Annotated in this window: 108 protein-coding genes (2 of these 108 only partly in view); 48 read left to right on the top strand and 60 right to left on the bottom strand. The window is 72.3% G+C overall.

Annotated elements, in window-relative coordinates:
• A protein-coding gene (locus tag ACFVYS_RS20395) for an ABC transporter permease (protein WP_389503827.1) crosses the window boundary here: on the top strand, window positions 1-45 show its final stretch. 816 nt of this gene lie to the left of the window's left edge; 45 of the gene's 861 nt are visible here — the last part of the coding sequence; its start codon lies beyond the left edge, outside the window; its stop codon occupies window positions 43-45.
• A 191-nt stretch (window positions 46-236) separates the two neighbouring features.
• The gene (locus ACFVYS_RS20390; RefSeq protein WP_389503825.1) at window positions 237-758 is read left to right on the top strand and encodes a hypothetical protein; all 522 of its coding nucleotides are present in this window, start codon (window positions 237-239) and stop codon (window positions 756-758) included.
• Window positions 759-792: 34 nt separating this feature from the next.
• Here the strand turns inward: ACFVYS_RS20390 and hemC are convergent, their stop codons facing one another.
• The 8 genes from hemC to ACFVYS_RS20350 form a co-directional block, all read right to left on the bottom strand.
• Complete coding sequence (hemC, locus tag ACFVYS_RS20385) at window positions 793-1,728, bottom strand: hydroxymethylbilane synthase (RefSeq protein WP_389503823.1); 936 nt, start codon at window positions 1,726-1,728, stop codon at window positions 793-795.
• Between the two features lie 127 nt (window positions 1,729-1,855).
• Window positions 1,856-2,323: a GNAT family N-acetyltransferase gene (locus ACFVYS_RS20380; RefSeq protein ID WP_385252576.1), complete on the bottom strand. Its 468-nt coding sequence runs from the start codon at window positions 2,321-2,323 to the stop codon at window positions 1,856-1,858.
• Window positions 2,320-2,496, bottom strand: coding sequence for a hypothetical protein (locus tag ACFVYS_RS20375; protein ID WP_389503821.1), 177 nt, complete (start codon window positions 2,494-2,496; stop codon window positions 2,320-2,322). Before ACFVYS_RS20375 ends, ACFVYS_RS20380 begins: the two co-directional genes overlap by 4 nt.
• Before the next feature lie 79 nt (window positions 2,497-2,575).
• Window positions 2,576-3,352, bottom strand: coding sequence for an NPP1 family protein (locus ACFVYS_RS20370; protein ID WP_389503819.1), 777 nt, complete (start codon window positions 3,350-3,352; stop codon window positions 2,576-2,578).
• A gap of 154 nt (window positions 3,353-3,506) precedes the next feature.
• On the bottom strand, window positions 3,507-4,463 hold the full coding sequence (locus tag ACFVYS_RS20365; protein WP_389503856.1) for an ATP-dependent DNA ligase: 957 nt from the start codon (window positions 4,461-4,463) through the stop codon (window positions 3,507-3,509).
• A 409-nt stretch (window positions 4,464-4,872) separates the two neighbouring features.
• Window positions 4,873-5,667, bottom strand: a complete 795-nt coding sequence (locus tag ACFVYS_RS20360) for a hypothetical protein (RefSeq protein ID WP_389503817.1) — start codon at window positions 5,665-5,667, stop codon at window positions 4,873-4,875.
• Window positions 5,668-5,909: 242 nt separating this feature from the next.
• Entirely contained in the window at window positions 5,910-7,061 is a 1,152-nt protein-coding gene (locus ACFVYS_RS20355) for a histidine kinase (RefSeq protein WP_389503815.1), read from the bottom strand.
• A 200-nt stretch (window positions 7,062-7,261) separates the two neighbouring features.
• Complete coding sequence (locus tag ACFVYS_RS20350) at window positions 7,262-8,302, bottom strand: zinc-binding dehydrogenase (protein WP_389503813.1); 1,041 nt, start codon at window positions 8,300-8,302, stop codon at window positions 7,262-7,264.
• A gap of 373 nt (window positions 8,303-8,675) precedes the next feature.
• Here ACFVYS_RS20350 and ACFVYS_RS20345 point away from each other — a divergent pair, with 373 nt between their 5' ends.
• Window positions 8,676-8,837: a hypothetical protein gene (locus ACFVYS_RS20345; RefSeq protein WP_389503811.1), complete on the top strand. Its 162-nt coding sequence runs from the start codon at window positions 8,676-8,678 to the stop codon at window positions 8,835-8,837.
• 145 nt (window positions 8,838-8,982) lie between these two features.
• Window positions 8,983-9,501 carry a MarR family winged helix-turn-helix transcriptional regulator gene (locus ACFVYS_RS20340; protein ID WP_389503809.1) on the top strand — a complete coding sequence of 173 codons (519 nt, stop codon included), beginning with the start codon at window positions 8,983-8,985 and terminating at the stop codon, window positions 9,499-9,501.
• Window positions 9,502-9,540: 39 nt separating this feature from the next.
• Here the strand turns inward: ACFVYS_RS20340 and ACFVYS_RS20335 are convergent, their stop codons facing one another.
• Entirely contained in the window at window positions 9,541-10,695 is a 1,155-nt protein-coding gene (locus ACFVYS_RS20335) for an MFS transporter (RefSeq protein WP_389503855.1), read from the bottom strand.
• Window positions 10,696-10,776: 81 nt separating this feature from the next.
• On the opposite strand from ACFVYS_RS20335, the gene ACFVYS_RS20330 reads away from it, so the two are divergent.
• Window positions 10,777-11,535 carry an AraC family transcriptional regulator gene (locus tag ACFVYS_RS20330; RefSeq protein ID WP_389503807.1) on the top strand — a complete coding sequence of 253 codons (759 nt, stop codon included), beginning with the start codon at window positions 10,777-10,779 and terminating at the stop codon, window positions 11,533-11,535.
• On the opposite strand, the gene ACFVYS_RS20325 is transcribed toward ACFVYS_RS20330, so the two are convergent.
• On the bottom strand, window positions 11,532-11,804 hold the full coding sequence (locus tag ACFVYS_RS20325) for a hypothetical protein (RefSeq protein WP_389503805.1): 273 nt from the start codon (window positions 11,802-11,804) through the stop codon (window positions 11,532-11,534). The two genes, ACFVYS_RS20330 and ACFVYS_RS20325, sit on opposite strands and share 4 nt — an antisense overlap.
• Window positions 11,805-11,953: 149 nt before the next feature.
• Here ACFVYS_RS20325 and ACFVYS_RS20320 point away from each other — a divergent pair, with 149 nt between their 5' ends.
• The 3 genes from ACFVYS_RS20320 to ACFVYS_RS20310 all read left to right on the top strand — a co-directional run bounded on the left by ACFVYS_RS20320 (window position 11,954) and on the right by ACFVYS_RS20310 (window position 15,274).
• A complete protein-coding gene (locus tag ACFVYS_RS20320; RefSeq protein WP_389503803.1) occupies window positions 11,954-12,352 on the top strand; it encodes a hypothetical protein in 399 nt (132 codons plus the stop codon).
• On the top strand, window positions 12,349-12,816 hold the full coding sequence (locus ACFVYS_RS20315) for a peroxiredoxin (protein ID WP_389503801.1): 468 nt from the start codon (window positions 12,349-12,351) through the stop codon (window positions 12,814-12,816). The genes ACFVYS_RS20320 and ACFVYS_RS20315 overlap by 4 nt, the downstream gene beginning before the upstream one ends.
• A gap of 115 nt (window positions 12,817-12,931) precedes the next feature.
• A complete protein-coding gene (locus ACFVYS_RS20310) occupies window positions 12,932-15,274 on the top strand; it encodes a SpoIIE family protein phosphatase (protein ID WP_389503799.1) in 2,343 nt (780 codons plus the stop codon).
• Here ACFVYS_RS20310 and ACFVYS_RS20305 read toward each other — a convergent pair whose 3' ends face one another.
• The gene (locus ACFVYS_RS20305) at window positions 15,275-16,105 is read right to left on the bottom strand and encodes an aldo/keto reductase (RefSeq protein WP_389503797.1); all 831 of its coding nucleotides are present in this window, start codon (window positions 16,103-16,105) and stop codon (window positions 15,275-15,277) included. It abuts the gene before it with no gap.
• A gap of 201 nt (window positions 16,106-16,306) precedes the next feature.
• Here ACFVYS_RS20305 and ACFVYS_RS20300 point away from each other — a divergent pair, with 201 nt between their 5' ends.
• Entirely contained in the window at window positions 16,307-17,302 is a 996-nt protein-coding gene (locus ACFVYS_RS20300) for a TauD/TfdA dioxygenase family protein (RefSeq protein ID WP_389503795.1), read from the top strand.
• Window positions 17,303-17,308: 6 nt separating this feature from the next.
• On the opposite strand, the gene ACFVYS_RS20295 is transcribed toward ACFVYS_RS20300, so the two are convergent.
• On the bottom strand, window positions 17,309-18,343 hold the full coding sequence (locus ACFVYS_RS20295; RefSeq protein WP_389503793.1) for an LLM class flavin-dependent oxidoreductase: 1,035 nt from the start codon (window positions 18,341-18,343) through the stop codon (window positions 17,309-17,311).
• A gap of 92 nt (window positions 18,344-18,435) precedes the next feature.
• Window positions 18,436-19,941, bottom strand: coding sequence for a metallophosphoesterase family protein (locus tag ACFVYS_RS20290; protein ID WP_389503791.1), 1,506 nt, complete (start codon window positions 19,939-19,941; stop codon window positions 18,436-18,438).
• Window positions 19,942-20,079: 138 nt separating this feature from the next.
• Between ACFVYS_RS20290 and ACFVYS_RS20285 the strand changes: the two genes are divergently transcribed.
• The 3 genes from ACFVYS_RS20285 to ACFVYS_RS20275 are packed head-to-tail and all read left to right on the top strand — an operon-like array spanning window position 20,080 to window position 22,758.
• On the top strand, window positions 20,080-20,196 hold the full coding sequence (locus ACFVYS_RS20285; protein WP_389503789.1) for a putative leader peptide: 117 nt from the start codon (window positions 20,080-20,082) through the stop codon (window positions 20,194-20,196).
• Between the two features lie 55 nt (window positions 20,197-20,251).
• Window positions 20,252-21,361: an LLM class flavin-dependent oxidoreductase gene (locus ACFVYS_RS20280; protein WP_389503787.1), complete on the top strand. Its 1,110-nt coding sequence runs from the start codon at window positions 20,252-20,254 to the stop codon at window positions 21,359-21,361.
• Complete coding sequence (locus ACFVYS_RS20275; RefSeq protein ID WP_389503785.1) at window positions 21,358-22,758, top strand: NtaA/DmoA family FMN-dependent monooxygenase; 1,401 nt, start codon at window positions 21,358-21,360, stop codon at window positions 22,756-22,758. The genes ACFVYS_RS20280 and ACFVYS_RS20275 overlap by 4 nt, the downstream gene beginning before the upstream one ends.
• Here ACFVYS_RS20275 and ACFVYS_RS20270 read toward each other — a convergent pair.
• Together ACFVYS_RS20270 and ACFVYS_RS20265 are read right to left on the bottom strand one after the other, a co-directional pair.
• Window positions 22,718-23,545: an MHYT domain-containing protein gene (locus ACFVYS_RS20270; RefSeq protein ID WP_389503853.1), complete on the bottom strand. Its 828-nt coding sequence runs from the start codon at window positions 23,543-23,545 to the stop codon at window positions 22,718-22,720. The two genes, ACFVYS_RS20275 and ACFVYS_RS20270, sit on opposite strands and share 41 nt — an antisense overlap.
• A gap of 378 nt (window positions 23,546-23,923) precedes the next feature.
• Window positions 23,924-24,772, bottom strand: coding sequence for a class I SAM-dependent methyltransferase (locus ACFVYS_RS20265; protein ID WP_389503783.1), 849 nt, complete (start codon window positions 24,770-24,772; stop codon window positions 23,924-23,926).
• Between the two features lie 370 nt (window positions 24,773-25,142).
• Between ACFVYS_RS20265 and ACFVYS_RS20260 the strand changes: the two genes are divergently transcribed.
• Window positions 25,143-27,545, top strand: coding sequence for a M4 family metallopeptidase (locus tag ACFVYS_RS20260; RefSeq protein ID WP_389503781.1), 2,403 nt, complete (start codon window positions 25,143-25,145; stop codon window positions 27,543-27,545).
• 127 nt (window positions 27,546-27,672) lie between these two features.
• Here the strand turns inward: ACFVYS_RS20260 and ACFVYS_RS20255 are convergent, their stop codons facing one another.
• The 4 genes from ACFVYS_RS20255 to ACFVYS_RS20240 all read right to left on the bottom strand — a co-directional run bounded on the left by ACFVYS_RS20255 (window position 27,673) and on the right by ACFVYS_RS20240 (window position 30,921).
• Complete coding sequence (locus ACFVYS_RS20255; RefSeq protein WP_389503779.1) at window positions 27,673-28,863, bottom strand: glycoside hydrolase family 64 protein; 1,191 nt, start codon at window positions 28,861-28,863, stop codon at window positions 27,673-27,675.
• Between the two features lie 228 nt (window positions 28,864-29,091).
• Window positions 29,092-29,847: a dienelactone hydrolase family protein gene (locus ACFVYS_RS20250; protein WP_389503778.1), complete on the bottom strand. Its 756-nt coding sequence runs from the start codon at window positions 29,845-29,847 to the stop codon at window positions 29,092-29,094.
• Window positions 29,848-29,991: 144 nt separating this feature from the next.
• On the bottom strand, window positions 29,992-30,612 hold the full coding sequence (locus tag ACFVYS_RS20245) for an L-threonylcarbamoyladenylate synthase (RefSeq protein WP_057604422.1): 621 nt from the start codon (window positions 30,610-30,612) through the stop codon (window positions 29,992-29,994).
• 9 nt (window positions 30,613-30,621) lie between these two features.
• Window positions 30,622-30,921, bottom strand: a complete 300-nt coding sequence (locus ACFVYS_RS20240) for a hypothetical protein (protein WP_389503776.1) — start codon at window positions 30,919-30,921, stop codon at window positions 30,622-30,624.
• A gap of 136 nt (window positions 30,922-31,057) precedes the next feature.
• Here ACFVYS_RS20240 and ACFVYS_RS20235 point away from each other — a divergent pair, with 136 nt between their 5' ends.
• Window positions 31,058-31,204 carry a hypothetical protein gene (locus ACFVYS_RS20235; protein WP_389503775.1) on the top strand — a complete coding sequence of 49 codons (147 nt, stop codon included), beginning with the start codon at window positions 31,058-31,060 and terminating at the stop codon, window positions 31,202-31,204.
• A gap of 127 nt (window positions 31,205-31,331) precedes the next feature.
• Window positions 31,332-32,867: a helix-turn-helix domain-containing protein gene (locus ACFVYS_RS20230; RefSeq protein WP_389503852.1), complete on the top strand. Its 1,536-nt coding sequence runs from the start codon at window positions 31,332-31,334 to the stop codon at window positions 32,865-32,867.
• A gap of 115 nt (window positions 32,868-32,982) precedes the next feature.
• Here ACFVYS_RS20230 and ACFVYS_RS20225 read toward each other — a convergent pair whose 3' ends face one another.
• Genes ACFVYS_RS20225 through ACFVYS_RS20200 form a run of 6 tightly spaced genes read right to left on the bottom strand, consistent with a single transcriptional unit; the run spans window position 32,983 to window position 38,244 of the window.
• Window positions 32,983-34,206, bottom strand: a complete 1,224-nt coding sequence (locus ACFVYS_RS20225) for a cytochrome P450 (RefSeq protein ID WP_389503773.1) — start codon at window positions 34,204-34,206, stop codon at window positions 32,983-32,985.
• On the bottom strand, window positions 34,203-35,447 hold the full coding sequence (locus ACFVYS_RS20220) for a cytochrome P450 (protein ID WP_389503771.1): 1,245 nt from the start codon (window positions 35,445-35,447) through the stop codon (window positions 34,203-34,205). The genes ACFVYS_RS20225 and ACFVYS_RS20220 overlap by 4 nt, the downstream gene beginning before the upstream one ends.
• Complete coding sequence (locus ACFVYS_RS20215; RefSeq protein ID WP_389503769.1) at window positions 35,444-36,070, bottom strand: ATP/GTP-binding protein; 627 nt, start codon at window positions 36,068-36,070, stop codon at window positions 35,444-35,446. Before ACFVYS_RS20215 ends, ACFVYS_RS20220 begins: the two co-directional genes overlap by 4 nt.
• A complete protein-coding gene (locus tag ACFVYS_RS20210; protein ID WP_389503767.1) occupies window positions 36,039-36,404 on the bottom strand; it encodes a DUF742 domain-containing protein in 366 nt (121 codons plus the stop codon). Before ACFVYS_RS20210 ends, ACFVYS_RS20215 begins: the two co-directional genes overlap by 32 nt.
• A complete protein-coding gene (locus tag ACFVYS_RS20205; RefSeq protein ID WP_054245159.1) occupies window positions 36,401-36,823 on the bottom strand; it encodes a roadblock/LC7 domain-containing protein in 423 nt (140 codons plus the stop codon). The genes ACFVYS_RS20210 and ACFVYS_RS20205 overlap by 4 nt, the downstream gene beginning before the upstream one ends.
• Window positions 36,820-38,244, bottom strand: a complete 1,425-nt coding sequence (locus tag ACFVYS_RS20200; RefSeq protein WP_389503765.1) for a sensor histidine kinase — start codon at window positions 38,242-38,244, stop codon at window positions 36,820-36,822. Before ACFVYS_RS20200 ends, ACFVYS_RS20205 begins: the two co-directional genes overlap by 4 nt.
• 402 nt (window positions 38,245-38,646) lie before the next feature.
• On the opposite strand from ACFVYS_RS20200, the gene ACFVYS_RS20195 reads away from it, so the two are divergent.
• Window positions 38,647-38,874 (top strand): hypothetical protein, encoded by a 228-nt coding sequence (locus tag ACFVYS_RS20195; RefSeq protein WP_389503763.1) that lies wholly within the window; start codon window positions 38,647-38,649, stop codon window positions 38,872-38,874.
• Window positions 38,875-38,878: 4 nt separating this feature from the next.
• Here ACFVYS_RS20195 and ACFVYS_RS20190 read toward each other — a convergent pair whose 3' ends face one another.
• The 4 genes from ACFVYS_RS20190 to ACFVYS_RS20175 form a co-directional block, all read right to left on the bottom strand.
• On the bottom strand, window positions 38,879-39,346 hold the full coding sequence (locus ACFVYS_RS20190) for a hypothetical protein (protein WP_389503761.1): 468 nt from the start codon (window positions 39,344-39,346) through the stop codon (window positions 38,879-38,881).
• A gap of 159 nt (window positions 39,347-39,505) precedes the next feature.
• Complete coding sequence (locus ACFVYS_RS20185; protein WP_389503760.1) at window positions 39,506-40,768, bottom strand: DUF3500 domain-containing protein; 1,263 nt, start codon at window positions 40,766-40,768, stop codon at window positions 39,506-39,508.
• A 234-nt stretch (window positions 40,769-41,002) separates the two neighbouring features.
• Window positions 41,003-41,371 carry an ArsR/SmtB family transcription factor gene (locus ACFVYS_RS20180; RefSeq protein WP_385672807.1) on the bottom strand — a complete coding sequence of 123 codons (369 nt, stop codon included), beginning with the start codon at window positions 41,369-41,371 and terminating at the stop codon, window positions 41,003-41,005.
• Between the two features lie 211 nt (window positions 41,372-41,582).
• On the bottom strand, window positions 41,583-41,957 hold the full coding sequence (locus tag ACFVYS_RS20175; RefSeq protein ID WP_028806388.1) for a hypothetical protein: 375 nt from the start codon (window positions 41,955-41,957) through the stop codon (window positions 41,583-41,585).
• 360 nt (window positions 41,958-42,317) lie between these two features.
• Between ACFVYS_RS20175 and ACFVYS_RS20170 the strand changes: the two genes are divergently transcribed.
• Window positions 42,318-43,217, top strand: coding sequence for an alpha/beta hydrolase (locus ACFVYS_RS20170; protein ID WP_389503758.1), 900 nt, complete (start codon window positions 42,318-42,320; stop codon window positions 43,215-43,217).
• Between the two features lie 14 nt (window positions 43,218-43,231).
• Here ACFVYS_RS20170 and ACFVYS_RS20165 read toward each other — a convergent pair whose 3' ends face one another.
• Entirely contained in the window at window positions 43,232-43,819 is a 588-nt protein-coding gene (locus ACFVYS_RS20165) for a hypothetical protein (RefSeq protein WP_389503757.1), read from the bottom strand.
• A 323-nt stretch (window positions 43,820-44,142) separates the two neighbouring features.
• Here ACFVYS_RS20165 and ACFVYS_RS20160 point away from each other — a divergent pair, with 323 nt between their 5' ends.
• The 6 genes from ACFVYS_RS20160 (at window position 44,143) to ACFVYS_RS20135 (ending at window position 51,199) form a co-directional block, all read left to right on the top strand.
• Complete coding sequence (locus ACFVYS_RS20160; protein ID WP_362535270.1) at window positions 44,143-44,997, top strand: ABC transporter permease subunit; 855 nt, start codon at window positions 44,143-44,145, stop codon at window positions 44,995-44,997.
• A complete protein-coding gene (locus ACFVYS_RS20155) occupies window positions 44,994-45,881 on the top strand; it encodes a carbohydrate ABC transporter permease (protein ID WP_389503756.1) in 888 nt (295 codons plus the stop codon). Before ACFVYS_RS20160 ends, ACFVYS_RS20155 begins: the two co-directional genes overlap by 4 nt.
• 54 nt (window positions 45,882-45,935) lie before the next feature.
• The gene (locus tag ACFVYS_RS20150) at window positions 45,936-47,588 is read left to right on the top strand and encodes an extracellular solute-binding protein (RefSeq protein ID WP_389503755.1); all 1,653 of its coding nucleotides are present in this window, start codon (window positions 45,936-45,938) and stop codon (window positions 47,586-47,588) included.
• Between the two features lie 49 nt (window positions 47,589-47,637).
• On the top strand, window positions 47,638-48,702 hold the full coding sequence (locus ACFVYS_RS20145; protein WP_389503754.1) for a LacI family DNA-binding transcriptional regulator: 1,065 nt from the start codon (window positions 47,638-47,640) through the stop codon (window positions 48,700-48,702).
• Window positions 48,703-48,717: 15 nt separating this feature from the next.
• The gene (locus tag ACFVYS_RS20140; RefSeq protein ID WP_389503753.1) at window positions 48,718-50,655 is read left to right on the top strand and encodes a DUF2264 domain-containing protein; all 1,938 of its coding nucleotides are present in this window, start codon (window positions 48,718-48,720) and stop codon (window positions 50,653-50,655) included.
• Between the two features lie 91 nt (window positions 50,656-50,746).
• On the top strand, window positions 50,747-51,199 hold the full coding sequence (locus ACFVYS_RS20135) for a flavodoxin family protein (protein ID WP_389503752.1): 453 nt from the start codon (window positions 50,747-50,749) through the stop codon (window positions 51,197-51,199).
• Between the two features lie 36 nt (window positions 51,200-51,235).
• Here the strand turns inward: ACFVYS_RS20135 and ACFVYS_RS20130 are convergent, their stop codons facing one another.
• From ACFVYS_RS20130 to ACFVYS_RS20120, 3 genes are all read right to left on the bottom strand, one after another.
• Window positions 51,236-51,793 (bottom strand): precorrin-3B C(17)-methyltransferase, encoded by a 558-nt coding sequence (locus ACFVYS_RS20130; RefSeq protein WP_389503750.1) that lies wholly within the window; start codon window positions 51,791-51,793, stop codon window positions 51,236-51,238.
• Window positions 51,794-51,868: 75 nt separating this feature from the next.
• On the bottom strand, window positions 51,869-52,336 hold the full coding sequence (locus ACFVYS_RS20125) for a hypothetical protein (RefSeq protein WP_389503748.1): 468 nt from the start codon (window positions 52,334-52,336) through the stop codon (window positions 51,869-51,871).
• Between the two features lie 185 nt (window positions 52,337-52,521).
• Window positions 52,522-54,456 (bottom strand): NAD-binding lipoprotein, encoded by a 1,935-nt coding sequence (locus tag ACFVYS_RS20120; protein WP_389503746.1) that lies wholly within the window; start codon window positions 54,454-54,456, stop codon window positions 52,522-52,524.
• A gap of 434 nt (window positions 54,457-54,890) precedes the next feature.
• On the opposite strand from ACFVYS_RS20120, the gene ACFVYS_RS20115 reads away from it, so the two are divergent.
• Window positions 54,891-57,161, top strand: a complete 2,271-nt coding sequence (locus tag ACFVYS_RS20115) for a M4 family metallopeptidase (protein ID WP_389503744.1) — start codon at window positions 54,891-54,893, stop codon at window positions 57,159-57,161.
• Between the two features lie 191 nt (window positions 57,162-57,352).
• Here the strand turns inward: ACFVYS_RS20115 and ACFVYS_RS20110 are convergent, their stop codons facing one another.
• Window positions 57,353-57,877 (bottom strand): hypothetical protein, encoded by a 525-nt coding sequence (locus tag ACFVYS_RS20110; RefSeq protein ID WP_389503742.1) that lies wholly within the window; start codon window positions 57,875-57,877, stop codon window positions 57,353-57,355.
• 493 nt (window positions 57,878-58,370) lie between these two features.
• Between ACFVYS_RS20110 and ACFVYS_RS20105 the strand changes: the two genes are divergently transcribed.
• Entirely contained in the window at window positions 58,371-59,411 is a 1,041-nt protein-coding gene (locus ACFVYS_RS20105) for a hypothetical protein (protein WP_389503741.1), read from the top strand.
• Window positions 59,412-59,595: 184 nt separating this feature from the next.
• Here ACFVYS_RS20105 and ACFVYS_RS20100 read toward each other — a convergent pair whose 3' ends face one another.
• Window positions 59,596-60,504 (bottom strand): GlxA family transcriptional regulator, encoded by a 909-nt coding sequence (locus ACFVYS_RS20100; protein ID WP_389503851.1) that lies wholly within the window; start codon window positions 60,502-60,504, stop codon window positions 59,596-59,598.
• A 130-nt stretch (window positions 60,505-60,634) separates the two neighbouring features.
• Here ACFVYS_RS20100 and ACFVYS_RS20095 point away from each other — a divergent pair, with 130 nt between their 5' ends.
• Window positions 60,635-61,228, top strand: coding sequence for an MBL fold metallo-hydrolase (locus ACFVYS_RS20095; RefSeq protein WP_389503739.1), 594 nt, complete (start codon window positions 60,635-60,637; stop codon window positions 61,226-61,228).
• Window positions 61,229-61,496: 268 nt separating this feature from the next.
• On the opposite strand, the gene ACFVYS_RS20090 is transcribed toward ACFVYS_RS20095, so the two are convergent.
• The 5 genes from ACFVYS_RS20090 to ACFVYS_RS20070 form a co-directional block, all read right to left on the bottom strand.
• Complete coding sequence (locus tag ACFVYS_RS20090) at window positions 61,497-61,946, bottom strand: spore-associated protein (RefSeq protein WP_389503737.1); 450 nt, start codon at window positions 61,944-61,946, stop codon at window positions 61,497-61,499.
• Window positions 61,947-62,227: 281 nt separating this feature from the next.
• A complete protein-coding gene (locus ACFVYS_RS20085) occupies window positions 62,228-62,908 on the bottom strand; it encodes a class I SAM-dependent methyltransferase (RefSeq protein ID WP_389503735.1) in 681 nt (226 codons plus the stop codon).
• A gap of 148 nt (window positions 62,909-63,056) precedes the next feature.
• Window positions 63,057-63,881, bottom strand: coding sequence for a hypothetical protein (locus ACFVYS_RS20080; protein WP_389503733.1), 825 nt, complete (start codon window positions 63,879-63,881; stop codon window positions 63,057-63,059).
• A 135-nt stretch (window positions 63,882-64,016) separates the two neighbouring features.
• A complete protein-coding gene (locus ACFVYS_RS20075; protein ID WP_389503731.1) occupies window positions 64,017-64,379 on the bottom strand; it encodes a DoxX family protein in 363 nt (120 codons plus the stop codon).
• Between the two features lie 74 nt (window positions 64,380-64,453).
• On the bottom strand, window positions 64,454-64,948 hold the full coding sequence (locus ACFVYS_RS20070; protein ID WP_389503727.1) for a cupin domain-containing protein: 495 nt from the start codon (window positions 64,946-64,948) through the stop codon (window positions 64,454-64,456).
• A gap of 80 nt (window positions 64,949-65,028) precedes the next feature.
• Here ACFVYS_RS20070 and ACFVYS_RS20065 point away from each other — a divergent pair, with 80 nt between their 5' ends.
• From ACFVYS_RS20065 to ACFVYS_RS20055, 3 genes are all read left to right on the top strand, one after another.
• Window positions 65,029-65,880 (top strand): LysR substrate-binding domain-containing protein, encoded by an 852-nt coding sequence (locus ACFVYS_RS20065; RefSeq protein WP_389503725.1) that lies wholly within the window; start codon window positions 65,029-65,031, stop codon window positions 65,878-65,880.
• 191 nt (window positions 65,881-66,071) lie between these two features.
• Window positions 66,072-66,911 carry an endonuclease/exonuclease/phosphatase family protein gene (locus ACFVYS_RS20060; protein ID WP_389503724.1) on the top strand — a complete coding sequence of 280 codons (840 nt, stop codon included), beginning with the start codon at window positions 66,072-66,074 and terminating at the stop codon, window positions 66,909-66,911.
• A 635-nt stretch (window positions 66,912-67,546) separates the two neighbouring features.
• Window positions 67,547-68,611 (top strand): hypothetical protein, encoded by a 1,065-nt coding sequence (locus ACFVYS_RS20055; protein WP_389503722.1) that lies wholly within the window; start codon window positions 67,547-67,549, stop codon window positions 68,609-68,611.
• Between the two features lie 198 nt (window positions 68,612-68,809).
• Here the strand turns inward: ACFVYS_RS20055 and ACFVYS_RS20050 are convergent, their stop codons facing one another.
• The 3 genes from ACFVYS_RS20050 to ACFVYS_RS20040 form a co-directional block, all read right to left on the bottom strand.
• Entirely contained in the window at window positions 68,810-70,420 is a 1,611-nt protein-coding gene (locus ACFVYS_RS20050) for a cation acetate symporter (RefSeq protein WP_389503720.1), read from the bottom strand.
• A 372-nt stretch (window positions 70,421-70,792) separates the two neighbouring features.
• Complete coding sequence (locus ACFVYS_RS20045; protein ID WP_389503718.1) at window positions 70,793-71,014, bottom strand: hypothetical protein; 222 nt, start codon at window positions 71,012-71,014, stop codon at window positions 70,793-70,795.
• A 279-nt stretch (window positions 71,015-71,293) separates the two neighbouring features.
• Complete coding sequence (locus ACFVYS_RS20040) at window positions 71,294-72,832, bottom strand: alpha/beta hydrolase domain-containing protein (RefSeq protein ID WP_389503716.1); 1,539 nt, start codon at window positions 72,830-72,832, stop codon at window positions 71,294-71,296.
• An 850-nt stretch (window positions 72,833-73,682) separates the two neighbouring features.
• Here ACFVYS_RS20040 and ACFVYS_RS20035 point away from each other — a divergent pair.
• Complete coding sequence (locus ACFVYS_RS20035) at window positions 73,683-74,054, top strand: hypothetical protein (RefSeq protein WP_389503714.1); 372 nt, start codon at window positions 73,683-73,685, stop codon at window positions 74,052-74,054.
• A gap of 198 nt (window positions 74,055-74,252) precedes the next feature.
• Window positions 74,253-74,423: a hypothetical protein gene (locus ACFVYS_RS20030; RefSeq protein ID WP_389503712.1), complete on the top strand. Its 171-nt coding sequence runs from the start codon at window positions 74,253-74,255 to the stop codon at window positions 74,421-74,423.
• 13 nt (window positions 74,424-74,436) lie between these two features.
• On the opposite strand, the gene ACFVYS_RS20025 is transcribed toward ACFVYS_RS20030, so the two are convergent.
• Window positions 74,437-75,141, bottom strand: coding sequence for a hypothetical protein (locus ACFVYS_RS20025; RefSeq protein ID WP_389503710.1), 705 nt, complete (start codon window positions 75,139-75,141; stop codon window positions 74,437-74,439).
• A gap of 153 nt (window positions 75,142-75,294) precedes the next feature.
• On the opposite strand from ACFVYS_RS20025, the gene ACFVYS_RS20020 reads away from it, so the two are divergent.
• The 3 genes from ACFVYS_RS20020 (at window position 75,295) to ACFVYS_RS20010 (ending at window position 77,265) form a co-directional block, all read left to right on the top strand.
• Window positions 75,295-75,567: a hypothetical protein gene (locus ACFVYS_RS20020; protein WP_389503709.1), complete on the top strand. Its 273-nt coding sequence runs from the start codon at window positions 75,295-75,297 to the stop codon at window positions 75,565-75,567.
• 365 nt (window positions 75,568-75,932) lie between these two features.
• The gene (locus ACFVYS_RS20015) at window positions 75,933-76,265 is read left to right on the top strand and encodes a hypothetical protein (RefSeq protein ID WP_389503707.1); all 333 of its coding nucleotides are present in this window, start codon (window positions 75,933-75,935) and stop codon (window positions 76,263-76,265) included.
• A gap of 163 nt (window positions 76,266-76,428) precedes the next feature.
• The gene (locus ACFVYS_RS20010; RefSeq protein ID WP_389503706.1) at window positions 76,429-77,265 is read left to right on the top strand and encodes a chitosanase; all 837 of its coding nucleotides are present in this window, start codon (window positions 76,429-76,431) and stop codon (window positions 77,263-77,265) included.
• Here the strand turns inward: ACFVYS_RS20010 and ACFVYS_RS20005 are convergent.
• The 3 genes from ACFVYS_RS20005 to ACFVYS_RS19995 all read right to left on the bottom strand — a co-directional run bounded on the left by ACFVYS_RS20005 (window position 77,253) and on the right by ACFVYS_RS19995 (window position 79,855).
• Window positions 77,253-78,455: an acyltransferase family protein gene (locus ACFVYS_RS20005; protein WP_389503849.1), complete on the bottom strand. Its 1,203-nt coding sequence runs from the start codon at window positions 78,453-78,455 to the stop codon at window positions 77,253-77,255. The genes ACFVYS_RS20010 and ACFVYS_RS20005 overlap by 13 nt on opposite strands.
• A 138-nt stretch (window positions 78,456-78,593) precedes the next feature.
• Window positions 78,594-79,211, bottom strand: coding sequence for a hypothetical protein (locus ACFVYS_RS20000; protein ID WP_389503704.1), 618 nt, complete (start codon window positions 79,209-79,211; stop codon window positions 78,594-78,596).
• The gene (locus ACFVYS_RS19995) at window positions 79,208-79,855 is read right to left on the bottom strand and encodes an RNA polymerase sigma factor (RefSeq protein ID WP_389503702.1); all 648 of its coding nucleotides are present in this window, start codon (window positions 79,853-79,855) and stop codon (window positions 79,208-79,210) included. The genes ACFVYS_RS20000 and ACFVYS_RS19995 overlap by 4 nt, the downstream gene beginning before the upstream one ends.
• A gap of 370 nt (window positions 79,856-80,225) precedes the next feature.
• On the opposite strand from ACFVYS_RS19995, the gene ACFVYS_RS19990 reads away from it, so the two are divergent.
• On the top strand, window positions 80,226-80,669 hold the full coding sequence (locus ACFVYS_RS19990; protein WP_389503700.1) for an ATP-binding protein: 444 nt from the start codon (window positions 80,226-80,228) through the stop codon (window positions 80,667-80,669).
• Between the two features lie 177 nt (window positions 80,670-80,846).
• Here the strand turns inward: ACFVYS_RS19990 and ACFVYS_RS19985 are convergent, their stop codons facing one another.
• On the bottom strand, window positions 80,847-82,172 hold the full coding sequence (locus ACFVYS_RS19985; protein WP_389503698.1) for an alpha/beta fold hydrolase: 1,326 nt from the start codon (window positions 82,170-82,172) through the stop codon (window positions 80,847-80,849).
• Between the two features lie 341 nt (window positions 82,173-82,513).
• Here ACFVYS_RS19985 and ACFVYS_RS19980 point away from each other — a divergent pair, with 341 nt between their 5' ends.
• From ACFVYS_RS19980 to ACFVYS_RS19955, 6 genes are all read left to right on the top strand, one after another.
• A complete protein-coding gene (locus ACFVYS_RS19980) occupies window positions 82,514-83,161 on the top strand; it encodes a hypothetical protein (protein ID WP_389503696.1) in 648 nt (215 codons plus the stop codon).
• Between the two features lie 37 nt (window positions 83,162-83,198).
• Complete coding sequence (locus ACFVYS_RS19975) at window positions 83,199-84,182, top strand: helix-turn-helix domain-containing protein (protein ID WP_389503694.1); 984 nt, start codon at window positions 83,199-83,201, stop codon at window positions 84,180-84,182.
• A 448-nt stretch (window positions 84,183-84,630) separates the two neighbouring features.
• Entirely contained in the window at window positions 84,631-86,112 is a 1,482-nt protein-coding gene (locus ACFVYS_RS19970) for an MFS transporter (RefSeq protein WP_020127129.1), read from the top strand.
• Between the two features lie 219 nt (window positions 86,113-86,331).
• Window positions 86,332-87,222 (top strand): DUF1932 domain-containing protein, encoded by an 891-nt coding sequence (locus tag ACFVYS_RS19965; RefSeq protein WP_389503692.1) that lies wholly within the window; start codon window positions 86,332-86,334, stop codon window positions 87,220-87,222.
• A gap of 11 nt (window positions 87,223-87,233) precedes the next feature.
• The gene (locus ACFVYS_RS19960; RefSeq protein WP_142268593.1) at window positions 87,234-87,680 is read left to right on the top strand and encodes a hypothetical protein; all 447 of its coding nucleotides are present in this window, start codon (window positions 87,234-87,236) and stop codon (window positions 87,678-87,680) included.
• A gap of 210 nt (window positions 87,681-87,890) precedes the next feature.
• Window positions 87,891-88,589, top strand: coding sequence for a 2-phosphosulfolactate phosphatase (locus ACFVYS_RS19955; RefSeq protein ID WP_389503691.1), 699 nt, complete (start codon window positions 87,891-87,893; stop codon window positions 88,587-88,589).
• Window positions 88,590-88,681: 92 nt separating this feature from the next.
• Here the strand turns inward: ACFVYS_RS19955 and ACFVYS_RS19950 are convergent, their stop codons facing one another.
• The 7 genes from ACFVYS_RS19950 to ACFVYS_RS19920 all read right to left on the bottom strand — a co-directional run bounded on the left by ACFVYS_RS19950 (window position 88,682) and on the right by ACFVYS_RS19920 (window position 93,933).
• The gene (locus tag ACFVYS_RS19950; protein WP_389503689.1) at window positions 88,682-89,101 is read right to left on the bottom strand and encodes a hypothetical protein; all 420 of its coding nucleotides are present in this window, start codon (window positions 89,099-89,101) and stop codon (window positions 88,682-88,684) included.
• 134 nt (window positions 89,102-89,235) lie between these two features.
• Window positions 89,236-89,517 carry a hypothetical protein gene (locus ACFVYS_RS19945; protein WP_389503687.1) on the bottom strand — a complete coding sequence of 94 codons (282 nt, stop codon included), beginning with the start codon at window positions 89,515-89,517 and terminating at the stop codon, window positions 89,236-89,238.
• 244 nt (window positions 89,518-89,761) lie between these two features.
• Complete coding sequence (locus ACFVYS_RS19940; RefSeq protein ID WP_389503685.1) at window positions 89,762-90,337, bottom strand: hypothetical protein; 576 nt, start codon at window positions 90,335-90,337, stop codon at window positions 89,762-89,764.
• Window positions 90,334-91,731 carry a hypothetical protein gene (locus ACFVYS_RS19935; RefSeq protein ID WP_389503683.1) on the bottom strand — a complete coding sequence of 466 codons (1,398 nt, stop codon included), beginning with the start codon at window positions 91,729-91,731 and terminating at the stop codon, window positions 90,334-90,336. The genes ACFVYS_RS19940 and ACFVYS_RS19935 overlap by 4 nt, the downstream gene beginning before the upstream one ends.
• Window positions 91,728-92,561 carry an ABC transporter ATP-binding protein gene (locus ACFVYS_RS19930; protein WP_389503681.1) on the bottom strand — a complete coding sequence of 278 codons (834 nt, stop codon included), beginning with the start codon at window positions 92,559-92,561 and terminating at the stop codon, window positions 91,728-91,730. Before ACFVYS_RS19930 ends, ACFVYS_RS19935 begins: the two co-directional genes overlap by 4 nt.
• The gene (locus ACFVYS_RS19925) at window positions 92,558-93,376 is read right to left on the bottom strand and encodes a zf-HC2 domain-containing protein (protein WP_389503679.1); all 819 of its coding nucleotides are present in this window, start codon (window positions 93,374-93,376) and stop codon (window positions 92,558-92,560) included. The genes ACFVYS_RS19930 and ACFVYS_RS19925 overlap by 4 nt, the downstream gene beginning before the upstream one ends.
• A complete protein-coding gene (locus tag ACFVYS_RS19920) occupies window positions 93,373-93,933 on the bottom strand; it encodes an RNA polymerase sigma factor (RefSeq protein ID WP_389503677.1) in 561 nt (186 codons plus the stop codon). Before ACFVYS_RS19920 ends, ACFVYS_RS19925 begins: the two co-directional genes overlap by 4 nt.
• 527 nt (window positions 93,934-94,460) lie before the next feature.
• On the opposite strand from ACFVYS_RS19920, the gene ACFVYS_RS19915 reads away from it, so the two are divergent.
• Together ACFVYS_RS19915 and ACFVYS_RS19910 are read left to right on the top strand one after the other, a co-directional pair.
• The gene (locus ACFVYS_RS19915; RefSeq protein WP_389503675.1) at window positions 94,461-97,502 is read left to right on the top strand and encodes a glycosyl hydrolase; all 3,042 of its coding nucleotides are present in this window, start codon (window positions 94,461-94,463) and stop codon (window positions 97,500-97,502) included.
• 160 nt (window positions 97,503-97,662) lie between these two features.
• Window positions 97,663-98,787: an abortive phage infection protein gene (locus ACFVYS_RS19910; protein ID WP_389503673.1), complete on the top strand. Its 1,125-nt coding sequence runs from the start codon at window positions 97,663-97,665 to the stop codon at window positions 98,785-98,787.
• Between the two features lie 29 nt (window positions 98,788-98,816).
• On the opposite strand, the gene ACFVYS_RS19905 is transcribed toward ACFVYS_RS19910, so the two are convergent.
• Complete coding sequence (locus ACFVYS_RS19905; RefSeq protein ID WP_389503671.1) at window positions 98,817-99,236, bottom strand: DUF6083 domain-containing protein; 420 nt, start codon at window positions 99,234-99,236, stop codon at window positions 98,817-98,819.
• 296 nt (window positions 99,237-99,532) lie between these two features.
• Between ACFVYS_RS19905 and ACFVYS_RS19900 the strand changes: the two genes are divergently transcribed.
• From ACFVYS_RS19900 to ACFVYS_RS19890, 3 genes are all read left to right on the top strand, one after another.
• Window positions 99,533-99,910, top strand: coding sequence for a hypothetical protein (locus ACFVYS_RS19900; RefSeq protein ID WP_389503669.1), 378 nt, complete (start codon window positions 99,533-99,535; stop codon window positions 99,908-99,910).
• A gap of 7 nt (window positions 99,911-99,917) precedes the next feature.
• Window positions 99,918-100,865: a hypothetical protein gene (locus ACFVYS_RS19895; protein ID WP_389503667.1), complete on the top strand. Its 948-nt coding sequence runs from the start codon at window positions 99,918-99,920 to the stop codon at window positions 100,863-100,865.
• 75 nt (window positions 100,866-100,940) lie between these two features.
• On the top strand, window positions 100,941-104,567 hold the full coding sequence (locus ACFVYS_RS19890; RefSeq protein WP_389503665.1) for a CHAT domain-containing protein: 3,627 nt from the start codon (window positions 100,941-100,943) through the stop codon (window positions 104,565-104,567).
• Window positions 104,568-104,595: 28 nt separating this feature from the next.
• Here ACFVYS_RS19890 and ACFVYS_RS19885 read toward each other — a convergent pair whose 3' ends face one another.
• A complete protein-coding gene (locus ACFVYS_RS19885) occupies window positions 104,596-105,768 on the bottom strand; it encodes a tetratricopeptide repeat protein (RefSeq protein WP_389503663.1) in 1,173 nt (390 codons plus the stop codon).
• A gap of 174 nt (window positions 105,769-105,942) precedes the next feature.
• Here ACFVYS_RS19885 and ACFVYS_RS19880 point away from each other — a divergent pair, with 174 nt between their 5' ends.
• Window positions 105,943-106,983 carry a YihY/virulence factor BrkB family protein gene (locus ACFVYS_RS19880; protein WP_389503661.1) on the top strand — a complete coding sequence of 347 codons (1,041 nt, stop codon included), beginning with the start codon at window positions 105,943-105,945 and terminating at the stop codon, window positions 106,981-106,983.
• Window positions 106,984-106,991: 8 nt separating this feature from the next.
• Here the strand turns inward: ACFVYS_RS19880 and ACFVYS_RS19875 are convergent, their stop codons facing one another.
• The 3 genes from ACFVYS_RS19875 to ACFVYS_RS19865 all read right to left on the bottom strand — a co-directional run bounded on the left by ACFVYS_RS19875 (window position 106,992) and on the right by ACFVYS_RS19865 (window position 110,637).
• Entirely contained in the window at window positions 106,992-107,768 is a 777-nt protein-coding gene (locus tag ACFVYS_RS19875; protein ID WP_389503659.1) for a polysaccharide deacetylase family protein, read from the bottom strand.
• Between the two features lie 188 nt (window positions 107,769-107,956).
• Window positions 107,957-109,891, bottom strand: a complete 1,935-nt coding sequence (locus ACFVYS_RS19870) for a glycoside hydrolase family 5 protein (RefSeq protein ID WP_389503657.1) — start codon at window positions 109,889-109,891, stop codon at window positions 107,957-107,959.
• Between the two features lie 173 nt (window positions 109,892-110,064).
• Window positions 110,065-110,637, bottom strand: a complete 573-nt coding sequence (locus ACFVYS_RS19865) for a hypothetical protein (RefSeq protein WP_389503655.1) — start codon at window positions 110,635-110,637, stop codon at window positions 110,065-110,067.
• 253 nt (window positions 110,638-110,890) lie between these two features.
• Between ACFVYS_RS19865 and ACFVYS_RS19860 the strand changes: the two genes are divergently transcribed.
• Window positions 110,891-111,463, top strand: the 5' portion of a protein-coding gene (locus tag ACFVYS_RS19860; protein WP_389503653.1) for an LLM class F420-dependent oxidoreductase. It continues 351 nt past the right edge of the window; only the first 573 of its 924 coding nucleotides appear in the window; the start codon lies at window positions 110,891-110,893; its stop codon lies off the right edge, out of view.

Raw genomic sequence — 111,463 nt, 5'->3', positions numbered from 1 at the left:
GGCATCGCCGCGGCCTCCTCTCTCCTGGGCCGGCTGGCCCGTTGATCCCGCCCGGGAACGTGATGTGCGGCACGCCCGCGCCAGGCCCTCTCGCGGCCTGTCGGCGGATTCTGCCTGCGCACGGCTTGATCAGCGATCAAAAGGGATGAATTCCCTGGCCACAGCGCATTCTGCTCATTTGACAGTGCGATCGGCGCACGGATAGGAAGCAGCCGGTAGAAGTCGAGAGGTGGACTGTGTACGAGCCGAACGTGGTCGGGGACTGGCAGGAGTACGACGAGCATGCCGGTCTGCGGGTCCGCGTCCACCGCCTGGAGCAGAGCGAGCCGCCCAGGGGACGCGACGACGCCGCAGAGGGGTTGACGTACTTCTGCCTGCGGGTGACCGTCGAGAACCGGGGCGGCAAGAACTCCACGATCCACCTCGAGGACGGGCAGATCGACGTACGGCTCGGGGCCGACGGGGAGAGCGCGTTCATCGACTGGCGCAACTCGCAGTTCATCGAGGGCTTCGACGTCTATCCGCTGCGCCGGGCCACAGCGGTGCTCTACGCGGCGGGACCCGAGGCGTCGCTCGCCCAGGTGGACGTCCAGGTCCAACTGCGGGTCGACGACGACTGGGCCGACCGCCGGCTGTGGACGGGCGGCATCGGTCTGGCCGAGGGATCCGGCGGAACCCCGGCCGGCGCGGGACGCGACAGCCTGGCCCGCCAGGTCAGCAACTTCCTGCGCGACCAGGCCGAAGAGGGCAGCGCCTGAGGGGTGCCGCGCCCTTCGCCGGGTCGGCGGACGGTCAGTGCGGGATGCCGTCGATGATCTCGCGCGCGCCCTGACGCAGCAGCGACACCGCCACCGATGTGCCGAGCGTCGCCGGGTCCAGCCGGCCGGCCCACTCGTGGGCGTTCAGCCGGGTCTTCCCGTCCGGGGTGAACACACAGGCCCGCAGGGACAGTTCGCCGCTGCGGTCCACACGAGCGAAGCCGGCGATCGGGCTGTTGCAGTGCCCCTGGAGCACATGCAGGAACATGCGTTCCGCCGTGGCCTCCCGATGGGTGGCCGGATCGCCCAGCCCGCTGACGACGTCGATGACGTCGGTGTCGCCCTCGCGGCACTGGAGGGCGAGGATGCCCGCGCCGATCGGCGGCATCATCGTCTCCGGCGACAACACCTCGCTGATCACGTCCTGCCGGCCGATGCGCTCCAGGCCGGACACGGCGAGCAGCAGCGCGTCCGCCTCGCCCGCCGCCAGCTTCTCCAGCCGCCGGTTGGCGTTGCCCCGGAACGGCACACACTCCAGGTGGGGATGGGTCGCGGCCAGCTGGGCGACCCGGCGCACCGACGAGGTGCCGATACGCGTCCCGTCCGGAAGCTCGTCCAGGGTGCGGCCACCCGGGTGCACCAGGGCGTCACGGATGTCGTCGCGCTCCAGGAACGCGGCGAACACCGTGCCCGCGGGCAGCGGCCGGTCCGCCGGAACGTCCTTGACGCAGTGCACCGCGAGATCCGCCGCACCGGCCAGCAGCGCCGCGTCGACCTCCTTGGTGAAGGCCCCCTTGCCGTCGACCTTCGACAGGTCGCCCATCCACTTGTCGCCGGTCGTCTTCACGGGGACGACCTCGGTGCGCACACCGGGATGAAGGGCGGCCAACTCCGAGCGCACGCGCTCCACTTGGGCCAGCGCCATGGGCGAGTCACGGGAGACGATACGGATCATTTCCGGAACGGACATGCGGGACACGATAGACCCTCGCGGACCGTGCCCCGTGCCGGTGGTCGGTTTCGGTCACGGGTGGACGGCCCGTCGGCGGCGCTTCCACGGGCACGCGGACGAGTGGCGGGCGACCGCTTCTCCGGCATCAGGAGGTCACGTCGAGAACGAAGCGCCGCTTGTCGGTGCCGAGGGCGCCGAGCCGGGCGTAGAAGCGGATCGCCCCGTCGTTCCAGGCCGGGGTCTGCCACTGCACCTCGCTCATGCCCAGACTCCGGGCCTGGGCCGCCACGGCCGCCACCAGCAGGGCGCCCAGACCGAGGCCGCGGTGGCCGGGGGTGAGGAACAGACAGTCCATGTGGAGGTACTCGCGGCCCTCCCAGGTGGAGAGCTCGGGCGCGCAGGTCGCGTAGCCGACGACCTCGCCGTCGGGCAGTTCGGCGACCAGGCAGTACAGCCGGGGCGTCGGGGCGTCGAAGAGGAGCCCGGCCAGCCGCTTCGCGAGGTCGGGCACGGGCGGGGCGGCGCGCTCGTACTCCGCGTGCTGGGCGGCGAGTTCGGCGACGCGCGGCAGATCGGACCGTTCGGCGTGCCGGACCCGTGCTGCGGCGCTCACCGGACGTCCCCCTCGACCGTGTCCGCGCCCCAGGCGGACAGCCGCTCCCCGACGAGGTGCCCCGCGACCTCTCGGGTGCCCAACGGCCGGGCGGTGCGGGCGTGATGCTCCTCGGCGAGGGCGAGCAGCTCCTTCGCCGGCACGGCCGGCGGCAGTTCGTCGTGAAGATCCATCCGGACATCATGGGGCGTGCGTGCGCCGCCGTCCACGGTAGGGGAGCGCGCACCCCGGCCCGCGGACGGCGGCCGGGGCTCACGCGGCGGGATCGAAGGCGATCCCGGACGGCTTCGCCGAGGAGAGGTGGTTGCTGAAGTTGGCGTCCTTCAGGCCGAAGTTGGCGCTGCCGAAGTTGTACGCGCTCAGCTTGTCCCGCAGGCCCGCCGGGTAGCCGTTCCAGCCGACCAGGGGCGGGTACTGCCAGGTGCCCTTGTGGTTCTCCGGCGGCTCGTCATTGGAGTTCGCGAGCCGGAAGCAGTGCGTGCTGATGCCGTCCTTGTGGTAGACGATCTTCGCGTGCGAGCCGTCGAAGCGGACCCCGGAGGCCGCGGTCACGGTGAACGAGCCGTGGTTGGAGGTCGAGACGTACTGGACCTGGCCGTTCTGCACCCAGATCACGACGTGCTCCCAGTCGTGCCGGTGCCCGCCGATGCTGCTGCCCGCTATGGCCTGGTCCTTCTCGAAGTAGAGGCCGTACAGGTACGCGCACCAGCCGTTGTTGCACTTGTAGCGCGAGTAGCTGTTGGTGTTGTCCAGGTCGGAGGCGTCCCGGCAGCTGCCGTTGAGGGCGCCGGTCGGGTTCAGCCCGCCGTTGACCGTGCCGTCGGGGCCGATGGCGGGGGTCGAGTAGCAGCCGTCCGTGTCGTAGTCGAACGCGGGCTGATAGGTCAGTTCGGCGGCTTCGGCGTTGGACGGCAGGGCCGTCGGCGGGGCGGCGAAGGCCACCGACGGGAGGGCGACGACGAGCGCGGCGGCACCGGCGAACCCGGTGAGCCACCTCCGGCCGTGGACCTTGAACTTCGATGACGACACTGCGTCCTCCTCGGGGTTCGGGCGCAGCCGAACGGCTGTGTGGGGAGAGGGAGTTGAAAAGCAGCTCAGCTTCCCCGGTTTTCCCTTCCACGCCAAGAGGTCGCAGGGGTATCAGTGGTGAAGCACAGCCCAATACTTGGCTGCCGAGGTGAGGTCAGGCGGAAATGTCCGGCAGGTCCGCCGCCGATTCCTCGGGGGTCAGGTCCGGCCTCAGCCGCAGCCAGGACGGCTGGCGCAGCAGCCCCGCCCGGGTCCGTGTGCTGTACCGGACCTCGCCGACCAACCGGGGCACGACCCAGCGCGCGCCCGGCGCCTGCGGTACGGCGTCGAAGGGACACTCGTCGGTCGCGGCGGCCCGCAGCAGGGCCGCGAGTTCGACCCGCTCGGCCTCGCTCCAGCCGGTGCCCACCCCGCCGACGTACCGCAGTCCCGTCGCGGCCCGCTGGCCCACCAGGACGGCGCCGGGCAGCCCGGTCAGCCGGCCCTTGCCCGGCAGCCAGCCGCCGACCAGGACGTCCGCGACGCGCATGTTCCGGATCTTGATCCAGGCGCGGGAGCGCACCCCCGGCTCGTACACCGAGTCCAGACGCTTGCAGACCAGTCCCTCCAGGCCGTGGGCGCGGGTCGCCTCCAGGGCTTCCCGCCCGTGTCCGACCAGGGCACGCGGCGTCGACCAGAACGGCCCGTCCAGCGCCAGCGCCTCCAGCCGGGCCCTGCGCCGCGTGTACGACAGCGGGAGGAGGGACCGCCCGCCGAGATGCAGCACGTCGAACAGCACGAGGTGCACCGGTGCCGTCGCCGCCAGCCGGGCGGCCTTGCCCGGCGCCTGGACCAGGCCCATCCGGGACTGGAGCAACTGGAAGTCGGCCCGGCCCTGTCCGTCCAGGGCGAGGACCTCGCCGTCCAGCACGGCCGGCGTGGCGCCGAGCGCTCCGGCCAGCGGCCGCAGCTCGGGATAGGCGCCGGTGATGTCCTCCCCCGAACGGGCGCGCAGGGTGAGGCTCCCGTCTCCGGCGAGATACACCACGGCCCGCTGCCCGTCCTGCTTGGTCTCGTAGGCCCAGCGCGCGTCCTGGGCGACGGGCGGCAGACGGCCCGGGGTGGCGAGCATGGGGGCGATGAGAGGGAGGGTCACGGGTGAGTTGTGGACGCGGCCGGGCCGAAGCACGCGGAACGGGCCGCGCTTTCGCCTGAACGGCGGCGCTGTGCCGGTGGAGTTCACCCGCCGGTGGCGGCGAGATCGAGCTCGGCCAGTGCGGTGCCGGCATCGGCCTGTCGCGGGCTCCTCAGCTCGGCCAGGGCGTCCCGGGCGGCGAGCAAGGTCTCCCGGGCTTCGGGATGTCCCAGGGCGCCCAGCACTTGCCCCAGGTCGAGCCGGGCCTGCTCGGCCCAGGCCGGCATCCGGGCCTCGTCGAAGAAGTCGAGGGCCTGCCGGAGCGACGCCTCGGCCTCGTGCCGGCGTTCCAGAGCCGCCAGGTCGTTGCCGATCTGCTGGCGGGCGACGGCGTGGTAGAAAGCGATCAGTTCCGCCGCCCGCCCGGGGACACCCGCCCGGCAGATCCGCTCGCTGCGGCGGTGGGGCTCCAGGGCTTCCGTCGCCCGGCCGGTCCGGCGCAGCAGGGCGCCGAGGGCGTTGAGCACGGACAGCTCGGCCAGCCTGGCCTGCGGGAAGTTCTGCGCGGCGAGGCGGTGGGCCGCCCCGCGCAGCCGCGTGTGTGCCTCCTCCATCCGGCCCAGCCGTTGCAGTGCTCCCGCGCCGTAGGCGAGCGCCTGTGCTGGAGCCCATCCTCGCTGTCGCGGGCCGCCGCGAGCGCGGCGTCGGCGCAGACCAGGGCGGCCCGGGGGTCGTGGACGCAGAGATTGTGGGCCCAGGCGAGGTAGTTGAGGTGTACCGCCTCCTCCCGCCTGCTGCCGAGTGCGCGGGCGGCGTCGGAGGAGCGCCGGAACACCTCGACCCACTGCTCCCAGTGCTGGTAGAGGTCGGAGAACCAGTGCATGGCCTCCGCCGCGTCGAGGACCTCGCGGTAGCCGCCGGTGTCATGGGCCCGACGCAGCGCGGCGAGCCACTGGGCCCGTTCGGCCGCCAGCCAGGCACGTGCCTCCTCCCGCCCGGTGGGCGCGCTGTCCGGGTCCGGGTCGCCGGAAGGCGCGGTCCGGTCGTGGTCGGCGTCGAAGTGCAGCGCGGCGGCGGTGGCCCGGGACAGCATCCAGCGCGCGGTCCGGTCGAGGGCGGCGTCACGGACCACGGGGCCGTCCTTGGCCGTGACCTGCGTGTCGGCGTTCTCCCTCGTGCTGGAGCGCCACCCCACGGTCATCGCCGCACCGCACCCGGCAGCGACGGCATCGCCGTCGACCCGTCGAAGGCCCTCACCGGCTACTGGACCCCGAACTCCGCAACGGCGCGGACGACTTCTGACGTCGACCGCCCGTCACCGCGGGCGGCCGCGGCGGCCCCGGTCCGGAACAGGGGCCGACGCGACCGTGATCCCCGTGGTCGGTGCCCCGGCTGGGGTGTCGGGGCCGGCGGTTCGGGGCGCAGGCCTCGTCGGACCGGCGCTCACCACACGCACGGCAGCTCCACCTCGATCACCGTCGGCCCGCCCGCCGGGCTGCTCACCCGCACGGTCCCGTCGAGCGCGGCGACCCGGCGCCGCATGCCCAGCAGACCCGAGCCGGCGCTCTCGTCGACGCCGCCGCACCCCTCGTCGCGTACCCGCACGCTGAGCCCGGTCCGGGAGCGGGCCAGCACGACCTCGGTCCGGTCCGACCCGCTGTGCTTCGCGGCGTTGGTCAGCGCCTCGGCGATCACGAAGTAGGCGGCCGACTCGACCGCGGCCGGCGCCCGGGGCCGGTCCGGGAGCCGGTCGGTCCGCACGGTCACCCCGAGTCCGCTGCTGCCCGCCAGCGCCCGCACGGCCCCCTCCAGTCCCCGGTCGGTGAGGATCGGCGGGTGGATGCCGCGTACCACGTGCCGCAGTTCGGTCAGGGCCTCCTCGGCCTGGTCCTGCGCGTCCGAGAGCAGTTTCCGCGCGGTGTCGGGATCGGCCCCGTACGCACGCTGGGCCAGTCCGATCCGCATCGACAGGGCGACCAGCCGCGCCTGGGCGCCGTCGTGCAGGTCCCGTTCGATCCGGCGCAGTTCGGCGCCGTGCGCGGTGACCGCGTCCGCCCGGGTCGCGGTGAGCTGCTCGACCCGACTGGCCAGCAGCGCCTTGGGGGAGGGGCTGAGCAGCGCGGCCGACCAGCCCGCCTCCAGGTCGGCGAGCCGGACGAGCAACGGCAGGACCAGCGCCTCGCGGCCGAGCAGTCCGCGCCGCACACCGTCGACGAGGAGGCCCGCCGGCCACAGCGGCAACATCAGCACCGTCAGCCAGCCGTAGGCGTAGTACGCCCCCATCCAGCGTAGATCGGTGAGGGTGCCGGGATCCCCGGCGGTCGTCCGCAGCCGCTCGCGCAGCGGACCGGTGACCGTCCGGTACGCCTCCGGTATCTCCCGGCCGGTCCAGGACGCCGTCAGCCGCCGCTTGGCCCCGGCGATCCGGCGGATCAGCAGCACGGTCTCGGGCAGCAGCCAGATCCCGACCCCGGTGACCGCGCCGGTGGCGGCGATGAGCAGGACGGTGATGAAGAGGTACGACCCGAAGGCCATGGCGGCGGCCAGGAGAAGGTGGACCGTGGCCCGCGCCGCCTGTCGCAGGGTCGCGCGCATGGAGTGCCGTTCCTCTCGTGAAGAGAAGAGAAGAGAAGAGGGGGAGGGGGAGGGAAAGGGGGGAGGGGGGACGGTGGAGGGGGAGGACGATGCGGGCCGCCGTCCGGGAGGGCCTGGCCCGCCGGGCGCGGGAGCCGTGCGACCGGCCATGACGGACCTGCTGCCGGTCGGCGGCCCGGCGCGGCACTCCGGCGGACCGCTCAGTCGTCCAGCGTGACCACGACCTTCTCGGCCGCGCCCGGCGTCAGGGCCAGTTCGAAGGCGCGGGCGGCCTCGGCGAACGGGACGCGGTGGCTGATCAGTTTGGCGAACCGCTCCTGGTGCTCGACCAGTTCCGGGGTCACCTCGAAGATCTCGGTCGGGTAGCCCTGGGAGGCGATGAGGGTGAGCTCGCTGCGGAGCATGCCGCCGAGGTCGATCTCGCCCTTCTTCTGTACGGCCACCATGACCAGCTTCGCGTGCCATTTCGCCGACCGCACCACGGTGTCGAAGACGACCGGGGCGCCGGCCGCGTCGAGGAAGATGTCGGTGCCCGGCCGGGGCTGGCCGAGGGCGTTGGCGCTCTGCCCGTGCAGTTCGGTCAGCCGCGCGGCCACGTCCTCCTGGGCCGAGTCGATGACGGCGTCCGCCCCGACGGCCAGCGCCTTCTCCAGCCGGGAGGGGATGACGTCGACGACCACCACGTGCTCCACACCGCGCAGCTTCAGCCAGATCGCCGCGCCCAGACCGATCGGCCCGGCGCCGAACACGACGACCTTGTCGTCCGGCCCCGCTCCGGAGCGGTTGACGGCGTGCCGGGACACGGCCATCGGCTCGTTGAGCGACGCCACGGCGAACGGCACGGTGTCGGGGAAGACGGCGACGCTCTTTCCGACTTCGGCGTTCTCGATCAGCAGGTACTCGCTCATCCCGCCGAACTTCCCGCCGCAGCCGATGATGCCGGTGGGCGCGGCCTGCGGGTTGACGACGACGCGGTCGCCGGCCTTCAGACCGTCCACCTCGGCGCCGACCTCCACGACCTCACCGGCCGGCTCATGGCCCAACGGCACGGGGATCAGCTCGCCGCCCAGATGGGCCCGGGCGGGCATGCCGCCCATGTGCAGGAAGGTGACGTCGGTGCCGCAGATGCCGCAGGCGCGGACCCGGACGAGCGCGTCCTTGGGACCGGGTACCGGGCGCTCGACGTCCACGACCTCGATCGCGCCGACCGCGCCGGTCCGGACGGACTTCATCGTGCTCATGAGGAGCCTTTCTCGCTGGAGGAACTGGTTGCCGGGGACAGGTGTCGCCGGCTCGGGGCCGTGCTGGGGGCCGTGCTCTGCCGGGGGAGGAGCGGCCGAGCGCTGCGTGGTGGGTCGGAGGCGTCCCGGGGCCCGGCGCCGGGCGGGTGGCGGCCGGCTGCCGGGCCCGGGGACCGCGCCGAGCCCCGTCCCCACGGGTTCGGCGGCCGGGGGCCGACTCCGCTCAGACGGCTCCCGGATTGCTTGAGTTAGGCAAGCACATTTGGATTACTTGAGTCAAGCAAGCGAGATGATTTGCTTGAGTTAGGCAACCAGAACGGTAGGCTGGGGTCATGCCCCCGCGCGGCCGGCGGTGCCGCCCGCCTCACCCGCGGTGGTCGAGCCGGAACGGGCCCTCGCCCAGGTCGCCCACCTGGGCGCCTGTGCCCGGCGGCCCGACCGGCTGATCGCCATGGCGGGCGTGCCGCTCGACCGGGCCGCCGTGCGACCCTGCGTCGGATCTGCTCAGGGGGAGCGTGGCGGCGGCCGGATGTGAGCCGGGACGTACCGCCGGGTACGGGTGACCGCTACCATCCGGATGCGGCAAGGGTGCCGTGCGAGGGCCGTCCCGCCGAGGGGGGTGCGGTAGGCGCACGCGGTAACTTACTTGAGTTACGCAATGAGATGGTAAAGTGGGTCACATGTCCACCGAACCCCTGCCGTTGCCCTCCACCGCGACTCCGGAAGTGATCGAGATCGAGCGCGCGCTCACTCGCATCACCTACCTGAGCACCCGCGCCCGCCAGCACGACCGGCTGATGACCCTGGCCGGCGTTCCCCTGGACCGCGCCGCCGTGGCGCTGCTGCGGCAGGTCGCCGACTCCGAGCCGCTGCGGCCGGGGGAGCTGGCGCAGCGGCTCGGCGTGGAGGCCTCCCATGTGACCCGCACGGTGCAGCAGCTCCAGAAGTCCGGTTACGTCACCCGGGTCCCCGACCCCGACGACGGGCGGGCCCAACGGATCCAGCTCACCGAGGCCGGCCGCGCGGCCGTCGGCCGGGTCCGGGACGCGGGCGCCCGGGGGATGCAGCTGGCGCTGGCCGACTGGTCCCCGGACGAGCTCGGGCAGCTCGCCGCGCTCTTCCACCGCATGGTCGACGACTTCCTCTCCTACTCCATCGAGGACGAGACCGAGCAGCCGGCCGCGGCCCCCCGCGCCTGACCCTCAGGATGCGCCCGACCCTGAGGACGCGCCCGATCCTCAGGCGCGGGAGCCGGCCACGGGCGACGGAGCGGTGGCGGGGACCGGCTCGCGCAGCCCGCGCAGCAGGAACCAGGCCACCACCGGCGGTATCAGCAGGGGGAGCAGACCGGTCCGCAGGGACGTGGCGTCCGCGAGCAAGCCCAGGGCCGGCGCGGCCGCACCTCCGATGCTGACCGTCAGCCCCAGAGTGACGCCGCTCGCGGTGCCCACGCGGCCGGGCAGACAGTCCTGGGCCAGCGTCACATGCAGCGAGAACGGCACGTACAGGCCGGCCGAGGCGAGCGCGACGAACAGGTACAGGGGCGGGCCCGGGACCAGGACCACGCCGGCCACCGCGAGCACCGTCACGGCGTACGAGTGGCGTACGACCCGGAGCCGTCCCCAGCGCCCGGCGAGCCGGCTCCCGGCCAGCGTCCCCACGGCGCCGCCCGCGTAGAGCACGCACAGCGCCGCCGTCCCCGCCGCCGCCCCGCCTCCGGTGCGCGCACGGACGTACAGCGGGACGAACGTGCTCAGGCCGACGAAGACGACCGAGCGGCACACCACGGCCCCCGACAGACGCAGGAACGCCGGCCAGTCGTCGCGGCCCACTCCCTCCGTCCCCTCGGCCGTCACCGCGACGGACCCGGCCCGGCCGGCCGCCGAGCGCACCGCGGCCGCGCACAGTGCCACGCCCGCCAGGGCCGGCAGCCCCAGCAGCGGCGAGGCGCGCAGACCCCAGGTCGCGACGACGGCCGCGACCAGCGGCGGGGCGAGCGCGAAGCCGACGTTGCCGCCGAGCGCGAACCAGCCCATCGCCGTGTGGCGGCCGTCCGAGGCGGCCCGCGCCGCCCGCGCGGCCTCGGGGTGGTAGGCGGCCACCCCGATCCCGGACACGGCCACCGCCGCGAGCGTGAGCGGGTACGAGCCGCCGATCCCGCTGACGGCGACCCCGGCACCGGAGGCCGCCGCCGCGAGCGGCAGCAGCCACGGCATCGCGAACCGGTCGGTCAGCACGCCGAACAGCGGCTGCGCCACCGACGACAGCAGGGAGGCCGCCAGGACGATTCCCGAGGCGGCGGCGTAGGAGTAGGCACGCTCGGCGACGAAGAAGGGGACCAGGGCGGCCACGGCTCCCTGGTACACGTCCACGCAGGCGTGCCCCAGGGACATCAGGGTGATGGATCGGTTTTTCGGCACGCTGCGATCGTCACGGCCCGGGTGTCTGTCGCGCTTCCGATAATCTGCCGCCTTGTGCCGCACATCCGCCACACACCGACCGCCCCCACCCGGGTCCAGCCGCTTGGCGCGGGCCGGAGCATCGACGCGCACCGGCACGACGACCACCAGATCGTCTACGCGGGCTCGGGTGTCCTGGCCGTCACGACCGACGCCGGCACCTGGTTCGCACCCGGCACCCGCGCGCTGTGGGTGCCCGCCGGAACCACGCACGCGCACCGGGCGTACGGCCGGCTCGACCTGCACCTGGTGGGCCTGCCGGCCGACGACAACCCGCTCGGTCTCGACGCGCCGACCGTCCTCGCCGTCAGCCCGCTGCTGCGGGAGCTGATCCTCGCCTACACCCGCTCCCCGGACGACCCGGGCCCCGAACGCGTCCGCCTGCTCGCCGTGCTGCGCGACCAGCTGCGCGCCTCCCCGCAGCAGCCGGCCCGACTGCCCGCCCCCGCCGACCCCCGGCTGGCCGAGGTCTGCGCCCTCGTCCACGCCGACCCCGCCGACCAGCGCACCCTCGCCGCCCTCGGCGCCGCCACCGGTACCGGTGAACGCACCCTGAGCCGCCTCTTCCGCCGCGAGTTCGGCATGACCTTCCCCCAGTGGCGCACCCAGTCCCGGCTCTACCACGCCCTGCGTCTGCTGGCCGACGGCACGCCCGTCACGACGGTCGCCCACCGCTGCGGCTGGTCCTCCGCCAGCGCCTTCATCGACGTGTTCCGCAGGGCGTACGGGTACACCCCCGGCCGGCACCCGGGGCGGGCCCGGGACCTCTCCTAGACGCGCACGAAACCGCCGGTCCACTCGTCCTTGTCGAGGCTGTACTCGTCGATGACGAAACAGTCCGGTTCGTCGGCGAAGCCCGGCAGCAGCCGGGCGCGGCGCCTGCGCTCCGCCGCCTTCTCGGCGGTGGAGTACACGCCGAGCAGCTTGGCGTCGTCGCCGTCCTCCTCGTCGACGTGCACCGTCTCCCCGTCGAGATGCAGGGTCGACCCGCCTTCACCGGCTTCGTTCCGATGCCCGATGTGCCACAGCAGATAGACGGTCATCCCGACAGGCTATCGCCGACCGCCGCCAACCACGATGCGCCCCGGCCGAGTTGGGGGAGCCCGGTCATGGGTACAGCCTCGCGACCCCGCCTCCGGAGTTCCGCTTACCCTCCAGTAAGGTCGGGCGCCAGGTCATCAGAGGAGGAACCGTGTCCCGGTCCGAACGCTCACCCCTGCTGCTGGCGGGCCTGCTGGCCGGCATGGGTGTGGCCCACTTCGCCGTTCCGCGCCCGTTCGACGCGATCGTCCCGCGCGCGCTCCCGGGCTCGCCCAGGGCCTGGACGTACGCCAGCGGTGTGGCCGAGCTGGCGCTGGCGGCGGGAGTCGCTCTGCCACGGACCCGCAGGACGGCCGCGCTGGCCGCGGCCGGGCTCTTCGTCGGCGTCTTTCCCGCCAACGTCAAGATGGCGTGGGACTGGCGGCACCGCCCCGCCCCGCTCAAGGCCGCAGCCGTGGCCCGGCTTCCCTTCCAGGTGCCGCTGGTGCTGTGGGCCCGCAACGTCGCCGACGGCGCCGGCGCCGCGAAGATCACGGAGGGACGGTCATGACCAAGGCCCTGGAGACCGGCGACCTCGTCGAGGACTTCGCGCTGCCGGACGAGACCGGCACGGTGCGCAGCCTGACCGACCTGCTCGCCGAGGGGCCGGTGGTCCTCTTCTTCTACCCCGCCGCCCTCACCGCGGGCTGCACCGCCGAGGCCTGCCACTTCCGTGACCTGGCGGCCGAGTTCGCCGCCGTGGGCGCCCGGCCCGTCGGGATCAGCGGGGATTCCGTCGACCGCCAGCAGGAGTTCGCGGGCCGTCACTCGCTCGGCATGCCGCTGCTCTCCGACGCCGACGGGGCGGTGCGGGAGCGGTTCGGAGTGAAGCGCGGCTTCTCCCTCGCCCCCACCAAGCGGGTCACCTTCGTCATCGCGCAGGACCGCACGGTCCTGGAGGTCGTGCGCAGCGAGCTGCGGATGAACACCCACGCCGACCGCGCCCTCGACGCACTGCGCGCCCACCGCGCCTGAGCCACCGAAGGACGAGGGCCCGAGGCCCGGAGACCCGGGCCGGCCGGGAGCGCCGTGCGCCCCGGCCGACCCGTCGCGGTTGATGCGCCGCGACAAAGGGACCATTCTGGACGACATGGAGCATGTCGTCGCTGCGGCGGTCATCGATGCTCACGGCATCGTGACGGGCTGGAGCGAGGGTGCCCGTCAGCTGACGGGCCACGCGCCCGAGGAGGCCGTGGGGCAGGCGGTGACCGGCCTGCTCGCCGAGCGGTTCCCGCGGCTCCCGGCGCGGGCGTGGACCCGGCCCGTCGTCGTACGCCACCGCGACGGCTCGGACGTCACCCTGACCGTCACCGCCTGCCCGGTGCTCGGCCCCGACGGTCGGCCCGCCGGCTGGACCCTCACCGCCGCCCGGCTCTCGGCCCCGGAACCGACCCTCGCGGGGTGGGCCTTCCAGCAGGCGTCCATGTCGATGTCCGTCTTCGACCCCGACCAGCACTATCTGCGTCTGAACGAGGTCGCCTGCAAGGTCATGGGCGTCTCCGAGGACGTCCTGCTCGGCCGCCACTTCCCGGACACCGTCCAGGAGGCCGAGCACAGCCGCGGCTTCAACTGGCACCTTCGCCAGGTCGCCGAGACCGGCCGCCCGATCCGCTACGAGAGCTGGACCGGCGCCCCCTCCCTCAACCGGGAGCACGCGTGGACCACCGAGATGTGGCCCGTGCGGGAGCCCTCGGGCGAGGTCGTCGGGGTCGCCCTGGCCGCCTTCGACAGCACCGAGCAGTACCTGGCCCGTCAGCGCCTGGCCCTGCTGAACGAGGCCGCGGCCTCGATCGGCACCACCCTCGACATGGTGCGCACCACCGAGGAGGTGGTCGATCTCCTCGTTCCCCGGTTCGCCGACTTCGTCAGCGTCGACCTGCTGGACTGGGTCCTCGGCGCCGACGAACCGCCACCCGTGCCGGAGGGCGAGGTCGTGCTGCGCCGGGTCGCCCACGGTTCCGCCCACGAGGGCACCCCCGAGGCGGCGGTCCACCTCGGCGAGACCGACGTCCACCCGCCCTTCAGCCCGCCCGCGCGCGCCCTGCGGGAGGGGCGCGCCGTCCGCCTCCAGGCGGGTGAGCCCGATTTCGTGCGGTGGCTCGCCGAACGCAACGCGCGCGCCCCCGAGGGAAGCCGCCACCGGACCGGCGTCCACTCGGTGATCTCGGTGCCGCTGCGGGCCCGCGGCACCATCCTCGGCGTCCTGGTCGGCGTCCGTATCGCCCATGTCGACGACTACGAGGCCGACGACGCCGTCTTCGCCGAGGAGCTCGCCAGCCGGGCCGCCGTCTGTATCGACAACGCCCGCCGTTTCGCCCGCGAACGCACCACCGCCCTCGCCCTCCAGCACAGCCTGCTGCCCCGGGGCCTGCCAGGACAGGCGGCCGTCGAGGTCGCCCACCGCTATCTGCCCAGCGGCTCCACGGCCGGCATCGGCGGCGACTGGTTCGACGTCATCCCGCTCTCCGGCAGCCGGGTCGCCCTCGTCGTCGGCGACGTCGTCGGACACGGCATCCCGTCGACGGCGACCATGGGCCGGCTCTGCATGGCCGTACGCACGCTCGCCGACGTGGATCTGCCGCCCGACGAACTCCTCACCCACCTCGACGACCTCGTCACCCACCTCGCGGCGTACGACGAGGCGGGCGAGGATGTCGCGGAGCTCGGCGCCACCTGCCTGTACGCCGTCTACGACCCGGTCAGCCGCCGCCTCGACCTCGCCGCCGCCGGACACCCGGCCCCCGCCCTCGTCCTGCCCGACGGCACCGCACAGCTGGTCCGGATGACCCCCGGGCCCCCGCTCGGGGTCGGCGGGCTGCCCTTCGAGGCGGTCGAACTGGAGCTGCCCGAGGGCGCGGTCGTCGCCCTCTACACCGACGGTCTGATCGAGGACCGCGACCGCGACGTCGACCGCGCCACCAGCGAGCTGTGCAGCGCCCTGACCGTGCCCGCCGCCTCGCTCGACGCCCTCTGCGACACCGTGCTCAAGGCGGTCCTGCCGGAAGAACCCAGCGACGACGTCGCCCTGCTGCTCGCCCGCACCCGGGCGCTCGGCGCGGACCAGGTCGCGGCCTGGGACGTGGAGCCGGACCCCGCCCAGGTCGCCGCCACCCGCCAGGCGGCGACCGAGCAACTGACCGCGTGGGGCCTGGAGGAGACCGCCTTCGTCACCGAACTCGTCGTCAGCGAACTCGTCACCAACGCCATCCGCTACGGCGCACCCCCCATCCGGCTCCGCCTGATCCGCGACCGCAGCCTCATCTGCGAGGTGTCCGACGGCAGTTCCACCTCCCCGCACCTGCGCCGCGCCCACGCCTTCGACGAGGGCGGGCGCGGCCTGCTGCTGGTCGCGCAGCTCACCCAGCGCTGGGGCAGCCGGCAGACGGACCGGGGCAAGACGATCTGGGCGGAGCAGTCGCTCGAGCCCGAGTGATCAGAACTCCTCGTGCACCTCGGGGTCGCCGCCCAGGCGCCGGTGCGGACGTTCCGCGATCGCCGCCAGCTGCGCCGGCCCGAGTTCGAAGCCGAAGACGTCGAGGTTGGCGCGCTGCCGCTCGGGACTGGACGACTTCGGGATGGGGACCGCGCCGAGCTGGAGGTGCCAGCGCAGGACGACCTGGCCGGGCGTCACGCCCAGCGCCTCGGCGACAGAGACGACGGCCGGCTCCTCCAGCAGCGTCGAACCGCGGCCCAGCGGGCTCCAGCTCTCCGTGCGGACGCCCTTGGCCTCGTGGAAGGCGCGCAGCTCGTCCTGCGGGAAGAGCGGGTGCAGCTCGATCTGGTTGACGGACGGCAGCACGCCGGTCTCCTTCTCCAGCCGCTCGATGTGCTCGGCGGTGAAGTTGGAGACACCGATGGACCGGACCAGGCCCTCCTCGCGGAGCTTGATCATGGCCCGCCAGGAGTCGACGAACTTGTCGACGCGGGGAAGCGGCCAGTGGATCAGGTACAGGTCCACGTAGTCGAGGCCGAGCCGCTGCCGGGACTCCTCGAAGGAGGCGAGGGTCTCCTCGTAGCCGTGGTGGCGGCCGGGCAGTTTCGTCGCCACCACGAGCTCCTCGCGCGGCACCCCGCCCCGGGCCACGCCCCGCCCGACCCCGCTCTCGTTGCGGTAGTTCGTCGCCGTGTCGACGAGCCGGTAGCCCAGGCCGAGCGCCTCGGCCACCGACCGCTCCGCCTCCGCGTCGTCCATCGGCCAGGTGCCCAGGCCCAGGGCCGGGAGCTTCGTACCGTCGTTGAGCGTGTGCTCCGGGATGTTGCTCACCAGGGGACCTTTCCTCGGCTGTGTCGTCCGTGTCGTCCCACCAGCCTCACCGATGACCCGGGGATCGATCAACCGGAGGTCACGGGGTGGACCCTCCGACTCCGCCGGGGGCGGCCGAGGCCCTGTCGCCAGGCCGTCCATTCGCTGTCACGATCTTCCCGGAGCCGTGACGGACGACGAGTGAAGACGAGCGGAGCACGCATGACGACGCACAGCCGGGCCACCCCCTTCGACGACCCGACGGCCGAGGAGGCCGCACGGGCGGCCGGAGTGGAGGTGAAGCCGGTCGCCGGACACATCGGCGCCGAGATCGAGGGCGTAGACCTGGCCGCGGGACTCGACGACGCCCAGGTCGCCGTGGTCAGGGCGGCGGTGCTGCGCTGGAAGGTGGTGTTCTTCCGCGGGCAGCACCTCGACCACGCGGGACATGTGGCGTTCGCGCGACGGTTCGGCGAACCCGTCGTCCTGCGCAGGCGCGGCGGCGCGTCACCGGCGGACTTCCCGGAGATCGAGACGACCGCCGACCGCCTCGAACTGGGCGGGAAGTTCGGCATGGAGCACGAGGAGTGGCTCCGGCGCCGCCGGCACACCCTCCTGCGCGGCTGGCACTGCGACCACGGCGCCCGCGTCGACCCGCCGGCCGCGACGATCCTGCGGGCCGAGACCGTACCGCCCTACGGCGGTGACACGACCTGGTCCAACCTGGCGGCCGCCTACGCCGGACTCTCCGCCCCCCTGCGGGAGTTCCTGGCCGGACTGCGCGCCGAGCACCGGCTCGGCGTCGGCTACCAGCCCCGCCCCGGCGACGACGCGTACGTCCGCCATCTGCTCGATCACCAGGTCGCCTCGGTGCACCCCCTGGTACGCGTCCACCCCGAGACGGGGGAACGCGTGCTGTACGTCAACGGCTACTACGTCGAGCAGATCACCGACCTCTCCCGCGCGGAGAGCCGGGCCATCCTGGACATGCTGCTGGAGGAGGCGACCCGCCCCGAGTACACGGTCCGCTTCCGCTGGGAGCCGGGCAGCGTGGCGTTCTGGGACAACCGCGCCACCATCCACCTCGCGCCGAGCGACAACGCGCACCTGCGCTTCCCCCGCACGATGCACCGGGTGATGCTCACCGGCGAGATCCCCGTCGGCGTGGACGGCAAGCCGTCCGAGCCGGTGACGGGAACCGAGCCGGGCCGCTGGTGAGGGCCCTCACGCTCCGGTGCCGGGCCGCCATCCCAGCGCCGGACCCAGCTTCGTCGCCATGTCGGTGAGGATCTGTACGTAGTCCTCGTGCCCGAAGGTGAACGGCAGGGCGAAGGCGACCTCGTCGATCTCACGGAACGCGGCGTGGGCGTGCAGCCGTTCGGCGATCTCGTCCGAGGTGCCGACCAGGTCCGGGGCGAACAGCAGCCGGGCCGGGCCCTGCGGCGAGGCCGTACGGGGGAGCCGCTTCGCCGCGAACTCCTCGTACCTCGCGCGCTGTTCGGGCGAGGCGGAGTCGGTGGGGATGACCACCAGACCCTGCGAGACCCGGGCCGCCTCGCCGTCGGGGTGGGCGGCGCGGAAGGCGTGGACGTGGGAGAGCTGGATCTCGGCGAAGTCCCTGGTGTCGTCCGGGCCTTCGGCCTTGACCACGCTGCTGGTGAGGAAGTTCATGCCGTGTTCCCCGGCCCACCGGGCCGAACCCAGGCTGCCCCCGCCGTACCACAGGCGGCGGCCGAGACCGGGGGAGTGCGGCTGCACCACATCGGAGAACACCTCGAAGCCCTCGACCCCGCTGAAGTCGGTGGCGGACTTGCCGCGTACCAGGTCCAGCAGCCGCCGCACCCGTTCGTAGCCGAAGTCCTCCGCGTCGGCGGTGTCCGGGTACAGGGCCTCCTTGACCTGCTCGTAGTGCATCGGCGGGCCGACGCTCACCCCCGGGTTGAGCCGGCCCCCGGCGAGGATGTCGACGGTGGCCAGGTCCTCCGCGAGGCGCAGCGGGTTCTCCCAGCCCAGCGGGATGACCGCGGTGCCGAGTTCGATGCGCCGGGTGCGCTGCGAGGCGGCCGCGAGGACGGCGACGGGGGAGGATATGCCGTACTGGAGGTGCCGGTGACGCACCCAGGCGCTGTCGAAGCCGAGCCGTTCACCCAGCTCGATGATCTCCAGCGTGGTCTCGTGCCCCCGGCCCGGATCGTCCGCGTCGAACAGCCCGATGGTGAGGAAGCCCAGCTTGCGCAAGGGGCGTGAGGTCGACGGCACGGGGGCTCCTCCATCGTTCGGCGGCGTGTACGGCCGTTCGGCGGTTGTCGGCGGTGGTCGGGGTTGTCGGTCGATGGCCGCGAGCGGCCCTCTCAGGCCAGCGGGATCGTGACCTCGTCCTCGACCGGCGGGTTCAGCTCCTGGGCGCGGTTCCCGGTGGCCGCGAAGCAGCGCAGCCGGACCGACTCCGGGGTGACGTCCAGCCGCAGGAAGCACTTGAAGAACGGCGGGCTGTACGTCACCGAACTCGGCGAGAAGAGCTGGGTATAGATCTTGCGCACCGGCAGCCGGAGCCGTTTTCGGTGCTCCGGGCGGCTCCCGGTGCCCAGCAGACCGGCCAGCAGCCGGATCCGCCGTGTCACCCTGACCTCCGGGCCCGGGGCGCGGGTCGGCGGGATGCCCAGCCGTTCGGCGACCACCGCCTGGGCCTCGCTCTCGGTGAGGGCGAAGAACCGGCGCAGCCGCAGCCGGCGCCCGTAGAGCCGGCTGTAGAAGGCGAGGGAGTCGCCGCGCAGCGGATAGCAGCGGAAGTCCCGCTCGGTGACGCCGGCGACGGACACCCGGGGGATGGTGTGCGTGGCGTGCATGAAGGCGCCCCCGCCGCCCGCGACCACGTACTGGAGCGTCCGCCCGTCCGCCAGCCGCACCGGGTAGCGCTGGTAGTTGTGGATGTCGCCGCCTATGGCCGCCACGTAGTGGTGCTCGGGCGCGCTGACGATGTCGTCCACGGTGCCGCCGCCCTCGATGGGGCACGGGTGGTGCTCACCGTCGACGTAGAGGGGCGAGCCGGTCACGAGGATCTTGGGGCGCGGGCCCTGCGACACCGCGCGCAGCCACGCACCCTGTTCGGCGTCCAGCGTGCCCAGCAGCCCGGTGTCGATGCCGATGATCCGCACCGGGCCGGCGTCGATCGCCCAGTACGGACCGGGCTGCACCGCCTGCTGGCCGGTCGCGGACCTCAACGCGCGTGCCTCGGCGAGGCGTTGACCGTCGTGCGCCCGCGGCCGGTGCCACAGCAGGGCACGCAGCCGGGCGCGGCTGAGCAGGCGTGGCGCGGGCTCGGCGGGCAGGGGCGGGGCATCGCCGCAGAAGACCCGCATGAACGCGCCCAGGTCCTCGTACCAGTCGTGGTTGCCCGGTATCGCGTAGATGGGCGCCGGGTAATCCCGGTAGGGGCGGAAGAACTTGGTGCCGTAGTCGTCGGCGCTGCCCACCGGATAGATCACGTCACTGGCGAGCACGGCGAAGGACGTGCCCTGACTCGCCCTCAGAAAGCCGGGTACGACGGCGTACTGGGGATCGTCACCCTCACCCGTGTCACCGATGACCATGAAGGAGAAGTTGTCCGGGTCCGTCCGCCGGATCACCCTGTCCTCGGGTGCGCCGGCCGCCGCACGCTGCGCCACCAGGCGGCCGCGGGTACGGCCCGTCGGGTCGCCGAACCACGAGGCCAGCACGCCGTTGCGGGCGGCCCACAGCATGCTGGGGTCCAGCCACGAGATCTTCTCGGTCCGGTCCGGCATGAGCTGCCGGTACGCGCCTCGGTCGGCGCCGACCCAGCCGGCGCCTTCGGCGGTATCGCGTGAGGAGTCAGACACCGGTGCACCGTAGCAATGATCCACAGTGCGGCAGGAGTCCACCCGGCCGACTTCATGCACCGGCATCTAATGCCCTTGACACTTTCCGGGGCCGACCACGTAGGTTGAAGCGATCTGTCACGAAGGGCGGAGGCCCCGATGCGCGCACCTGGCACGACACCGCACGGTGTCGGCACGGGCACGCGGCTGATCACCCGACGGCATGTCGACTACTGCCGTACCGCCTCCGCCTTCTGTCCTTCCGCACGCCGCTGACCCCCGCCGGCCCGTCGGGCCGGTCGACTCGTCGTGTCTCCGGAAGGAACTCCCGTTGTCCGGTCCCGCCCTGCGGCTCGCCGTCGAACTCGACGGTGACGGCGCCCACCCCGCGGCCTGGCGCCGCGCCGCCCACTCGCCCGACCACCTGCTCACCCCACGCCGGGTGGCCCGCGTCGCCGCCGCCGCGGAGAACTCCGGGTTCACCCTGATCACCCTGGCGGACGGCGCGCTGCCGCCCGGCGGCACCCCCGACGTCGTCGGCCGCATCGGGGCGGTCGAGCGGGCCGCGTTCCTCGCCGCGTCGACCAGTGTCATCGGTATCGCGCCCGTCGTGCCGGTCACGTACGCCGAACCCTTCCACGTCTCCAGCCAGTTGGCGTCCCTGGACCACATCTCGGTCGGGCGCGGCGGCTGGGTGGTGGGCGAGGAGGAACGTCCCGAGGCGGCCCGGGTCTGGGGCCGGCCGCACGTCGACGGCGAGGCCGCCCGGGCCCGGGAGTCCCGCGATGGGGTGGAGGTCGTCCGCGCCCTGTGGGACTCCTGGGAGGACGACGCGGTCGTCCGTTCCGTCGCCACCAGCAGATACCTCGACCGCGACCGGCTGCACTACGTCGACTTCACCGGCGACGCCTACGCGGTCAAGGGCCCGGCCATCGTGCCGCGGCCGCCCCAGGGCCAACTCGTCGTCCTCGGCCGGCCCGACCGCGTCCCCGCCGGGCAGCTCGACGTCGCCCTCGTCGAGGGCCGCGATCTCACCGCGGTCGCCGCGGCCGCCGCCGGCGCCGGAACGCCGCGCGTCTTCGCCGAGATCGAGGTCGCCCTCGACACGGCCCACGCCACCGCCGAGGAGCGCGTCGCCGACCTCGAACAGCACGCGCCCTGGACCGACCGGGGACGGCTGCGCCACATCGGCTCCGCCTCCGGACTCGCCGTCCTGCTCGGGCGGTTGCGGGGCGTCGTGGACGGCGTACGCCTGCACCCCCTCGTGCTCGACGAGGATCTGCCGGAACTGTCCCGGCTCGTCCTGCCGCACCTCTTCGAGCGGCGCCTCGCCCTGCGCCCGCTGCCCGGCGCGTCCCTGCGTATCCACCTGGGCCTGGAACGCCCCGCCAACCGCTACGCCGCCGGCCCGGACCTCGAGGCCCTTCAGGAGACCCGATGACCCGCACCGACCCCCTCGACGTCCCCCGGCCGGACGCCCGACTGCACTTCGGTGTCTTCTTCCAGGGCGTCAACCACTGGACCATCTGGTCCGACCCGGCCAGCGGCTCCCAGATCGACCCCGCGAACTTCCGGCAGGTCGCCCGGACCGCCGAACGGGGCCTGTTCGACGCGTTCTTCCTGGGGGAGGGGCTGCGGCTGCGCGAGGTCGACGGACTGATCCACGAACTCGACGTCGCCGGCCGGCCCGACGCCATCACCCAGCTCGCCGCGCTGGCCGCCGTCACCGACCGGATCGGCCTGGTGAGCACCTCCAACACCACCTTCAACGAACCCGCCGACCTGGCCCGCCGGCTCTCCGGACTCGACCTGCTCTCCGAGGGCCGCGCCGGCTGGAACGTGGTGACCACCGACAACGCCTGGACGGGCGCCAACTTCCGGCGCGGCGGCTACCTCGACCACGCCGACCGCTACCGGCGTGCCGAGGAGTTCCTCACCGTGGCCCGCGCCCTGTGGGACGGCTGGGCCGACGGGGCCGTCTCCGGCGCGGCGGGCGCCCCCGCCTGGGCGGCGCCGGGAGCCGTGGGCCGGGTCCGGCACCGGGGGGCGCAGTTCGACGTCGACCTCGCCCCCACCCTGCCTCGCAGCGGCCAGGGCCACCCGGTGATCTTCCAGGCCGGGGACTCCGGCGAGGGACGCGACTTCGCCGCCCGCAACGCCGACGTCGTCTTCTCCGCGCACGGCAACGACTTCGACGACGCGCTCGCGTTCGCCCAGGACCTGCGGCGGCGGCTGCTCGCCGTCGGCCGGCCCGAGGACGACCTGCGCATCCTGCCCGGCACGGAGATCATCATCGGGGCGACGGAGGCGGAGGCGCTGGAGAAGAAGCGTTGGATCCGTCTCCAACAGGTCACCCCGGCAACGGCGTTGGGTGTCGCCGGGCTGCTGTGGGGCCTCGACCTCTCGGACCGGGACGCCGACGGACCGCTGCCCAAGGAGGACCCGGTCGTCGCCGAGAACGACGGCTCCTTCGGCGCCCGGCGCCTCGCCGACCCGCGTACGGTGGTCGCCGAGTGGCGCGAGAAGGCGGAGGCACACGGCTGGTCGCTGCGCGAGACCGTCATCGCCCTCGGACCGCAGCGCGGGCACGTCGGCACCCCCTCCGGGCTCGCCGACCGGTTCGCCCACTGGGTGCGGCACGGAGCCGTCGACGGTTTCAACGTGACGCCGTACCTGATTCCGGACGGCCTCGACGACATCGTCGACCTGCTCGTCCCGGAACTCCAGGAACGCGGCGTCTACCCGACGCGGTACACGGGCAGGACGCTCCGTGACCACCTGGGCCTGCGTGAGCCCCTCACCCACCGCTCCACGACCGACGGACGGCAGGCGGGCTGACCGTCTCCTCCGCCGTACCGGCCCGCCCCGCCCGGGCGGGCCGGTTCCACTCGCCGTCGCCGAGCACGAGCAGCGGATCGAACATCACCACCACCCCGGCCAGCAGCAGGAAGATCACCGGACCGATCAGCATCGGCAGCAGCAGCGAGGTGGGGCTGTCGCCGGCCCACGACGAGGTCGCGCCGTGCACATGGACACTGACCGCGGCCATCGCCGTGTAGTGCATCCCGGACACGGCGACGCCCATCACCAGGCTGGCGCCCAGGCTCGTCAGGAACCCCCGGATCGTGACGGCCGCCCACAGGGCGGCGGTCGCGGCCACCACGGCGATCAGCACCGAGAGCACCACCGTGCTCGCTGTGTACTCGATGGCGCCGTTGAGCTGGAGGGCCGCCATGCCCAGATAGTGCATGGCGGCGACTCCGAGGCCCGTGACGACCCCCGCGAGCGACAGCGACGCCCGGCCGGCGCCCCGGTAGCCCACGATGAACACACCGACGCCCACCACCACGACCGCGACCGCGAGGCTGAGCACGGTCAGGCCGACGTGGTAGCCGATCCGGGTCTCCTCCACCTGGAAGCCGATCATGGCGATGAAGTGCATCGTCCAGATGCCACAGCCGATCGACGCGGCCCCCAGCGCCAGCCAACCCGGCTTCCACGAACTGCTGTTGAGCAGCGTCCGCACGATGCAGCGCAGCCCCAGCGCTCCTCCCATACAAGCCATCACAAAAGCCGCCACCGGGGTCACCACCCCGTACCGGAATCCGTCTATCGTGCCTTCCATCATCAACTCCCCCCAGAGTGACGACTGTTCGTGAGAAACGTGTCTACGGGTAAGGGAGTGGTAAAGCAAGCGTTTCCTGAGAGTCGAGGACCACGAGCACGCCGCGGCCGTCGACTCCCCGGCTGTCACCGGAGCGTGAGCGGGGCCTCGGACGCGCGGCGGGTCGGCTTCTCCGGATCGCGGACGCAAGTGGGGCCGCCGTGACCGCACATGGGCGCCCTCGTCCGCCCGGCCGTGGGGACGGCGGGGCCGGTGCGACCGTCGCGAAGCCGGTGAGGACGGCGGCCGACCGGGCAACCCGCCGGCGCCCGAAGCGTCAAGGCCGTCCGGACGCCCGTCCGGCCGGTGGCGGCACCCGTCCGTCGGGCCCGCGCCCGGTCACCGTGGCGAGGTGCCCTTCCCCCAGACGAAGACCTCGGTGCTCGGCCGGCGTTCGGAGAACCGGCCCGAAGCGGAGGCGTCCCGCAGCAGCCGACGCAGGTCCGCCTCGAAGTCGGCGCGGCGCGCGCCGAACAGATGCGGGGCCGAGAACGACATCGAGAACACCCCCGCGACCACGTCGTCGACCGTGCGCTCGAGCGCTTGGCCGCCGGGCACGACAAGGCGCCGCGGACCGGAGAATCCGGCCCCGGCGAGCACCGCGGCCTCACCGCCGGGCGTGCCCTGCGGCAGCACGCCCCGGCCGGCCCGCCGGACCGGCCCGAGGTGGCTCTTGACCAGGTCCTCGATCGCCGCACCGGGCACCGCCGGATGGGGAAGACCGTCGACGGTCGGCGTCTCGGTCTTGAGGTCCGAGATGTGCACCAGGGCACCGCCGGGCCGGAGCATGTCCCTGGTGGTCGCGGCCACCAGCTCGCGATCCATCCAGTGGAAGGACTGGCCGAAGGTGGCGACGGTGAACCGGCCCAGCCCCGCGGGCAGTTCCTCGGCCCGGGCCCGCACCCACCGGGCCTTCCCGGCCACTCCTCCTGCGGCGGCCTCGCGCCGCGCCTCGGCGATCATCTCCGCGTCCGGGTCCACGCCGACGACCTCGCCGAACAGGTGGGCCAGGGTCAGGGCGAGGATCCCCGGCCCGCATCCCACGTCGAGGAGCCGCCCTCGTCCGTCGAGACGCAGTGCCCCGGCGAGCGCGTCGGCCAGTCCGGGGGCGTAGGGGAGGCGTCCGCGCCGGTAGTGCGCGGCGGTGCCCGCGAACAACGTCTCGTCCCACTCCCACCCGGCCACCACGTCCGCCGACCCCCTTCGCGTAGATCCCCTTTGTCCGGTTGTCGATGATGTCACGGCCGGGGTGGCGCGCGGCTGCCCGAGCGGTCCGCCCCCCGGCCGCCGGGACAGCGAACGCACAGGGGGCTCACAGCGGGGCCGGGGGGTGGGGGCTCCGTCCCCGCCCGGCACCGAGGGATAACCCTCGAAGCGTCCGGCTTTGGCTGACATGCCACTGTCAAGCCTGTCATTCTCCCACCCAACTACCGCGCACCAGCGGCAAGTTGTCTTCCCGTGCTCACGGTCCCGCACCACTCAGCTCGTCCCGGACAGCACACCCGTCTGCCCGGTCTGTCACCGGCCGTTCCCCACGGCCGCCGCAGTAGGAGAACGAGTGAGACCCAACCCCCGCAAGCGGACCACGGTCGGAGCGGCCCTGCTCTCCACCGCCGCACTCGTGGCCCTCGGTGTCCAGACGGTTCCGGCGACCGCGCTGCCCGCAGCCCCCCACCCCAGCCCCGTGCGCGCCGGTGGCCTGGCCGCCGACCTCACTCCCGCCCAGCGCACGACGCTGATCAGGAGCGCCGAGGCGAGGACGACGGACACGGCCGAGTCCCTCGGCCTGGGCGCCCAGGAGAAGCTGGTCGTCAATGACGTCGTGAAGGACAACGACGGCACCCTGCACACGCGCTACGAGCGGACCTACGCCGGTCTGCCCGTCCTCGGCGGCGATCTCGTCGTGCACACGCCCCCGGCCTCGCTGGCCGCCGGCACGGTGAGCACGACCTTCAACAACAACCGCCGCACCGTCTCGGTCAAGTCCACGACCGCCACGTACAGCAAGGCGGCCGCCCGGACCAAGGCCCTGACGGCGGCCAAGGCGCTCGACGCGACGAACCCCGCCGCCCAGAGCGCGCGCAAGGTGATCTGGGCCGGCGAGGGCACGCCCAAGCTCGCCTGGGAGACCGTGGTGAGCGGCCTCCAGGACGACGGCACGCCGAGCAAGCTGCACGTCATCACCGACGCCGCCACCGGCGCGAAGCTCTCCCAGTTCGAGGGCGTCCAGACCGGCACCGGCAACAGCCAGTACAGCGGCACGGTCACCATCGGCACCACGCTGTCCGGCTCGACGTACCAGCTGAACGACACCACGCGCGGCACGCACAAGACGTACAGCCTCAACAACGGGACGTCCGGCACCGGCACCCTGATGACGGACGCCGACGACACGTGGGGCACGGGCTCCGGCTCCAACACGCAGACCGCCGGCGTCGACGCGCACTACGGCGCCCAGGTGACGTGGGACTTCTACAAGAACACCTTCGGCCGCAGCGGCATCAAGAACGACGGCGTCGCCGCCTACTCCCGCGTCCACTACAGCACGGCGTACGTCAACGCCTTCTGGGACGACGACTGCTTCTGCATGACCTACGGCGACGGCACCAGCAGCACCCACGCGCTGACCTCGCTGGACGTCGCGGGCCACGAGATGACGCACGGCGTCACCTCCAACACCGCGAACCTCAACTACACCGGTGAGTCCGGCGGGTTGAACGAGGCCACCTCCGACATCTTCGGCACGGGCGTGGAGTTCTACGCGGCCAACTCCTCCGACGTCGGTGACTACCTCATCGGCGAGAAGATCGACATCAACGGCGACGGCACCCCGCTGCGTTACATGGACAAGCCCTCCAAGGACGGCGGCTCCGCCGACAGCTGGTACTCCGGCGTCGGCAACCTGGACGTCCACTACTCCTCGGGCCCGGCGAACCACATGTTCTACCTGCTCTCCGAGGGCAGCGGCACCAAGGTCATCAACGGCACCAGCTACACCAGCACGACCTCGGACGGCGTCGCCGTCGCGGGCATCGGCCGGGCAGCGGCGCTTCAGATCTGGTACAAGGCGCTGACGACGTACATGACGTCCAGCACCACCTACGCCCAGGCCCGCACCGCCGCGCTGAACGCCGCCTCGGCGCTCTACGGCGCCAGCTCCGCCCAGTACGCCGGAGTGGGCAACGCCTTCGCCGGCATCAACGTCGGCAGCCACATCACGGTCCCGACGACGGGCGTCTCGGTGACCAACCCGGGCAGCCAGTCCGCCACGGTCGGCACTGCGGTGAGCCTGCAGATCTCCGCCAGCAGCACCAACAGCGGCTCGCTGACGTACGCGGCGACCGGCCTGCCCGCCGGCCTGTCGATCAGCAGCTCGACCGGCCTGATCTCCGGCACGCCGACCACGGCCGGCTCCTCCAGCACCACCGTCACGGTGACCGACAGTACCGGCGCGACCGCCACCGCGTCGTTCACCTGGACGGTCAGCTCCACCGGCGGCGGCTCCTGCACCGCCACACAGCTGCTGGGCAACGCGGGCTTCGAGTCGGGCAGCACCACCTGGACGACGACGAGCGGTGTGATCACCAACTCCAGCAGCCAGGCGGCCCGCACGGGCTCCTACAAGGCATGGCTCGACGGCTACGGGTCGACCCACACCGACACGCTGTCGCAGTCGGTGACGATCCCTAGCGGCTGCACCAACACCACGTTCACCTTCTACCTGCACGTCGACTCGGCCGAGACCAGCACCAGTACCGCGTACGACAAGCTGACGGTCACCGCCGGATCCACCACCCTGGCCACCTACTCCAACCTCAACAAGGCCACCGGGTACGTCCAGAAGTCCTTCAGCCTCGGGTCCTTCGCGGGCTCCACCGTGGCGCTGAAGTTCTCGGGCGTCGAGGACTCCTCGCTCCAGACCAGCTTCGTCGTGGACGACACCGCCGTCACGACCGGCTGATCATGACCGGCTGATCACGATCGGTTGCACACGACCGGTTGATCCGCTCGAACCGACGACGTCCCGCACACGGGCTCCCTCCGTGTGCGGGACGTCGTGGTGCGCGCTCCGTTCGGTTCAGTTCAGCTCAGTTCAGCGGGTCGAGCGTCAGGTACGCCTGGCTCGGCGAGCCGTCGTGGACGAGGGACTCCTGCTGCCCGACGTCGTCGAAGGCGAACGCGTACGCCTTGCCGTCCGCCATCTGCGCGTGGATCTTGCGGGCGTAGTGGTTGGTCACCGTGTCCTGGTAGAAGTTCGCCGTCGTGGTGTCCGGCTGGTTGGGGTTGACCAGGAGCGTGGAACGGTTGAAGCCCGCGCACAGGGTGCGGGAGATCGGTCCGCGCACGGCGTCGTTCGGCGCGTCCAGCAGCCGGTGGCAGCCGAAGATGCTGGACGCGTCCGGCTTCTGGAAGCTGGTCACGACCGCGCCTGAGGAGTTGGTGAAGTTCATGACGCCGCCCGAGACCCGCCCGAAGTACTTGGTGCCCGGCTGGTCGGCGAACGGGGTGACGGTCAGCGTGCTCGTCGCGTACTTTTGCCAGACGCGGTTGACGTAGTCGTCCATGACGTTCGCCGGGAGGGCGCCCGTCTCCACCCCGTACAGCGGGGCGAGCGCCCGCAGCACGGTGCCGTCGGACCGGGTCTGGACGAGGTTCGCCCAGCCGCCGGGCTGTCCGCGCAGGGCGTTGAAGAAGCCGGTGTAGCCGCCCGCCTTGAGGTGCCCGGTGCTGATGGTGGTCCCGTCGGCGCGCTGTACGCCGACCGCGTACGGCGCGGAGAACATGTCGACCTGCGTGCTGTTCAGCCACAGCCCGGAGTCGTTCAGCGTGTACTCCGACCAGTTGAACAGGATGTTCCGGTTCGGGTCGGTCGGGTTCTGCACGGCCGGCTGCACCAGGCCGCCGGTGGTGAGTCTGAAGTCGAGCTTCTGTCCGTAGGAGAAGTAGACCCGGCCGGAGAACTTGGGGAGCCGGATGGTGGCGGACTGCCCGGCGGCCGGGCCCGCGATCGAGGCGTCCGGCGCGGGTGTGGGCGGGTTGCCGCCGACGGGCCAGGCGTGGAAGGTGCCGTTCGCGTCCGCCCAGCCCTGCCGGCCCGTCGTCAGCTGGGTGCCGAGGTTGTAGACGTAGAGGCGGTCGCCGCGCCCCGAGTTGTTGGTGATCTTCAGCGGGATGGTGTCGGGGACGGCCGCCTGGGCCGGGGGACCGAGAGAGAGCAGTGCGCCGACGAGAGCGGCTGCTCCGGCGATTCTGAGTGCGTGCGTGATCCTCGAGAGCACTCTCCACCTCCGTGCGGGTAGGCCTGTGGGGTTGGTCCGTACCATGTTGAGAGCGCTCTCAAAGTCGCATCGGGGTTGTGCCCATGTCAACAATGTGAGCAGAAACAGGAACGGGAGCGGGAACAGAAACAGAAGAAGCAGGAACGGAAACGGAATCGGAAACGGCAAAGAAGGGACACCCCCGGCACGGCTCGTGCCGGGGGTGTCCCCGTGTGCGGTCCCGGTCGCTCAGAAGGTGCGCTTCAGCAACTCCAGCAGCGCGGCCCAGTGCCGCTCGGAGCCCTTCTCGTCGTACGCGGCGGTGTCGGCCTGCGTGTAGCCGTGCTCGGCGCCGGTGTAGACCTCGCACGTGTGACGGACGCCGGCCGCGGTGAGGGCCTCCTCGAAGCGCTCGATCTGCTCGGGCGGCAGGGAGTGGTCGTTGTCGGCGTGGCCGAAGTACAGCTCGGCCGTGATGTGCTCGGCCGCCAGGTGGGGGCTGTCCGGCGCGTCGGTCGCGAGCCGCCCGCCGTGGAAACCGGCCGCCGCCGCGACCCGCTCCGGATGGCCGCCGGCCGTCCACAGGGCGAGCCGGGCGCCCATGCAGTACCCGGTCAGCGCCACCGGGCCGTCCGCGACGAGCGGGGACTCCTCCAGCCACCGCAGATAGGCCCCGGCGTCCCGCACGGCGAGTTCGGAGGTGAGGGACTGGATGAGGGGGCCCAGGGCCGCGAAGATCTCCGGACGCGCACCCGGGTCGATGAACTCCGGCAACTCCACGACCGGGGCGCGCCCGTGCCGGTAGAACACGTTCGGGACCAGCACCGTGTAACCCGCCTCGGCGAGCCGGTCGGCCATCGCCCGCAGGTGCGGACGCAGCCCGAAGGCGTCCTGGTAGAGCAGCACGCCCGGCCGGGGCGCCCCGTCGGCGGGATGCGCGAGATAGGCGTCGGCGACGCCGTCCTCGGTGCGGATGTCCACGGCTGTTCCCTGTACGGAGGTCATGGGGGTGCCTCTCTGCGTGGTGCACTACGGCGAGTGGGCGAGCGATCGACCGGCCCGGTGGGGCCGGGCGGCGACCATCGTTGCATGCACCATCCACCTGCCTTCCGGGACCCCCGGTCCAGGGTGTTCGGGGCGCGAAAGGCCTTACTCGAACCGCGAGGTGTCGCCCGCCCCGTGCCGCACGATCTCCGCCTCGCCCTCGGAGAAGTCGATGACCGTGGTCGGCTCGGTGCCGCAGTCCCCGGAGTCCAGCACGGCGTCCACCACGTGGTCGAGCTGGTCCTTGATCTCCCAGCCCTGGGTCATCGGCTCGTCCTCGCCGGGCAGCAACAGGGTGCTGGACAGCAGCGGTTCACCGAGTTCGGCGAGCAGGGCCTGGGTGACCACATGGTCCGGGATGCGCACGCCCACCGTCTTCTTCTTCGGGTGCTGGAGCATGCGCGGCACCTCCTTGGTCGCCGGGAGGATGAAGGTGTAGCTGCCCGGCGTCGACGCCTTGATCGCGCGGAACACGTCCTTGTCCACCCGTACGAACTGGCCGAGTTGCGCGAAGTCCTGGCACACGAGGGTGAAGTGGTGCCGGTCGTCCAGGTCGCGGATGGCCCGGATCCGGTCGATGCCGTTCTTGCTGCCCAGTCGGCAGCCCAGCGCGTAGCAGGAATCCGTCGGGTACGCGATCAGCGCGTCCGCCCGGATGGCGGCCGCGACCTGGGTGATGGTGCGCGGCTGAGGGTTGTCGGGGTGCACGTCGTAGTACTTCGCCATTGGCCGAGCTTATGCCGTGCCACGGGGCGGCGGCTCCGCAGGACCGCCGTGCGGCTCGCCCAGGACGAACTGCCGGCTGTCGGCTGGCAGCACCGGCGCCGTCGCGGGGTCGGTCTCCCAGCCGTGGCGCATCCAGCGCCGGGCGAGCCGGCCGAGCTGGGTCAGCGCCAGGAAGCCACGCAGCCGCCGGGAGTCCGGGTCGGACCGGCCCGCCTGCCCGAGCCCCGCTTCGACGGCGGAGACGACCTCGTCGCACCACTGGTCGACCAGCTCGCGCAGCTCCGGCTCGACCACCGCGGCCTCGTGCACGGCCAGCGCGTAGGGACGGATCCGCGGCCACTGGCGGGCGGCGTCGCGCAGCTACGCCCGCCCTGCCCGCGCAGCCGCCCTGCCCGCGCAGCCGCCCTGCCCGCGCAGCCGCCCTGCCCGCGCAGCCGCCCTGCCCGTGCAGCTGCGGGCGGCCGTCGTCGAGGGCGGCGGCCAGGCCTTCATGAACGGCCTGCACGCCGCCTTCGTGGTCACCGGCCTACTGTGTGTCGCGGGCGTCGTCCTGGCCGCCGTCGGCATCAGGAAGTCCGCCGCCTCGGGCTGACGTCCGCGGTTCCGCCCGCGGTATCCCCGTTCCGCGGGCGGACGTTCCGGCCCGCGTGAGGTAACGTCCCCGACCGATATGACTGGTTCGGCCCGCACGGGCCGTGAGGGACGAGGAGAGCGCCGAGATGGCCGGCCGGGACGACGGGAACCCTCACACCGACGCGGCGGACGACGCCGGCTCGGCGTGGGCGCAGGAACTCCTCGGACAGCTGCGCCCCACCGGCGGCGACCTCCGCAGAGTCCTCGACTGGCTGGCGGTGACGCTCGACGCGACCGTCTCCCTGCGCGACGACAAGGGCGCCGCGCTCGCCGGACCGCTCACCCCGCTGGACGAGAGCCTGGTCGCCGCCGTCACCGGCGGCAGGCTCGCCTCCGCCGCCTGGGAGGGCGAGGGCAGGTCCGTGCGCCTGATCAGGGTCGAACTCCCGCGCCCCGCCTCGTCGGGCGTGCTCGCCGTGACCCGGACGCGCCCCTTCGACCGGCGCGCCTCCGCCATCGTCACGCACACCGTGGGCGTCCTCGAACTCCTGCTGCGCGCGCAGGAGACCGCCGCGACCGGACACCGGCTGGCCCGTGCCACCGCCGATCTGCGCCTCGCCATCCTCCAGCTGCTCATGGTCGAGGACACCGTCGCCGCCCGCCGTGTCGCGGCCGGTCTGTGGCCCGGCCTGCTCGACACCGACACCGCCTGCGTCTACGTGGTCGAGACCAGCACCGAGGAACGCGACCGGCTCGCGGCGGCCTGCGTGGCGGCGACCCACGACGAGGCCCTCGTGGTGCGCTGTCCCGCCATGGACGGCCACGTCATCGTCGTCGTCCCGGACGACACCGCGGGCCGTGCGCTGCGCGCCCTGTGCGGCCGGCACGCCGGCGCCTTCCTCGGCGGCAGTGCCCCGCAGAGCCTCGCCCGCACCGCCACCGCCTACGGACAGGCCGTCAGCGCCCTCGCCGTGGCCCGCTTCCGCCCCGACAAGACGGCCGTCTACGCGGAACGCACCCACCCCGAACGCCTGATGGACCCCGAGGTCCTGCGCACCTGGACGACCCGGCTGCTGCGCCCCCTCGACACCCTCCCGCACCACACCCGCGCCGAACTCCTCGCCACCACCCGGCTCGGCCTGGAGTTCACCGCCGTCAACGCCGCGAAGGTGCTCGGCGTCAGCCGCAACACCGTCCGCGCCCGCATGGAACGCGTCGAGAACCTGCTGCGTGCCGACTTCTCCGACCTCACCGTCCGCGCCGCGGTCCACCTCGCGCTGCACACCCAGGTCGCCATCGCCGGGCACCTGACGGGCACCCCGGCGGCGCCCGCCCCGCTCGGCGAGCTGCTCGGCGGCCCCGCCCTGCGCGGCTGGGCGCAGGATCTGCTGGCCCGCCTCGACTCCGACGGCCGGGACCTGCGCGGCACCCTGCGCGCCTGGATCGCCGCCGGCGGCAACGCCGAACGCGCCGCCCAGCTGCTCGGCGTGCACGCGCAGACCGTCCGCGAACACGTCCGCAGCGCCGAACCCGTCCTCGAACGTCAGCTGCTCGCGGCCGGCAGCGACCTGTACGAGGTGGTCCTGGCCCATGTGGCGGCGGGCGACCTGGCCCAGCCCGACCTGCCCGAATCCGCCCAGCGGACGGAATCGGGCCATCCGGACTCACCTGTGCACAGGTGAGTCCTCCGGCGGCCGGAGCGGGCATCGAGACGATTCCCAGCCGCCCGCCGGGCACGTACTTTCGAGGAGCGGCGGGGGTACGACCGGAACGGGGGACCGGTCGCACCCCCGTGCTTCAGTTCCGCAGGCGGACCGGGATCTCCTGCCAGCCGCTCGCGATGAACGAGGGCACCTGTCGCAGCTCCGCGGCCCCGGTGTCCAGGCGCAGCCCGGGGAACCGGTCGAACAGCGCGGGCAGCGCCGTCAGCGCCTCCATCCGGGCCAGCGGCGCCCCGATGCACCGGTGCACACCGATCCCGAAGGCCAGATGGTCGTCCGCCGCGCGGGCCGCGTCGAACACCTCCGCGTCCGCCCCGAAGTGCGCCGGATCCACGTTGGCCGCCGCGTACGTCGTGATGATCGCGTCCCCGGCCGGGATCGTCACCTCACCCACGGTGATGTCCTCGACGGCGAACCGCAGCGGCAGCGTGGCGATCGGCGGGTGCAGCCGCAGCGTCTCGTCCACCACCGCGTCCCAGCCGATCTCGCCCGCGCGGACGGCCGCCAGTTGCTCGGGCCGCCGCAGCAGCGCCACCGCCGCGTTCCCGATGAGGTTCACGGTCGTCTCGAAACCGGCGCCGATGACCAGCAGCAGCGTGTACAGCAGCTCCTCGTCGCCGAGCCGGTCGCCCTCCTCGTCGCGCACACGGATCAGTTCGGTCGTCATGTCGTCGCCGGGATGCTCGCTCTTGTACGCGATGAGCCCGCCCAGCACCGTACCGATCTGCTCCTGCACGTGCGCGGCGTGCTCCGGGGTCGGGTCCGTGGTGTCCATGATCGCCGCGACCAGCCGGACATTGGCGTCCCGCAGGTGGTCCGGCACCCCGAACAGCTCACAGACGATCTGCATCGGCAGCGGATGCGCGAAGCCGGCCTTGAGGTCGACGGTGTCGTCGCCCTTCTCCAGTGCGTCCAGCAGCTCGGCGGTGATCGCCTCCACCCGGGCGCGCAGCGCCTCGGTGCGCCGGTGGGTGAAGCTCGGCGCCACCAGTTTGCGCAGCCGCGCGTGGTCGGTGCCGTACGTGGAGAGCATGTTGATCACCCCGACCCAGCCCAGGATCCAGCCCCAGGAGGGGTGCTCGCCGAGTTCCGCCCACTGCCGCCAGTGCCGCCGCGGGTCCTTGCTGACCCGCGGGTCCAGGATCAGTGCCTTGAGGGTGTCGTACCCGGTGGGCGCCCAGGCCGGGATGCCGCCGGGCAGCTCCACGGGCACGAGCGGCCCGAGGGCGCGCAGCCGGGCGCTCTCGGCGTGGACATCGGTGCCGAACGGGTCGAGGACGATGCGGTCGGTCACGGTCACGAACGGACTCCTGAGGGTTCGGAAGTGGGGGAGCGAGGGCTGAAGCGGACGGGCAGCGCGGTCAGCGAACGGTGGAACGCGCCGGGCCGCCAGGTCAGCCGATCGCGGGGCACGACGGGATCGAGGTCGGGCAGCCACTGGGTGAGCCGCTCGATCGCCTCGGTGACCAGCAGCAGCGTGTGCTGCTTCACCGGACAGGCATGCGCTCCCGCTCCCCATGACAGATGCGAGGCGTCGTTCGGATGCCGCTCCTCGGTGACCTCCCGCTCGGCGAGGATCCCGAGTGCCCCGTACGACACCACCACCGGCACCGCCTCGCGCAGCCATACCCCGTGGAAGGCCACGGGCCGGCGGACGTAGTAGATGCCGTAGTTCGCGAGCGGCGTCTCGTGGTGCAGCACCTCGACCACCGCGTCCAGGACGGGGCGGGCGCCATTGGTGAGGGTGGAGTAGTAGAGCGGGTTGCCGAGGATCCTCGACAGCGTGTTGGACAGCAGGTTCGCGGTCGGCCCGTACCCGGCGCCGAGGGTGAGGAACACCTGCCAGGTGACCTCCTCCCGGGTGAGCCCCGCCGGGTGGTCGAGGAGCCGGCTCGGCAGGTCGTCGCCGCGCCGTTCGGTCTTGGCGGCGATGAGGTCCAGCACGTACTGGGCGTACTCCGCCTCGCCCACGGTCGCCCGGTCGCCGCCCTCCATCATCTTGCCCACGCCCGAGTGCAGCCGGTCGCCCTGGCTCTCCGGCAGGCCGAACAGGTCGTTGAAGACCAGCGCCATCAGCGGCTCGGCGAAGTCGCCGACCAGGTCGGCCTCGCCCCTCGGCCCGATCCGGCCCACCAGCAGCCGCACCGCCCGGTGCACCCGCCCCCGCAGGTCGTGCGGTTCCACCAGGTCGAAGACGTCGATGAGGGTGGTGCGGTAACGGACGTGCGCTGCCCCGTCGGCGAACAGGGCGTTGGGCCGCCACCGCATCATGCCGAGCACCGGAGAGTCGTCGGGCACGGTCGACTCCCACGCGCGCGGGTCGTGCGAGAACGTCTCCTCGTCGTGCAGCACGTCGAGCGCGGCGCGCCGGTCGGTGACCACGTACGCCGGCACCCCTGGCGCCAACTCGGCCCAGCCGACCGGCCCTTGGCTGCGCAGTGCCTGGTAGTAGCGGTGCGGATCGGCTGCGAAGCCCTCCTCCCACAGCCGCACCGGCGCGGAACGCGCGAAGTCGCGCTGGTCCGGGGGATGGATGGTCACCGGGCCTCCACGGGGTCACGTCCGATCAGATGGTCGACGAGCGCGAGCAGCGCGTCGATCGAGGAGTCGCGGTCCCGTGCGTCGCAGGTCACCATCGGTGTCCCGGGCTCCAGGTCCAGCGCCTGGCGCAGCCGCTCCACACCGTGGTGGCGGGGCGCGTCGGGGAAGTCGTTGAAGGCCACCGCGTACGGCAGCCCGCTCTCCTCCACCAGGCCCAGCACGTCGAAGGACGCGTCGAGGCGGCGGCTGTCGACGAGGACGAGCGCGCCGAGTGCCCCGTAGGCGATGTCGTCCCACAGCGCGCGGAAGCGCTCCTGCCCGGGCGTGCCGAACAGGTACAGCACGACATCGCCGGGGAGGCTGATCCGCCCGAAGTCGATGGCGACGGTCGTCGTCGACTTCTCCCGCACCCCGGCCAGGTCGTCCACCTCGGCGGACGCCTCGGAGAGGTGTTCCTCGGTGTGCAGCGGCCGGATCTCGGACACCGAGTCGATCAGGGTCGTCTTGCCCACCCCGAACGGCCCCGCGACCAGGATCTTCACCAGATCGCGGGCGGTGTCGGGGTGGTGGACGGCGCCGGGCGAACCGGCGCTAGGGGTGGTGTTTGAGGGCGCGGAGGCCATCGGCCACTCTCTTCAACAGGTCGGGGTCGAACCGTTCGGCGGGCGGGATCGGCGCGCGGGCGAGAACGAGGTCCCGGTCGACGAGGTCGGCCGCCAGCACCCGTACCGCGGACACCGGCAGTCTGAGCAGCGCCGCCGCCTCCACCACCGCCAGTGAGCCGCCCACCAGCGTGTCCAGCAGGGCCAGTTCGGCGGCCGGCAGGCCGACCGGCAACGGCTCCTCGCTGCGGGCGAGCACCGACAGCCGCTCCAGATGGGGCCGGCTGGGCCGGGCCACCCCGCCGGTCGACAGGTACGCGGGGACGAGGGGACGGCCGGCCGGGCGGCGGGTCATGCCGGTGCGTTGTCGTCGGCTCCTCGGGGCGCGGCCGCCATGGCCTTCTCGCCCAGTCGCGCCACCTGGGAGTGGACCCGGTGCGCCAGCAGGTCCAACCGCATCTCGCCGTCGCCGTACGCGGCCACGCAGGTGCCGTGGTCGGTCGGCACGATCAGCACATAGCCGTGGTCGGACTCGATGACGATCTGGCGTACCTCGGCCCGCTCCCGGTCGGCGAACGCGGCCGCCGCCGTCCGACAGGCCCCCTGCACGGTGCTGGTGATGGCGGCCACCCGCTCGGCCGACGGCTGCGACAGGGCGTCGGTGTAGCCCGTCACCAGTCCGTCCCGGGTCAGCATGACGGCGGCCAGCACGTGCGGCACCTGCAGGATCGGTTCCAGCACCCATGCCGTGTCGCCCGTATTACGGCTGGTCATCTCGCCGCTTCCCCCTCGATGTCGATGTGGTCGGTGTGGTCGGTCTCGCCGGTCCGGCCGGCCGGGGTGTCCCCGTGGCCGTCGGCTCCGGCGTTCTCGGCGGCCGCGCGGGCCGCCGCCGTGCCGGACTGGAGCGCGCCGAGCGCGGCCGCGGCCTCCTCCGGTGTGCGCGCGGGTCTGTGCGCGGCTCTTCGGGCCGGGCTCTCCTCGGGTGCGGCGGCCCGGGTGCGGCGACGGCGTTGCGGCAGGCCGTCGGTGTCCGAGGGCTCGTGATGCCCCGGTGCCGCCTCGGGGGCGCCGGACTCGGTGCCGTACGCGTGGGAGGGCGCGGGCCGGTCGGCCGCGGCCTTCCGGGTCGTGCGCGGCGCACTCGCGGCCGGCGGCCGGTCGGCCGGGTCGAGACGGCTGAGGAGATGACTGTCGACCCGCAGCACCGCGCGCACGCCGCCGTACGGCGAGGCCGAGGAGACATCGACGCCCAGGTCGAACTGCCGGGTGAGACGGCCGATCGCGGCCAGCCCCATGCGCGGCGGATCGCCCAGGTCGGTCAGCAGGATGAGGTCGTCGCCGGCCACCAGCCGCTGGACACGGTCTCGTTCGTCCCTCGTCATGCCGAGGCCCGCGTCGTCGATGGTGACGCACACGCCGTGGTGGACGTGCTCCAGGCTCACCACGACGTCGGTGTCCGGGGCGGAGTGCCTGAGCGCGTTGTCCAGCAGTTCGGCGACGATGATGGCCACCGGTTCGACGGCGTGCGAGACCAGGGCGGTGCCGGTCTCGAGGTGGTTGTGGACCTGGACCCGGTGGTAGCCCGCGAGCCGGGCCTGGCCGCCGGTCACCGCGTCCACCAGGTGCGACTCCTCGCGCGCCAGCCCGACCCAGGCCCCGCACACCACGGCGGTGACCTGCGCGCGGCGCAGCGACTGCTCGTTCTCGTGGTCCAGCCGGAACAGCGTCTGCGCCAACTCCGGGTCGTCGTAACGCTGCTGGAGTCCGCGCAGCGCGTCCTGGAGCCGGTACAGCGCCGCCTGGATCTCCCGGGTGGCGCCGCGCATGCCGGCCTGTGCGGCCGCGTCGACCCGGGTGCGCTGGGCGGCCACCTCGGACTGGAGCGCCAACACCACGTTCTCCAGGGCGATGCCCAGCGGGGTGCCCGTGGTCAGCGGCTGGAGCGGGCCCGGTTCGGCCACGTGCGGATGGGCCACCTGCCGGGCGGCGGCGGGCACCCGCCGGCCCGCCAGATGCTCGACCTCCGCCGTGAACGCCTTGACGGACCCGTCCAGTTGGGTTCGCAGTGCGGCGATCTCGGCTCGCTGCCGGGTCTGTTGCCGCCGCAGTCGCAGCAATCCGCCGCCGAGGGCGAGCGCGGACAGTGTGCCGGCGGCCAGGCCGCCGGCCACCAGGTCCGGTAGTTCCATCATCGATTCGGTTCCAGGGAGGGTCGGACGTCGTCTCGGTGCTCAGGGCAGGGGCGGATCCGAGGGGCTCGGACCGGGCACTCGCAGCACAGTACACACCGTCATCGATCGATCCCGCACGGTTGAGCGAGACTTGCCTCCCAAAGTGCCCGGTATCTGTTCACTTCTGCGTCGACTGTCGGAATTGCCTTACGCGGTAAGCGAGTTGTACGGCCCGTTTATTCGCCGTCGACCGGGTGGTGGCTGCCGGGCGCCGACGAGGACCGCTCTGACAGCGGGAAGGAGACCGGCCGGTCCTACGATCGGACGGGGGTGGGCCTCCGAACGGGGGCCGCGCTCACCCGTGCCGGTGAGCGCGGGGCGCCCGCGCGTACCACCGGCGTGCCCCTCCCCGTTGGCCCGGGTATGGACCGACCGCCGCCCGTACCGCCCCGAGCCGACTGCCCGTCCGGCCTCCTCAGCGCCGCCCTGTGGGCGGACCGGCCCTGGTGCCGTGTGCCGATCTACGCCCGGCTCGTCGCGGAGTGGCGGGCCCACGGGCGGACCGTGCCCGCCCGCTCGGACATGCAGTGGGTGCCCTCGTCCTCGGCCCGGCGCCTCCGCCGCGACGAGGACGGCACGTTCCGCCCGTGAAGCGCTACCGGCCGCACATCGGGGTCAGCACGGCCAGCGTGCCGTTGGCCTGTCGCAGCGCCAGCTCCAGCGTGACCGGCGCGTGCAGCACCCCGGTCCCGTCCGGCGGGACCAGCCACTCCAGGAACCGCGCGGCCCGGTAGGGCGGCGGGACCGCCACCCAGGAGCCGCGGCCCGCGCGTCTCAGCCCCGCCCCGATCCACCGGGTGCCGGGATCCGGCGGGAGGAAGAACCCGACCCGGTGCGACGCGGTGTCCACGAGTGTGGGTCCGGGGACGGGGCGGGACGCCTGCCACAGCAGGTCCAGGGTGAGCAGGCCCAGCCGGTCGGGCACGCTGAGGACGTCCCAGTAACGGCCCGCCGCCAGCAGGGCGATCCCGTCGCCCTGGTCCCATTCCCGCTTGCACAGCCGTGGGTCCGTCGCGGCGGCGGCGAGCCATTCCACGCCGCGCGTCCACATCGCATCGCTCATGTCGGCTCCGTGTGACCTCCGCCCCGGCCACATGCCGAGCGGGCATATGCATGCTGGTAGATATCTCTACGTGGCGGAAGGGGTGGCGAACCGTGGCGTTTTGGTGTGTTTCGTTCGAGACCCGAGTCGCTGTTCGGACCCGCGCCGCCCGGCCGGACCCTAGTGGTCGTTCTCCAGGTGCAGCTTGAGCAGGTCCACGCCGTAGTCGCCGCCGTTGGGGGTGCGGATGATGGTGTGGATGTGCTGCTGGGTCGGGGTCCCGTTCGGGCCGCCCATGCCGCCTCCGCCACCGTCGCTGTCCTTGTTGCCGTAGGCGAGCGGCGACTGGGCGTCGTACTCGACGAGGACGACCGGGCTGTGCACGCGGTAGTAGAAGGCCGAGGAGTCCTTGGTCTCGCCGATCCAGTAGAAGTACGTGTCGTCGAGGTGCTCCTCCACCTCCTTCATCTTCACCTCGGCGTGTCCGTCGTCCATGTTGCCGACGTAGACGCGCACCAGATCCAGCAGGGCGCTCTTCTGCGCGGCGGTGAACCCGGAGGCCACGAGGCCCTGGTAGGCCAGCTTGAGGTTGTCCTGGCCGGCGCCGGCCTTCAGGTTGTCGCCGGCCTTGGTCTCCGAGGAGATCACTTTCTCGCGCTGGGCGTCGGTGAGCGACCGCAGCAGGGTGAGCCCGGCCGTCGTCTCCTTCCTGAAGAGGGTGATCTTCTCGCCGTCGTAGGTGGCCGAGGTCGGCTCGGAGCCCATGAAGGTGGGCGTCATGACCACCTGGTCGCCGAGCACGAAGTAGTTGATGGCCACGTGGTGGCCCTCGTACTGGAAGCCCCACGGCGCGGTGGTCGACGGGGTGCCCATGAAGGTGAAGAAGTAGGCGCCCTCGGTGAGCGTGTCCCGGTTGCCGCCGCTGTAGTCGCCCAGGAACGCGTTGAGCTTCATGATGTTGCGGGTCTGGGTGAGCCCCTCGGCGGACAGCGCGACGCCGAGCAGCGCGTAACCGAGGTCGCGCTGCTTGTCGGTCAGGTCGCCCATCCGGGCGCCCTCGCGCTGATAGCCGTCGACGTTGCTCCAGGCCAGCCACTCGTCGTCGTCCACCTCGAAGACGGAGGCCTTGCGCTCCGCGGTGGTCAGCCCGTCCAGGAACGCCTGGGCGGCCTTGACGACCTTGTCGGTGGAGACGTCCGTCGCGTGGATCGAGTACAGGTCGTCCGCGACCTTGCCGTCGGTGGTGACACCGACGAAGTCCGCGTACTTGACCTCGCTCGCTCCGGGGCCCATTCCGCCGGCGCCGCCGCCGGGTCCCCCGGAGGGCATGCCGCCCGGGCCGCCGTAGGACGAGGCGGCACCGGCGGTGTCGGAGCCGCCGGAGGAACAGCCGGTCACGGTCGCCATCGCGGCGACACCGCCGGCGAGCAGCGCCTTGTTCATGAACCAGCGACGGCTGCGTTCGGATGCGGGGGTACGTGGTCGGTGTCCGTGCATGGGCCCCAAACTTCAGGAGCTACCTGAAGGAAACCTGAAACCGGACCGGCCGTCCCCGTCCCCGTCCCCGTCGCGGTTCCGCTCTTCCCGTCCCCCGTCCCGGCCCCCCTCTTCCCCTCTCCGTCCTGACCCCGTCGTTCCCGCCTCCGCCCCCGTCCCCTGGCGGCCCATCCCATCCCGTCACGTCCGTCCGGTGCCGCCCTGCGGAACCGGCAGCGGCAGATCGGCCTGGCGCAGTTCCGCCAGCAACTCGTTCTGTCCCGCGAGGAGTTCGGTGAGGATGCGGCGGGCGGCCCGCAGCAGCTCGGCCACGTCGCCGCCCGCGAGCGCGTAGCTGACCGTCGAGCCCTCCCGGATCGACACCACGATCCCGGCGCGGCGCAGCACCGCCAGTTGCTGGGACAGGCTGGACGGTTCGATCTCGATCTCGGTGAGCAGGTCCCGTACGGCGACGGGGCCGCCCTGGAGCAGTTCGAGGACCCTGATGCGGACCGGGTGCCCGAGCATGCGGAAGAACTCGGCCTTGGCCTGGTAGAGGGGAACCTGCATGATCGATCGCTCGCTCCCTGCCGCGTACGGTGCGTGGTGCGCGATGGCGGGGCGGCCCGCCCGGCCGGCCGTACGCCGCCGCGCGCCACGTGCTGCGTCACGATCCTGGTGGCTGCGGGCTCCGCACACCCGTGTGATGCGCTGATCTGGATGTGTCGAGATGAAGAAATCTTCAATTCGAGGGTGTGCGAAGCCGCGGCCGTCCGGTCGTCTACACCTCGAGCTCGGCCTCGATCCGCTTGAGCTGGTGACGGGCCATGGCCAGGTTGGACCGGCCGCGGTCCAGGACGAGATAGAGGAACAGCCCGCTCCCGCCACGGCCCTTGAGCAGCCGGATGAGGTGGTACTGGCTGGCGAGCGTGATCAGGATGTCCTCGATCTCACCCTTCAGGCCCAGGTGTTCCATGGTGCGGACCTTGGCGCGGATCACATCGGTGTTGCCGGCCGCGGCGACGTTCAGATCGAGGTCCTTGCCTCCGCCGAGCGTGCCCAGTGCCATGCCGCTCGTGTAGTCCACGACGGCGACCCCCACCGCCCCCTCGATCGCCGTCATCGTCTCCTTCATAGAGATCTCCAGATTCGCCACGGCGCTTCTCCTGCCGCTTGCGCGGGCCCGGGCTCCTCCGGCCCCGCTGGTTCCCCGAACGTACGGAGCGTGTCCCCCGACCGAGTGACGCGCTTCGGGACTGGCCCGAGGAACTTCGGATCGGCAAGATCCCTGCACTCTTTTGAACATGCGCGTACGGGAGTTGAGCGGATCGGTGACGCTCGCGGGAACGCGCGATCCCGCCTCGCCGCCCCCGGGTGGCCCTGGGCGATCCCGGGTTCGCCATTTCGGCGCTGTGAGATGGGGCGCAGGGTGTGGCGCCGTCGGTCCCTCCCGGTGCAGGATGACCCCCACTATCAGGAATCCTGTTGATTCCGCGTCGCGAGGACGGGACCGATCATGCCCCTCACCACCAGATTCCAGGCCAGAGCCGTCCAGCTGCTGCTCGGCGGCATGATGGCCCGCGTGCACAAGGACCTGCGGTTCACCGACGTCCCCAAGCGTGCCGAGACCCTCCGGGTGGAGACCGGCGCCGGGCCGGTGACCTGCACCGTCTACCGCCCGTCGGGCACCGACGGCCCGCCTGCCCCCGTCTACGTCAACTTCCACGGCGGCGGGTTCATCGTCGGGCGCCCCGAGCAGGACGACCACCTGTGCCGCTACATAGCCGCAACGGCCGGCTGCGTCGTCGTCAACGTGGACTACGCCGTCGCCCCGCAGCGGCCGTACCCCGCCGCCGTCACCCAGGCGTACGACGTCACCGCGTGGATCGCCGGGAACGGCGACGCGGGCGGCTGGGACGGCTCACGGCTTGCTGTCGGCGGACACAGCGCGGGCGCCAACCTGACGGCCGCGGTGTGCCGCACGGCCCGTGACCGCGGCACCTTCTCGCCACGCCTGCAGATCCTCGACTCCGCGCCCCTGGACATGGTGACCGATCCGGCCGCCAAGCCGTCCCGGATCGCCAAGCCGCTGCTCACCCCCTCGCTCATGCGGATCTTCACCGGCGTCTACGTCGCGGACCCGGCCGGGCGAGCCGATCCGCTCGTCTCGCCCGGGCTGGCCGCCGACCTCGCCGGGCTGCCGCCCGCCCTGGTCATCACCGCGGAGAATGACCGCCTGCGCGACGAGGGCGACGCCTACGCGAAGGCCCTGGAGGCCGCGGGTGTCCCGGTCACGCACCGCGTGTTCGAGGGCGTCGACCACTACTTCACCCACACCGGCCCGGTGCCGGCCGGCAAGGAGGCCATCGCGCTGATGGCCGCCACCCTGCGCACGGCATTCGACGTCGGCGCCTGACCGGGAGGCGTTCCTCAGTTCGCGGGCAGCCACTTCTCCAGGGCGCCGATGAGACGGTCCAGCGCGGGCGCGTCGGTGGATCGGTCCGTCATGACCGTACGGCCGTCGAACTGAAGCGTGTACTGGAACTTGTCCGCCGACCCCATGTCGATCGCGAACGCGGGAACATCGTCGAGCGCCGGATCTCCAAGCAGTGTCCGCAGCGTCGTGAACTGTGCCGCGGTGGTGCGGCGCACCGCGGACTCGCCGCTGTCGGTGGTCCGGACCGTACCGTCGCCCCGGAGGACCACCTGCCGGTTCACCCCGGCGAAGCCGCCGCTGACGGTCATCGTCACCAGCTTCTGGTCCGGGCCGGTGACGGGTACCGGCGACGGGCTCGCCGACGCCGGAACCGACCCGGAGGGCGAGGCGGAGGGGGCGGAGGAAGCGGAGACGGAGGGCGAGGCGGAGGGGGTGACGGGTGACGGTGGAGCGTCGGAGACGGTCGCCGTCACGACGGTCTCGTCCGTCGGCTCCGCCGCCTTCCCGTCGTCCCCGGACGAGCAGCCGGCCAACGCCAGCGCCGCGGCCGCGCACACCATCACCGAACTCCGAGTGAGCACCGTTCTCTCCCCTGCGTGTCATGTCCGTGCGTGTCATGTCCGCGAGGACTCCGGTCCCTGAGTACCCGTCATCTCAGGGTGCCATGCCGCGGGGTTCCCACCCACGGGGGTGCGTCCGGCCTGTGTCAGAAGTGTTGACCCGGGTTCTGAAAACGTTTTAACGTCACCTCACTCGACCCTTGAGGGGAGGAGACTCCGTGGCGACGTTGCTGCGTGAGAACCCCAGTAAGTCGGAAGAGAACAGCGCGTCCCGTCGCCCGTCTCGGCGCCGGAAAGAGCGAAAACGTTTTCAGGGAACGCGCAACCGGACACTGTTCCTGCTCATGCTGCCGGGGCTCGCCTACTTCCTCGTGTTCCACTACGGCGCGCTCGCCGGCAACGTCATCGCCTTCAAGGAGTACGTGCCGTTCGACGGGCTCTGGGGCAGCCCATGGGTCGGCCTCGGCAACTTCCGGCGGATGTTCGAGGACGCCGAGTTCTGGGACGCGGTCCTCAACACCCTCTGGATCGCGGTCCTTCAACTCGTCTTCTACTTCCCCGTCCCGCTCGGCCTCGCGCTGCTCCTGCACACTCTCACCTGGAGCACGGTCCGCCGCTTCGTGCAGTCCGTGGCCTATCTGCCGCACTTCGTCTCCTGGGTGATCGTCGTCGCCCTGTTCCAACAGGTCCTGGGCGACACGGGCATGGTGAACGGCTACCTCGGCGACGCGGGTCTGCACACCGTCGACATCGTCGGCAACCCCGACGCCTTCCGCCCGCTCGTCGTCGCGCAGGTGATCTGGAAGGACGCCGGCTGGGGCACGATCATCTTCCTCGCCGCGCTCTCCCAGGTCGACGAGCAGAGCTACGAGGCCGCCGCGATCGACGGCGCCGGGCCCTGGCGGCGCTTCTGGCACATCACCCTGCCGGCGATCCGGCCGGTGATCGTGCTGCTGCTCATCATGCGGCTCGGCGACATCCTCTCCGTCGGCTTCGAGCAGATGCTGCTCCAGCGCGACGCCGTCGGCCCGCAGACGGCCGAGGTCATCGACACCTTCGTCTACTACCGCGGCATCGTCGGCGGCGACTACGGATTCGCCGCCGCCGCGGGCCTGTTCAAGGGCCTGGTCGGCGCCCTGCTCGTGTACGCGGCCAACCGGGTCGCCCACCGTCTCGGCGAACAGGGGGTCTACCGGTGAGCGCCCACGTCCGACCCGGCTGGATGGAGAAGCCGCGGCCCGCCACCCAGGCCGCGAAGGCCGTCGCCCTCGCCGCGGTCGTCCTCCTGGTCTGTGTGCCCTTCCTGGTCATCGTGTCGACCTCGCTCGCCGCCCCGAGCGAGGTCGTCGCGAACGGCGGCTGGGTGCTGTGGCCCGAGCACCCCACCCTGGAGGCGTACCGGGACATCCTCGACGGCGGCATCGTCACCCACGCCCTCGCCGTCAGCGCCGGCGTCACGCTCGTCGGCACCGCGCTGAGCCTGCTCTGCACGGTCACCCTCGCCTACGCCCTCTCCCGCCCCGGTGTGTTCGGCGGCCGCCCGGTCCTGCTGCTGACCCTTTTCACCTTCCTCTTCCCGCCGGGCATGATCCCGGGCTTCCTGCTGGTCAAGGAGCTCGACCTGCTGGGCAGTTACGGCTCCCTGGTCCTCCCGGTGCTGGTCAACGTCTTCAACCTGGTCGTGCTGCGCGGGTTCTTCCAGGGCATCCCCGAGGAGTTGTACGAGGCCGCCCGCCTCGACGGCGCCGGGGACTGGCGAACCCTGTGGTCCATCGTCCTGCCGCTGTCGAAGGCGGCACTCGCCGTGGTCGGACTGTTCTACGCGGTGGCGTACTGGAATTCCTGGTTCTACGCCTCGCTCTACCTCGAGAGCGACCACTGGCCGGTGCAACAGGTGCTGCGCACCTACGTCGTGGCCGGCTCCGGCCTCACCGACACCACCACCGGCGAGGCCACGGTCAACGCGCCGCAGACGATCCAGATGGCCGTGCTGGTGATCGCCACCGTGCCGATCCTGCTCGTCTATCCCTTCCTCCAGAAGTACTTCACCAAGGGCGTGCTCACCGGCGCCGTCAAGAGCTGACCCCGCACCTCGAGAGCTGATCCCGCACCTCGCCCCGCAGAAAGGTCATTCGTCATGTCCGGCATGTCCCGACGCACGCTGCTGCGATCCGTGGCCGCGGGTGGCGCCGCCGTCGCCGTCCCCGGAATGCTCACCGCCTGCTCCACCACGGGTTCGGACGACAAGGGCGTCTCCAACGCGGGCAAGGAACTCGCCCCCTGGCCCGCCTACGCGGCTCCCGCCGGCCCCCGGCCCGATCTCGCGCCCACCGAGGCGGGCGTCCAGGCGGGTTTCACGTCCTACCCCTCCTCCCTCGCCACCTCGGTCGCCCGTACCCCCGGCGACGGCTCCACCGTGAAGGTCCTGACCGTCACCTTCGGCACCCCGCCCAAGGCGGCGGACCAGAACCGGTACTGGCGGGCCGTCGAGAAGGCCCTCGGCGTCACGATCGAGTTCACGGTGGTCCCGCAGGCCGACTACCAGAAGAAGATGGCCACCGTCATGGCCGGCGACCCCGACTCACTGCCCGACATCATCAACGTCTTCACCAATGTCACCCTTCCGCGCGAGGCCCAGTTCGTACAGCGCAGAGCCGAGGACCTCACGCCGTATCTCTCCGGCGCGGCCGTCCGGGACCACCCCAACCTGGCGGGCATCCCCACCCACGCCTGGCGCGACATGGGCCGCATCGGCGGGCGGCTCTACGGCATCCCCCTCGAACGCCCGCTGCCCGGCTCGACCCTCTGGCTCAACCAGGGCCTGTTCACCGAGGCCGGCATGCGAGGCGGCTGGTCCTCCACGGACTTCGCCGCCGTCGCCCGCAAAGCCACCCACGGCAAGCGGTACGCGCTCGGCGCATCCGTGGGCTCCCTCTTCGGCAACGCCGTGCACGCCGCCGCCCACCACGCCCCGAACGGCTGGGCCGTCGACAAGAACGGCACCTTCCGTCCCCACTACGGCGACGACCGCTACCGGGCCGCCGTCGCCTTCCAGGCCCAGCTGCGCAAGAACGGCTCCTACCACCCCGACGCCACCTCGATGTCCCAGGTGGACCTCGGCACCCTCTTCCTCAACGGCACCGTCGCCGCCCTCCAGGACGGCTTCGGCGCCTACCAGACCCGCTACCCCGACGCCGAGGGACTGCTGACCCCGGCGCCGGCCCTGCCGTACAGCGTCGACGGCACCCCGGGCGGCATCGTCGCCGCCCGCCGCTCCTTCGGCTACACGATTCTCAAGAAGGCCAAGAAGGAGCGCATACAGATGCTGCTGCGCCTCCTCGACCACCTCGCCGCCCCCTTCGGCACCAAGGAGTGGGAACTCGTCCACTACGGCCTGGAGGGCGTCCACTTCACCCGCGGCAAGGACGGCTCCCCGCAGGCGACGAGGCTCGGCGAGGTGGAGAACGTCTCCAACCTGCCGTTCCGCTACCTGGCCGAGGGCCCTCAGGTGCTGTTCCTGCCGGGCAGGCCCGACGCCGTACGCGCCCTGCACACCTGGCAGCGGACGGTCGTACCGGTCGCGATCCGCAACGCCTCCTTCGGTCTGAAGTCCCCGACCGACACCTCCCAGGGCGCCACGCTCAAGGCCCTGATGGACGACACCGTCACCGCCGTCGTCGCCGGCCGTGCCCCGATGTCGGAGTACGACGAGGCGGTACGGAAATGGCGCTCCCGGGGCGGCGACAGAATGGCCGCGGAGTACGCCGAGGAGTACGACGCCGACACCTGAGTCGGCGGCAGCGGCGCAACGGACACGGGCGAGGGGAACGGAGTACGACATGACGGCACAGGGACGGGTGACCATCCGCGAGGTGGCCGAACGCGCGGGCGTGTCCGTGGCCACGGTCTCCCGCGTGCTCAGCGGCAACTACCCGGTTCCGCAGGCCACCCGCACCCGGGTCCTGCGCGCCGCCCGCGCCCTCGACTACGTCGCCAACGCCCACGCCCGGGCCCTCGTCGGCGGCGGCCGCAAGACGGTCGCCGTCGTCCTGCGCCAGGTCACCAGCCCGTTCTACGCCCAGGTCGCCGAGGGCGTCGAGGCGGAGGCCGCCACCCACGGCTGGCTCTGCCTGGTCGGGACCACCGGCGGGGACCCACAGCGCGAGCTGGAGTTCGTGCAGCTCATGCGGGAGGAGGGGGCCCGGCTGGTCATCCTGGTCGGCGGGGTCGTCGAGGACGACGCCTACCGTGAGCGCGTCGCGCACTACGCGCAGGCCCTCGCCTCCGCCGGGGCCCGCCTGGTGCTGTGCGGCCGGCCCGCCCCCGACCCCGGCATCCCCGCGCTCGTCGTCGAGTTCGACAACGAGGCCGGGGCTCGCGCCATCACCGGGCACCTGCTCTCGGCCGGGCACCGCAGGATCGTCTTCCTCGGCGGACTGCCGGGCAACACCGCCCTGGACGCCCGGGTACGCGGCTACCGCGCCGCCCTCGCCGGGCACGGCCTCCCGCCGGAGGCCGCCCAGGTCGTCGACTGCGGACTGGGCCGGGCCGCCGGGCTCCGCGCGATGACCGAACTCCTGGCGCAACGAACGGAGTTCACGGCCGTCTTCGCCGGGGACGACATGGTCGCGGCCGGTGCCCTGCGCGCCATCGCCGAGGCCGGCCTGCGTGTCCCCGATGACCTCTCCGTCGTCGGCTACAACGACATCCCGCTCGCCGAGGACTTCCACCCGCCACTCACCACCGTGCGCACGCCCGCCGAGGAACTCGGCCGCGCCGCCGTGCGCATCGCTCTGCGGGACCCCGAACAGGCCGCCGCCACCCACCATCTGCTCGGCACCCACATCGTCGTACGCGACAGCGTCGCCGCGCCCCCACCCGGGCGCGCCCACCGACCGACGTAAGGAAACCGTCCCCGTATGACCGCGCCGCACCTCTCGGCCGACGCCTGCCGGCTGCCACCCCCCGACCTCGCTCTGTCCCCGTACACCGGCTACACCCGGGCCCACTGGGAGGCCACCGCCGACCGGCTGCTCGCCGCGCTCCGTCCGTACGCCGGTCCCGGCCTCGCCCAGTACCGGCTGCCCGGCCGCACCGGCCACTCCGGTGCCTGGTCGGACGGCCTGGAGGGGTACGCCCGCTCGTTCCTCCTGGCCGCCTTCCGGATCGCGGGCTCGGGCGGAGCCGTCGGCCCCGCGCTGATCGAGCGCTACGCGACCGGTCTCGCCGCGGGCGTCGACCCACGCCATCCGGAGCACTGGCCGCCCATCACCGACCGGAGCCAGCCCATGGTCGAGGCCGCCTCCGTCGCCGTCGCGCTGCACGAGACCCGCCCCTGGATCTGGGACCGACTGCCCGACAGGACGCGGGAGATGACGGTCGCCTGGCTGGGCGGCTTCGTCGGCGCCACCGCCAACGACTCCAACTGGCGGCTGTTCCAGGTCATCACCGAGGAGTTCCTCGCCTCCGTCGGCGGGCCGTACGACCGTGCCGAGATCGACGGGGGACTGGACCGCCTGGACGACTGGTACCGGGGCGACGGCTGGTACACCGACGGCGACGGCCGCAAGTTCGACTACTACAACGCCTGGGCCCTGCACCTCTACCCCGTCCTCTGGGCCCGCGTCGCCGGCCACCGCGCGGATCCCGCCCGCGTCGCCACGCACCGCGCCCGCCTGCGCGAGTTCCTCGACAGCCACCAGTACTTCTTCGGCTCCGACGGGGCCCCCGTGCACCAGGGCCGCTCCCTCATCTACCGCTACGCCACCGCCGCCCCGCTCTGGGCGGGCGCCCTCGCCGACGCCACCCCCCTGCCACCCGGCCGCACCCGCCGCCTCGCCTCGGGCGCCCTGAAACACTTCACCGACCGCCAAGTGCCTGACGAGAAAGGCCTGTTGAGCCTCGGTTGGTACCGGCCCCACCTGCCCGTCACCCAGCCGTACTCGGGCCCGGCCTCCCCGTACTGGGCGAGCAAGGCCTTCCTCGGTCTGCTGCTGCCGGCCGACCACCCGGTGTGGACGGCACCCGAGGAGGCAGGCCCCGTCGACACCGCCGACCGTCAGCTGGCCCTGCCCGCGCCGGGGTGGCTGCTGCACTCCACGGCCGCCGACGGGATCGTCCGCCTGGTCAACCACGGCAGCGACCGGCTTCCGCCGCCGCCCGCCGCTTCCGACGACAGCCCGCACTACACGGGCTTCGCCTACTCCACCGCGACGGCCCCCGAGACCCCGCCCCCCGGCGAACCGCCCGGCGCCGACAACCGCGTCGCCCTGCTGGCCCCCACGGGCCCGTCCCGGCGTGGCCGCATCCACCCGCTGTTCGCGGAGGGCCGTCGCGCGGCCTCCTGGCACACCCCGCTCGGCCCGGACGGCGCCGAATGCCCGCGCATCACCACCGCGAGCGTGGTGCGCGGGCCCTGGGAGATCCGCGTGCACCGCGTCGAGGCCCCCGTCGGCACGCCCGTACGGGCCGGCGGCTGGGCGGTGGCCTGCGACGACGCCCCGCCCCTGGCGCGGACGGGTGAGGCCTGGGCGGTGGCCCGCCGGGCCGACGGTCTCACCTCGGCCCTCGTCGGCCTGTTCGGCTGGGACGACGGCACCGCCGAGGTGGCCCGGGCCCGGGGCCACAACGCCTACGGCGACCACTCCGCCGTCCCCGTCCTCACCGCACCGCACCCGGGCGGCGCGCGGCTGCTGGCGACGCTGGTGGTCCTCACCGCCGACCCGCTCGTCGCGGCGGACGTACGGACCGGAGCGGGCGCGGTCCTCGTCCGCGACGGCACCCTGGAGGTCCGCTTCCCGGACGGCACGACCGAGACCGTCACGCCGGCGCCCGATCCGGGGTGGCGGCCGACGTGAGCGCCGACGCGTGACAGACGCGGGCCCCGGCCCCGGTCCGGCCGCGGTGTCGCTTGCGGCCGGACCGGGGGAGCGGGCAGGGTTCCGTGCCGTGGCCACTTTGCTGATCGTCCATCACACCCCCTCGCCCAACTGCCAGGCGCTGTTCGAAGCGGTCGTCTCGGGCGCGACGGCACCGGAGATCGAGGGCGTCCGTGTCGAACGCCGGGCCGCCCTCGCCGCGACCGCCTCCGACGTCCTGGCCGCCGACGCCTACCTGCTGGGCACGCCGGCCAACCTCGGCTATATGTCCGGGGCGCTCAAGCACTTCTTCGACCAGGTGTACTACCCCTGCCTCGACACCACCCGTGGCCGGCCCTTCGGCTACTACGTGCACGGCGGCAACGACGTCACCGGCGCGGTGCGCGGCATCGAGAGCATCACCACGGGCCTCGGCTGGCGACGCGCGGCCGAGCCGGTCGCCGTCACCGGGGAACCCGACAAGGCGGACGTGGCGGCCTGCTGGGAACTGGGCGCGACGGTCGCGGCCGGACTGATGGACTGATGGACCGACGGGCGCCGGGCGCCGGGTCGCCGTGGGTCAGTGCCCGCCCAGCCCGGGCAGACACGTTCCCTCGACCGTGCGCCCGACGACCTCCGCCGTCGCGTGACCGCCGCTGTCGACGCTCCCGTTGACGCACACCCGGCCCTCGCCGCCCCCTACCAGCATGTCGTGCAGGGGGACCAGGAAGTCGCCCCGCACCTCGATCTGCCGCGCCTCCAGGCCGAGCGCCTCGGCGGCGGCCGTCCGCAGCCCGTCCAGGGTGGTTCCCTCGGCCGCGAGTTCCGCCAGGGCCGCGGCCAGTGCCGTCGCCCGGGGCTGCGCTTCCTGCCGTTGCGCGGTCGTGATGGGCTGGGCCTGACGGTAGGCGTGGTTCTCGGCGACCCGCTGGTCCCAGCCGTAGCTGATGCACGGAGACGGCGACGCCAGGGTGTCCTCGGGCGGCGGGCAGAAGCCCTTGGCCGAGGCGGCGGGCGAGGAAGCCTCCGAGCCGGCAGCCCGGGGGTCGCTCGACGGAGCGGCACATCCGGCGGGGAGGACGAGCAGGGCGAGCAGGACCGGGGCGCCGAGCCGCCACCGTGGCCGTATCCGTGTCATGCCTCGATCATGGCAGGCGGGTAGGACACCCGGGCGCCGGCGCGGGACGGCGGGACGCGGGGGCCGGCGCCGGGCTCAGTTCCAGAGCGGGTACGTCACCACCCGCCCGAACTGCTCCGGCCTGTCCCCGAGGTAGGTGAGGGTCATCCGGCTGTAGTGCCGCACCTGCGGGTTCTTCTTCCACGGCTGCGGCCGGTCCAGCTTCACGACGACGGCGTACGGGTGGAAGGCGCCCGCCGCGCAGTACGGATCGCAGTCGTTGACGACGTTGACCCCGGTGGCCCGCGCCGATTTCGAGCCCCAGCTGTCCCAGTGCAGCGAGACCAGACGGCTGTTGCCGTCGCCGCACGCGAGGATGAAGTCGCCGGGCCGTACCTTGGCGTGCCAGAGGCAGTCGACCAGAACGGGCGGCTTGGCCTGCCGCACCGCGGCCGCGCGCGCCGTGGGCGGCGCCGCGGTGGGCACGGCCGAGGCCGAGCCGACGGCCGCTGTGAGGCCCAGCGCCGCACCGAGCATCACCGCTGTTCTCGTCGTGTGTCGCATGTCCGCTCCCGCCCGACCGAACCGGGAGCCGTCGGTGTCCGCGCCCGGATGAAGTTCTCTACCGACGCTACGACGGCGAGCGGAAGGGGACCACTCGAACGGCCCAGACCCGCCGGGCCCCGCGACGACCGGGAGGAACGAGCCGACGACCGGAAGGGGCGCTCCGACGGCGGGGGAGGGACGCGCTAGGAGACGTCCGCACGCGCCACACGGCTCCCTTCCGCCCCGTCGGCGCCGTCGTCGGCCGCGCCGTCCCGCACGACCACGACGATCTCGTCCGTGCGGCTCCAGACCCGTCTTCCGGCCTTGGCGGGATTGAGCCGGACCCCGTGGCCGACGGGCGCGGCGGCGGTGTCGTGACAGCGGTAGCCGATCGCGCACTCGCTCCGGTCGCGCGCCGCCGCCACGACCGTGGCGAAGGAGGCGGGCCGGTCCGGAAGCACGTAGTGATGTGCCGGCCGCAGCCGCAGTGCGCTGCCTCCGGCGGCGAACAGTTCCTCGAACACCCCGGCCAGGTGCCCGTTCTGCGAGACCTGTGCCATCAGCAGCCCCGTCAGCTGTCCGCCGACGATCGCCTCGGAGCCCGGTCCGAGCGGGGCCAGGGCGCGGTTGCGTTCGTCGGCGAGTTCCGCGATCACCGGCACGGTGTGCCCCGTCTCCTGTGCCAGCGACCGCAGGATCAGCAGGACGACCAGCGTGCGGTGGTCCGGCCGGGCGGCGTCGTCGCCGGTGTCCGGCCCGAGCACGATGATCCGGTCGTAGGAGCCCGGGTCGAGACCGCGCAGGGACGAGGGGTCGGTCGGATCGGCGGTTCCGCAGGTCACGGTGAGCCCGCCGACGAGCGAGGGATCCCTGCGCGGTTCCGGCAGCGGCAGTGTCGCCGGCGCCTGCTCCGTCGGGTCGGTGACGATGTGCAGGAGCGAGCCCGGCCGAGCGCAGCAGCGCAGTTGGTCGACCAGGTGCGGCGCCCGGCGGTTCCAGCCCAGCAGCAGGAAACGCGACGGTTCGACCGGGCCGGCACCGTGTTCGGCCAGCGCCGACGGCTCCACGAGGTCCCTGCAGTCCTCCCACCGCGCGCTGTCCTCGTCCGGTGCCACGACCACGAGGCGGTCCCCCGGCGCGACGACGGTCTTTGGCGGCGGGTTGAGCAGGGGAGTGCCGTCGGCCCGCACCAGCCCTGCCACGGCGGCCGTCGCGCAGTCGAGCAGGACGTCGCCGAATCGACGTCCGGCGAGCTCGGGGGCGGCGGCGAGGTAGAACTCGTCGCCCGCGAAGTCGAGGAGCTCCCGCAGCACGGGCGTCAGGCCCGGGTGCAGCGCGGAGTGCGCGATCAGTCCGGCCGCTGTCCGGTCGGACTCCAGCACGACGCCCCGCGGTCCCGCGGCCAGCCGGGCCGCGGTCCGGTACCGCTCGTCCCGGACGCAGGCGACGACGGGCGGGCCCGCGTGCTCGCCGAGGACGGCGCGCAGGGCCAGCAGGGTCCGTACCGTCTCGGCGTCCCCTGCGGCCTCCGTGCCGGGCAGCACCAGCACCGCGTGCGCCGACCCCGGACTGACCAGGCCGAGCGCGTCGGGATCGGCCGTGGAGCCGCTGCGGCAGATCAGCCGCGTGGTGCCGGTGGGTCCGAGCACGGCCGCCAGCGCCTCCTCCATCTCCGTCTTGTCCCGGTCGGCGAGCACCACGACCGCGCTCCAGCGCTGATCGGCGCGTGCCGCGACCAGCTCGTCGACCACCGTGAACACCTGCTCCGACCAGCCGAGCACCACCGAGTGGCCCGTCTCCACCACGGTGGAGCGGCCTCGGCGCAGTTCGGTGAGGCGGTCGGTGAGGCCGGTGGTGATCACGCCGATCAGGGTCGACACGTACAGCAGGGCCATCAGGCCCAGCAGCACGGACAGCAGCATCCGCAACGGGGCGCCGGTCACCGCGCCCAGCCGCAGGGTCTCCGCGCTCACCCGCCACACCGCGGTCAGCCGGCCCGACAGCGACCGGGGTGAGGAGGGGTCCGTCCACACCAGCAGCGCACTCGCCGGGACGACGATGCCCAGGCAGGTCACGGCCAGCCATCCGACCAGCCTGCCGGTGCTGCGGGCCAGTGTGTTGTCGAACCGGTAGCGCATCCGCTCCCGTAACGAAACCGGCCCTCGCCGCTGCCCTTCCACCGCGCCCCCTGTCCGCCGCCGACACCCGTCGCCACCTGAACTCGCAGGGTGCTGCCCGGAGTGCCGCGACACGCCGTGGGGGTCCCCGTATTCACCCTTTCGGGAACGTGGGCCCCGCGGCTGAAAACGTGCGCCGAGCAGGGCGGATCCCCAGCGGGACATGGTCATTTCCAGCCGTTGTTTTGACATTCCCATGACAAACCTGTGCACGCAGTGCCACGCTGCTGCCGAAGTTCACCATTCCTTCACACCCGCATCATGCGGGGCATCCCCCTCACCCCCCACCTCCTTCCACCCGCCTGTCGTGCAGCGCTCCGGACCGGCCCCATCCCGTCGGTCCGCCCCACTTCGGCCTCCACCACGGGCCGACCGTCGCACAGAAGGAGAACCCGTTGCCCCGGCGACACCACCCCATCCTCCGGCGCAGACGCGCCACCGCCCTCGCGCTGACGACCATCGGGACCCTGCTCGCCCTGGGAGCCCCCGCCGGTACCGCCGGCGCGGCGCCCGCCGACCCCGGCCCCGCCAAGATCACCGCCACGCCCCGCGCCGGGGCGGCGGCGGCCACCCTGTCTCCGGCCCGCCGTGCCTCGCTGATCAAGAGCGCGCAGACCACGGCCGGCGCCACGGCCGAGCGGCTCGCCCTCGGCGCGCGGGAGAAGCTCGTCGTCAGGGACGTCGTCCAGGACGCCGACGGCGCCACGCACACCCGCTACGAGCGCACCTACGCCGGACTGCCCGTCCTCGGCGGTGACCTGGTCGTCCACCTCAGGAGCGGCCGGACCACCGTGTCAAAGGCGAGCGGAGCCACGCTCACGGTGCCGTCCCTCAGCCCGAAGCTCTCCGCGAGCAACGCCAACGGCAAGGCTCTCGCGGCCGCGAAGAGTGCCGACGTCACCGGCACCGCGACCGAGCGAGCGCCCCGTCTCGTCGTCTGGGCCGGCGCCGCCAAGCCCGTCCTGGCCTGGGAGACGGTCGTCGAAGGCGTCCAGCAGGACGGCACGCCCAGCGAACTCCAGGTGGTGACCGACGCGACCACGGGCAAGCAGATCCTCGCCGCCGAGAGGGTGCACACCGGCACCGGCACCGGCCAGTACGTCGGCACGGTCCCCGTCGGCAGCACGCTGTCGGGATCGACGTACCAGCTCACCGACGGCGACCGCGCCGGGCACAAGACGTACGACCTGAACCAGGGCACCTCGGGCACCGGCACCCTCTTCACGGACGACAACGATGTCTGGGGGACCGGCCTGCCGTCCGACCGCCAGACCGCCGGTGTCGACGTGGCCTTCGGCGCCGCCGCCACCTGGGACTACTACAAGGACGTGTACGGCCGCAACGGCATCCGCAACGACGGCGTCGCCGCCTACAGCCGGGCCCACTACGGCAGCAACTACGTCAACGCCTTCTGGCAGGACAGCTGCTTCTGCATGACCTACGGCGACGGCTCGGGCAACACCCACCCGCTGACCTCCCTCGACGTGGCCGCCCACGAGATGAGTCACGGCGTCACCGCCGCCACCGCCAACCTGACCTACTCCGGCGAGTCCGGCGGTCTCAACGAGGCGACCTCCGACATCTTCGCCGCGGCCGTCGAGTTCCACGCGAACCTCGCCGCCGACCCCGGCGACTACCTCGTCGGCGAGAAGATCGACATCAACGGCAACGGCACCCCGTTGCGTTACATGGACAAGCCCTCCAAGGACGGCTCCTCCCGCGACAGCTGGAGCTCCACCCTGGGCAGTGTCGACGTCCACTACTCCTCGGGCCCCGCGAACCACTTCTTCTACCTGCTCTCCGAGGGCAGCGGCGCCAAGACCGTCAACGGCGTCGCCTACGACAGCCCGACCTACGACGGTCAGGCCGTCACCGGCATCGGCATCGACAACGCAGCCGCCATCTGGTACCGGGCGCTGACGACGTACATGACCTCGTCCACCAACTACGCGGGCGCCCGCACCGCCACCCTCCAGGCGTCGGCCGACCTGTTCGGCGCGTACAGCCCCACCTACCTGGCCGTCGCCGACGCCTGGGCCGCCATCAACGTCGGCAGCCGCATAGCCCTCGGCGTCAACGTCGCCCCGATCGCCGACCAGACCAGCGGCGTCGGCCAGGCGGTCAGCCTCCAGGTGGACGCCTACACCACCAACTCCGGTGCGGGCCTGACCTATGAGGCCACCGGCCTCCCCGACGGCCTGACCCTCAGCGCGAGCGGCCTGATCTCCGGGACGCCCACCACGCTCGGCGCCAGCGACGTCGCCGTCACGGTCACCGACAGCACGGGCGCGTCCGTCACGGACACCTTCGCCTGGCGGATCGCGTACATCTACGCCACCGCCACCCGCGTCGACATCCCCGACAACGGCGCCGCCGTGGAGTCCCCGATCACCATCGCGGGCCGCGACGGCAACGCCTCGGCCACCACCTCGGTCTACGTCAACATCGTCCACACCTACCGCGGTGACCTGACCGTCGACCTCGTCGGCCCCGACGGCACCGTCTACTCGCTCCTCAACCGCACCGGCGGCTCCGCCGACAACGTCGACCAGACCTTCACCGTCGACGCCTCGGGCCAGCCTCTCACCGGCACCTGGAAGCTGCGGGTCCAGGACCGCGCGTCGATCGACGTGGGGTACATCCAGCGCTGGCAGCTCACGCCGTGAGCGGTCGGTCCACGCCCTGACCGGTCGGTCCGCTCCCTGAGCCGACTCTCCGACCGGACACCGCTCGACACCGCCGCCCGGGTATCCCCAGACCCGGGCGGCGGTGTCGTTCGTGCGGGTCCGGGGGCACGCCGGGCCGGCGCGACTGACCGAGGCCCTGGAGGAGCGCTGCAAGACGCCGTCCGCGACGGTCAGGCGGTGCGGCAGAGCACCGCCCGGTCGATGGGTGCCGCGGCGCGGACCTCGGGCGCGTGCAGGGGGTGGACGGTGTGGACGGCGGCCGCGGCCCGCGAGCGGTTGCGTGCGAAGACGACGAGGCGCAGCACCGCGAACCGTGCGACACCGGCGAGTGCGGAGGCGGACAAGTAGACGACCTGCCCGAGCGCCGCGCCGGGTGCCGCCACCAGCTGCTGCAGGGTGAGCATCGCCACGCAGGTCACGGCATACGCGGCTGCCGCGGACCCGGCCGACTGCGCGTGCTGGCGCCAGGACGCGCGCTCGCCCGCACCGAAGGTGAAGCGGGCGTGCAGCTCGGTGGCGAGGAGCGTGGAGCCCGCGGTGATCAGGGCGTTGGCCAGGATCCAGGGAATCCAGGAGGCCAGGGCGGCCACGGCGAAGCTGGAAGCGAGCCCTACCCCGCCGCCACAGAGGACGAAGCGGGCGAACGTGCCGAAGCCGCCGGGTGACGCCCGCCGTGGGCCCTGCGCTGTCTCCATGATCCGCCCCCTGGGATCGCCCCTTCGTGAAACACGAGCCTGTCGACCTGGAAGGCCTTCGACTCGCTGTTTCCTGTTATGGAAACGCTACGTTGCATTCACCTGACGGGCAACGAGTTAATTGCGTAAATCCCGCATCGTGCCAGCTGGTAACGGTAGAATCGTTGCAATGGCTTGAGTGTTAATGCAACAAACCACTCTCGTTCGTTGCAATGAATCGGAAGTGAACGCTATGCCGGGGACGTCCACCCGGTCCTGGATGTCCAGTCGGCTGTCGGGCCGACAGGGGCCGACCGCGTGACGGCTGTGCACCAAGCGGCTGAAGCTCGCGGTGGCACCGGCGGGTGCGGGGCGTGCACGGCAGGGGGAGGTCCCGCGCGGGCAGCGGGCCCCGCGAGGGGCCGAAGCAGATCTGAGCCGCTACGAAATCCGGTGGATCCTCCGCGGCGGGCGAGGCACAATCCCCGGGGAATCGGGGCAAGGGGGAGCTTGTTTGGACGTGTTCGTGTGTGCCGATTGCGGCACGGAGCTGACCGCACCGGTGTCCCGGGTCGCCCTCCCCGTCCACACCCACCACGGGGGGTGGGAGGAACTCCATCCTCCGCTGATGCAGCCCGCCACGTACGCCGTCGATCCCCGGCCCACCGGACCGCCCTGGCGGTTGTGGGAAGAGGTCACAGAGGACGCGGCCGCCCGGCAGGGCGTGTACGCGCCCGTGTACTCCGTCTCGTTCGGCGCGCGGAACAGGATCGTCATCGCCCCCGGCGACTCCCGGTCCATGGCCCTGATTCCCGAGAAGTGCGAGGGCTACTGCCGGGGTGTGGACGGCCGGACCGGCCCCAACCTGGCGTGCGAGGGATGCGGCCGAGCCGTCGCGACCCGCATGGACGACTGCGGACTGTGGCAGACGGTGTGGCTGGAACCCGACGCGGTAGTACGGTGCCCCTCGGGGCTCCCGGCCGCTTCGCCCCCGGACTGGGACGACCTGGAGCGCGCCGGGCACCGCGTCCCACCCGTCGACCCCGACGGGTTGTGGAGTCGCCGCTGGACGGCGGCAATCGGAGTCGCGCTGGCCCATCTCGTAGCGGTCACCGAGAACCGCCCCGTGACCCTCCCCGCCGGCCCCGTGGCCGAGCTGCTCGGCCACGCCGTCGGCCGGTACCTCCCGGCCGGGCCCGATGCCCGTTCCGTGGAGCTGGCCGGCCCGGGGATCCCCACGCCCCGACCCCGTCCCGACGTCCTGCTCGTCCCTCGCCACCCCCTCACCGGCGCGCCCTGGCGCCCGCCCGGCGACGACGGTGCCGTGGTGCCGTTGGACAGCGGGGTGTGGGCGTACCTGGCTCACCGGGGCGAGACCTCGCCGATGCCCGCGACCGGGGGGCTCCCGGAGGGCGTACTGCGCGACGACTACCCCCTGCCGCCGCACCCCTGGTGCCCGCTGACCCCCCACCACAACGCCTTCGAGTACACCCTGGTCGGGCTGCCCGCGATACGTGCTCCCCGGTTGCGCACCTATCGCGATGCGTACCGCTAGAGCGTTGCGCAGCCCTGTGCGGGCCGGAAGCCGCCGTGGTGGTCCTGGACCGTCCGGCGAGGGGAGGGGCGGCAGCGCGAAGGCGGCGGCGCCGAGCACGCGGGGGCGGTCACCAGGGCCCCTGGCCGCGCCGCTCCAGACCTCGTCCGAGCCTCGCGTCGGCCCGGCCGGCCCGCGTGGTGCGTTACGGCGTGCTCGTGAAGGAGCGGCGGTAGGAGCGGGGCGGCACTCCCCGGCGGCGCACGAACTGTTCGCGCAGGACGGCCGCGCTGCCGTATCCGACGCGACGGGCGATCTCCTCGACCGGCAGGTCCGTGGTCTCCAGGAGCTCCTCGGCGCCGCTCAGCCGCAGGCTCCGCAGCCAGGCGTGGGGGGTGGTGCCGGTCGCGGCGGTGAAGCGGCGGGCGAAGGAGCGTTTGCTCATCACTGCACGCCGGGCCAGCTCCGCGACGGGAAGCGGTTGGTGGAGGTTCTCGCGGGCCCACGCGAGCACCTCGGCGAGACGCTCGTCGCGGCAGTCCTCGGGGACGGGGGCGGCCAGGTACTGCGCCTGCCCGCCGTCGCGGTGGGAGGGCAACACCACGTCCCGGGCAACGGCGTTGGCCATCGCGGCTCCGTACTCCCGCCTCAGCAGGTGCAGGCAGAGATCGAAGCCCGCGGCGGCTCCCGCGCCGGTGATGATGCGTCCTTCGTCGATGTAGAGGGCGTCGGGTTCGACCGTGACGTCCGGGTGGCGGCGGGCGAGCAGTTCGGCGAACCGCCAGTGGGTGGTGGCCCGTCGGCCGTCGAGCAGTCCGGCGGCGGCGAGCGCGAAAGCGCCGACGCAGTGGGCCGCGACCAGTGAGCCGCGCTCGTGCGCGGCCGACAGCGCGTCCAGCACGGTGGATGCGGGCGGTGTGCGGAAGCCGGCCCAGGGCAGGGCGATCACCAGATCGGCGGCGGCGAGCTTGTCCAGGCCGTGCGTGATGGTCAGCGGCACGCCGACATCGGTGGGGACCGGTCCGGGGCGGTCCGTGCACAGGGCGAAGTCGAAGCCCGGCAGCGCCTCCCCGTGCGGACCGAAGACCTCGGTGACGATGCCGACGGCGAGCATGCCGACTCCGGGCGGGGTGTACGCGGCGACGGTCCTGAAACGAGGCACCCGGTCAGTGTGGCACTAATCCTGCGATCACCGGCAACTGTGCCACTCGTGAACGGCCGTCCCGCCCGGAAGGATTGAGGCCATGACAGACGCACCGCTCGGCCGCAGCGCCGTGTACACGATCCTGACCACCGGATACGTCGGCTCCACCGGCCCCGGAGTCGCAGCCACCGTCTCCTACATCTCCGACGCCGACCGGCATGTGATCTTCGACCCGGGCATGGTGGCGAGCCGCGACCGAATCCTCGCCCCGCTGAAGGAGTTGGGGCTCGGCCCCGACGACATCACCGACGTGGTCCTCAGCCATCACCACCCGGACAACACGATGAACGTGGGTCTGTTCGGGCGGGCCCGGGTGCACGACCACAAGGTGGAGTACCTCGGCGATCAGTGGAGGAACAGGGACGCCGAGGGCTACGAACTCACCCCGTCGCTACGGCTGATCCGCACCCCGGGCCACAGCGCCGAGGACATCACGCTGCTGGCGGGCACGGACTCGGGCGTGGTCGCCTTCGCCGGTGACCTGTGGTGGCACGCGGAGGGCCCGGCGGACGACCCGGTAGCCCCCGACCGTGACGTGTTGCGTGCCTCCCGGCTCCGGGTGCTGACCGCCGCGGACCTGATCGTGCCTGGTCACGGCGGCCCGTTCAGGGCCGACGACACCACGCCGCGTTAGCCGCTCTGTCCGGTGCGGGCCGCGCAACCACCTGGAGGCCGTGGCTGAGAGCCGTCGGTATGTGCGGGGTTGCCCTGGCGGAGCCGGGTGGTTCCGCCAGGGCGGGCCGGACGGTTACGGCCTTCCGCGTGTCCGGCACCACGCCGCCACGGCGCCCTCCGGCCGTCCCGGCATGGTGCGGCCTGACGGTCGGCGGTCGTTCCGGCCGGCAGTCGCAGGGCGGGGACCGGCGGTTCGCCGGGCGCGGTGGGCGGGTGGGTGGAGCGGGTCACCGGGTGTAGGTGGTCCGGTGTTCCTTGAGGGAGGCGCAGTTGGAGCCGATCACCTGCACGTAGGTGTTGGAGATGCCGCCGCCCCAGTCGACGCAGTGGCCCTTGCCGATGACGTAGGAGGGACCTGCGTACGAGGTGTAGGGCCCGTAGTCGTCGTCGCCCTCGTTGGTGTCGGGGACGTAGATCCAGGCGGACATGTCCACGGCGGTGCCGGGGTTGTTGCGGATGGTGACGACGCAGTTGTTGCCGTTGGTGGCGTTGTAGGCGAGGTAGACGGTGCCCAGCGAGCCGACGGCCGCGGAGTTCACGGTCTTGTAGCCGCTTCCGCAGACTTTCTGCGGGGTGGTGTTGGGTGCGGCCGAGGCGGGTGCCGCCAGGGCGGTGGTGGCCCCCACCGACAGAGCGGCCAGCGCGGCGGCGCCCAGTATGGAATGAGTGAAGCGCATATTTCCCCCTTGAGTGCTTAGGAGTTGGTTGCTCCTGTCTTATGTGACGGGTGGAGCCGTCGGATGGTTGTACCGGAGTTACCGGTGTTTTCAGACATAACTGGCGTCGCGGTTGGCCGAGTTGGGACGCAACCGTAGGCGCGTGAGCGGTGCGCGCAGGTCCGGGCTTGCATGGGCTCACGACGTCCTGGCGACGCGGTGCGCATGCGACGGCGTCAACGCACCTCGCGAGGCCGGGGCTTGGGCTGTCGGACAGGCACGGCGGGGGCGCGCCGGGGCCCTCAGCGCAGCCGACGTGCCCGCAGTACCACGTCGTCGGTATGGTGCGCGCCGGCGCCGCCGTCAGGCGCCACCCGTGGCCGCTGCTCGTTCACCTCCACGACCCAGTCGTGGTCGAGCAGAGCGGCGACCATCGAAGGCCAGACGTAGTCGGCCGGGTCGAAGCCGCTGTCGTGCGCCTGCTGGGCGTCCATCCCCGCGTGGTGCACGAGCAGCAGCACGCCGCCGGGCGCGACGGCGCCGAGCAGCGCTCGCTCTGCTGCCGCGTCGGGGGTGCGCAGCAGGGCTGGATACTGTGCGGAGACGAGGTCGAAGGAGGCCGGCGGGAGCGGCGCCTCCGCCAGAGCGGCGTGCACCCAGCGAACGGTGAGGCCGGCGTCCCGTGCGTGCCCGGCGGCCCGCTCCAGCGCCACGCCCGAGACCTCGAGCGCGGTCACGTCCCAGCCGGCGCGCGCGAGCCAGACGGCGTCCGCGCCCTCCCCGCAGCCGACGTCGAGCACCCGCCCGGGCGTGAGCCCGGCGACCTCGGCCACGAGCGCAGCGTTGGGCCGGCCGCTCCACAGCTGCTGCCGGTCGGCGTATCGGTTGTCCCACTCCGCCCGCACCGCGGGGTCTCCGACGTATCCGTCGGCAGGCGAGGGGGCGTCGGTCGCGGGCGGACCCGCTGAGGTGTTGTCGGTCACGGGCCCACCGTCGCCCATCGTCTCCCGGTCACGCCACTGCTGTTGCCGGTCCGGCAAAACGGCGTCCGCGGCGCGGGCAGCAGCCGGGCGCAGTCGCGGCGACGCCGACGTCGGGCGGGGGCGGCATCCAGGCCGCCCGTCCCGGCCTTCAGCGGCGGGTGGGTTGCAGACGCTCGACGCGGTCGAGGTCGCCGGCGAGCAGGTCGCGGTGGCTGATGGCGAAGTCTCCGTTGGGCAGCGTCTGCCCGCGGCCGTAGTGCCGGCCCACGACAGTGGCGGGCAGGAAGCCGCGCAGGCTGTGGCGCATGTCCCCGGGGTACACGACGGGTGCGCCCCAGTCGGAGGGGGCTTGGTCGGTGGAGAACAGGACCCAGTGGTCGACCGGCACGGTGGCGTCGAGGTCCGGCGCGACTCCGGTGTGGCTGTCCAGGGCCGGTACGGTCAGTCGGTCGGGGTCGAGGGGCGAGTACCACAGCAGCAGGGGCTTGGCCCGTTGCGCGTCGGCGTTGTCGAAGCAGCACACGGCGATGGTGTGGTCGGGGAAGTGGTCGGCGTAGAAGCGCAGGAGGTCCGGGTCGAGGTCGGGGCGCCGGTGCGGCGCCACCTGCCCCAGCGCGGCTGGGACCGCGGTGGGGTCGGCGGCCAGGAGCACCGTGTAGACGTCGTGGTCGAAAACCTGGACGGGCGGGGGTTCCGCGCTCATCCACGCGATGTCATCGGCTGCCGCGACTGCGGATCCGGCGGCAGCGACCATGCGGTGCAGTACGTCGTCGGCGCGTCCGGCTGACAGGAAGTGCCGGGGGGTGAGCTGGCGGGTGGGCAGGTGCAGCAGCATGGCGTTCGGGCCGTCCGTCAGGTTGACGGCGGTGTTCTGATAGCCCAGGACGTGGATGAGGCCGTGCACGGGGTGGTGCTGCCGCCCGCAATACACGATGGTCCCGGAGAATGCTGCCTCACCTGTCGAAATGCACATGCCGACACGGTACTTGCCCCTATCGGGCACCTGCGCAGCTACGTACTTCGCGCACTCCGTCGGTCCAGGCGGTCACAGTGTTCACCCACCTGGCCCCGACATCGCCTGCCCCGGCATCGCTGGTCCTGCCTGAGGTCACACCCATGTCGTCGCCAACCAGATGGCTACGGCCGCTGTGAGAATGAGCGTGAGGTTGAGGGCGATCTGTCGGTCTCCGAGGCTCAGGTGAACCCTGGTCGCCGCGATCTGAAGGATCACGAACCCGATGGCCGCGGCCAGAGCCAACCAGGGCGCGATCCCGGTCAGTGGTGGCAGTATCAGCCCGATAGCGCCGAGCACCTCGATGAGCCCGATGGCCCTGACGGCCGGCATCGGCGTGCTGTCCACCCAGGCCATCATCGGCCGGAGCTGCTCACGGCTCCGGACCATCTTCACCCCGCCCCCGTAGAGATAGAACAGAGCGAGCAGACCGGCAACGATCCAATAGGCGACGTTCACGATGTCCTTTCCTCGGCCGTCACTGATGCGGTACGGGCAGCCGGACCCGCGTTGCCCTCCAGGCGATCAGGCGATCAGGCGAAGTCGGTGGCGGGCTCGGTGGCGTAGCGGCTCATCGTCTGGATGCTCGCCCGTGGGGTCAGCGCCCGGCCGCCGGCCGTCATGTCCTGCAGGTCCCGGAAGTACTGCACGTACAGGTCCGGCGTGAACGTGCTGAGCATGACGGCCGGCTGGTCGGTCACATTGGCGAACGTGTGCGGGGCTCCGGGCGGGACCATCACGAGCGTGCCCGCGGTCGCGTCGTGGTCGTTCTCCCCGACGGTGAACCGCACGGTGCCGGAGATGATGTAGAAGCCCTCGTCGTGCTGGGCATGACGATGCTGCGGCGGCCCGGGCGTACGCGGCGCGAGGACGGACTCGGCGATCCCCAGGCGGTGCCCCGTGTTGCCGCCGTCCTCGAGGACGCGCATGCGCGTGGTGCCCAGGAGGATCGTCTCCCCGCCGCCCGGACCGACCACCGACACGGTGGGGCAGGCCATCGGCTCACGGGTCTTCGGTTCGTCGGTCATACGTCGATTTCACGGCCGGGGCGCCGCGACTGTCCAAGACTCATTTCGTGGCCTCGATACCGTACGGGTATCGTCGCACCATGGAGCTACGCACGCTGCGCTACTTCGTGGCGGTCGCCGAGGAGCTCCACTTCGGCCGGGCCGCCGCCCGCCTGCACATGAGTCAGCCCCCGCTGAGCCGGGCGATCAAGCAGCTGGAGACCGAGGTCGGCGCCACGCTGTTCGACCGGTCCTCCTCCGGTGTCAGGCTCACTCCGGTGGGAGCGGTGCTGCTCGACGAGGCCCGCGCCCTGCTCGACCAGGCCGAACGGGTACGCGCACGTGTGGCCGCGGCGGCCGGCGCCGCGACCATCACCGTCGGCATCCTGGGTGACAGCACCGACCCGCGCGCAACCCGGCTCGCCCGCGCCTACCACCGACGGCACCCGCGCCTCGAGGTCCGCGTCCGCGAGACCGACCTGACCGATCCCACCTGTGGGCTGCACGCCGGACTGGTCGACGTCGCCCTGACCCGCACGCCGTTCGACGAGACCGGCCTGGCCGTGCACGAACTGCGCGCCGACCCGGTGGGCGCGCTGCTGCGCGCCGACGACCCGCTGGCCCGGCGCGACAGCCTGAAGCTGGCCGACCTGGCCGACCGCCGCTGGTTCGTCTTCCCGGAGGGCACCGACCCCCTCTGGCAGTCGTACTGGAACGGCGGGGAGCCTCGCGAGGGCCCGGTGGTGCGTGCCGTCCAGGAATGCCGACAGACCGTTCTCTGGAACGGCACGGTCGGCATGACTCTCCTGGACCACGAGCCGGCAGCGGGGCTCGCCGTGGTGCCGCTGATCGACATGCCGCCGAGCCGGGTGGTGGTGGCCTGGAACCAGGGCGACACCAATCCACTGATCCGCTCGTTCCTCCAGACCGCGATCACCGCTTACGGCAACTGAGCGTCCCAAGTCGTGGAGGGCGGTGGCTTGGTGGTGTCTGCGCCAGTGGGGACAGGTCGGCGCGTGGAGTCGTCTGTCCTGTCGGGTCCTGGGTGGGAATCCGCCATGCCGCATGTGTTGTTGACAGCCCCGTCCCATAACCTCGTGCGTGGGGGCCGTCCGATGCCATGGATTTCCACTGTGAGGAGGCGATGGTGCCCGGTAGGGGAATGCGTCTGCTCACAGGCGCCTTGATCGTGGCGTGCGTGGCGCTCGTAGGCCACAGCGCACGGAGTGGTGCTCCCTCCGCCGGGTCACGGCCCGTCGAAGCCGTCAGGGATGTCGTACCGAACCGGGTCATGACGTGGAACATCTGCAACCCCTGTGAGCAAAGCGACGTCGACCGGGCGGCGGAGATCGCCAGGTACGCACCCCAGGTCATCGGCCTGCAAGAGGCGTGCGTGCGGGACGTCGAGAGGATCCGGGACTCTCTGGAGAGACTCCACGGGCTGGTCTACCACGTCGAGTACGGGACGGTTCTGCAGAATTGGGGCCGCTGCGGGGGAGTGCCGTGGAGCCCGGGGGCCTACGGCCAGGCGGTTCTCTCGGCGGCACCGATGACAGACGTCGTCAACGTGGAATATCCCGACGGCGGATCCGAAGACCGTGGGTATATGGCGGTCACCACCACGGTGGGCGGTCAGCGTTTGCGGATCTTCAACACACACCTTGCCGAACGCCGACAAGAGGCGGTCCGAGCAGACCAGATCGGCGTACTCGCCGCTGACGTCGCCCGGCACAAGCGCGCGATCGTCCTCGGCGACTTCAACGCCGTGCCGGACGCCTCCGAACTCACCGGGATCTGGGAACTGGCCGCGGACGCGGACCCCCAGTGCCGTCCCACGCGCACCGGCGACTGCAGGACGACCACCGACTGGCAGAGCAAGTTCGACTACATTTTCCTGCGAGGCATCGTCCCGCTCAAGCACGGTGTGCATCCGACCTCGTACTCGGACCACGACCTGGTGCACGCCGACCTGGACACAACCTGAGCGGGCATTGCGCCCGGCTCGACCGATGTCCCCGAGGGCCACCGATCGGCTTCGCCCGGCCCGCGCCTTCGTGGTGCTCAGCGCCATCACCGCCTGGTTCCGGGCCGACTTGTCAATGATTCCTGCGGCGCTGAGTGATCTGCTGAGTCGGTGACCCACGTCGCCGCCGCACACCGAGGATGTGGCCCTCGGCCGCTCCCGGACCCTGATGGAGTTCCTCTTCGACTCCGCGCGCAGCGCCTGCGAGCTGGTGCCGGCCGGCTCAACTCGTCGGCATCCGGCCGGGTAACCACCGCAACGAGGCGACGTGCCTTGCGAGAAGCTCCACGAAGGCCGGGAGCAACCGAGTCGCCGCAGCGCTGAATCAGGGGGCTGCCAAATACATGGCTGGATCAATCGCCCACCCCTCGGAGGCAGGACGACCACCGCAGCCCCCCCGGGGCGCATCGCCCACAAAAGCGTGGGACAGACGCCTGGAATTCGGGCAGACCAGGGATCGGAGTGGGCCGAGCGAGTACCACGCCACTGGCTTGGCGGAGGCCTCGGCGAGGGCACCGCCTTGGGGCGGAGCGCGAGCGCACGGCGACCTGAAATGTTCCATGACAGGCTTCCAACGCGTCTATTAGGGTCTCGCCATGATCAGTGAGGCTGCGCTCCGCGGATACATCTTGGAAGAAGTCCTCGCCTGGATGCTGCGCTCCAGCGGGTACGAGGTGCTCACTGGCCAGGACGATCAGGAGCAGCCACCCTGGAAGGTGCTGGAGGAACGCAACCACGGCCTGGTTGTCCGAGGCCGCGGAGCCTGGCACCAGGCCGACACCTTGGGGCAGTTCCGCTACGTGCCGCCGTTCTCGCTGCCGGTTCGCCTGTTCGTGGAAGCGAAGTTCACCCAGACCAAGGTGCGGCTTTCCACGGTCCGTAACGGACATGGTGTCGTGCACGACGTGAACGAAAACGTGATGACCACCGTGACGACGAACTCGGGTCCGCGCCGGCCAAGGACCCGGTACCGCTACAGCTACGCGATCTTCTCCACCTCCGGATTCACCCAGGACGCCCAGGAGTTCGCGCTCGCCCATCAGATATCGCTGGTTGACCTGTCTATGCCGGACTTCAGAAAGCTCCGCGACTTGGTGCGGGCGGCAGCCAAAGCCGTACACGCTGCGATGGATGCGATGCCGGCAGCTGATCTCCCCACCATCCACGCCATCCGCAACTACCTGCGTCGGCCGCTGCTGAACCTGTGGGAGGAGCCGGTAGCCACCGATCCTTCAGTGACCGGCCCCCTCGACGTGCTGGCCGACAGTCTGCGCAGCCGGTCCACCCTCGGAATGGTCCTGGCGTTCCCCGCCGCACCCTTTGTTCTCGGGCTTGCCTCCGACGACCTGTACGGCTTCGTGAACTACGCCCTCCGGCAACCCACCCACTCCGTCCGCCTGCGCCGGCTTCGGCAGGCGGCACCGCACCCCGTGTGGCAGATCCGGCCACTGGAGGACCCGGCCGCTTACGCGCTGACGTTCGGCCTGCCAGAACAAGTCGAGGCATGGATCCTCGACCAGGAAGCCGGCAATCCCTCCCGCACGCGGTGGGTGAAGGAGAGCATGCTGTCCGCCATGACTCTGTACTGGATGGACGGCGAACACGCTCATACCTTCCAACTCCGGTACGCGGCGACCGAACTTCTCGAGAGAGTCGAATGACAGCGCGCTGACGGTGTTGAGGAGCAGACTGCGGCAACTGCCCGGGAAGCAATCATGGGTTCAGGAACCGCTTCTCCGACACGAGGTCGAGCAGTAAAGGATTCGAGCGACGATCCCGAGGCCCCCGGCACGCGACTGCCGATCACCTGCCGGGGCATCACCTCCCACGAGCCATGCCCGAGCGGCGCCGGAGCAGGCTCAGGGGCGTCCCGCGGCATCGTGGCTGCGTGCGTCACGGTGGGTGGATTCCGTTCCGTGGTGCCAGGATTCTCGCGGGGGCCCGGGGCGGGTACGGCCGATGAGACCGAGCAGGAAACCCGCGGGGATGGTGATCAGCCCCGGGGTCTGGAGCGGGAACCAGTGGAAGTCGCGGTCGGGGAAGAGGGCGATAGGTGTCCCCGACACGGCGGGGGACCCCGACAGGAGCAGCGCGATCAGTGGCAAGGTCCCGTAGACGGTCCAGCGCGCCCCGGTGGCCGTGTAGCCGGGCAGGAAGAGCGCGTACAGCAGGACCGGAGCGAGCACCGAGGCTGCGACGGTGAACGACAGTGAGATCAGTGTCAGTCTGCCGCGGTCCTGGACGATCACGGCCAGCACGACGGCGGCGGCTCCGACCAGGACGATGCCGATCCGCGCCCGGCGGATCTCGCCGCCGGGCGAGCGGCGCGCGGTTGCATGGACGGGCCGGCCGCCGAAGTCGCGGACGAGACTGGAGGCGGCCGCCAGCGTGATACCGGCGACGGCCGCGAGCGTGGTCACGAATACGGCGCAGGCGACGGTGGCGAACACCATGCTGTTCCGCACTCCCCCGGCGACCGGGTCGAGCGCGCCCGTCAGCATCAGCAGCGCGGTCGCTCCCCCGGGGTCGGCGGCCCGCAGCAGGTCCCGGCCGATCAGCGCGCAGGCGCCGAGTCCGGCCACCACCACGGCGGCGCACACCAGCGTGACGGGTCCCACGGCCCAGCCGACGGCACGGCGAGCGGTACGGGCGTCGCGCAGCGGGTGCAGCCGCATGGTGAGGTGCGGCAGACAGGCGGCGCCGAGCAGGAGGGTGGTCTCGAAGCTGATCAGGTCGAGGCGCCCGGCGAGGGAGTGGCCGAAGTGCAGTCCGGGGTGCGCGTAGTCGGCTCCCGCCTCGGAGCGGTCCCGGGCGGCGTGGAAGAGGCCCGCCGGTGACCATCCGAACCGGGCCAGGACGAGCCCGGCCACAAGCAGCACCGCGGTCAGCACGACACCGACCTTGAGGACCTGTACGTAACCGATGCCGCGCATCCCGCCGAACGCGGCGTAACAGACCATCAGCGTCCCGGCGGCGACGGTGCAGCCGGTGAGCGCGCCGTCGGGGAGACCGAACATGGCCACCATGATGTGACCCGCGGTGGAGAGCTGCACCAGGAGCAGCGGCGTGAGGACGACGAGGGTGGCGACGCCGAGAGCGCGGCGTACGGAGAGGTCTCCGAGCCGCTCGGCGAAGAAGTCCCCCAGGGTGAACACGCCGCCACGGCGCAGGGGTTCGGCCAGGATCCGCATGACCAGGTAGAGCGAGACGACGGTGGCGCACGCGAAGAGCATGCCGTCGGCGCCGTCGAGGGCGACCGAGCCCGTGGTGCTGAGCAGGGTGGCCGCGGAGATGTAGTCGCCGGCGATGGCGAGTCCGCTGCCGACCGGGCCGAAGGCGGCGCTGCCACCCGCGTAGAAGTGTTCGGGATCGTCCAGATCGGCCGCCGCCAGCCCACACATCAGCAGGGACACCGCGACGAAGACGAGGAAGACCACGACGGCGAGCGAATGGCCGTCGCCGGTGCTCATGCTCGGCCCGCCGGTGCCGGTGCCGGTGCCGTTGCCGTGCGCGAAGTCGTCGAAGGGGACGGGGCTTTCGGCGCGTACGGATCGTTCGGCGCGTCCGGGCCGTTCCGTTCGTACGGGCCGTTCGGCGTGTGCGGTTCGTACGGGTCTGGCGGTGGAGGGGCTGCGGGAGACATGGCGGTCATGCCATCAGCCGGCCGGGGCCCCGTACAGCGGGCGGGGCACGCAGGAGGCGGTCGCACAGCGGGGCCGCGGCGGGGCTGTGCGAGGGCACAGGCTCGCCGCGACGGCCCTCGACGTGTCCGCACGCAGCCCGTTCACGGCCGGCTTCCGCACGTGGTCGGTGGATCGTTCATGGCCGCCGTCCCGGCTCGGTCAGAACAGCTGGTCCTGCTCCACGGGGCCGGACCGGCCCCCGGTGCGCCGGACCGGTTGCCGGGCGGCCGGCTCCTGGCCGAAGAGCGGGACCGTGCCGTACTCGTCGGGTTCGGCCGGCACAGGGGTGGGCCCCGTCCCCACGTTCAGACGCAGCGGGACGTCCCGGTCGAAGTCCGCCGGCGTCATCGCCGACCACTCGCAGTCCTGACGTTCACTCATCAATGCTCCTCCGTCCTTGCACCTTCTCCTACCCCTGCCCCTCGGCCGACACGCCCCGGTGATGATCAAGGACCCGTACGGTCGGACGTCGGGCCATGTCAGCCGTCCTGTCGACCCGCTCTCACCGGCAGCGCCGAGCCGACGCCGCACCGCCGCCTCCGGGACGAGGCGACGGTGGTCCGATCGGCTCGGCGCTGTGTAAGGTCCTGCCGTGCGCGGCGGTTGGCGAGGAGAGTGCGTGCGGCAGTCGGCAGTCGATCGGGTGTCAGCCGCCGGGTGTCAGCCGCCGATGTCCGACTCCTGGGCGGCCGTGACGACCGTCGCCGCGTCCTCCGGAAGAAGGTACCCGGCGGTCGTGGAGGCCTGCGCGGCAGCCCGCACCTTGCTCACGTACTCCTCGTGCGTCGGGTACAACCGGCTGAGCACCGGTTCCGCGCGGGGCGGGAAGGCCGGGTCGGACGGGTCGGCCGCGTCGTGCCGGTCCCACGGGTCGGTGTCGCCGTTCCACGGGTCCCGGGCGCCGTAGAGACCGCAGAAGACTCCGCTGCCGCCGGTGTCCCGGGCGCCGGTGAGCGTACGCGTGGGCACCGCCACGTCGGGGAGCCGGATGCCGCCGGCGGCCAGGCCGGTCGCGGGGTCGCGCAGGTCGGCGTTGAGTTGCGCGCCGCTCGCGGGTCGGGGGCCGCCCTGCGCCCAGCGGGCCAGGTGGTGCAGCGCCGCGTTCATCGCGTAGTGGCCGGGGCCGTCGTTGTACGGGGCCGATCCGGCGGCGCAGTCGGGCTGCGGTGCGGCCGTACCCGCGGACCTGGTCACCGTCGGCCGGCCGAGGTCGTAGGCCCACTGGTCGCCGTGGGCGGTGCCGGCCACCTCCCAGCGCACGAGGCGGTCGGTGTCGGGCTGCCGCGCCGCGGACGCTCCCGGCACATCGGTCTCCGTGAGTACGACGAAGGCCGGTACGGACAGGTCGGTACGGATCCGCGACGGGTACGGCATCAGCAGGATGTCACCCAGGTCGCCGCTGATGGGTGCGGCAAGGGCGCTGTTGCTGTGCACCAGGAAGCCGTCGTAGACGCCGGAGACGGGCTGGACGGCGTTGGCGTACGTCGTCATGAGACCGGCCGATTGCGACTCGCCGTCGGCGAGCAGCGTCCTGATCGTGAGGCCGCCGAGCGGATCGGGCCCGTCAGGGGTGCGCAGCGCCTGCCCCGCCTGGCTGAAGATGTCGTAGGCGAAGGCGTCACCGGGGTGGACCAGGCTGCCGTACCGGGCCGGATCCCAGCCCTTCAGCCCCTTGATCTCGCCGAGACCGCCGTTGATGCCGACCGCCTGAGCCGAGACACCGACCCAGGCGTATCCCTCGCGCAGCAGTTCGTCCCGCTCGAACCAGTAGTCCGGGGAGAGCTCGAGCTGCCCACTGACGTTGAGCCATTCCACGACGACGGTGCCGTTGAACTTCGCCGCGTCGACGGGCCGACGGACGAGAAGGCGGCTCTGGTAGGCGGCACGGCCGGACGCACGTACGTTCCAGCGGCCGTCGGAGCCCCACAGCCCCGACTTGGAGTACGAGGTGGCCGTGCCCGCGATGAAGGACTCGCTCTCGGTGTAGCCGAACGAGCCGAGGTCCTCCGCCGCCGCCAGGAAGGGGAAGCCGTGGCTGCCGGCCGGCGGGACGCTGACGGTGGGGTTCGCGGCCTCGGCCCGGGCAGAACCGGCCTGCGCGGGACCGGCCTGGGCGGGTGACGTGCCGAGGAGCGTGGTGACGAGCACCGCTCCCAGGGCGGTGGCGGTGGCCCACCGCCGGGGTAACCGAACGGACATGCGCACGGGTTGCCTCCGTGAATGTGTCGAATGGTCAGGTCGACGCACTCTCGTCCTCCCGCGCCGGGCGGCCAACGGCGAATTCACCGGTGTCGCGCAACGGCGGCCCCTGCCACCGCGTCGTGCGCGGCGCGGGTTCGGCCTTGTGCGGCAGATGCATGGCGGTAGCCCGGCGGCAGTCAGCCGGAGCGCGGCCAACTGTCGGCGGGCCGTGAGTCCCAAACACTCAATGTCCCATCCGGGTCGAGGGCGTTCGCGGTGATCGGCGGGTCACGTGTTCTCCGGATCGCGAAACGATCTTCGGATCGGGTGATCACCGGGTGGCGGCAATGTGACGACGAACGGACCGTTTCAGGCGCTCATATCGCCCATGAGGGCGGCGGCAGGCGGTCCAGCACCTCTCGGGGACGCAGTCGCGGCTCTCTTGGGCCGCTGGTGAGCTGCCGGGACACCGGCGGCCGGGGCCACGGTCCGCGTCTTCAGGCAAGCCCGAAGCATCCGCTGGGGGCAACCGTCGATCAGGGCTTCCTCGCTGGCCGGCGACCCCGGGCGCCGCGAGGTGGTCTGCTTCACCTCCGACCACAACGCGTCCTTCGCCGACCTCACCGAGGAGCAGGCATCTCGGACGTCGTCTGGCTCGGGTGGCCGACGTCCGGGTCCTTGAGGGCCCTGGGCTACCAGGTCCTCGGGCATGACGGCGTACGGCCGGGGGAGGGGAGGCCGCCAGGTGGCGCAGTGGTGTGACGAGATGGGTTTGGGGACGTTCGGGTGGTTCGTTGCCGGTCCTGCAACCGTCGACCGGGCAGGCCGCCTCCTGGACACCAAGCGAACGCCGAATGCTGGAGGTTGTATGCAGGAGTGGCAGTACTCGCCGACCGCCGTGACGGTGCCCGAGCTGATCCTGGACCCCTACCGCTGCGGTTTCGACGCGCATGCGACTCTGACCGGGGCGGACTCCGGAGAGCAGTGGGGGGACGAGGACTGGCGCGTGCCACCCCAGGCGCGGGCGGCCGAGGAGGAGGCACCGTGGCCCGCTCCCGACCCGAGCCGGCGGCTTCCGCCGGTGATGGCTCCGGCCGACCGGCGCCGCCTGGAGCTGCACGCGGCACTCATCCGAGCGGGAGTCGCGCCCGTGCCAGGAGACCTGCATGCCGTGGAAGCGTTGAGCGCCCTCGACGACACCGTCAACGAGGCCGTCCGGCGCTGGATCGCCGCCTACTGACCTCGGGGCCTTGCTGCGGTGCCGACGTGCGAGGTGCTGCCACCGGCCTGAGGCGCTCGCGGGCGACGTGGGCGCCGACCGCGACTCCTGGCAGCACCAGCGGCCCAGCAGTAGCCCCTGACTCGGGCGGGGTGAGGAATCCCATCGGGGACAGGACTCGACGACCGGCTCGCCCCTTTCATCGCCGGGTACGTCCTCGTGCTGGCCGTGCTCGGTCCCGTGGCCGCGGGGCACGCGCACCTCCTCGTACGCCTGGTGACCGGAGGCCGTACACCGACCGCTCCGACCCGTCCCAGGCCCACCGCCGCCGACGCCGAGCCGGGTCCGCCCGACGAACCGGCCGCCTCGGCGACCGCCCGGCGGGGCTGAGCGGCGACGGGGATCACGCGCGCCGGGGGGAGGGGACGAGCCCGCCCGCCAGCTGGGCCAACGGCGTTCCACATGCCCACAGTTGAAGACGAGGACCGTCGATCAGATACGTGTGGGGCTCGCGCGAGGCCCACACCTCGTCCCGGTGGGTGAACGTGCCCCGGTGCACGACGAGCCGCAGTGGGGGTCCGGCTCGCCCGCGCACCCGCAGCCGCGCCCGGCAGGAACAGGCCGACTCCTCGTCGGGCAGCGGCTCGGCCACGGGACGGAACGCCACGTCGAGCAGCCGTCCACGGCCATCGCGGGCGGCGAGATGGTGGGTGTCGTGCCGAGGCGGCGGCAGCACCCGCCAGCCGTCCCGACGGAGCATCCGGGCCACGGCGAGCACCAGCTCCGGCATGTCCAGCTCCGCCAGCTCCTGGGCGGTGTAGTACCCGCCCCGCCGCCGGGCCGGCCGTCTGGACAGACGGCGCAGGACGGCTGCGACCACCGCCAGCGGCGCCAGCAGCAGCGCGCAGGCCGGACCGCCGAACTCGCGGTAGACCAGCGCGAGCCCCCCGAGGGCGGCGCCCAGGACGACGACCGTGGCGGTGAGGGCGGGCAGCACCTCGCGCAACCGTGGTCCGTAGCGGCCCGACGCGCGCAGTTCGCGCACGGTCCGGCGACGCCGGGCCCGCGCCGAATCGCCGGTCCGCGCCTGCTCCCGCCTGCGTGCCATCAGGGCCGGCCCCCCACCCCCTACACAACGTTGCGTAGGGGGTGGATACCCGGCCGGGTCGGGGATCGCGCCCGGATGCCACTTTTGCGCCATGGCCTTGGCCGAAGAGTGCTCAACGGGCCGTTGTCAGTGGTGGGTGACAAGCTGCTGGTCATGGACGAGGTTGAGTTCTTGCGGGGCCGGGTCTACGGCTCCGACCACGACGACGCGGGACCCCGCCCGGACCGCACCTACGCGCAACTCGTGGGCGGCCCGCTGGACGGCCTGCTGCTGGACGTCACGGACCGGACCCGGCACGAGCTGCGCGAGGTGGCGCTGATCACGGAGATAGGCCGCTACGGGCCCGGCGGCCGCGCCCTGTACGGGCGACGCACCGGCGACGACCGCCGTTTCGACTGGCTGGGCGACGCGCCGGGCGCCCCCTGAACCAGCCCTGGTCCGGTAGCGGTGCTACTTCAGATACGGCCCGTCGGCGCCGATCTTCCCGGGCCCGTTCAGTACGTACACCCGAGCTCGGCCCGCAGTCGATCTGCTTGCCCTTCTGGAACTCGATCTCCGGGCCGTAGTACAGCTCGGTGCGCGCCTCATGGCCTCTCCCGGTACGGGCAGCGAATGGAGGGAGTCGCCACGAAAGAGCAACCGGCAGCTTCCTGAAAGGACTTGCGCGCGGAAGTTACAGGGGCATGACACCTCGGTAAAGGGATCGCGCGGTGCGGGCGAAGGGGCGGGTCACCTGCGCCAGGGCGAACGGAACGATGGCCTCCATTCCGGGATGGTGATCAAATGTGCGAATGTCCACAGGATTCACGCCCGCCTCCCGGGTGACGACCGCCGCGCCGACGGTCCGTCATGGCTGGCACAAGCTGCTTATCGGCCTCGTTCTGCTGGGGCGGGTCGCGCGCGTCCCGGCCGCCATGGACGCCACGACGGGGGCGACCCCTTCGGGCTGGTGGCACGTGGTGTGGGAGGTGCTCGCCCTGGTGCTGGCCGCCTTCGCGGTCAGTGAGTGGGAGATCCTCCGGGCGGCGTCCTGGCGCATGTCCGTCACGCAGTGGATCTGCATGGTCGTCTTCCATGTCGGCCTGCTCGGGTTCCTGACCTCTCAGGTGCTCCAACTGTTCTAGCTCCCGGCCCGCGTGACGGTGGGTCAGTGGCGGTGGGGCCGTTTGTTCGATCGCACGAACATGGCTTCGATGGGTTACTTCTGTCGCCGAGCCTTGATAGGAAACTTTCCTGTCAGTCGCAGTGCAGCGTCACCCCACCCCCCACTCCTCACCTGGAGCCACTGTGGTGCACATATCCCGGCCGGTCGACGGCCCCACCCCCACCTCCCGCCGACTCTTCCTCGCCCTCACCGGCGCCCTGGCCGCCGCGCCGCTCCTCGACGCCCGCCGGGCGACCGCGGCCACCGCGGCGAAGAGCCTCGACGACCCGGCGAAGAAGGAGATCGCCATGAAGCTGGTGTCGAGCGCGGAGAACTCCTCGCTCGACTGGAAGGCCCAGTACCGGTACATCGAGGACATCGGCGACGGCCGGGGCTACACAGCCGGCATCATCGGGTTCTGCTCCGGGACCCACGACATGCTCGACCTCGTCCAGCTCTACAGCGACCGCAAGCCCGGCAACGTCCTCGCCAAGTACCTGCCCGCTCTGCGCGAGGTCGACGGCACCGACTCCCACGCCGGTCTCGACCCGAACTACCCGAAGGACTGGCGCAAGGCCGCCCAGGACACGGCCTTCCAGCAGGCCCAGAACGACGAGCGCGACCGCGTCTACTTCAACCCCGCCGTCCGGCAGGGCAGGACGGACGGCCTGCGGGTCCTCGGCCAGTTCGCCTACTACGACGCCATCGTCATGCACGGCGACGGAACCGACCCCACGAGCTTCCGCAACATCCGCAAGCGGGCGCTGGCGAAGGCGAAGCCGCCGACCCAGGGCGGCGACGAGACGACGTATCTGAACGCCTTCCTCGACGCCCGCGTCTGGGCCATGAAGCAGGAGGAGGCGCACAGCGACACCAGCCGGGTCGACACCGCCCAGCGCGTCTTCCTGAGCAACGGCAACCTCGACCTCGACCCGCCCCTGGACTGGAAGGTGTACGGCGACAGCTATCACATCGGCTGACCGCCACCGCGTGATCCCGGCTGGACGCGGCGTGCCAGTCTGCGGCCCCACGCCTGACCCGGTACCTCGACGTACCGGTAGGTCAGTGCGCACAGCGGCAGCAGCACGGCGAAGAACGCCGCCTCCAGCGCGGGCACGTCCTGCCGCCACCGGCCGACCGTGCCGTCGGTCACCGCCAGCAGCACCGGATGCACCAGGTAGACCGAATAGCTGATCGTTCCCAGTGCGGTCAGCGAGCGCGGTACGCGACGGCGGCGCGCGGCCAGTCCGGCGCCGAAGGTGAGCGCGGCCATCAGGAACGCGAGGATCCAGCCGCGCCGGGTGAAGTGGGCGCCGTCGCCCTGCCCGTACGCACTCCCCACGGCGCAGGCGAGCACCACGGCGGCCGTGCCGGCCACGCACCACCGGCCGCCCCCGCCCTTCTCGGCCCGGTGGACCGCGGTGCCCAGGAACATCACGGCGAGAATCACCAGCCCCTCCCACATCGCGACCGTGCCGTTGAAGGCGACCAGGACGAGCGCCGACACCCCGCCCAGCACCCCTCCGGCCACACGCAGCACGGGTGTCCCGGCGCTCGCACAGCAGCCGGCGAGCACCAGGACGACCGTGGCGAGCGCGACCAGCGGGCCGGTGCCGACCGCGCCGGAGAGCGCGGAGGCCGGCAGCCGGCCCCCCACCGCCGCGCTCACGGCGGCGAGCGCGGCCAGGGCGCAGGTGATCGCCGCCGACCGACGGTGCAGACGGACCGTGAAGAGCGCGACGACCAGCAGATAGAAGGCCATCTCGTAGGAGAGGGTCCACAGGACGAGAAGGGCACTCGGCGTCCCCAGCAGTTCCTGGAGCAGCGTGAGATGGGCGACGGCGACCGTGGTGAGGCTCTGCCGGCCCGGACCGGCGCGCAACTCGGCGACGCCCAGCAGGTCGAGCATGAGCACCGCGGTGACGGCGGCCGCCCACAGCGGGTACATGCGGAACACCCGTCCGATCCAGAACGACCGGACGCACCCCCGGCGCTCCAGTGACGCGGGGACGATGTACCCGCTGACCAGGAAGAACAGCATGACGCCGTACCGCCCGATGTTGAACTGCGGCATCAGCTCCTGCCGGAACTCGGGCAGGAACGCGTACGACGAATGGTCGAAGACCACGGCGAGAGCCGCGACGGCACGCAACGCGTCGAGCCACCCCAACCGCGTCACCGAGCGCGGGTTGAGTGACTGTTCGATTACTGAGGGTGACTTCTCCGGGCGTGGAGGAACCAAGGACGGGGGTTGCATACGTGGACCGGATCCTGTGCGGGTGAGGGGTTCGTCAGACTGGGGCAGGCGCTAGTCGTCCGGCAGGACGACCTTCATCGGAACGCAGGGCTCGGCCTGGTCCTTGGTGGGGTACAACTCGACCGCGCGTGGCCGGGACATGCCCTCCATGTTCTCGAAGCTCAGTACGTTGCCCCGGCGCAGGGTAAGGTCCCACCCGGCCTTGATCGGGATGACGGGGACACGGTTGCCGTGTCGGTCGAAGGCCGGGACCGGAAACGGGGTGAACTTGCTGCGCTCGCAGACATAGCCCGGGGCCAACACATCGATGGTCACCTCGATGCCCCACGCACTCACCCTCGTCGCGAGTTCGCGCTGGGCCCCGACATCGATCGACTGGTCCTTCACGGTGAGCGTGACCGTGCCGTCTCCGTGGCGCTCCACCGCGTACGCCGTCGAGTAGGCCGAGGAGCCGGGCACCACCGCCGCGCCGAACCAGACCGCCGCGCAGGCCACCGCGACGACGGCGATCCGGGGCGGGGTGAAGAGACGGCGCACGGCCGCCCTAGTTCCGCCGCCACGAGGTTCGACCACGGCCGGCCCGGTCCGGTCGACCCCTGTCTCGCGCAGCTCGATCTCCCTCTTGAGCTCGTCCAGGAGCCGGTCCTCGAACGTCCGCCTCGTGCTCATGCTTCCCCCCTCGCGATGTACAGCAGCGGTGCGTCCGGCGTCGTGGCCTCCGCGGGACCCGTGCGGCCGGCCGGGGGCGTCGTCTCCGCGGCCTGGGCCTCCGCCTCCCGCCGCAGCGACTTGCGCGCCCGGTGCAGTCGTACGCGGGCCGTGACCTGGCGTATCCCCAGTGCGGCCGCCGCCTCCGTGACGGTGAGCTGGTCCACCGCGATCAGCTCCATGACGGCCCGCTCGCCCTCGGGAAGCTTCGCCAGCGCGGCCAGGGCGCGCCGTCCCGGGCTCTCCGCGTCGAGTCTGTCCTCGATGCGGACGATGTCGTCGGCCTCCAGCAGCCGTCGCCCGGAGAAGCGCAGGTCGCGTTCCGTCTCCCGGGCGACCCGGCGCCGTTCCGACGACACCACGTTGCGGGCGATGCCGAACAGCCAGGCCGTCTCGCTGCCGAGGTCCGGCCGGTAGGAGTGCGCCGAACGCAGGACGGCGAGGAAGATCTCGGCCGTCAGGTCGGCAGCGGTGTGCGGGTCGTCGACGCGCCGGGCCACGAACCGCATCATCGCGTCCAGGTGGCGGCGGTAGAACTCCTCGAAGAGCCGCGGGTCACGTACCGCCGCGGCGGGCCCACCCGGTAACCGTTCCGCGTCGTCCACAGGCGTCTCCTTCTCGGGTCCTTCAAAGGGGCTACACCCGTTCTTGGAACGAGGTGCGAAAAGCGTCCACAGAAAGAACCCGGACCCGGCGGGAGACGAAGGCGCCGAGCGCCGGCGTGGCACGGTCACGCACGCGACCGGTCGCTGCGCGCGTCCCGGTCCGGCGTCGACCCGTCCCACGCGCCTGCCCGCCCGCCTGCCGGGACCGGGTGCGGGTCGTGCCGGGCGCGGACGGTGACCCGGGCGCCGCTCCGGGTGACACCTCGGACGGCGAGCGGCACGATGACGGAGTCAGCGGTGCGGCTGGTGCGTAGGGGGTGGGTTCGCGGGTAGCCGCGCCGATATGAACGGGGTACTGAAGGCGGTCCGGATGGAACCTGTTCCGCCCGACCAGGGTTCCTCCGCCCGCGGCGGGAACCCTGCCGAGACGACGGTGGCGCTGGACGGCAAGGACGGCTGTATCTCCCGGGCGCGCCGTCTCACGGGCGACTTCCTGCGTCGCGTGCAGAGCCGGGACGGCCTCGCCGTGTCGGACCGGGCCATGGATCTGTCCCAGCTCGTGGTGAGCGAGCTGATCACGAACGCGCTCAGATACGCGCCCGGTCCGGTCCTGCTCCAGCTGCGCATCGTCGGGGCCGCGGTGGAGATCGTCGTCTGGGACAGCGATCCGGTGCTGCCGGTGCCCCAGGCGCCTGATCCGACGCGGGTGGGCCAGCACGGTCTGGAGATCGTGCGGGCGGTGGTGGAGAACTTCGTCGTCGCGCAGGAGCCGGTCGGCAAGCGGATCGTCGCCCGCCTGGGTCTGTCGGGCTGACGCAGGCCGAGGCAGGCCGACGCAGACGGGCACAGACCGACACGGACCGGCTCGGTCGACTCCGGCGGACGGCCGTGCGCCGGTGTCCGGCCCGTGTCCGTGACCCGGCGGCGACCGGTACGTCGCGACTGCGCGTAACGGCCGCCGCCGAGTGACTCGTGTCGGGGCTGGAGAAGGTCAGGGCTGGAAAGGAAGGGTGGCGCAGTTGGAGGTGACCGGCCTGCCGTTGAGCCGGTCGGTCAGCCAGGAGATGGCGTCGCCCTGGTCGACGAGCAACGGTGTGAAGTGGTTGATCAGGGACCGGCCGAGACCGGGCAGGATCACGGGCTTGTAGGTGACGTCGGCGCCCTTGGCGCACCACGCGACGGCGAGGGCGCGCGCCTGTGCGTGCGGTACCAGGTCGTCGGCGGTGCCGGTCGCCACCCGGACCGGAGACGCCGGCTCGAGGGTGCCGATGCGCTGGTCGGCCAGGAACGCCTTGAGGGCCGGCTCGGACTGGACGATGTCGCTGAGTGAGCGCCCGTCCGTGGTCCAGTCGGTGCTGTCGGCGGAGTTGTAGGAGAGGAGGGCGTCGCCCACGCACATCGTCGACAGGTCCTTGAGCGCGGCGCGGCCGGCCGTGTTCAGGTGCGCTTCGGCGATCGGTACGAGAGCCGGATCGGACTCCAGGAAGCCGTTCACCGACCAGCCCAGCGCGCCGGCCAGGTCGCTGCCGTCGATGGCCTTGGTGACAGCGACCAGATCGGCGGGCGGAGCCCCGGTGTAGGTCCCGGCGAGGGTGACGTCGGGGGCGTACGAAGGCTGGAGCTCTGCGGCGGCGGCCGTGGCCCCGCCGCCCTGGCTGTAACCGAACAGGGCCACCCGGGAGCCGGACGTCAGCGACGTGGCGTCGAGGGAACGGACGGCGCGGACGGCGTCAAGGACGGCATGGGCCTCGTCGACCCGGTTGACGTAGGTGTGCAGCCGGTCGGTCGTGCCCAGCCCGGTGTAGTCCGTGACCACGACGGCGATGCCCCGGGCGAGCAGTCGGTAGATCGCCAGGTCCTCGTAACCGACCGACAGTGTCTGGCCGTTGACGACGAGTGGGTGTTCGAGGCCGAGGGAGGCGGCGCACTGGTCGCCCTGGCCCATCGTGCCGGGTGCGACGACGACCAGAGGCCGTGGTCCGCTGCTCGTCCAGCGGGCCGTCGGTTCGATGTACGCGCCGGTGACGGCCATGGGCCGGCCGGCCGAGTCCGTGGACTTGTACATCAGCCGGGTCGCCGTGCCGGGCAGCGGTCCGTCGACGCCCGGCAGGCTCAACGCCAGCGGGAGCGGTTCGGAGCGGATGAGGGCGCCGTCGGCCGCCGGGAGGGCGGCGGGCGGGTTGTAGAACGTGGGGATGGTGACGCCGCGCGAGACGACGGAGTCCGACTGCGTGGCCGCGTCGGCGGGTACGGCGGTGACGCCCAGGCAGGCGGCAGCGGTGACGGCTGCGGCCAGCAGGCGGGTGGGGGCGGGCATGGCGGACCTCCGGTGAGGGGGAGGCCGAGCCTTCGTCTGCGGCTCGGGTGGCGGACGGCCCGGTGGGGTGCGGACCGTGACGACCGAGCGGCACAGGGCCCCGGTCGTCCACCGTTGCCCCGTACCGCTCTTAGACGAACTGTCAGGACCGTAGCGAGAGCGGGGTTACCTCGGGTAGCGGTCGGTAGGTTACGGTTCAGTAATATGACTGCTGAGTAGCAAGTTCGAAGCCGTCCTTCCGCCGATCACTCGCCTCGCAACGAGCGCCCAAAATCGGCCCCTTGACGGCAATCTCTGACAAAACAAGACCGCGGGGTCGCCTGTCGCTAGCGTCCCGAGCCATGAACACCGACCGCACGCGGGGCGCACGGCTCGGCGACCACGACTCCCGTGACGACGCCTTCGTGCCACCCCAGCCCGGCACCCACCACTCCTCGACGCAGACGGCGACCGCGAGCGGCAGCGCCCGGATCACGCAGAAGAACACCCAGATGAAGTTCTCGATCCCGGTGATCGGGCCCCTGCTCAGCCTGGCGTACGCCCATCCGCTGCTCGCCGGACTCACCGCCATGGTGGTCGTCGCAGGGGGAGGCGCGGCGGTCACGGCCGGTCTGCCCGACGGCACGTCCACGCCCTCCACCGCGCTGGTGCGCGGCTTCGTCATGGAACAGGCGGACGGTCAGAAGGCCCCCGTCGGCTACGACTTCACCTCCACCCCGCCCGTGGTGGCGGGCGCCGGCACGGACGCCCTCTACGTCCAGGGCGGCTTCCTGATGTCCACCAGCGGCAGGCTGGCCTCGTGGGGTTCGTCCGAGGTGCCCACGGCGGAGGGCTGCCGGAAGGCCGTCACCGAGAACCCGGAACGCAAGGCGGCCGTCTCCGTCGGGTACGCGATGTGCTACCTCGACCGCAACGGCGATCCCGGCTACATCACGGTCACCGCCAACACCAACGAGTCCGTCACCGTCGACACCGCCCACCTGGGCTGACCCGACCGCCGTCAACAGGCTTCCGACGCCGGTGTGGTTGACTACGCTCGTGCTGCACGAGTCGGTCTTCCGCACCACGGACCTGCCGGTGAGCGACCGGTTCGAGGCGTGGGCGGAGCGCATGGGCCGGACGCACGCGCCCATGCGGCTCAGCAGCGATCGCCACGCGGACTACCGCGGCACCCAACGGGTGATAGCGCTGGGCGACGTCGTCGTATGGCCGGCCACCTTCGACCAACTGGTCTTCCGCCGTACGCCGAAACTCATCCGCGAGTCCGACCCGGAGACGTACCACCTGTCCCTCCTGCTGAAGGGCGAGGGGGCGGCCGACTGGGGCAGACAGCAGGCGGCCTACCGGAGGAACGACTTCCACATCAACTCCTCCTCGCGGTCGTGGGAGGTGCTCACCGGCTCCGAGCCCGTCACCGTCCTCGGCGTCGAGGTCCCGCGCGCTCTGGTGGCCGTGCCCGGGAACCGGGCGGATCAGGTCCTGGGGAGCCTTCTGTCGGGCCGCGAGGGGATCGGCGCGCTGCTCTCGCAGTTCCTGCGCCAACTGGTCGCGGACACCTCCTCGTACCAGCCCTCGGACGCACCGCGGCTGGGCACGGTCGTCGCGGACCTGGTCACGGCCCTCTTCGCGCACACCGTGGACGCCGACCTCCGCCTCCCGCCGGAGACCCGCGACCGCACCCTCGTCCTCCGCGTCAAGACGTTCATCCACCGGCACCTGGACGACCCGGACCTGACCCCCGCCGGGATCGCCGCCGCACACCACGTCTCCCGCAGCTATCTGTACCGCGTCTTCCAGGCGGAGGGACTCACCGTGGCCTCCTACATCCGCGACCAGCGGCTGGAGCACGCCCGCCGCGACCTCGCCGACCCCCGGCTGCGCGCCCTGCCCATCCGCGCCGTAGCCGTCCGCTGGGGCTACCCCAGGGCCGCCGAGTTCACCCGGGCGTTCCGCACCGCCTACGGGCTCCCGCCCAGCGAACTGCGCCAACAGGCGCTGACCGAGGCGTAGGACGCCTTGCCTTTCGGGTTCCCGCGGCTGACTCCCGGTTGCCTCCCGGCCTCGGCGCCACCGGTGGACGCTCGGCCAAGCAGTTGTGGACCGTCCGCCAACGACACACCACCCGCCCCTCCCGCATCCTGGTGATCACCGCGGCGCACCGCCGCGACAACGGGGGCCGTGCCAGGACGACGGGGGAGTCCTGGCACGGCACGGACCCGCCCGCCCGCCCGCACGCGCGCACCGCTCACGGAACGGTCCACGGACGGCCCGCGGATGATCGAGTGGTGACGGTCCGGCCGCGGGCGTACCGTCTAACGGTGGACCCGACAGCGGACGCCTCCGTCCACTGACCTCTCCCCAGGGCCCGCTCCCGAGCGGGCGACACGTCATGAGCAGCCTCCCGCAGCCCACCTCAGCACCCCGGACCACTGCCCGACAGGGTGGCGGGGGCAACGCGATGGCGCTGTTGGTGATCGCCTCGTGCCAGCTGATGGTGGTTCTGGACATCACCATCGTGAACATCGCGCTGCCGGACATCCAGCGCTCCCTGGACTTCTCCACCACCAGCCTGGCCTGGGTGGTCAACGCCTACACCCTCACCTTCGGCGGCCTGCTGCTGCTCGGCGGCCGGGTCGGCGACATCCTCGGCAGACGGCGGGTGTTCATCTTCGGCGTGCTGCTCTTCGTCCTCGCCTCCCTGCTCGGCGGACTCGCCCAGAACGAGGCCCAACTCCTCGCCGCGCGCGCCCTTCAGGGCGTCGGCGGCGCCATCGCCTCCCCGACCGCCCTGTCCCTGGTCAGCACGACGTTCCAGGAAGGACCCGAGCGCAACCGGGCGTTCGGGGTCTTCGCCGCGGTCTCGGCGGGCGGTGGCGCGATCGGCCTGCTCGCGGGCGGGATCCTCGTCGAATGGCTGAACTGGCGGTGGGTGCTGTTCGTCAACGTTCCCATCGGACTGCTCATCGCCCTCGCCACGCCCCGCTTCATCAAGGAATCCGAGCGCCACCCCGGCCACTTCGACATCGCCGGCGCGCTGACCTCCACCGTGGGCATGGTGTTGCTGGTGTACGGGTTCATCAGAGCGGCGCAGGAAGGGTGGCGGGACACGCTCACGATCGCCTCGTTCGTCGCGGCCGTCGTCGTCCTCGCGGTGTTCATCCTCGTCGAGCGGCGCTCCCGGCAGCCGATCACCCCGCTGCACATGTTCGCCGACCGCAACAGAGCGGGCACCTACGGCATCATGCTGTGCCTCGCCGCCGCGATCTTCGGCATGTTCTTCTTCCTCACGCTCTTCGTGCAGAACGTGCTCGGCTTCAGCCCGCTCGCGGCCGGGTTCGCCTTCCTGCCGGTCAGCGCGGTCATCGCGGTCGGCGCCGGCCTCGCCTCGCGGTTCCTGCCCACCTACGGCCCCAAGCCGTTCATGGTGGTGGGCGCGATCCTCGCGGCCGGAGGCCTGTCCTGGCTGACCCTGACCGACGTCCACTCCACGTACGCGGGCAGCGTGCTCGGTCCGATGCTCGTCTTCAGCCTGGGCATGGGCATGGAGTTCGTCTCGCTCACGCTGATGGCGCTCTCCAACGTGTCCCCACTGGAGACCGGCGCGGCCTCCGGGCTCCTCAACGCCACCCAGCAGGTGGGCGGTTCGCTCGGCCTGTCCATCCTGGTCACGATGTACGGCACGGCCAGCCGCAACGAGGCGGAGAAGCAGATCCCCGACTTCCTGGCCCAGGCGACCCCGGCCGAACGCCTGAACTTCCGGCGCACCGGCCAGCTCCCCGCCCCCTGGTCGGACGAGGTCCTCACGGCCGGCGTCTCGGCCGCCTTCGTCATGGCGGCGATCTTCACGGTCCTCGCCGCTCTGATCGCGATCATCGTGATCCAGGTGCGCCCCTCGGACCTGGAACGGCTCAAGGGCGGCACGGTCCCGGGCGGCGGCTGAGGCGTGGTTCACCGTCAGGCGCGGTGCGGGTGAAGAGACATGGCGGTCACTTGTCCGCGATGTGCGCGATGCGGGCGGCAGGCGCCTCGGCCGTGCCGTTCGTGGTCCGGCCGTGCCGCTCGTGGTCTTCCGCACGAGGGTGGGACCGCCGATGCCGTGCGCGCGTACGCGCCCCGAAGATCGTGATTCGAGGGGCGGCCTGCCGGTTAGGGTCCGCACATGGGGCATCGAGACGTGGGAATTCTGCATCCGGGAGCCATGGGCGCCCGCGTGGCGGCGCAGGCGGTGACGGCGGGAGCCGCGGTCTGGTGGCTGCCGCAGGGGCGGTCGGCGGCGAGTCGGGACCGGGCCGTCGAGTACGGACTGCGGTCCGCCGCGAGCGTCCAGGAACTGGCGGAGACCTGTGAGGTCGTGCTGAGCGTCTGTCCTCCCGCCGCCGCGCTCGACGTCGCCGGACAGGTGGCGGCGGCCGGTTTCCGGGGCGTCTACGTGGATGCCAACGCGGTGAGTCCCGAGCGGATGGCCGAGATCACCGACGTGTTCGCGGACAGTGCCGTGACCGTGGTGGACGGAGGGATCACCGGACCGCCCCCGCGCGAGAGGAGCCGGACCCGGCTCTATCTCTCGGGCGACGACACGGCCGTGGCACGGGTCTCCGCCCTGTTCGACGGTACCGCGCTCACCCCGGTCACCCTGGCGGGGCCGATCGGGCGGGCGTCGGCGCTCAAGTTGGCCTTCGCCGCGTACAACAAGATCTCGTACGCCCTCGCCGCCCAGGCCTGCGCACTGGCCGACGGGCACGGGGTCCTGGACGACCTGCTCGACCTGGCGCGACAGATGCTGCCGGACACCCCGCTGGCCGCAACGGAACGCCTGGCCGCCGCCGGGCCGCGGGCATGGCGCTGGGAGCCCGAGATGCGCGAGATCGCCCAGGCCTGCCGGGGAGCGGGTGTACCGTCCGACCTCGCCGAGGCGGCCGCGGAGACGTTCGCCCGGTGGGAAGCGCACAAGGACGACCCGGCCGTGACCGGTGAGCGGTTGATCGCCGATCTCGCTCAGGGGACTCGGCCGTCCATGTCGCGCGACCGGACGGGTTTGCCGTCGCGGTGAGCGGCAACGCGATGTCCATGAGTGAACCGAACAGGAAGACGAATGAACAGTCCGCAGCCGAGCGGGTGACCGCGTCCAAGGCGCGGCGCACCGCGGACAAGGCGACCGCCCCGGCGGCCCGGGCCGCGAAGAGCGCCGCGACGAAGACGGATGACGCCGCGTCGGCGACCAGGTCCGGAGTCCAGCGCTCGGCCGAGGCGACGACCGGTGCCGTGCAGAGCGCGGCGCACAGTGCCTCGCGCGGTGTCGAGGCGGGCCGTCAGGCGATCGTCGCGACGTCGGGCCAGGTCGCCGCGACCGCCAAGACGGCCTGGACGGTCATCGCACACCGGAAGCTGATCGCCGCCGGTGTCGGCGCCGGCCTCTCCGCGCTGACCGCGGCCTCGTACGCTGTGGGCCGCCGCTCCGGCCGTCACCCGCAAGGCCCTCTCACCCGGCTCACCGGCGGTCGGATCTGACCCTTTCAGGTCGCGGTCAGGAGATCGGCCCCCGGCGGGTTCCCGCCGGGGGCCGGGCCGTGCCCGGCCCGATCGCGCACAGGTCGTCAGATCCGCAGCGGGGGCCTCGCAGCGGAATGCGCTGCGTTCCAGGCATCCCGGTGAGACCTTCGATATGAACAGGGCCACTCTGCGGGTGCTTCGGGTGGGGCATAGGCGATCATGACCAGAATGGACGCTCGTTTCCTTGGCATCGCTGATCTGGTCGAAGCTCCGTCCGTGGCGGTCGTGGTCGACGTCATGCGTGCCTTCACCGTGGCCGCCTGGGCCTTTGCCCAAGGGGCGGAAAAGATCGTTCTTGCCGAGTCGCTGGACGAGGCACTGGCGCTCAAGGCTCGCCACCCGGATTGGGTGACGCTCAAGGACGGTCCGCCCGCGCCCGGGTTCGACGCCGTCAACTCCCCGGGCCTGCTGCGGTCTGTCGACCTCGGCGGACGGACCGTGGTGCAGAAGACCACGGCAGGGACGGTCGGCGCCCTGGCGGTCAGGGAGGCGTCGCTGGTGCTGTGCGCCGGCTTCGTGGTGGCGGAGGCAACGGCTCGGCTCCTGCGGACACGCAAGAGTGACACCGTCGCGTTCGTCGTCACCGGCGAAGACGGGCAGGCCGATGAGGATCTGGCGTGTGCTCAGTACATCGCTCGCAGGGCCACCGAGACCGGGACGGACGCTGCCGAGTTCCTCCGCCGCGCCGCCGAGTCGCGCGCCGCAGCCGAACTGGCCGAGGGAGTGCGTCAGGGGGTCCATCCTGACGACGTTGCGCTCTGCCTCGAGCTCGACCGCTTCCCCTTCGCCATGGTGGCGACCCCGGAAGGCTCACTCATGGCCCTCCGTCCGTACGCCATGCCGCCGGACGGCGATGCCCCGAGCTGACACCCCGGATCGCCGTCCCGGCAGCGAGTCCCCGAAACCACCGGGACGGCACCGAGGGAAGACCGAGCGGTCCCTGGCCGCGTGCTGATCGGTCAGGGACGGGGGTAGACGCCGCACGACGTCACCGGCTTGCCGTTCGCGTCGTCCAGGCAGACTCCGACGTACGAGCCGCCGCCGACAACGTTTGCGGGCAGGGTGGCGGGCACCGAAGTCACCGTGTTGCAGTGCGTGCTGCTGCTCCTGGCGCCGAGCGGGTTGGCATAGCCGTCGAACACGCTGTACCAAGCTCTGCGGCAGCCGACGGACTTCAGCGTCCCCGTGAAGGCCACCGACCGGTTGTACCAGGTCAGGGTGCCCGAGATCGAGCTGCCGGCGCCGTCGGATACGTAGACGGGGGTGGTGGGGTAGGCGGCGGCCGTGGCCGGAGCCGCCGCGACGGCCGGCGCAGTCGGTGCCGCGGACATGACCAGGCCCGCTACGGAGAAGAGGGTGAGAACGGATCGGCGCAACACGATGTAGGTCTCCTTCGGGGTGTGTGTGCGGGATGACGCCACAAGGCTGCCCGCAGCCCCTGCCGTGAACCCTGGCGAAGGGTGGCGCCCCCGAGCGGTCCGCGGCTGCCTCCGCCGCGTCACCGGCTGACCGCTCAACCGTGGTACATCGTGCAACGGATCGTGTACCGGTCGTCCCCGTCCTGGAAGACCCACTCCTTCGCCGGCCCGCCCCCGCACGAGTCGTCCACGCTGACCAGGCCGAGGGTGAGCGCGGTGTGGTCATCCCAGTGGTCGATGGTCTTCCGGATCTCCTGCTCCACCTGCCCGCGGGCCTCGACCGTCTCGGCGCTGCCGGCGAGTTCACGGACGGTCTGCGGGCTGGTGGCGCCGTCCTGCGAACAGGCGGACGCCGTCAGCAGCGCCATGCAGACCATGCCCCACACGGCTCCTGTACGCCGTCGATGCCCCACCACAGTGGCTCCCTTCCGTGTCCATGACCACGGTGGACGGCGGGCGCGAGAGGTCGCATGAGTACGCGTACTCAGCGCGGACCGGGGCCCGTGGGGTGCGCCGGTGCCGCGAACGGCGGGTGAGCTGGGAGCACATCCGCAGCTCCGGCCTCGGCGTCGGCGTGTCGTCCGACGCGTGCGCGTACCGCTCGCCACCGCGCCACGGTGGTCATCGTCTCGGTCCCGCGACGGCGTAGGCCGCGGTGCCGGCGGCCGCGAGGACCAGGGCCGTCCAGGTGCCCGCAGCCGTGCCGGGCGGCAGCAGCATCCAGCTCACCACCCGCATCGGCGCACTCGTCGGGGGCGGGGCGAAGAACGAGAACGAGAGCCAGGCGAAGGGCAGCGTCCAGGCGTACGGGCCGCCCCAGAGCGCCGCGCCCAGGGCGACCAGTCCCATCAGGCCCGCGCTGTCCCGGACGACGAACGCGGTGGTGGCCATGTCCTCGCCCATCGCCTGCACCGTCAGCAGCACCGTGCCGACGACCGCGCCGCACAGCAGCACGTGTGCCGCTCTGCGGGGCACCCAGCGGATCGCGGCCGTCCGGTCCAGCGCGAGATCCTGCCCGCCGAGCCCGATGGAGGCCGCCATCGCCCCCGTGGCGAGGACGAGCACGGGCAGCCGCGGATCACCGGGCACCCCGCTGCCGTCCCGGGCGAGTGACCACCCCGTCACCGCGCTGATCAGCACCGCGGCGAGGGACGCCGGCACCTGACGCGAGCGGGCGTACAGCGTCAGCCATCTCACCGGGACGCACCACCCTTCAGCGCGTCGAACGCGTCGCCCTCGCAGGAGAACGCGGCCGTGCGCATCGCGTGGATCCGCGAGAGCTGTTCGGCCCGCGGCAGCGCCTTGAGCTCCTTCCACACCGGGCGGGTCTCGGTGTCCACCTCGCGGCGCAGACTCTCCGACAAGGTGCCGGGGAGCGGCTTGAGGTCCCCGAGGACCCAGCCCACCGCGACGGTCTGCGCGAATTGGTCGTTCCCGAAGCTGGTCCAGCCGACGGGGGTGCACCCCGGCACCATGCCTTGGGCGATCAGGGCCCGGGTCAGCTCCTCGCCCTTCGCGGTGGCAATGATGTCGTCGTCGAAGTCGAAGAGCACGCTCGTGCGGGACCACCGCGGGGTGGAGCCTTCCGGCAGCAGGGTGGCGTTCTCCCGGACCGCGACCGGCGCCTGGCTGCCCAGGGCGGCACGCAGCCGGCGCAGCGCCTCCTCACCGGGGCCCGCGAGGTCGGCGAGTCGCCCCTGTTGTGTCTTCGTCACGCACACCGGGCCGTCGCACACCAGCTCCGCGGCGGCCTTGTCGACGACGTACATGCGGTGCGGGTCGGAGGGCAGGACGAGCAGGGCGAGCGCCGCGCCCGCCAGGACGGGCGTCAGGGCGATCAGCCGGGCACGCGGGGTCGCGGCGACCAGCAGCGCGAAACCGGTCGCGGCCATGGCGAGCAGCCAGATCGTCTGCCCGACGTGCACGGAGGCGGAGAGCGTGACGAGTGCGTTGCGCGTCTCCTGCACCGCCGGTGACAGCAGGGAGACCCGGTTCGGCTCCGTGCTCGGGATCCCCGTCGCCGTGGTCGTCTCCGTCCGGCCCAACGACATCTGCATGAGGGCCGTGAACACGAAGGCGCCCATGGCCAGCGCGGGTGGCGTGAGCACGGACGGCAGGGCCCGCCCGGCCCCCATGCCCAGCACGGCCCCCGCGACGAGGGAGAGTGCCCCGACCAGCGAGATCGGCAGCCACCCGAGGTGGGTGTACTCGGTGTGGGCGACCACCTGGAGCCCGCCCACGAGGACGAGGAGCGCAAAGGCCGAGGTCAACGTGACCGCCGTCGGGCCCGCCAGCGCGGCCGCGCGGTGCCGGGCGGGCCGCGGCGTGCTCGTCAGCAGCTCGGACATCTTCGAGCGGTGGTCGCGCAGGCCCTGCAGCGCCCCGAGCCCCACGGCGAGCGGCCACAGGTAGAACAGCAGGCCGCGGGTCCACAGGGCCATGGACGTCCACTGGGCCGTCCACGCCGTGGTCCCCGTCCACCACGAACCGGGAATCAGGTACAGGAACGCCAGCGCCGGCACCAGGACCAGGGCACCGGCCCACGGGGCGACGGAGCGCCTCAACTCGATACGCAGAACACGGGTGTTCACCAAGTGCCCCTTCTCTGCTCGGGGTTGAGCAGCAGCGCCGAGTAGCCGCGCTCCAGCGGGCTGTCCCCCACGTGCTCGGGGCCGCCCACCGAGGCCAGTTCGTCCGGGGGGCCCTGGAAGACCAGCCGGCCCTCCGCGAAGAGCACCACACTGGTGCAGGCGGCGGCGACGTCCTCCACCAGATGGGTCGATACGACCACGCAGGTGTCCGTGCCCAACTCCTGCAGCAGCTCGCGGAAGCGCAGCCGCTGCGCCGGGTCCAGGCCCACCGTCGGCTCGTCCAGCAGCAGTATCGTCGGGTCGTTGACGATCGCCTGGGCGATGCCGACCCTGCGCACCATGCCGCCCGACAGGGTCTTCATCCTCTCGTCGGCGCGGTCGGCCAGACCCACCCGTTCCACGGCGCGCTGCACGGCGGCCGGGATGTCCGCCTTGGGCACCTCCTTCAGCCAGGCCATGTACTCGACGAACTCGCGCACCGTGAAGCGCTTGTAATAGCCGAACTCCTGCGGCAGGTAACCGATCCGGCGGCGCAGCGCACGGTGCTCGCCCCTGCTGCCCACGGACTCGCCGAGCATCTCCAGGGTGCCCTCGGTGGGGCGCAGTACGGTGGCCAGCGTCCGGATGAGGGTGGTCTTGCCCGCTCCGTTGGGGCCGAGGACGCCGTGTACGCCGGTGCCCAGCGACAGGTCGAGGCCGTCGACGGCCATCCGTTTTCTGCCGACCCTGACCTTCAGCCCTGTCGCCCGGATCTCCCAGGCGTAGGCCGTCGGTGCGATGTCGGCCGCGTTCACCGCGGATGTCATGTGGTGTTCCTTTCCGATCGTCATCGATGGGCTCCCAGCACGGAGTACGCGCCTCTGCGGGCGATCACGACACCGATGCCGAGTGCGAGGATCAGCCCCCACGCGGGCAGACCGCCCGTCTGCAGGGCGAAGGTCGTGCGGCTGGTGGCCAGGGTCGGCGCAACGACCACCGCGGCCCACACGGCAGCCAGCACGACGGCGGCGCGGGTCACACCGACGACACCGCCGAGCGCCAGCGTGGTCGTCGTGAAGGCCAGACAGGGCAGCAGCCACTGAGCCACCATCACGCCCGTCACCCATCCGCCCACCAGCAGCGCCGGGACGACCACGGCGAGCACGGACGCGGTGCGTCGCAGCATCAGATAGAGCCCGGCCCTGGGTACCGAGGCCGTCAGTTCGTACGCCGGGTCCAGACCGCGCGACCAGGACGCCGCGACGCCGAGCACGGGCAGCACCGGAGCGAGCAGCAGCACCAGCGACACCTCGCCGTAGCCGGTGTCGGCCAGGTCGAGCAGCAGGGCCAGCAGCGTCACGCCCACGACCATGGCCAGCCACGGCACCATCGTCGGCGTCATCCATCTCGACAGCGGCGCCGACCAGCGCCGGCCGCGCGGCATCGTGGCGGTGACCGCCAACCGGGGTTCGAGGCCGCCCCATACGCTGTCGACCAGCGCCGCCACGGCGGGCACCTCGGCCTCGACGGTGACGGACAGCCGGTCACGGCACTCCCGGCAGGTCTCCAGATGGGCCTCCACGGCCCACACCTCGTCGGCGGTGAGGTCCGCGCCGCCGCGCGCGTAACCGTCGATGATCCGCTTCGACGCGTGTTCCCTGCTCATGCCAACGCCCTCCGCATCGCCATCCGGGCCCGGCGGGCACGGGTCTTGACCGTTCCCTCGGGCAACCCGAGCAGGACCGCGGTCTCCCGGACGGACAGTCCGTCGAGCACCATGGCCTGCAGTACCTGTCTCAGTTCCGGCGCGAGGCAGCGCAGCGCGTCCCCGACATCGCCGCCGACGGTCGCCGCCAGGGCTTCCTCCTCGGCGGCGGGTGCCGCGTCGGGCACGGCGGCGGCCGGCGGCGGCTCCGCGTGGTGAGCCCTGCGCCGGAACGCGTCGACGAGACGGCGCGCCGCGATCGTCCACAGCCAACCGGTGGCCGATCCTCCGACCGCGGCCCCGGCGAACGCACCCGCCGCGCGCCACACCGCCAGATACGTCTCCTGCATGACCTCCGCGACGATCTGCTCGTCCACACACCGGCGGCGCAGCCGCACCGCCAACCATGGCGACGTACGGCGGTACAGCTCCTCGAACGCGGCACGGTCACCTCTGGCCACCAGCCGGACGAGATGCTCCTCGTCCAGCGCGCGCGGTGCCTTGCTGATTGATCTCACACCGGCTAGACGCCCGAGCCGGACCGCAGGTTTTCCTCCCGACGTGATCCCCGCCACATGCGGAGCGGCCGGCGGGCTCCACTGCCCTGAAGTTCCGCTCGTTGATGCGGCGGGTCCTCACCGCTGGGCTTGCCCCAGCCGATGCCGAGGGGGGCCTGACGGGACCTCATTGGTCTTCAGGGCAGGGGCCGTCGCTCGACCGCGCGAGCGGCGCGCGTCCCGCTGCCCGCGGTATCGCCTTCCACTCTGTGCAACTTCCCAGCAGCAAACCGGACATCACCGTCACCCGTCACCACAGGGCTGCTCGAGAACCTCGCCGCGGTCCGCGCCGCGAGCGAGCCTCGCGGTCCGTCGTGCTCGCCGCCCACCCCTGTGAGGTGCCCACCGCCTCGCCGCCACCTCCCGCGTCCTCTCTTCGACTTGATCCGTCCGACATCTTGACCTCGCTCCGAGCGGAGGCTTAGCGTTCCCGCGTTCGAGTCGGATTGAAACGATTCAAAGTCAAGAACGATCATCTGGGAGCGCTCATGCGGGAACCGGTCGAGCAGGTCGAGCAGGGCGGCGGAATGTCACGGCGGGCGGTTCTCGCCGCCGGGGCGACGGCGGGCATCGCGGCCGGGATCGTGGCCGCCCTGGGATCCGGGACGGCGGCCGCGGCGGCGCCGTCCGTCACCGGGGCGCCCGGACCGGCCGCCGACTGGTTCACCGCTCCCGCCCGTTCGGTGCGGCCCAAGTTCCGCTGGTGGTGGCCGGACGGTCTGGTGAACCCCGACGAGATCGCCCGCGAGGTCGACCAGATCGCGGACGCGGGATTCGGCGGCGCGGAGATCGCCGCCGTCCATCACAGCATCAAGGACAAGTCGGTCCTGGACACCGCGCACCACGGGTGGGGCAGCCGGCCATGGCGCGACGGCGTCGAGGCCGCGCTGCGCCGGGCCGCGAGACGGGGCCTCACCATCGACCTCACGCTCGGCCCGAGCTGGCCCGTCGCGGTTCCCGGTGTCACCCCGGACGACGACGCGGCCGCCAAGGAACTCGTCCACGGGCGGGCCTCGTTGACCGCCGGAGCCACCTTCCAGGGACCGGTGCCGCCACCCGTGCACGCGCCCGCCGCCGGTGTGACCCGGCAGCGACTCCTCGCCGTACAGGCCGCCCGCGTCGAACCCGCGTACTCCACGCGCAAGGAGACCGGACTCGACCTCTCCAGCGTCCGCGACCTCACCTCCACCGTCGCCGAGGACGGCACCCTGACCTGGACGGCCCCCGACACGGGGGAGTGGACGCTGATCTCCTACTGGACGCGCGGCAGCGGTCAGCAGCCCGAGTCAGGCCCGCACTCCGCGCCCGCCGCCTACGTCGTCGACCACCTCGACCCGGCGGGCACCGCGGCCGTCACCGGCTTCTGGGAGCGGCAGGTGCTGACCCCCACCGTGCGGAGCCTGCTCAAGGCGGCCGGCGGCGCCTTCTTCGAGGACTCCGTGGAGCTGGAGACGGACGGGCTGACCTGGACCCCGTCCCTGCCGGACGCCTTCGCCGAGCACACCGGCCGGCCCCTGCTGCCCTACCTGCCCGCCCTCGTCCTGAGCGACAGCAACCAGGTGTTCGCCTTCGAGGCGCAGCTGACCCGGCAGATCAGACACGACTTCTGGGAGACCTTCTCGGGACTCTTCAACCGGCACCACGTGCGCGCGCTGCGCAACTGGGCCCACTCCCTCGGCATGACCCTGCGCGCCCAGCCCTACGGACTCCAGACCGACGCGATCGAGTCCGCGGCGATCCTCGACATCCCCGAGGGCGAATCCCTCGGGTTCAAGAACCTCGACGACTTCCGCTGTCTCGCGGGCGGCAGGGACATGGCGGGCCACACGGTGCTGTCCTGCGAGTCGGGCGCCTACAACGGCTCCGCGTACAGCACCACCTGGGACCGCTTCCTGCGCACCATGGGCGGCGCCTACGCGGCGGGCGTCAACCAGACCGTCGTCCACGGCTTCTCCTACGCCACCGCGCCCGGCGTGAGCTGGCCCGGCTTCGCCGCCTTCAGCCCGTACAACGGCGCCTCGGGGTACGGCGAGTCGTGGGGACCCCGGCAGCCCGGCTGGCACCACGTGGCGGACATCGCCGCCTACCTCGGCCGGGTGCACGCCGTGCTCCAGTCCGGCACCGTCCGCGCCGACGTCGCCGTCTTCCGGCAGACCGGCTACGCCGCCACCGGCATCGGCGCGTCCTGGTTCACCGCGACCGGCATCCCGCTCGGCTGGACCCACCAGTTCCTCAGCGGTCCGCTGCTCGACCTGCCGAACGCCACCGTCTCGGGCGGCCGGCTCGCCCCGAACGGGCCTGCCTACAAGGCCCTGTTCGTCGAGGGCGACTTCTTCTACTCCTCCACCCCCACCCTCGCCACGGCCGATGCCCGCCGCCTGCTGTCGCTGGCCGAGGCCGGCCTGCCGATCGTCCTGCTGGGCGCCTTCGACCAGCCGCTCACCCCGGGGGTCCCCGACGACGGCGAGACCGACCGGCTGCGGGAGCTCCTGGCCCGGCTGCTCGCCCTGCCCCACGTCACCCGGGTCACCGACAAGGCCGCCGTGGGTGACGCCCTCACCGGGCTCGGAGTCACCCCGGACGTACGCCACGCCACCGCCTCCACGCTTCTGAACGCACATCGCGTCACCCGGGACGCCGACTTCTACTACCTCTGCAACGGCAAGCACGCGGAGACGGTCAAACCGCCCGTGGCCGCGATCGACCACCAGGTGACACTGCGCCACACCCGCCGCACACGGGGCGGGACGACGATCCCCTACCTGCTCGACCCCTGGACGGGAGAGGCCACGAGGATCGCCCGGTACACCGAGGACGACGGCGACGTCACCGTGCGGGTCGCCCTCCAGCCCGGCCAGGTGATGATCGTCGCGCTGGGACGTCCGGGACTCTTCGGCGACCGCAACGGGGCCAAGCCGCACGTCGTCGACACGGACGCCTCCGAAGTCCTGTTCGACGGGCGCTCGCTGACGGTCCGTTCGACCGAGGCGGGCACTCGCACGACCCGGCTGTCCTCGGGCCGTACGGTCACCACGGCGATCCCGTCCGTACCCGCGCCCATCACCCCGGGCCGCTGGCAGCTGGACGTCGACGACTGGTACCCCGGATCCTCCCCGACCCGGACCGAGCACGTCCACCGCACGCTGACCCTCGACACGCTGCTGCCCTGGTCGGGGATCCCGGAACTGGCCGACTCCGCGGGCATCGGACGCTACCGGACGACGATCGACCTGCCGGCCGGGTGGACCTCCGCGCACGGTGCCCACCTGGAACTCGGCCAGGTCTCCGACACCGCCCGCGTCACCGTCAACGGCACCGGCGCCCCGGTCGTCGACCGTCTCCACCCGGTCGTCGACGTGGGCCCCCTGCTCCGGCGCGGCCGCAACGTGATCGAGGTCGAGGTGGCGGTTCCGCTCGTCAACCGGCTCCGGATCGCCCAGCCCGCGGTCTTCGGCGCCCTCGCCCGGCAGGACTTCGGTCTCGTGGGACCCGTACGACTCGTCCCGTACGGGCAGGGCACGGTCGGCTGAGGGAACGGGGGCCGGGGCACGACACCTTCCGGGCGACGCCTTTCGGACGTGTCCCGGCCGCCGGAACGACCGCGGGCCCGGCCCGCGCACCGACCTTCGGCGCGCCGATCCAGACCATCGGCCGACTGCGCACTCCGCCCGCCACCGGCACCGTGGAGGCATGGAGCGAACGAATAGGATCAGCCGGGCGGGTTTCCTGGCCGGGACGGCGGCGGTCGGCGCGGCGGCCGTGCTCGGGCCGGCGGGACGGGTGCACGCCACGGAACGAGGGCGCGGGCTGCGGCACCGGGGCGTCGTCTACACGGTGGGGGAGGGCGAGACCCCCGCCACGGGATGGACCGCCGAGCGGATGCGGGCGGACCTGCGCGCCATCCGCCACGACCTGCACGCCGACACGGTCGACGTCACCGGAGACGGCGTGGAACGCCTCGCCGCGACCGCGACCGAGGCCGCCGAACACGGCCTGCACGTATGGCTCCAGCCCACCCTCGGGGACGTCCCGGCGCGGGACATCCTCGAACACCTCGCGGAGACCGGCCGGGTCGCGCAGCGGCTGCGCAGACAGGGCGCGAGCGTGGACTTCAGCGTGGGCTGCGAGTTCTGGCTCTTCGTGCCCGGCATCGTGCCGGGGGAGACGGTGCTGGAGCGCATACGCAACCTCATGAACGGGACCTACGACCCCGTGGTCATGCAACGCCGTCTGGACGCCTTCACGGAGCGCGCCGCCAGGACCGGCCGCTCGGTCTTCGACGGCCGGCTGTCCTACGCCGCCGCACAGGACGACCAGGTCGACTGGTCCCTGTTCGACGTCGTCGGCATCGACTACTACTCCTCCTTCCCGCGACCCACGGACCATGTGAAGGAGCTGCGCCGCCACACCCGTTGGGGGAAGCCGCTGGCCATCACCGAGTTCGGCACCTGCGCCTACCTCGGCGCCCCGGACGCCGGCGGCATGGGCTGGGACGTCGTCGACCACGACAAGGACCCCGAGGAGATCAAGGGCCACCTGGTCCGCAGCGAACGCACCCAGGCCGACTACGTCAGCACACTCCTCGAGGTCTTCGAGTCGATGGGGCTGTACGCGGCGATGGCCTTCGAGTTCGTCACCCCGGACGCCCCGCACCGCGCCGACGACCCCCGTCACGACCTCGACATGGCGTCCTACGCCGTCACCAGAACCGTGCAGAAGCGCCCCGGTCACCCGGAAGCCGGCTGGCACTGGGAACCGAAGCGGGCCTTCCACGCCCTGGCCCGCCACTACGGCCGGCGCGCCGCCCCGCGTTGAGCGGACCCGTCCGGCTGCGCGAACTGCCCCTACCCCGCGTCCGGGAAGCCGATCTCCTCCGGTGCCGCCTCCGGCCCTTCGCGCTGCCCCTCCTGCGCTCGCCTTCTCTCCGCCCGCTCCGCCCGGCGCGCGTTCTCCGCCCGCATGGCCGTCAACCACGGCCACAGGTCGGGGAGCAGCTGCGCCGCGCACGTCAGCCGGTGCTCGATGCGGCAGCGCTGGGTCGCAACCGGCGGGCACACCCCGTACACCGTCACCCGCCCGTCGGACAGGACGATCCACCGATGCTCCGCGGGCACGAGATGGGCGAGGACGTCCACCCCGGGCTCCAGCAGCACCCAGTCCTGCGCCAGCGTCAGCACCCGGTCCTGCGGCAGTCCGCAGTACGGGCACGTGTACATCCGTCCACGGCCCCATAGCCGCGAACCCTCGTAGTCGACTGCCCCCATGAGGTGAGCGTGCGCCCCGACCGCGGTCGGACGCACGCCGCCTTTTGGACGGAACCCCTGCGCCCGCACGGGCCCGACACGGCAGCCGAGACACCCCCGGACACCTCGAACCCCCACCGCCCCACCCGCCACGGCCGGACAGAAACGGTGGGCCTCGGGGACCACCGCACCCTGCGGGCCGCCGTCGCCCACCGGTCGCCCTCTGCCCTCCGTGGGTAGAGTCTGGGCGTCACACGGGCGGGCAGGTCCGGCGGGCGCGGCGGGTGCGGAGGGCTGAACGGCGAATGAGCTACGCGATGTTGGTGGATCCCAGGGCCGAGGGCGGCGGCGCCCCGTGGCTGTCGCTGCCCGCCGGAACCGCCCTGAACGACGCCGCCGAGGTCCTGGAACGATTGCTGAACGCGGAGGAACGGCTGGACCGGCTCCTGCTCGTCGTGGGCGGCCAGCGGATCGGGGCCACCTCGAGCACCTATCTGCGGACCGTCCTGGGGATACAGCCGGCCCGCGGACCCGGCGACGAGGTGCGCGCCGCGGCCCCCGGGGAGTCGACCCGGTTCAGCGTGATCGCGTTCCGCTGCGCGCGGTGCGGGAGTTGTGCCTACACCGCCTTCTACGACGACCGGTACCGCCCGGTGTGCCGCACCGGCGACCACGGTCCGATGGAACTGAGGTGAGCCCGGCGTGAGCCTCGGGCCCGTCGTCCCCAAGGCGCTCGACGGTTCGGCCAGGTTCTTCTCGGTGGCCTACCTGCCTACCTACGCGGCGACGGTGTTCGTCCTGCTCCTGGTGTGGGCGGGTGCGCCCGGAGCCGACGTCTCACTGCGTCGGGCCTGGCACACCGCCACCGCGGTCGGCGCCGGGCAGGCGGTGTGGATCGTGGTCGGGACGACCGTGGTCGCCGTGGTGTTCCAGCCCTTCCAACTGGCCGTGGTGCGACTGCTGGAGGGCGGATGGCCCGAAGCGCTCGGTGCCGGTCCGCTCCGGGCGCTCCAGCGCCGGCGCAGAGCCCGCCTGGCGGCCCGGGCCGAGCTCGCCGGGCCCGCCGGGGAGCAGTCGCCGGCACAGGTGCAGCGGGCGGGCGCCGCCGCGGCCGTGCTGCGACGCCGGTATCCGCTCCCCGACCACCTCGTCCGGCCGACGGCCCTGGGCAACGTGCTGGCGGCGCTGCGGGACACGGCCGGCCGGGACCACGGCTGGGACGCCACGGTCGCCTGGCCGTGGCTGTACCCGGTGCTCGGAGACCGTGCGCGCGCCGTCGTCGACGACGGCCGCGACTCCCTCGACGCGGCGGCACGACTGTGCGTCACCACCGCGGTGACCGCGCTCGTCAGCACCGCGCTGCTGCTCCGCTCGGGCTGGTGGATACTGCTCGCCCTGGCACCGGCCGCCGTGGCCCTGCTCGCCTACCACGGGGCCGTCCAGGCGGCCCTGACCTACGGCGACGCCGTGCGTGCCGCGTTCGAACTGCACCGCTTCGACCTGCTCCAGGCCCTGCACCTGCCGCTGCCCGACAGCCTCCAGGAGGAGCGGACCCTGGCGGAGGCGCTGTGCCTGCACTGGCGTCAGGGCCTGCCGCCACCCTCCCGATACCTGCATCCCGTCGACTCACCGCCGCCGCCCGGTACTTGAGGTCCCGGGGCGGCGGCAGGAGGAGTCGCCCGCGGCGCTCTGCCCCGGGCCGCCTGCCGACCCTATGGTGGGGTCATGGGCAACGGAGTTCCCCGCTTCGGGCGGCCGGCAGGACCGTCCGTCGACGAGCTGCACCGCCAGGGCTTAAGGGAGTTGGAGCTCTATCACCGCACGGGGGACCTCGCCGCGCTGCGGCGGGCGCGCGATCTCGACCAGCGGGTCGTCGACGCCACCTCCGACGCCACCCCCGGCCGGGACGTGCATCTGAGGAACCTCGCCCACGCCGAGGCGGAACTCTACGAGCACACCCGGGACCTGCCGACCCTGGGGCACGCGATCCGCTGCTACCGGCGCGCCATCGACGTGGCCCCCGACGGGCACCCGTACCGAGAGATCTATCTGTACGGTCTGGGCCGCGCCCTGCGCCTGCTGCACCACCACACCGGCGAGCTCGCTCCGTTGGGGGAAGCCGCCGAACTGCTGCGCCGTTGCGTGGCGTTGCCGCCGGCGATGCCCGGCGAGCGGGCCGCCCAACTCGGCGGTCTCGCGGAGACATTGGGGGAGCTGTACGACCTCGACGGCGACCGCGAGCTGCTGCGGGAAGCCGTGGCGGCCCAACGGCAGGCACTTGCCCACACCCCGCCCGACGCTCCGGAGCACCTGCCCAGGCAGATCAATCTCGCCTCGTTCCTGAGCAGTTGGTACGAGCAGACCCGGGAGCGCGCCGCTCTGGACGAGGCCGTGGACGGCCTGCGCAGAGCCCGCGACGAGCTGCTCGGGAACGGCGGCAGGGAGCCGTGGCAGCTGGCCGCCAATCTCGCCGGGGTCCTGACGGAGCGGTTCCGGCTCGACGGCCGGCTGGACGAACTGGACGAGGCTGCCGCCCTGCTGCGGCACGTCATCGAGGCGGACCTCGCGCTCGACGACTTCGACCGCCTCGTGATGACCCTGCGGGCAACCGCTCTCGCGTTGCAGCGGGCCGAGCACTCCGGCGCGGTGGGGTGGGCCGACTGGGCCGTGCACACCCTGGGGGAGACCGCCCGGACCTTTCCCCACGAGGACCCCAACCACGGCGCGGTGCTGTCCGAGCTGGGCAAGGCCCACGCGGGCCGGTACCGCCTCACGGACGATCCGGCCGACCTCGAGTCGGCCATCAGCACGCTCGGCACCGCGCTCGACATGCTGGGCTCGCACGAGGGTTCCGCGGAGAACGCCAGGGCCGCCGCCGCGGAACTCGCCGCCCAGCTGGCCCACCGCCACCACCGCACCGGCGCGCCCGCCGACCTGGACCGAGCCATCGACCTCCAGCGGGACGCGGTGCTGCACGTCCCCCGGCACAGTCCCCACTTCGCGACGCTGCACGTGGCCCTCGGCCAGACCCTGCTCCAGCGCTTCCAGGCCCGCAACGACCTCCATGACCTCGACCAGTGCGCCGACCACCTGCACCGGGCGCTGGCCGCCCTGCCCCCGCACGCGCCGGACCGCTCCGCCGTGCTGTCCACCCTCGGCAGCGCTCATCTCGCCCGCTACGAGCACACCGGTCACCCGCCGCATCTGCGCGAGGCCGTCGACATCCAGCGCCAGGCTCTCGCCGACTGCCCGGCCGGAGACGTCCAACGCCCCTTCCAGCTGGGCAACCTCGCTCTGCTGCTGCGACTGCGTCACGACGCCGTCCGCGTCGGCACCGCCGACCTCGACGAGGCGGTGGGTCTGTTCCGCCAGGTGCTGGCCCTGCGGCCGGCCCACTCCGGAGCGGGCCGGATCACCCTCCTGCAGCTGGCCGAGACGCTGCGGTCGCGCGCCGAGGCCCTGGGGAGCGAGGCCGACCTCACGGAATCCGTCGAGTTGCTGCGCACCCTCGTCCACAGCTACCCGGCCGAGCACCCCGCCCAGATCTCCGCACGCACCGCGCTGGCCGAGGCGCTGCACAAACTGTCCCTGGCCACGGATGACGAACGGCTCCTGGCGGAGGCCCTCGAGGTGGCACGGGGTTCGGTCGAGGTGCGGACCGCGCCCGTCCACGACCGGCTGCGCGCCCGCGCAACGCTCGGGCAGGTGTGCGGTACCCGGCACGACTGGGAGGCGGCCCGCCACTGGCTGACGGAGGCGGTGCGGCTCCTGCCGCGACTGGCCGCCCGCGATCTGCACCGCACCGACCAGCAGTATCTGCTGGCCCGCGAGCACGGTCTGGCGGCCGAGGCGGCCGCGTACGCCCTGGAGGCCGGACGGCCCGAACAGGCCCTGGAGGTCCTGGAACACGGGCGCGGCGTGCTGCTCGGCCGTCTCCTGCAGTCCCGGGAGACCGATGTGGCGCGACTGCGGGAGCACGCACCGGCGCTGGCCGAACGGTTCGTACGGCTGCGCGACGTCGACGATCCGGCGCCGCCCCGCACCGACACGTACTCCGCGGCGGGGGAGCAGGCGGCCGGCGAGCAGCTGCGGACCCACGAGGCCGAGTGGGACGAACTCGTGGACGAGATCCGGTCCCTGCCCGGGATGGCGGACTTCCTGCGGCCACCGCCCGCGGAGGAGATCATCCGGCGGGCCGGGGCGGGGCCGGTCGTGGTGATCAACATCAGTATCCGCTGCGACGCGCTGATCGTGGCCGACGGGGCACTCGACGTGGTTCCCCTGGGGATCACCGCCGAGGAGGTCCAGGACAGGGTGGCCGGATTCCTCGCCGCGGTCGACGCGTCGGCCGGCGGCTCCGGCCGATCCGACGGCTCCGACGGCCTCGCCGGGCGGCTGGCCCGGCAGCAGACGGTCGCGGAGACACTGGAGTGGCTGTGGGACACGATCACCGGACCGGTCCTGGAACGGCTCACCCCTGTCCGACCGTCCGGCCCCGGCGGCGCGCCCGCGCGCGTGTGGTGGTGCCCCCAGGGACCGCTGGCCTTCCTGCCCCTGCACGCGGCCGGTTACCACGGCCCCCGGGCCGGCGCCGACGACGAGCGGTGCGTGCTGGGGCGGGTGGCCTCCTCGTACACGTCCACCGTGGCCGCGCTCCACCACGCGCGCACCCGGCATGGTGGCACCACCGCGGGCGGCTCGGAACAGCTGATCGTCAGCATGTCGCGGACTCCGGGAGCGGGGGACCTGCCGAACGCGGACGCCGAGGCGCACGCCGTGGGCCGGCATCCGGCGAACGGCCGCGCACCCGTCTCCCTCGTCAACGAGAGGGCGACCCGGGACGGCGTCCTGGAGGCGCTGCGGCACGCGAGGTCCGTGCACTTCGCCTGCCATGCCGTGGCCGACACACAGGACCCCTCGGCGTGCCGCATCCTCACCCACGATCACGCCACCCGTCCGCTCACCGTCACCGACATCGCCGGGCTCCGCCTCGACGGTGCTCACCTGGCCTACCTGTCCGCGTGCGCCACGTCGGCCACCCGGCAGGAGCTGGTGGACGAGGCCGTCCACATCACCGGCGCCTTCCAACTGGCCGGATTCCGGCATGTGGTGGGCACGCTGTGGCCGGTCGGGGACGAACTGGCACCGGAGATGGCCACCGCCTTCTACGCGGCGCTCGCCAAAGGGGCCCCGGCGGGCACCGGGGCGGCAGGGGCGGTAGCGGCCGGGGCGGATCCCCGGGCGGAGGACGACCTTGTGGCGCTCGCCCTGCATGCCACGGTTGCCGACCTGCACACCCGGTACGCCTGGTTCCCGTCGCTGTGGGCCTCGCACATCCACGTGGGGGTCTGACCGGCGCCGCGACCGCGGTGGCCGGCGCTCAGCCGTCGGCCCCCATGACCAGGCGCAGGTTCGCCCGTGCCTCGGCGGTGCGGGGGTCGCCGGGCCCGAACCGGCGCTCGTAGACGGCGACCACCTTGCGGCACAGCGCCTCCGCTTCGGCGCGGCCACCCCGGCGGTGCACCATCGCGGCCAGGTTGCGGATGCCGCCGACCGTGCGGGGGTGATCGGTGCCGTAGATCGCGGAGTAGCCGTCCACCACCGTGCGCATCAGCGCCTCGGCCTCGCCCGCCCGGCCTGCTCCGTGCAGCACCGAGGCCAGGTTCTGCTGAGCCGACAGCGTGTCCACGTGGCCCGCGCCCTGGCTCCGCGCCCGGAAGCCGACCACCACCCGGTACTGTCGCTCCGCCTCGGCCCACCGGCCCTGGTCGGAGAGGACGGCGGCCTGGTTGGCCCGTGCGTTCATGCTCAGCGGGTCTTCGGCTCCGTACAGTCGGCCGGCGTCCGCCGCCACCTGTCCGTACAGCCGCTCGGCCTCGTCGAGCCGCCTCTGCGCACGCAGGGTGCCGGCCAGATCGTTGCGACTGCCCAGGGTGGACCGGTGCTCCTGCCCCAGGGCCCGCTCGCGGACCGCCAGCACCTCGCGGACCAGTCGTTCCGCCTCGGCCGGCCGCTTCATCCGGAGGGTGAGGCGAGCGATCCGGGCCAGGCTGTTCAGGGCTTCGGGGTCGGCGTCACCGGATGCGCGGACCTGTTCGGCCCACACCGCCCGGTTCAGCTGCTCCGCCTCCGACAGCTCGCCCAGCTCCTCCAGCGCCCGCGCCAGGGACGACGTGGCCTCCAGGGTGTCGGGGTGGCCGTGGCCGAGGACGGTCCGGCGTCCGGTCACGGCATGGCGGTACAGCTCGACCGCGTCGCCCGCGGAGCCCTGTCCCCTCAGCACCTCGGCCAGCTCGAACGCCGCGGTGAGCGTGTCGGGATGCGTCGCGCCGCCGTTCTCGTACGCGGCGCTCAGGGTCCAGCGCGCCTTGGCCTCCGGCGTCATCGTGTAGGTGATGTTCACTTCCGGGATGCCGTCGGTCCCGTCCCGTCGCGTGACGCTGTAGGAGATGCCCTCGGCCAGCTCGCCGCTCCCGACGTTCTCCGGCTCCACCGGACCGGGTTGCGGGTCCGCCTTCGGCCGGCGACCCGGCCCGTGCCGTCCACCACTCATCGACCGCCCCTCCCCCTGGTGCGATTCCTGATCCGTCACCCATCGTCGCGCAAGGTCCCGCGCGGGCCCAAGGGGAGTCCCCGCCAGGACGGGAGCTGTGCCAGGACTCGACCGGGTTCCGGGCCGCTGTCCCGGCCGAGGCATGGAACCGCCGGTCGCGGTTACTCCGTCGTCATGGCACGCACATCGAAATCCGACCAGGACGACACCACGCCGTCGGCGACCGGTCGGGCGGGCACGTCGGGGCCGGACGAGCAGGTGGAGCGGCGGACGCCGGACGGGCCGGGACAGTTGCCGAAGGGCTCCTGGGCGGCCGTGCTCAAAGGCACCCTGCGGGAGTTCACGGACGACGAACTCACGGACCGGGCCGCGGCACTGACGTACTACGGGGTGCTGTCGATGTTCCCGGCCCTGCTGGTGCTGGTGTCGCTCCTGGGGCTGGCGGGGAAGTCGGCGACCGACGAGGTCCTGGACAACCTCCGCAAGGTGGCGCCCGGTTCGGCCCGCGACATCATCAGCGACGCGGTGCAGCAGTTGCAGGGCCGGGGCGGCGTCGGCTCGGTCATGGCGATCGTCGGTCTGGTGCTGGCGGTGTGGTCGGCTTCCGGCTACACGGCGGCCTTCATCCGCAGCGCCAACGCGGTCTACGACATGCCCGAGGGGCGACCGGTGTGGAAGGTGCTGCCGCTGCGCGTGGGGGTGACGGTGGTGCTTCTGGTGCTCGCGGTCGCCAGCGCGCTGATCGTGGTGTTCACCGGCGGTCTGGCCCGGCAGGCAGGCGCCGCGCTGGGCATCGGGGACACGGCGCTGACCGTGTGGTCCATCGCGAAGTGGCCGGTACTGGTGCTTCTGGTCACGATCATGATCGCCCTGCTGTACTGGGCGACGCCGAACGTCCGGGGGCGCGGATTGCGGTGGATCACGCCCGGGAGCGTGCTGGCGCTGGTGATCTGGCTGATCGCCTCGGCCGGCTTCGCCTTCTACGTGGCCAATTTCGGCTCGTACAACAAGACTTACGGCACGCTCGCCGGAGTGATCGTCTTCCTGGTGTGGCTGTGGATCAGCAACATCGCGATCCTGCTCGGCCTGGAGTTCGACGCCGAGCTGGCCCGGCAGCGGGCCGTGGCCGGCGGGCTGCCCGAGGGTGAGGAACCGTACGTCCGGCCCCGGGACACCCGTGCCTGGAGCGAGGACGACAAGCGCGGCGCGCAGTGACCGTGCGTTCAGCGCACCGGGAAGCCGAAGGAGTAGCCCTGCTGCTGCAGCCACGGCAGGATCTCGCGCAGGGCCGCCACGGTCTGTGAGCGGTCCCCGCCCGCGTCGTGGAAGAGGATCGTCGGGCCGTTGGACACCTCGCTCTTCACGGTGGCGACGATGGCGGCGGCGCCCGGCCGTTCGAAGTCCTTGGTGTCGACGTTCCAGCCCAGCGGCCGCATCCCGCGGGAGGCGGCGAGATCGCGGCTGTACGGAGTGAAGGCGCCGCCCGGCGCCCGGTAGTACACCGGGCGGACGCCCCCGGAGGCTTCGGTGATCATCCGTTCGGCGTCCAGGATCTGCTGCGACTGGTAGGAGTCGGGCTTGGTGTCCATGGTGGTGTCGTGCGAGACCGTGTGGTCGCACAGCCGGTGGCCGTCCGCGACCACGGCCTTGACCAGGTCCGGGTGGGCCTGGGCCTGCGCGCCCACCATGCAGAAGGTCGCCTTCACACCGTTCTCCCGCAGCACCTGAAGAACCTGCGGCGTCCAGTCGGGGTCCGGACCGTCGTCGATCGTGATGTTGACGCCGCGGGCACCGTGGTCCGAGGCATGGGCGATGTCCACCGACACCCGGGCCGGCGCGGAACCGGCGGAGGGGCGCGCCGAGGCGCCCGCTCCCGCCTGCCCGCCGCCCACCGGTCCGGCCTGCGCGGTCCATACCGAGGTGACGGCGGCCATCGCCGTCACACCGACCGCCGCCGCGAGAACCCGGCCGTACCATCCCCGCCCGCCATGCCGCGCCATGTCTGCCCTGTTCGTGTCGTGTCGGTGGATCCCCTGCCCCGGTGATCCCATGCAGCTGTCAGGACGGGGAAAAGGCCCGGCGGGATCCGCCTGTTACCGATCACGGACAATTTCGCAGGGGTTCCGGGACGCAAGGGCGTCCGCGCCACCAACGGGCTCCTGTGCGCAGGCCGTTGGGTGCGCGTTGTTCACGGGCCCAGCGGGACGCACAGCAGGGCGGCGGGGCCCGGTGTGCTGCCGAACCGGGTGGTGAAGGCGATGCCCGCGGCGTACTCGTCCGCGGCGCACTGGCCCTTGTAGTGGCCCTGGGCGAAGTCGCCGCCGGCGTCGGCGGGCCGGTTGTCGGACCGGTCGAACCAGACGGTCCGCCCGGCCCGGCCCAGCGCGGTGCGGGCGGGCACGCACAGGGCGGCCGACACGCGCTCCCCGCGGCGGCTGTAGCCGATGAGGAACTGCCCGGCGGGGCACTGGAGTTTGGTGTAGCCGCCGGCCCAGTCGCCGCCGGCGGGGACGTGGCGTTCGTCGGTGACGACCGTCTGGGTGTCGTCCGGGGCCCGCAGGTCGCCGCCGGTGGTGTCGGTGCACAGACCCCGGCCGCCGCTGTGGCTGAGGCCGATCAGCCGGAGGCCGTCCGGGCAGGCGGCCTTGGAGGCGCCGGCATCCCAGTCCCCGCCGGCCCGTACCCGCCGGGACCGCACCGCGTCGCCGTGGTCGGTGGCGAGCATGCGCCGGACCGGCACCGCCGGGACGGGCCCGGTGCGGGTCGCGGACGTCATGAGGTGATCCCAGGCGGCGCCGCGCCAGTCGGCCTGTTCGAGGATGCCGTACCGGCGCCCCGTCGTGTCGTAGCGCAGAAGCGCCCAGTCGTCGTGGCCCTCCCAGCCGACCAGGGGCCAGTACGCGAAGTCGGCGTCGTGGTCGGCGAAGTAGTCGGTGAGGTTGCCGAACCAGGTTCGGGCGGCGGCACCGGTCTCCTGGGCGCCGACGCCGAACTCGCTGATCCACACGGGGGCGGAGTGGTGCTGCCCCTCCGCGGTGACGAAGAAGGCCTGGTCGGTGAGGACCTGGGACAGCTGGTCGCGGGTCAGGTCCTGGTAGCGCGGGTCGTGGGTCTCGCCGATCCCGGTGGCACCACTGTGCCGGGGGCCGGTGTAGCCGTAGAAGTGGGCGGAGTAGACCAGCTTGTGCGCGTCCAGGAGCGTGTGCGAGAGCGTGCGGACGGGCGTGAGGGTGGGCCGCTCGTGGGGCAGGCCGTCCACGGGCAGCCCGGTCCAGTTGATGCCTTCGACGACGATGAGGAGGTCGGGGTCGGCCTCGGTGAGGATGCGGTCCGCGGCGAGCTCGGCCGCCGCGTACCAGTCGTGGTCGTCGCCGAGGCCCCAGTTGGGGTCGTCCAGGACGTCACGGCGGACCTCGTTGTAGAGATCCGCGCCCACGACACGGGGGTCGGCGGAGTAGCGGCGGGCCATGAAGACCCAGTCGTCCGTCCACTGCCGGGTGGTCCGACCGCTGTTCCAGCGTTCGTTGCCGTCCACGCCGCAGCACCAGCGGGTGGTGTTGGTGTGGTTGTTGAGGATGACCGCGAACCCGTCGCCGGTGAGGGCGGCCACGACGGCGTCGAAGATCTGCAGGGGTGTGCTGCCGCGCAGTCGCGGGTTGGCCGCGACCGCGGTGTCCGGCACCGGGGCCGTCGTGCGGATCATCTCGTTGGAGAACGGCAGCCGGATGCTGTTGATGCCGAGCCGGTGGAAGTCGGCGAGCAGCTCGGACAGCGGGGCGCGGTCCAGGCCGAGGGGGATGCCGGAGGAGTTCTGGCCGGCGTGGTGGTTCGCGGGATCGGCGGTGCTGCCGCTTCCCGACCACGAGCCCTGGGCACCGTCCCAGTTGGCGGACTTCAGGCGGAAGCGGCGCCCTTGCGCGTCGACGATGTAGCGGCCCCGGGTGGATAGGGGTGGCTGCCAGTCCTCCGCCGCCGGGGGAGCGGCCTCGGTGGCGGACGCGGCGGCGACGGCGTCCTGGGCGGCGGCGGCCGGGGTCGCGGCGGCGGCGGTCGGTGCCGGGGCCAGCACTGTGAGAACCACGGCTGCTGATGTCAGGTACTTGACAAATCTGAGGGTCTGCATCCGGTCCTCTGCGGGGCGCGGTGGGGGTGGCGAACGGCGACCGACAGCCTACGAAATCCCGGCCGGGATGTCCCGGGGGCTGCGGGAACAAGCGCTCGCGACGGGCGTACCCTCGCCGCGCCCGGCGCCGGCCCCAGGAGGCCGGGCGCCGGGGATCGTCCGGACGGCCGGTGTCACCAGGCGTGCGCCACGTCCACCACGAGATGGTCGGCCAGGCGCAGCACCCGGAACGGCAGGTGTGCGCGCACGCCGAGCCCGAACTGCGTCACCCCTTCGAAGCTCCCGGCGTACCGGGTGTCCCGGAAGGTGCTGTACCCCGTGAGGTTCACGCCCGGCAGCGGCTGCGCCACCCGGCCCGGATAGGTGGGTGTGCCGGTCTCGGGGTTGTAGGAGGGCGCGTTGACCCGCACCTCCAGGATGGCACCGCCGCCGACGGTGATGGGGCGGCCCGAGCCGTCCTGGTAGAGCCGGTCGACGTACGCGACCGAGAAGCCGAGTTCGGCGGCGCCCGCGCCCGGCACGTCGACGACGAACCGGTCGTAGCAGTCGTGGCGGCCGGTCCTGACGTTCGTCAGCGGCGTCGCGGTGCCGGCGAAGTACGTCTTGCCCAGGCTGCCCCAGCCGGTGGGGCAGGCCGTGGCGGCCCGGGTGGCCGTGGCCGGGGCGGCGGTGGCCGGGACCGCGGCCACACCCAGGGTGGCGGCCAGCAGAGCGGCGGTGGCCCAGAGTGTTCTGTTTCGCACCATGATCTCCCCCAAAGGACGTGTGTGGTGATGTGTCGGTTAAAAACAGAGACAACCTGATTGCCCCATAGGTTGCGCTGTTTTCCGTCTCGATGTGGCGTCGGTGTGCCCGGCCGCCCCGGGTGCTCGCGAACGGCGCGAGCGGGCTCCGGCGGGCCGGACGCCGGACACGCGTCACGGGCTCGTTCACACGACTGACAAGGAGCCGTCACACAGGACCGGAATGCCCGGCCGGCCGCCCCTGGTTCTCGCTGACATGACCTTGGGAGTAGCACTCGACGCGACCGACGCCGACAACCAGATCGACGCCACCGTGCGGCTCGCACAGGAGGCCCGGGCCGCCGGGCTTCGGTCCGCCTGGTTCGGGCAGACCTTCGGCGCGGACTCACCCCAGCTCGCGGCGATCGTCGGGCGCGAGGTGCCCGGCCTGCACGTGGGGACGTCCGCGATTCCCGTCTTCGGCCGCCACCCGCTGCTGGTCTCCAGCCAGGCCCAGACCGCCCAGGCGGCCACGCACGGTCGCTACCACCTGGGACTGGCGCTCGGCACCAAGCTTCTGACCGAGGCGGGCTTCGGCATCCCCTTCGAACGGCCCATCGCCCGCCTGCGTGAATTCCTCACCGCCCTGCGGCAGTTGACGGAGACCGGCGCCGCCGACTTCCACGGTGAACTGCTCACGGCGACCACCCCGCTCCCGGCGCGGGTGCCGGGCGCCGAGGCCGGCGTGCCGTTGCTCGTCGCCGCGATGGGTCCCCAGGCGCTCCGGGCCAGCGGCGAGCTGGCGGACGGGATCCTGCCCTACCTGGCGGGACCGCGCGCCCTGGAGGAG

This window comes from Streptomyces sp. NPDC058295, from assembly GCF_042880655.1.
Lineage (GTDB): Bacteria > Actinomycetota > Actinomycetes > Streptomycetales > Streptomycetaceae > Streptomyces > Streptomyces coriariae.
The sequence above is the reverse complement of the archived record's forward strand: the minus strand, read 5'-3'. Positions and strand labels throughout refer to the sequence as shown.

Bases quoted from the DNA above. Each gene is read 5' to 3' on its own strand.
- ACFVYS_RS20250 (WP_389503778.1), bottom strand. From the start codon at position 29,847: ATGACCTCCGTACAGGGAACAGCCGTGGACATCCGCACCGAGGACGGC.
- ACFVYS_RS19890 (WP_389503665.1), top strand. From the start codon at position 100,941: ATGGGCAACGGAGTTCCCCGCTTCGGGCGGCCGGCAGGACCGTCCGTC.
- ACFVYS_RS20195 (WP_389503763.1), top strand. From the start codon at position 38,647: ATGGACCGACCGCCGCCCGTACCGCCCCGAGCCGACTGCCCGTCCGGC.
- ACFVYS_RS20365 (WP_389503856.1), bottom strand. From the start codon at position 4,463: ATGCTCGCCACCCCGGGCCGTCTGCCGCCCGTCGCCCAGGACGCGCGC.
- ACFVYS_RS20325 (WP_389503805.1), bottom strand. From the start codon at position 11,804: ATGACCGTCTATCTGCTGTGGCACATCGGGCATCGGAACGAAGCCGGT.
- ACFVYS_RS20340 (WP_389503809.1), top strand. From the start codon at position 8,983: ATGTCCACCGAACCCCTGCCGTTGCCCTCCACCGCGACTCCGGAAGTG.
- ACFVYS_RS20040 (WP_389503716.1), bottom strand. From the start codon at position 72,832: ATGTCCGTTCGGTTACCCCGGCGGTGGGCCACCGCCACCGCCCTGGGA.
- ACFVYS_RS20000 (WP_389503704.1), bottom strand. From the start codon at position 79,211: ATGAGCACGAGGCGGACGTTCGAGGACCGGCTCCTGGACGAGCTCAAG.
- ACFVYS_RS19980 (WP_389503696.1), top strand. From the start codon at position 82,514: ATGAACACCGACCGCACGCGGGGCGCACGGCTCGGCGACCACGACTCC.
- ACFVYS_RS19885 (WP_389503663.1), bottom strand. From the start codon at position 105,768: ATGAGTGGTGGACGGCACGGGCCGGGTCGCCGGCCGAAGGCGGACCCG.
- ACFVYS_RS20020 (WP_389503709.1), top strand. From the start codon at position 75,295: ATGGACGAGGTTGAGTTCTTGCGGGGCCGGGTCTACGGCTCCGACCAC.
- ACFVYS_RS20080 (WP_389503733.1), bottom strand. From the start codon at position 63,881: ATGTGCATTTCGACAGGTGAGGCAGCATTCTCCGGGACCATCGTGTAT.
- ACFVYS_RS19900 (WP_389503669.1), top strand. From the start codon at position 99,533: ATGTTGGTGGATCCCAGGGCCGAGGGCGGCGGCGCCCCGTGGCTGTCG.
- ACFVYS_RS20245 (WP_057604422.1), bottom strand. From the start codon at position 30,612: ATGGCGAAGTACTACGACGTGCACCCCGACAACCCTCAGCCGCGCACC.
- ACFVYS_RS19875 (WP_389503659.1), bottom strand. From the start codon at position 107,768: ATGGCGCGGCATGGCGGGCGGGGATGGTACGGCCGGGTTCTCGCGGCG.
- ACFVYS_RS20360 (WP_389503817.1), bottom strand. From the start codon at position 5,667: ATGACCGTGGGGTGGCGCTCCAGCACGAGGGAGAACGCCGACACGCAG.
- ACFVYS_RS20270 (WP_389503853.1), bottom strand. From the start codon at position 23,545: ATGGAAGGCACGATAGACGGATTCCGGTACGGGGTGGTGACCCCGGTG.
- ACFVYS_RS20300 (WP_389503795.1), top strand. From the start codon at position 16,307: ATGACGACGCACAGCCGGGCCACCCCCTTCGACGACCCGACGGCCGAG.
- ACFVYS_RS20215 (WP_389503769.1), bottom strand. From the start codon at position 36,070: ATGGCCTCCGCGCCCTCAAACACCACCCCTAGCGCCGGTTCGCCCGGC.
- ACFVYS_RS19960 (WP_142268593.1), top strand. From the start codon at position 87,234: ATGTCCATGAGTGAACCGAACAGGAAGACGAATGAACAGTCCGCAGCC.
- ACFVYS_RS20100 (WP_389503851.1), bottom strand. From the start codon at position 60,504: ATGCTCGCCGTCGGCATCGTCACCGAGGTCTTCGGTCCGCACGGGGAG.
- ACFVYS_RS19990 (WP_389503700.1), top strand. From the start codon at position 80,226: ATGGAACCTGTTCCGCCCGACCAGGGTTCCTCCGCCCGCGGCGGGAAC.
- ACFVYS_RS20055 (WP_389503722.1), top strand. From the start codon at position 67,547: ATGATCAGTGAGGCTGCGCTCCGCGGATACATCTTGGAAGAAGTCCTC.
- ACFVYS_RS20090 (WP_389503737.1), bottom strand. From the start codon at position 61,946: ATGCGCTTCACTCATTCCATACTGGGCGCCGCCGCGCTGGCCGCTCTG.
- ACFVYS_RS19870 (WP_389503657.1), bottom strand. From the start codon at position 109,891: ATGCAGACCCTCAGATTTGTCAAGTACCTGACATCAGCAGCCGTGGTT.
- ACFVYS_RS20335 (WP_389503855.1), bottom strand. From the start codon at position 10,695: ATGTCCCTGGGGCACGCCTGCGTGGACGTGTACCAGGGAGCCGTGGCC.
- ACFVYS_RS19965 (WP_389503692.1), top strand. From the start codon at position 86,332: ATGGGGCATCGAGACGTGGGAATTCTGCATCCGGGAGCCATGGGCGCC.
- ACFVYS_RS20180 (WP_385672807.1), bottom strand. From the start codon at position 41,371: ATGCAGGTTCCCCTCTACCAGGCCAAGGCCGAGTTCTTCCGCATGCTC.
- ACFVYS_RS19925 (WP_389503679.1), bottom strand. From the start codon at position 93,376: ATGAGCAGGGAACACGCGTCGAAGCGGATCATCGACGGTTACGCGCGC.
- ACFVYS_RS20145 (WP_389503754.1), top strand. From the start codon at position 47,638: ATGACGGCACAGGGACGGGTGACCATCCGCGAGGTGGCCGAACGCGCG.
- ACFVYS_RS19970 (WP_020127129.1), top strand. From the start codon at position 84,631: ATGGCGCTGTTGGTGATCGCCTCGTGCCAGCTGATGGTGGTTCTGGAC.
- ACFVYS_RS20140 (WP_389503753.1), top strand. From the start codon at position 48,718: ATGACCGCGCCGCACCTCTCGGCCGACGCCTGCCGGCTGCCACCCCCC.
- ACFVYS_RS20070 (WP_389503727.1), bottom strand. From the start codon at position 64,948: ATGACCGACGAACCGAAGACCCGTGAGCCGATGGCCTGCCCCACCGTG.
- ACFVYS_RS19880 (WP_389503661.1), top strand. From the start codon at position 105,943: ATGGCACGCACATCGAAATCCGACCAGGACGACACCACGCCGTCGGCG.
- ACFVYS_RS20015 (WP_389503707.1), top strand. From the start codon at position 75,933: ATGTCCACAGGATTCACGCCCGCCTCCCGGGTGACGACCGCCGCGCCG.
- ACFVYS_RS19955 (WP_389503691.1), top strand. From the start codon at position 87,891: ATGGACGCTCGTTTCCTTGGCATCGCTGATCTGGTCGAAGCTCCGTCC.
- ACFVYS_RS20350 (WP_389503813.1), bottom strand. From the start codon at position 8,302: ATGAGCACGATGAAGTCCGTCCGGACCGGCGCGGTCGGCGCGATCGAG.
- ACFVYS_RS20065 (WP_389503725.1), top strand. From the start codon at position 65,029: ATGGAGCTACGCACGCTGCGCTACTTCGTGGCGGTCGCCGAGGAGCTC.
- ACFVYS_RS20205 (WP_054245159.1), bottom strand. From the start codon at position 36,823: ATGACCAGCCGTAATACGGGCGACACGGCATGGGTGCTGGAACCGATC.
- ACFVYS_RS20285 (WP_389503789.1), top strand. From the start codon at position 20,080: ATGCGCGCACCTGGCACGACACCGCACGGTGTCGGCACGGGCACGCGG.
- ACFVYS_RS20160 (WP_362535270.1), top strand. From the start codon at position 44,143: ATGCTGCCGGGGCTCGCCTACTTCCTCGTGTTCCACTACGGCGCGCTC.
- ACFVYS_RS20125 (WP_389503748.1), bottom strand. From the start codon at position 52,336: ATGCGACACACGACGAGAACAGCGGTGATGCTCGGTGCGGCGCTGGGC.
- ACFVYS_RS19905 (WP_389503671.1), bottom strand. From the start codon at position 99,236: ATGGGGGCAGTCGACTACGAGGGTTCGCGGCTATGGGGCCGTGGACGG.
- ACFVYS_RS19930 (WP_389503681.1), bottom strand. From the start codon at position 92,561: ATGACGATCGGAAAGGAACACCACATGACATCCGCGGTGAACGCGGCC.
- ACFVYS_RS19945 (WP_389503687.1), bottom strand. From the start codon at position 89,517: ATGGTCTGCATGGCGCTGCTGACGGCGTCCGCCTGTTCGCAGGACGGC.
- ACFVYS_RS19865 (WP_389503655.1), bottom strand. From the start codon at position 110,637: ATGGTGCGAAACAGAACACTCTGGGCCACCGCCGCTCTGCTGGCCGCC.
- ACFVYS_RS20045 (WP_389503718.1), bottom strand. From the start codon at position 71,014: ATGAGTGAACGTCAGGACTGCGAGTGGTCGGCGATGACGCCGGCGGAC.
- ACFVYS_RS19910 (WP_389503673.1), top strand. From the start codon at position 97,663: ATGGAGCGAACGAATAGGATCAGCCGGGCGGGTTTCCTGGCCGGGACG.
- ACFVYS_RS20130 (WP_389503750.1), bottom strand. From the start codon at position 51,793: ATGACACGGATACGGCCACGGTGGCGGCTCGGCGCCCCGGTCCTGCTC.
- ACFVYS_RS20230 (WP_389503852.1), top strand. From the start codon at position 31,332: ATGGCCGGCCGGGACGACGGGAACCCTCACACCGACGCGGCGGACGAC.
- ACFVYS_RS20120 (WP_389503746.1), bottom strand. From the start codon at position 54,456: ATGCGCTACCGGTTCGACAACACACTGGCCCGCAGCACCGGCAGGCTG.
- ACFVYS_RS20210 (WP_389503767.1), bottom strand. From the start codon at position 36,404: ATGACCCGCCGCCCGGCCGGCCGTCCCCTCGTCCCCGCGTACCTGTCG.
- ACFVYS_RS20275 (WP_389503785.1), top strand. From the start codon at position 21,358: ATGACCCGCACCGACCCCCTCGACGTCCCCCGGCCGGACGCCCGACTG.
- ACFVYS_RS20060 (WP_389503724.1), top strand. From the start codon at position 66,072: ATGGTGCCCGGTAGGGGAATGCGTCTGCTCACAGGCGCCTTGATCGTG.
- ACFVYS_RS20170 (WP_389503758.1), top strand. From the start codon at position 42,318: ATGCCCCTCACCACCAGATTCCAGGCCAGAGCCGTCCAGCTGCTGCTC.
- ACFVYS_RS20200 (WP_389503765.1), bottom strand. From the start codon at position 38,244: ATGATGGAACTACCGGACCTGGTGGCCGGCGGCCTGGCCGCCGGCACA.
- ACFVYS_RS20095 (WP_389503739.1), top strand. From the start codon at position 60,635: ATGACAGACGCACCGCTCGGCCGCAGCGCCGTGTACACGATCCTGACC.
- ACFVYS_RS20025 (WP_389503710.1), bottom strand. From the start codon at position 75,141: ATGGCACGCAGGCGGGAGCAGGCGCGGACCGGCGATTCGGCGCGGGCC.
- ACFVYS_RS20375 (WP_389503821.1), bottom strand. From the start codon at position 2,496: ATGGATCTTCACGACGAACTGCCGCCGGCCGTGCCGGCGAAGGAGCTG.
- hemC (WP_389503823.1), bottom strand. From the start codon at position 1,728: ATGTCCGTTCCGGAAATGATCCGTATCGTCTCCCGTGACTCGCCCATG.
- ACFVYS_RS20190 (WP_389503761.1), bottom strand. From the start codon at position 39,346: ATGAGCGATGCGATGTGGACGCGCGGCGTGGAATGGCTCGCCGCCGCC.
- ACFVYS_RS20310 (WP_389503799.1), top strand. From the start codon at position 12,932: ATGGAGCATGTCGTCGCTGCGGCGGTCATCGATGCTCACGGCATCGTG.
- ACFVYS_RS20315 (WP_389503801.1), top strand. From the start codon at position 12,349: ATGACCAAGGCCCTGGAGACCGGCGACCTCGTCGAGGACTTCGCGCTG.
- ACFVYS_RS20150 (WP_389503755.1), top strand. From the start codon at position 45,936: ATGTCCGGCATGTCCCGACGCACGCTGCTGCGATCCGTGGCCGCGGGT.
- ACFVYS_RS20035 (WP_389503714.1), top strand. From the start codon at position 73,683: ATGCAGGAGTGGCAGTACTCGCCGACCGCCGTGACGGTGCCCGAGCTG.
- ACFVYS_RS19985 (WP_389503698.1), bottom strand. From the start codon at position 82,172: ATGCCCGCCCCCACCCGCCTGCTGGCCGCAGCCGTCACCGCTGCCGCC.
- ACFVYS_RS20355 (WP_389503815.1), bottom strand. From the start codon at position 7,061: ATGCGCGCGACCCTGCGACAGGCGGCGCGGGCCACGGTCCACCTTCTC.
- ACFVYS_RS20050 (WP_389503720.1), bottom strand. From the start codon at position 70,420: ATGAGCACCGGCGACGGCCATTCGCTCGCCGTCGTGGTCTTCCTCGTC.
- ACFVYS_RS19915 (WP_389503675.1), top strand. From the start codon at position 94,461: ATGCGGGAACCGGTCGAGCAGGTCGAGCAGGGCGGCGGAATGTCACGG.
- ACFVYS_RS20110 (WP_389503742.1), bottom strand. From the start codon at position 57,877: ATGGAGACAGCGCAGGGCCCACGGCGGGCGTCACCCGGCGGCTTCGGC.
- ACFVYS_RS20185 (WP_389503760.1), bottom strand. From the start codon at position 40,768: ATGAACAAGGCGCTGCTCGCCGGCGGTGTCGCCGCGATGGCGACCGTG.